The 103,599-nt window shown below is 61.3% G+C and carries 138 protein-coding genes and 2 tRNA genes (2 of these 140 only partly in view); 67 read left to right on the forward strand and 73 right to left on the reverse strand.

The window, feature by feature from the left end; all coding sequences use genetic code 11:
- Window positions 1-239 carry the 3' portion of an aminomethyl-transferring glycine dehydrogenase gene (gcvP, locus tag GGQ99_RS06100; RefSeq protein WP_183261344.1) on the forward strand. Its footprint begins 2,572 nt before the window's first position, so 239 of the gene's 2,811 nt are visible here — the last part of the coding sequence; the start codon falls outside the window, past its left edge; it ends in the stop codon at window positions 237-239.
- A gap of 97 nt (window positions 240-336) precedes the next feature.
- Here gcvP and GGQ99_RS06105 read toward each other — a convergent pair whose 3' ends face one another.
- Window positions 337-1,512 carry a diguanylate cyclase gene (locus GGQ99_RS06105; protein ID WP_183261346.1) on the reverse strand — a complete coding sequence of 392 codons (1,176 nt, stop codon included), beginning with the start codon at window positions 1,510-1,512 and terminating at the stop codon, window positions 337-339.
- A 252-nt stretch (window positions 1,513-1,764) separates the two neighbouring features.
- On the opposite strand from GGQ99_RS06105, the gene parE reads away from it, so the two are divergent.
- Window positions 1,765-3,828: a DNA topoisomerase IV subunit B gene (gene parE / locus GGQ99_RS06110; protein ID WP_183261348.1), complete on the forward strand. Its 2,064-nt coding sequence runs from the start codon at window positions 1,765-1,767 to the stop codon at window positions 3,826-3,828.
- A gap of 13 nt (window positions 3,829-3,841) precedes the next feature.
- On the opposite strand, the gene GGQ99_RS06115 is transcribed toward parE, so the two are convergent.
- On the reverse strand, window positions 3,842-4,963 hold the full coding sequence (locus tag GGQ99_RS06115) for a DUF2336 domain-containing protein (RefSeq protein WP_183261349.1): 1,122 nt from the start codon (window positions 4,961-4,963) through the stop codon (window positions 3,842-3,844).
- Between the two features lie 148 nt (window positions 4,964-5,111).
- Here GGQ99_RS06115 and GGQ99_RS06120 point away from each other — a divergent pair, with 148 nt between their 5' ends.
- Both GGQ99_RS06120 and GGQ99_RS06125 read left to right on the forward strand, forming a co-directional pair.
- On the forward strand, window positions 5,112-5,564 hold the full coding sequence (locus GGQ99_RS06120; RefSeq protein ID WP_108608256.1) for a MaoC family dehydratase: 453 nt from the start codon (window positions 5,112-5,114) through the stop codon (window positions 5,562-5,564).
- A complete protein-coding gene (locus GGQ99_RS06125; protein ID WP_183261351.1) occupies window positions 5,564-6,442 on the forward strand; it encodes an HpcH/HpaI aldolase/citrate lyase family protein in 879 nt (292 codons plus the stop codon). The genes GGQ99_RS06120 and GGQ99_RS06125 overlap by 1 nt, the downstream gene beginning before the upstream one ends.
- On the opposite strand, the gene GGQ99_RS06130 is transcribed toward GGQ99_RS06125, so the two are convergent.
- On the reverse strand, window positions 6,439-7,047 hold the full coding sequence (locus GGQ99_RS06130) for a flavin reductase family protein (protein WP_183261352.1): 609 nt from the start codon (window positions 7,045-7,047) through the stop codon (window positions 6,439-6,441). The genes GGQ99_RS06125 and GGQ99_RS06130 overlap by 4 nt on opposite strands.
- A gap of 5 nt (window positions 7,048-7,052) precedes the next feature.
- Window positions 7,053-7,637, reverse strand: coding sequence for a nitroreductase family protein (locus tag GGQ99_RS06135; protein ID WP_183261353.1), 585 nt, complete (start codon window positions 7,635-7,637; stop codon window positions 7,053-7,055).
- A gap of 136 nt (window positions 7,638-7,773) precedes the next feature.
- Here GGQ99_RS06135 and GGQ99_RS06140 point away from each other — a divergent pair, with 136 nt between their 5' ends.
- Window positions 7,774-8,742, forward strand: coding sequence for a hypothetical protein (locus tag GGQ99_RS06140; RefSeq protein ID WP_183261355.1), 969 nt, complete (start codon window positions 7,774-7,776; stop codon window positions 8,740-8,742).
- 96 nt (window positions 8,743-8,838) lie between these two features.
- On the opposite strand, the gene thrS is transcribed toward GGQ99_RS06140, so the two are convergent.
- From thrS to GGQ99_RS06160, 4 genes are all read right to left on the reverse strand, one after another.
- Complete coding sequence (gene thrS, locus GGQ99_RS06145; RefSeq protein WP_183261357.1) at window positions 8,839-10,815, reverse strand: threonine--tRNA ligase; 1,977 nt, start codon at window positions 10,813-10,815, stop codon at window positions 8,839-8,841.
- 149 nt (window positions 10,816-10,964) lie between these two features.
- Window positions 10,965-11,750: a class D beta-lactamase gene (gene blaOXA / locus GGQ99_RS06150; protein ID WP_210307799.1), complete on the reverse strand. Its 786-nt coding sequence runs from the start codon at window positions 11,748-11,750 to the stop codon at window positions 10,965-10,967.
- 201 nt (window positions 11,751-11,951) lie between these two features.
- A complete protein-coding gene (gene yidD / locus GGQ99_RS06155) occupies window positions 11,952-12,317 on the reverse strand; it encodes a membrane protein insertion efficiency factor YidD (RefSeq protein ID WP_183261359.1) in 366 nt (121 codons plus the stop codon).
- Between the two features lie 98 nt (window positions 12,318-12,415).
- Window positions 12,416-12,580, reverse strand: a complete 165-nt coding sequence (locus GGQ99_RS06160) for a hypothetical protein (RefSeq protein ID WP_183261361.1) — start codon at window positions 12,578-12,580, stop codon at window positions 12,416-12,418.
- A 94-nt stretch (window positions 12,581-12,674) separates the two neighbouring features.
- Here GGQ99_RS06160 and GGQ99_RS06165 point away from each other — a divergent pair, with 94 nt between their 5' ends.
- Window positions 12,675-13,589: a LysR substrate-binding domain-containing protein gene (locus GGQ99_RS06165; protein WP_183261363.1), complete on the forward strand. Its 915-nt coding sequence runs from the start codon at window positions 12,675-12,677 to the stop codon at window positions 13,587-13,589.
- Here GGQ99_RS06165 and GGQ99_RS06170 read toward each other — a convergent pair.
- Entirely contained in the window at window positions 13,586-14,026 is a 441-nt protein-coding gene (locus GGQ99_RS06170; RefSeq protein WP_108608263.1) for an iron-sulfur cluster assembly scaffold protein, read from the reverse strand. The genes GGQ99_RS06165 and GGQ99_RS06170 overlap by 4 nt on opposite strands.
- A 237-nt stretch (window positions 14,027-14,263) precedes the next feature.
- On the opposite strand from GGQ99_RS06170, the gene folE reads away from it, so the two are divergent.
- The 3 genes from folE (at window position 14,264) to GGQ99_RS06185 (ending at window position 16,451) form a co-directional block, all read left to right on the forward strand.
- Window positions 14,264-14,899 (forward strand): GTP cyclohydrolase I FolE, encoded by a 636-nt coding sequence (gene folE, locus GGQ99_RS06175; protein ID WP_055970896.1) that lies wholly within the window; start codon window positions 14,264-14,266, stop codon window positions 14,897-14,899.
- A gap of 37 nt (window positions 14,900-14,936) precedes the next feature.
- Entirely contained in the window at window positions 14,937-15,395 is a 459-nt protein-coding gene (hisI, locus tag GGQ99_RS06180) for a phosphoribosyl-AMP cyclohydrolase (protein WP_183261365.1), read from the forward strand.
- 84 nt (window positions 15,396-15,479) lie between these two features.
- Window positions 15,480-16,451 carry a patatin family protein gene (locus tag GGQ99_RS06185; RefSeq protein ID WP_108608265.1) on the forward strand — a complete coding sequence of 324 codons (972 nt, stop codon included), beginning with the start codon at window positions 15,480-15,482 and terminating at the stop codon, window positions 16,449-16,451.
- Here the strand turns inward: GGQ99_RS06185 and recJ are convergent.
- The 5 genes from recJ to GGQ99_RS06210 form a co-directional block, all read right to left on the reverse strand.
- Window positions 16,448-18,238, reverse strand: a complete 1,791-nt coding sequence (gene recJ / locus GGQ99_RS06190; RefSeq protein ID WP_183261367.1) for a single-stranded-DNA-specific exonuclease RecJ — start codon at window positions 18,236-18,238, stop codon at window positions 16,448-16,450. The two genes, GGQ99_RS06185 and recJ, sit on opposite strands and share 4 nt — an antisense overlap.
- Window positions 18,239-18,294: 56 nt before the next feature.
- Window positions 18,295-19,269, reverse strand: a complete 975-nt coding sequence (glpX, locus tag GGQ99_RS06195) for a class II fructose-bisphosphatase (protein WP_108608267.1) — start codon at window positions 19,267-19,269, stop codon at window positions 18,295-18,297.
- A 190-nt stretch (window positions 19,270-19,459) separates the two neighbouring features.
- A complete protein-coding gene (locus GGQ99_RS06200) occupies window positions 19,460-20,773 on the reverse strand; it encodes a homoserine dehydrogenase (protein WP_108608268.1) in 1,314 nt (437 codons plus the stop codon).
- A gap of 54 nt (window positions 20,774-20,827) precedes the next feature.
- Window positions 20,828-22,045, reverse strand: a complete 1,218-nt coding sequence (locus tag GGQ99_RS06205; protein WP_108608269.1) for an LL-diaminopimelate aminotransferase — start codon at window positions 22,043-22,045, stop codon at window positions 20,828-20,830.
- A 48-nt stretch (window positions 22,046-22,093) separates the two neighbouring features.
- A complete protein-coding gene (locus GGQ99_RS06210) occupies window positions 22,094-22,408 on the reverse strand; it encodes a hypothetical protein (protein WP_343061704.1) in 315 nt (104 codons plus the stop codon).
- Between the two features lie 174 nt (window positions 22,409-22,582).
- On the opposite strand from GGQ99_RS06210, the gene GGQ99_RS06215 reads away from it, so the two are divergent.
- The 3 genes from GGQ99_RS06215 (at window position 22,583) to GGQ99_RS06225 (ending at window position 25,972) form a co-directional block, all read left to right on the forward strand.
- Window positions 22,583-24,412, forward strand: a complete 1,830-nt coding sequence (locus GGQ99_RS06215; protein ID WP_108608271.1) for a PHA/PHB synthase family protein — start codon at window positions 22,583-22,585, stop codon at window positions 24,410-24,412.
- Window positions 24,413-24,627: 215 nt separating this feature from the next.
- Window positions 24,628-25,818: a YcbK family protein gene (locus GGQ99_RS06220; RefSeq protein ID WP_183261369.1), complete on the forward strand. Its 1,191-nt coding sequence runs from the start codon at window positions 24,628-24,630 to the stop codon at window positions 25,816-25,818.
- A gap of 79 nt (window positions 25,819-25,897) precedes the next feature.
- Window positions 25,898-25,972, forward strand: a tRNA-Glu gene (locus GGQ99_RS06225).
- 200 nt (window positions 25,973-26,172) lie between these two features.
- On the opposite strand, the gene GGQ99_RS06230 is transcribed toward GGQ99_RS06225, so the two are convergent.
- Both GGQ99_RS06230 and GGQ99_RS06235 read right to left on the reverse strand, forming a co-directional pair.
- Window positions 26,173-26,349 (reverse strand): hypothetical protein, encoded by a 177-nt coding sequence (locus tag GGQ99_RS06230; protein ID WP_183261371.1) that lies wholly within the window; start codon window positions 26,347-26,349, stop codon window positions 26,173-26,175.
- Window positions 26,350-26,838: 489 nt separating this feature from the next.
- A complete protein-coding gene (locus tag GGQ99_RS06235) occupies window positions 26,839-27,633 on the reverse strand; it encodes a GntR family transcriptional regulator (protein ID WP_210307743.1) in 795 nt (264 codons plus the stop codon).
- 150 nt (window positions 27,634-27,783) lie between these two features.
- On the opposite strand from GGQ99_RS06235, the gene GGQ99_RS06240 reads away from it, so the two are divergent.
- The gene (locus GGQ99_RS06240; RefSeq protein ID WP_183261373.1) at window positions 27,784-28,695 is read left to right on the forward strand and encodes a fumarylacetoacetate hydrolase family protein; all 912 of its coding nucleotides are present in this window, start codon (window positions 27,784-27,786) and stop codon (window positions 28,693-28,695) included.
- Window positions 28,696-28,931: 236 nt separating this feature from the next.
- On the opposite strand, the gene GGQ99_RS06245 is transcribed toward GGQ99_RS06240, so the two are convergent.
- Window positions 28,932-29,585 (reverse strand): 4-carboxy-4-hydroxy-2-oxoadipate aldolase/oxaloacetate decarboxylase, encoded by a 654-nt coding sequence (locus GGQ99_RS06245; protein WP_183261374.1) that lies wholly within the window; start codon window positions 29,583-29,585, stop codon window positions 28,932-28,934.
- A 22-nt stretch (window positions 29,586-29,607) separates the two neighbouring features.
- Complete coding sequence (locus tag GGQ99_RS06250; RefSeq protein ID WP_183261376.1) at window positions 29,608-30,300, reverse strand: fumarylacetoacetate hydrolase family protein; 693 nt, start codon at window positions 30,298-30,300, stop codon at window positions 29,608-29,610.
- Window positions 30,301-30,670: 370 nt separating this feature from the next.
- On the opposite strand from GGQ99_RS06250, the gene GGQ99_RS06255 reads away from it, so the two are divergent.
- From GGQ99_RS06255 to radC, 8 genes are all read left to right on the forward strand, one after another.
- Complete coding sequence (locus GGQ99_RS06255) at window positions 30,671-31,696, forward strand: ABC transporter substrate-binding protein (protein ID WP_183261378.1); 1,026 nt, start codon at window positions 30,671-30,673, stop codon at window positions 31,694-31,696.
- Window positions 31,693-32,505, forward strand: coding sequence for an ABC transporter ATP-binding protein (locus tag GGQ99_RS06260; protein ID WP_108608281.1), 813 nt, complete (start codon window positions 31,693-31,695; stop codon window positions 32,503-32,505). Before GGQ99_RS06255 ends, GGQ99_RS06260 begins: the two co-directional genes overlap by 4 nt.
- Window positions 32,505-33,359, forward strand: a complete 855-nt coding sequence (locus tag GGQ99_RS06265) for an ABC transporter permease (protein WP_108608282.1) — start codon at window positions 32,505-32,507, stop codon at window positions 33,357-33,359. Before GGQ99_RS06260 ends, GGQ99_RS06265 begins: the two co-directional genes overlap by 1 nt.
- Before the next feature lie 25 nt (window positions 33,360-33,384).
- Window positions 33,385-34,110, forward strand: a complete 726-nt coding sequence (locus GGQ99_RS06270) for a GntR family transcriptional regulator (RefSeq protein WP_183261379.1) — start codon at window positions 33,385-33,387, stop codon at window positions 34,108-34,110.
- Window positions 34,111-34,213: 103 nt separating this feature from the next.
- The gene (locus tag GGQ99_RS06275) at window positions 34,214-34,438 is read left to right on the forward strand and encodes an alkylphosphonate utilization protein (RefSeq protein WP_108608284.1); all 225 of its coding nucleotides are present in this window, start codon (window positions 34,214-34,216) and stop codon (window positions 34,436-34,438) included.
- Between the two features lie 59 nt (window positions 34,439-34,497).
- Window positions 34,498-35,229, forward strand: coding sequence for an SH3 domain-containing protein (locus GGQ99_RS06280; protein WP_183261381.1), 732 nt, complete (start codon window positions 34,498-34,500; stop codon window positions 35,227-35,229).
- A gap of 158 nt (window positions 35,230-35,387) precedes the next feature.
- Window positions 35,388-36,215, forward strand: a complete 828-nt coding sequence (map, locus tag GGQ99_RS06285; protein WP_108608286.1) for a type I methionyl aminopeptidase — start codon at window positions 35,388-35,390, stop codon at window positions 36,213-36,215.
- 44 nt (window positions 36,216-36,259) lie between these two features.
- Window positions 36,260-37,012 carry a RadC family protein gene (gene radC / locus GGQ99_RS06290; RefSeq protein WP_183261383.1) on the forward strand — a complete coding sequence of 251 codons (753 nt, stop codon included), beginning with the start codon at window positions 36,260-36,262 and terminating at the stop codon, window positions 37,010-37,012.
- 101 nt (window positions 37,013-37,113) lie between these two features.
- Here radC and tig read toward each other — a convergent pair whose 3' ends face one another.
- Window positions 37,114-38,574: a trigger factor gene (gene tig / locus GGQ99_RS06295; RefSeq protein WP_108609920.1), complete on the reverse strand. Its 1,461-nt coding sequence runs from the start codon at window positions 38,572-38,574 to the stop codon at window positions 37,114-37,116.
- 343 nt (window positions 38,575-38,917) lie between these two features.
- Here tig and GGQ99_RS06300 point away from each other — a divergent pair.
- Window positions 38,918-39,002 (forward strand) — tRNA-Leu (locus tag GGQ99_RS06300).
- A 98-nt stretch (window positions 39,003-39,100) separates the two neighbouring features.
- On the opposite strand, the gene GGQ99_RS06305 is transcribed toward GGQ99_RS06300, so the two are convergent.
- Both GGQ99_RS06305 and GGQ99_RS06310 read right to left on the reverse strand, forming a co-directional pair.
- Window positions 39,101-39,388, reverse strand: coding sequence for a hypothetical protein (locus GGQ99_RS06305; protein ID WP_183261384.1), 288 nt, complete (start codon window positions 39,386-39,388; stop codon window positions 39,101-39,103).
- Window positions 39,388-39,696, reverse strand: coding sequence for a hypothetical protein (locus GGQ99_RS06310; protein WP_183261387.1), 309 nt, complete (start codon window positions 39,694-39,696; stop codon window positions 39,388-39,390). Before GGQ99_RS06310 ends, GGQ99_RS06305 begins: the two co-directional genes overlap by 1 nt.
- Window positions 39,697-39,939: 243 nt before the next feature.
- Here GGQ99_RS06310 and GGQ99_RS06315 point away from each other — a divergent pair, with 243 nt between their 5' ends.
- Genes GGQ99_RS06315 through GGQ99_RS26290 form a run of 6 tightly spaced genes read left to right on the forward strand, consistent with a single transcriptional unit; the run spans window position 39,940 to window position 42,076 of the window.
- Complete coding sequence (locus GGQ99_RS06315) at window positions 39,940-40,254, forward strand: hypothetical protein (protein ID WP_183261388.1); 315 nt, start codon at window positions 39,940-39,942, stop codon at window positions 40,252-40,254.
- A gap of 33 nt (window positions 40,255-40,287) precedes the next feature.
- Window positions 40,288-41,052 (forward strand): SOS response-associated peptidase, encoded by a 765-nt coding sequence (locus tag GGQ99_RS06320; protein ID WP_183261390.1) that lies wholly within the window; start codon window positions 40,288-40,290, stop codon window positions 41,050-41,052.
- A gap of 12 nt (window positions 41,053-41,064) precedes the next feature.
- Window positions 41,065-41,334 (forward strand): hypothetical protein, encoded by a 270-nt coding sequence (locus GGQ99_RS06325; RefSeq protein WP_183261392.1) that lies wholly within the window; start codon window positions 41,065-41,067, stop codon window positions 41,332-41,334.
- 47 nt (window positions 41,335-41,381) lie between these two features.
- Window positions 41,382-41,639: a DUF982 domain-containing protein gene (locus GGQ99_RS06330; protein WP_183261394.1), complete on the forward strand. Its 258-nt coding sequence runs from the start codon at window positions 41,382-41,384 to the stop codon at window positions 41,637-41,639.
- A gap of 30 nt (window positions 41,640-41,669) precedes the next feature.
- Window positions 41,670-41,945: a ribbon-helix-helix protein, CopG family gene (locus tag GGQ99_RS06335; RefSeq protein ID WP_183261396.1), complete on the forward strand. Its 276-nt coding sequence runs from the start codon at window positions 41,670-41,672 to the stop codon at window positions 41,943-41,945.
- Window positions 41,942-42,076 (forward strand): hypothetical protein, encoded by a 135-nt coding sequence (locus tag GGQ99_RS26290; RefSeq protein WP_281379873.1) that lies wholly within the window; start codon window positions 41,942-41,944, stop codon window positions 42,074-42,076. Before GGQ99_RS06335 ends, GGQ99_RS26290 begins: the two co-directional genes overlap by 4 nt.
- Window positions 42,077-42,369: 293 nt before the next feature.
- Here GGQ99_RS26290 and katE read toward each other — a convergent pair whose 3' ends face one another.
- The gene (gene katE / locus GGQ99_RS06340; RefSeq protein WP_183261398.1) at window positions 42,370-44,484 is read right to left on the reverse strand and encodes a catalase; all 2,115 of its coding nucleotides are present in this window, start codon (window positions 44,482-44,484) and stop codon (window positions 42,370-42,372) included.
- A 194-nt stretch (window positions 44,485-44,678) separates the two neighbouring features.
- Between katE and GGQ99_RS06345 the strand changes: the two genes are divergently transcribed.
- The 3 genes from GGQ99_RS06345 to GGQ99_RS06355 all read left to right on the forward strand — a co-directional run bounded on the left by GGQ99_RS06345 (window position 44,679) and on the right by GGQ99_RS06355 (window position 47,007).
- On the forward strand, window positions 44,679-44,990 hold the full coding sequence (locus GGQ99_RS06345) for a PepSY domain-containing protein (RefSeq protein ID WP_183261399.1): 312 nt from the start codon (window positions 44,679-44,681) through the stop codon (window positions 44,988-44,990).
- A gap of 49 nt (window positions 44,991-45,039) precedes the next feature.
- Window positions 45,040-45,657, forward strand: a complete 618-nt coding sequence (locus tag GGQ99_RS06350; protein WP_183261401.1) for a general stress protein — start codon at window positions 45,040-45,042, stop codon at window positions 45,655-45,657.
- Between the two features lie 237 nt (window positions 45,658-45,894).
- The gene (locus GGQ99_RS06355; RefSeq protein ID WP_183261403.1) at window positions 45,895-47,007 is read left to right on the forward strand and encodes an extracellular catalytic domain type 1 short-chain-length polyhydroxyalkanoate depolymerase; all 1,113 of its coding nucleotides are present in this window, start codon (window positions 45,895-45,897) and stop codon (window positions 47,005-47,007) included.
- A gap of 469 nt (window positions 47,008-47,476) precedes the next feature.
- On the opposite strand, the gene GGQ99_RS06360 is transcribed toward GGQ99_RS06355, so the two are convergent.
- The 6 genes from GGQ99_RS06360 to GGQ99_RS06385 form a co-directional block, all read right to left on the reverse strand.
- Entirely contained in the window at window positions 47,477-47,755 is a 279-nt protein-coding gene (locus tag GGQ99_RS06360; RefSeq protein WP_183261406.1) for a hypothetical protein, read from the reverse strand.
- A 109-nt stretch (window positions 47,756-47,864) separates the two neighbouring features.
- Window positions 47,865-48,083, reverse strand: a complete 219-nt coding sequence (locus tag GGQ99_RS06365; protein WP_183261408.1) for a hypothetical protein — start codon at window positions 48,081-48,083, stop codon at window positions 47,865-47,867.
- Window positions 48,080-48,319, reverse strand: a complete 240-nt coding sequence (locus GGQ99_RS06370; RefSeq protein ID WP_183261410.1) for a hypothetical protein — start codon at window positions 48,317-48,319, stop codon at window positions 48,080-48,082. The genes GGQ99_RS06365 and GGQ99_RS06370 overlap by 4 nt, the downstream gene beginning before the upstream one ends.
- A complete protein-coding gene (locus tag GGQ99_RS06375; protein ID WP_183261412.1) occupies window positions 48,316-48,513 on the reverse strand; it encodes a hypothetical protein in 198 nt (65 codons plus the stop codon). Before GGQ99_RS06375 ends, GGQ99_RS06370 begins: the two co-directional genes overlap by 4 nt.
- A gap of 2 nt (window positions 48,514-48,515) precedes the next feature.
- Window positions 48,516-48,689 carry a hypothetical protein gene (locus GGQ99_RS06380; RefSeq protein ID WP_183261413.1) on the reverse strand — a complete coding sequence of 58 codons (174 nt, stop codon included), beginning with the start codon at window positions 48,687-48,689 and terminating at the stop codon, window positions 48,516-48,518.
- 2 nt (window positions 48,690-48,691) lie between these two features.
- Complete coding sequence (locus GGQ99_RS06385) at window positions 48,692-49,390, reverse strand: lysozyme family protein (RefSeq protein ID WP_183261415.1); 699 nt, start codon at window positions 49,388-49,390, stop codon at window positions 48,692-48,694.
- 65 nt (window positions 49,391-49,455) lie between these two features.
- Here GGQ99_RS06385 and GGQ99_RS06390 point away from each other — a divergent pair, with 65 nt between their 5' ends.
- Entirely contained in the window at window positions 49,456-50,127 is a 672-nt protein-coding gene (locus GGQ99_RS06390) for an outer membrane protein (RefSeq protein ID WP_183261416.1), read from the forward strand.
- A 261-nt stretch (window positions 50,128-50,388) separates the two neighbouring features.
- Complete coding sequence (locus GGQ99_RS06395; protein WP_183261418.1) at window positions 50,389-51,630, forward strand: hypothetical protein; 1,242 nt, start codon at window positions 50,389-50,391, stop codon at window positions 51,628-51,630.
- Here the strand turns inward: GGQ99_RS06395 and GGQ99_RS06400 are convergent.
- From GGQ99_RS06400 to GGQ99_RS06435, 8 genes are read right to left on the reverse strand one after another with little or no spacing between them, the layout of a single operon-like run.
- Complete coding sequence (locus tag GGQ99_RS06400; RefSeq protein ID WP_183261420.1) at window positions 51,588-53,558, reverse strand: hypothetical protein; 1,971 nt, start codon at window positions 53,556-53,558, stop codon at window positions 51,588-51,590. The genes GGQ99_RS06395 and GGQ99_RS06400 overlap by 43 nt on opposite strands.
- A 9-nt stretch (window positions 53,559-53,567) precedes the next feature.
- Window positions 53,568-55,232 carry a hypothetical protein gene (locus GGQ99_RS06405; protein ID WP_183261422.1) on the reverse strand — a complete coding sequence of 555 codons (1,665 nt, stop codon included), beginning with the start codon at window positions 55,230-55,232 and terminating at the stop codon, window positions 53,568-53,570.
- The gene (locus GGQ99_RS06410) at window positions 55,229-57,703 is read right to left on the reverse strand and encodes a phage tail protein (protein ID WP_183261424.1); all 2,475 of its coding nucleotides are present in this window, start codon (window positions 57,701-57,703) and stop codon (window positions 55,229-55,231) included. Before GGQ99_RS06410 ends, GGQ99_RS06405 begins: the two co-directional genes overlap by 4 nt.
- A gap of 3 nt (window positions 57,704-57,706) precedes the next feature.
- A complete protein-coding gene (locus GGQ99_RS06415) occupies window positions 57,707-58,123 on the reverse strand; it encodes a DUF6950 family protein (protein ID WP_183261426.1) in 417 nt (138 codons plus the stop codon).
- Entirely contained in the window at window positions 58,117-58,269 is a 153-nt protein-coding gene (locus tag GGQ99_RS06420) for a hypothetical protein (RefSeq protein WP_183261427.1), read from the reverse strand. Before GGQ99_RS06420 ends, GGQ99_RS06415 begins: the two co-directional genes overlap by 7 nt.
- Window positions 58,270-58,277: 8 nt before the next feature.
- Window positions 58,278-58,841 (reverse strand): DUF2163 domain-containing protein, encoded by a 564-nt coding sequence (locus GGQ99_RS06425; RefSeq protein WP_183261429.1) that lies wholly within the window; start codon window positions 58,839-58,841, stop codon window positions 58,278-58,280.
- Entirely contained in the window at window positions 58,838-59,446 is a 609-nt protein-coding gene (locus GGQ99_RS06430; protein ID WP_183261431.1) for a hypothetical protein, read from the reverse strand. Before GGQ99_RS06430 ends, GGQ99_RS06425 begins: the two co-directional genes overlap by 4 nt.
- On the reverse strand, window positions 59,443-61,731 hold the full coding sequence (locus GGQ99_RS06435) for a phage tail tape-measure protein (RefSeq protein WP_183261433.1): 2,289 nt from the start codon (window positions 61,729-61,731) through the stop codon (window positions 59,443-59,445). Before GGQ99_RS06435 ends, GGQ99_RS06430 begins: the two co-directional genes overlap by 4 nt.
- 59 nt (window positions 61,732-61,790) lie before the next feature.
- Between GGQ99_RS06435 and GGQ99_RS06440 the strand changes: the two genes are divergently transcribed.
- Window positions 61,791-62,072, forward strand: coding sequence for a hypothetical protein (locus GGQ99_RS06440; protein ID WP_183261435.1), 282 nt, complete (start codon window positions 61,791-61,793; stop codon window positions 62,070-62,072).
- Here GGQ99_RS06440 and GGQ99_RS26415 read toward each other — a convergent pair.
- From GGQ99_RS26415 to GGQ99_RS06450, 3 genes are read right to left on the reverse strand one after another with little or no spacing between them, the layout of a single operon-like run.
- Window positions 62,065-62,487, reverse strand: coding sequence for a phage tail assembly chaperone (locus GGQ99_RS26415; protein WP_425486791.1), 423 nt, complete (start codon window positions 62,485-62,487; stop codon window positions 62,065-62,067). The two genes, GGQ99_RS06440 and GGQ99_RS26415, sit on opposite strands and share 8 nt — an antisense overlap.
- Window positions 62,403-62,801 carry a hypothetical protein gene (locus GGQ99_RS06445; RefSeq protein WP_183261437.1) on the reverse strand — a complete coding sequence of 133 codons (399 nt, stop codon included), beginning with the start codon at window positions 62,799-62,801 and terminating at the stop codon, window positions 62,403-62,405. The genes GGQ99_RS26415 and GGQ99_RS06445 overlap by 85 nt, the downstream gene beginning before the upstream one ends.
- Before the next feature lie 15 nt (window positions 62,802-62,816).
- The gene (locus GGQ99_RS06450; RefSeq protein WP_183261439.1) at window positions 62,817-63,584 is read right to left on the reverse strand and encodes a hypothetical protein; all 768 of its coding nucleotides are present in this window, start codon (window positions 63,582-63,584) and stop codon (window positions 62,817-62,819) included.
- A 122-nt stretch (window positions 63,585-63,706) separates the two neighbouring features.
- On the opposite strand from GGQ99_RS06450, the gene GGQ99_RS06455 reads away from it, so the two are divergent.
- Window positions 63,707-64,030: a hypothetical protein gene (locus tag GGQ99_RS06455; protein ID WP_183261441.1), complete on the forward strand. Its 324-nt coding sequence runs from the start codon at window positions 63,707-63,709 to the stop codon at window positions 64,028-64,030.
- On the opposite strand, the gene GGQ99_RS06460 is transcribed toward GGQ99_RS06455, so the two are convergent.
- The 3 genes from GGQ99_RS06460 to GGQ99_RS06470 form a co-directional block, all read right to left on the reverse strand.
- On the reverse strand, window positions 64,027-64,440 hold the full coding sequence (locus GGQ99_RS06460) for a DUF4128 domain-containing protein (RefSeq protein WP_183261442.1): 414 nt from the start codon (window positions 64,438-64,440) through the stop codon (window positions 64,027-64,029). The genes GGQ99_RS06455 and GGQ99_RS06460 overlap by 4 nt on opposite strands.
- Before the next feature lie 145 nt (window positions 64,441-64,585).
- Window positions 64,586-65,002: an HK97 gp10 family phage protein gene (locus GGQ99_RS06465; protein WP_183261444.1), complete on the reverse strand. Its 417-nt coding sequence runs from the start codon at window positions 65,000-65,002 to the stop codon at window positions 64,586-64,588.
- Entirely contained in the window at window positions 65,002-66,042 is a 1,041-nt protein-coding gene (locus GGQ99_RS06470) for a head morphogenesis protein (protein WP_183261446.1), read from the reverse strand. Before GGQ99_RS06470 ends, GGQ99_RS06465 begins: the two co-directional genes overlap by 1 nt.
- Before the next feature lie 14 nt (window positions 66,043-66,056).
- Between GGQ99_RS06470 and GGQ99_RS06475 the strand changes: the two genes are divergently transcribed.
- Window positions 66,057-66,464 (forward strand): hypothetical protein, encoded by a 408-nt coding sequence (locus GGQ99_RS06475; protein ID WP_183261448.1) that lies wholly within the window; start codon window positions 66,057-66,059, stop codon window positions 66,462-66,464.
- Here GGQ99_RS06475 and GGQ99_RS06480 read toward each other — a convergent pair.
- The 9 genes from GGQ99_RS06480 to GGQ99_RS06520 all read right to left on the reverse strand — a co-directional run bounded on the left by GGQ99_RS06480 (window position 66,461) and on the right by GGQ99_RS06520 (window position 73,784).
- Entirely contained in the window at window positions 66,461-66,820 is a 360-nt protein-coding gene (locus tag GGQ99_RS06480; protein ID WP_183261450.1) for a hypothetical protein, read from the reverse strand. The genes GGQ99_RS06475 and GGQ99_RS06480 overlap by 4 nt on opposite strands.
- Window positions 66,821-67,039: 219 nt before the next feature.
- Entirely contained in the window at window positions 67,040-67,576 is a 537-nt protein-coding gene (locus tag GGQ99_RS06485; RefSeq protein WP_183261452.1) for a DnaT-like ssDNA-binding protein, read from the reverse strand.
- Window positions 67,577-67,579: 3 nt separating this feature from the next.
- Complete coding sequence (locus GGQ99_RS06490; protein WP_183261454.1) at window positions 67,580-68,023, reverse strand: hypothetical protein; 444 nt, start codon at window positions 68,021-68,023, stop codon at window positions 67,580-67,582.
- Complete coding sequence (locus GGQ99_RS06495) at window positions 68,020-68,268, reverse strand: hypothetical protein (protein ID WP_183261456.1); 249 nt, start codon at window positions 68,266-68,268, stop codon at window positions 68,020-68,022. Before GGQ99_RS06495 ends, GGQ99_RS06490 begins: the two co-directional genes overlap by 4 nt.
- A 67-nt stretch (window positions 68,269-68,335) precedes the next feature.
- A complete protein-coding gene (locus GGQ99_RS06500) occupies window positions 68,336-69,484 on the reverse strand; it encodes a major capsid protein (protein ID WP_183261458.1) in 1,149 nt (382 codons plus the stop codon).
- A gap of 101 nt (window positions 69,485-69,585) precedes the next feature.
- Complete coding sequence (locus GGQ99_RS06505; RefSeq protein WP_183261460.1) at window positions 69,586-70,380, reverse strand: DUF6651 domain-containing protein; 795 nt, start codon at window positions 70,378-70,380, stop codon at window positions 69,586-69,588.
- Between the two features lie 105 nt (window positions 70,381-70,485).
- Entirely contained in the window at window positions 70,486-71,976 is a 1,491-nt protein-coding gene (locus GGQ99_RS06510) for a DUF4055 domain-containing protein (RefSeq protein WP_246389425.1), read from the reverse strand.
- Window positions 71,969-73,456, reverse strand: a complete 1,488-nt coding sequence (gene terL, locus GGQ99_RS06515; RefSeq protein WP_183261461.1) for a phage terminase large subunit — start codon at window positions 73,454-73,456, stop codon at window positions 71,969-71,971. The genes GGQ99_RS06510 and terL overlap by 8 nt, the downstream gene beginning before the upstream one ends.
- On the reverse strand, window positions 73,422-73,784 hold the full coding sequence (locus tag GGQ99_RS06520; protein WP_183261463.1) for a hypothetical protein: 363 nt from the start codon (window positions 73,782-73,784) through the stop codon (window positions 73,422-73,424). Before GGQ99_RS06520 ends, terL begins: the two co-directional genes overlap by 35 nt.
- Before the next feature lie 47 nt (window positions 73,785-73,831).
- On the opposite strand from GGQ99_RS06520, the gene GGQ99_RS06525 reads away from it, so the two are divergent.
- A complete protein-coding gene (locus GGQ99_RS06525) occupies window positions 73,832-74,383 on the forward strand; it encodes a hypothetical protein (protein WP_183261465.1) in 552 nt (183 codons plus the stop codon).
- Between the two features lie 289 nt (window positions 74,384-74,672).
- On the opposite strand, the gene GGQ99_RS06530 is transcribed toward GGQ99_RS06525, so the two are convergent.
- Complete coding sequence (locus GGQ99_RS06530; RefSeq protein WP_183261468.1) at window positions 74,673-74,981, reverse strand: hypothetical protein; 309 nt, start codon at window positions 74,979-74,981, stop codon at window positions 74,673-74,675.
- A gap of 109 nt (window positions 74,982-75,090) precedes the next feature.
- Between GGQ99_RS06530 and GGQ99_RS06535 the strand changes: the two genes are divergently transcribed.
- Together GGQ99_RS06535 and GGQ99_RS06540 are read left to right on the forward strand one after the other, a co-directional pair.
- Window positions 75,091-75,291, forward strand: coding sequence for a hypothetical protein (locus GGQ99_RS06535; protein WP_183261469.1), 201 nt, complete (start codon window positions 75,091-75,093; stop codon window positions 75,289-75,291).
- A 6-nt stretch (window positions 75,292-75,297) separates the two neighbouring features.
- On the forward strand, window positions 75,298-75,495 hold the full coding sequence (locus GGQ99_RS06540; RefSeq protein ID WP_183261471.1) for a hypothetical protein: 198 nt from the start codon (window positions 75,298-75,300) through the stop codon (window positions 75,493-75,495).
- Between the two features lie 229 nt (window positions 75,496-75,724).
- On the opposite strand, the gene GGQ99_RS06545 is transcribed toward GGQ99_RS06540, so the two are convergent.
- The 8 genes from GGQ99_RS06545 to GGQ99_RS06580 form a co-directional block, all read right to left on the reverse strand.
- Entirely contained in the window at window positions 75,725-76,237 is a 513-nt protein-coding gene (locus tag GGQ99_RS06545) for a hypothetical protein (RefSeq protein WP_183261473.1), read from the reverse strand.
- A 10-nt stretch (window positions 76,238-76,247) separates the two neighbouring features.
- Entirely contained in the window at window positions 76,248-78,038 is a 1,791-nt protein-coding gene (locus GGQ99_RS06550; RefSeq protein WP_183261475.1) for a zinc dependent phospholipase C family protein, read from the reverse strand.
- A gap of 208 nt (window positions 78,039-78,246) precedes the next feature.
- Complete coding sequence (locus tag GGQ99_RS06555; RefSeq protein WP_183261477.1) at window positions 78,247-78,891, reverse strand: hypothetical protein; 645 nt, start codon at window positions 78,889-78,891, stop codon at window positions 78,247-78,249.
- Window positions 78,863-79,288, reverse strand: a complete 426-nt coding sequence (locus tag GGQ99_RS06560; protein ID WP_183261479.1) for a hypothetical protein — start codon at window positions 79,286-79,288, stop codon at window positions 78,863-78,865. Before GGQ99_RS06560 ends, GGQ99_RS06555 begins: the two co-directional genes overlap by 29 nt.
- Window positions 79,285-79,485, reverse strand: a complete 201-nt coding sequence (locus tag GGQ99_RS06565; protein ID WP_183261481.1) for a hypothetical protein — start codon at window positions 79,483-79,485, stop codon at window positions 79,285-79,287. Before GGQ99_RS06565 ends, GGQ99_RS06560 begins: the two co-directional genes overlap by 4 nt.
- On the reverse strand, window positions 79,482-79,832 hold the full coding sequence (locus GGQ99_RS06570) for a hypothetical protein (protein WP_183261483.1): 351 nt from the start codon (window positions 79,830-79,832) through the stop codon (window positions 79,482-79,484). Before GGQ99_RS06570 ends, GGQ99_RS06565 begins: the two co-directional genes overlap by 4 nt.
- Window positions 79,829-80,011: an NrdR family transcriptional regulator gene (locus GGQ99_RS06575; protein ID WP_183261485.1), complete on the reverse strand. Its 183-nt coding sequence runs from the start codon at window positions 80,009-80,011 to the stop codon at window positions 79,829-79,831. The genes GGQ99_RS06570 and GGQ99_RS06575 overlap by 4 nt, the downstream gene beginning before the upstream one ends.
- Entirely contained in the window at window positions 80,011-81,477 is a 1,467-nt protein-coding gene (locus GGQ99_RS06580) for a DnaB-like helicase C-terminal domain-containing protein (protein ID WP_183261487.1), read from the reverse strand. Before GGQ99_RS06580 ends, GGQ99_RS06575 begins: the two co-directional genes overlap by 1 nt.
- Window positions 81,478-81,521: 44 nt before the next feature.
- Between GGQ99_RS06580 and GGQ99_RS06585 the strand changes: the two genes are divergently transcribed.
- Window positions 81,522-82,196, forward strand: coding sequence for a hypothetical protein (locus tag GGQ99_RS06585; RefSeq protein WP_183261489.1), 675 nt, complete (start codon window positions 81,522-81,524; stop codon window positions 82,194-82,196).
- 29 nt (window positions 82,197-82,225) lie between these two features.
- Here GGQ99_RS06585 and GGQ99_RS06590 read toward each other — a convergent pair whose 3' ends face one another.
- Window positions 82,226-82,783, reverse strand: a complete 558-nt coding sequence (locus tag GGQ99_RS06590) for a hypothetical protein (RefSeq protein WP_183261491.1) — start codon at window positions 82,781-82,783, stop codon at window positions 82,226-82,228.
- Window positions 82,784-82,845: 62 nt separating this feature from the next.
- Between GGQ99_RS06590 and GGQ99_RS06595 the strand changes: the two genes are divergently transcribed.
- The gene (locus GGQ99_RS06595; protein ID WP_183261493.1) at window positions 82,846-83,520 is read left to right on the forward strand and encodes a hypothetical protein; all 675 of its coding nucleotides are present in this window, start codon (window positions 82,846-82,848) and stop codon (window positions 83,518-83,520) included.
- 10 nt (window positions 83,521-83,530) lie between these two features.
- On the opposite strand, the gene GGQ99_RS06600 is transcribed toward GGQ99_RS06595, so the two are convergent.
- The 5 genes from GGQ99_RS06600 to GGQ99_RS06620 form a co-directional block, all read right to left on the reverse strand.
- Entirely contained in the window at window positions 83,531-84,070 is a 540-nt protein-coding gene (locus tag GGQ99_RS06600) for a hypothetical protein (RefSeq protein ID WP_183261494.1), read from the reverse strand.
- Between the two features lie 13 nt (window positions 84,071-84,083).
- On the reverse strand, window positions 84,084-84,242 hold the full coding sequence (locus tag GGQ99_RS06605) for a hypothetical protein (protein WP_183261496.1): 159 nt from the start codon (window positions 84,240-84,242) through the stop codon (window positions 84,084-84,086).
- Window positions 84,229-84,579 (reverse strand): hypothetical protein, encoded by a 351-nt coding sequence (locus tag GGQ99_RS06610; protein WP_246389427.1) that lies wholly within the window; start codon window positions 84,577-84,579, stop codon window positions 84,229-84,231. Before GGQ99_RS06610 ends, GGQ99_RS06605 begins: the two co-directional genes overlap by 14 nt.
- Before the next feature lie 494 nt (window positions 84,580-85,073).
- Window positions 85,074-85,388, reverse strand: coding sequence for a hypothetical protein (locus GGQ99_RS06615; protein WP_183261500.1), 315 nt, complete (start codon window positions 85,386-85,388; stop codon window positions 85,074-85,076).
- Window positions 85,385-85,591: a transcriptional regulator gene (locus GGQ99_RS06620; RefSeq protein WP_183261501.1), complete on the reverse strand. Its 207-nt coding sequence runs from the start codon at window positions 85,589-85,591 to the stop codon at window positions 85,385-85,387. The genes GGQ99_RS06615 and GGQ99_RS06620 overlap by 4 nt, the downstream gene beginning before the upstream one ends.
- A gap of 83 nt (window positions 85,592-85,674) precedes the next feature.
- On the opposite strand from GGQ99_RS06620, the gene GGQ99_RS06625 reads away from it, so the two are divergent.
- Entirely contained in the window at window positions 85,675-86,208 is a 534-nt protein-coding gene (locus GGQ99_RS06625; RefSeq protein WP_183261503.1) for a helix-turn-helix transcriptional regulator, read from the forward strand.
- Between the two features lie 148 nt (window positions 86,209-86,356).
- Here the strand turns inward: GGQ99_RS06625 and GGQ99_RS06630 are convergent, their stop codons facing one another.
- A complete protein-coding gene (locus GGQ99_RS06630; RefSeq protein WP_246389429.1) occupies window positions 86,357-86,605 on the reverse strand; it encodes a hypothetical protein in 249 nt (82 codons plus the stop codon).
- 144 nt (window positions 86,606-86,749) lie between these two features.
- Between GGQ99_RS06630 and GGQ99_RS06635 the strand changes: the two genes are divergently transcribed.
- The 4 genes from GGQ99_RS06635 to GGQ99_RS06650 all read left to right on the forward strand — a co-directional run bounded on the left by GGQ99_RS06635 (window position 86,750) and on the right by GGQ99_RS06650 (window position 89,515).
- On the forward strand, window positions 86,750-87,187 hold the full coding sequence (locus GGQ99_RS06635; RefSeq protein WP_183261505.1) for an ABZJ_00895 family protein: 438 nt from the start codon (window positions 86,750-86,752) through the stop codon (window positions 87,185-87,187).
- Between the two features lie 404 nt (window positions 87,188-87,591).
- Window positions 87,592-88,305, forward strand: coding sequence for a DUF433 domain-containing protein (locus GGQ99_RS06640; protein WP_246389431.1), 714 nt, complete (start codon window positions 87,592-87,594; stop codon window positions 88,303-88,305).
- Window positions 88,302-88,685, forward strand: a complete 384-nt coding sequence (locus GGQ99_RS06645) for a DUF5615 family PIN-like protein (protein WP_183261506.1) — start codon at window positions 88,302-88,304, stop codon at window positions 88,683-88,685. The genes GGQ99_RS06640 and GGQ99_RS06645 overlap by 4 nt, the downstream gene beginning before the upstream one ends.
- A gap of 173 nt (window positions 88,686-88,858) precedes the next feature.
- Window positions 88,859-89,515, forward strand: coding sequence for a hypothetical protein (locus GGQ99_RS06650; protein WP_183261508.1), 657 nt, complete (start codon window positions 88,859-88,861; stop codon window positions 89,513-89,515).
- Here the strand turns inward: GGQ99_RS06650 and GGQ99_RS06655 are convergent.
- Entirely contained in the window at window positions 89,491-90,120 is a 630-nt protein-coding gene (locus tag GGQ99_RS06655; protein WP_183261510.1) for a class I SAM-dependent methyltransferase, read from the reverse strand. The genes GGQ99_RS06650 and GGQ99_RS06655 overlap by 25 nt on opposite strands.
- 416 nt (window positions 90,121-90,536) lie before the next feature.
- Here GGQ99_RS06655 and GGQ99_RS06660 point away from each other — a divergent pair, with 416 nt between their 5' ends.
- From GGQ99_RS06660 to GGQ99_RS06760, 21 genes are all read left to right on the forward strand, one after another.
- Window positions 90,537-90,872: a hypothetical protein gene (locus GGQ99_RS06660; protein WP_183261512.1), complete on the forward strand. Its 336-nt coding sequence runs from the start codon at window positions 90,537-90,539 to the stop codon at window positions 90,870-90,872.
- Entirely contained in the window at window positions 90,869-91,147 is a 279-nt protein-coding gene (locus GGQ99_RS06665) for a hypothetical protein (protein ID WP_183261514.1), read from the forward strand. Before GGQ99_RS06660 ends, GGQ99_RS06665 begins: the two co-directional genes overlap by 4 nt.
- Entirely contained in the window at window positions 91,147-91,332 is a 186-nt protein-coding gene (locus GGQ99_RS06670) for a hypothetical protein (protein WP_183261515.1), read from the forward strand. Before GGQ99_RS06665 ends, GGQ99_RS06670 begins: the two co-directional genes overlap by 1 nt.
- Entirely contained in the window at window positions 91,332-91,532 is a 201-nt protein-coding gene (locus GGQ99_RS06675) for a hypothetical protein (protein ID WP_183261517.1), read from the forward strand. Before GGQ99_RS06670 ends, GGQ99_RS06675 begins: the two co-directional genes overlap by 1 nt.
- Before the next feature lie 91 nt (window positions 91,533-91,623).
- Window positions 91,624-92,616 (forward strand): PD-(D/E)XK nuclease-like domain-containing protein, encoded by a 993-nt coding sequence (locus GGQ99_RS06680; RefSeq protein WP_183261519.1) that lies wholly within the window; start codon window positions 91,624-91,626, stop codon window positions 92,614-92,616.
- A 107-nt stretch (window positions 92,617-92,723) separates the two neighbouring features.
- Complete coding sequence (locus tag GGQ99_RS06685; protein WP_183261520.1) at window positions 92,724-92,861, forward strand: hypothetical protein; 138 nt, start codon at window positions 92,724-92,726, stop codon at window positions 92,859-92,861.
- A 5-nt stretch (window positions 92,862-92,866) separates the two neighbouring features.
- The gene (locus tag GGQ99_RS06690) at window positions 92,867-94,012 is read left to right on the forward strand and encodes a recombinase RecT (protein ID WP_183261521.1); all 1,146 of its coding nucleotides are present in this window, start codon (window positions 92,867-92,869) and stop codon (window positions 94,010-94,012) included.
- Window positions 94,012-94,425: a hypothetical protein gene (locus GGQ99_RS06695; RefSeq protein ID WP_183261524.1), complete on the forward strand. Its 414-nt coding sequence runs from the start codon at window positions 94,012-94,014 to the stop codon at window positions 94,423-94,425. Before GGQ99_RS06690 ends, GGQ99_RS06695 begins: the two co-directional genes overlap by 1 nt.
- Window positions 94,422-94,697, forward strand: a complete 276-nt coding sequence (locus tag GGQ99_RS06700) for a hypothetical protein (protein ID WP_183261525.1) — start codon at window positions 94,422-94,424, stop codon at window positions 94,695-94,697. Before GGQ99_RS06695 ends, GGQ99_RS06700 begins: the two co-directional genes overlap by 4 nt.
- A 110-nt stretch (window positions 94,698-94,807) precedes the next feature.
- Complete coding sequence (locus GGQ99_RS06705) at window positions 94,808-95,017, forward strand: hypothetical protein (protein ID WP_183261527.1); 210 nt, start codon at window positions 94,808-94,810, stop codon at window positions 95,015-95,017.
- On the forward strand, window positions 95,010-96,017 hold the full coding sequence (locus GGQ99_RS06710) for a hypothetical protein (RefSeq protein ID WP_183261529.1): 1,008 nt from the start codon (window positions 95,010-95,012) through the stop codon (window positions 96,015-96,017). The genes GGQ99_RS06705 and GGQ99_RS06710 overlap by 8 nt, the downstream gene beginning before the upstream one ends.
- Complete coding sequence (locus GGQ99_RS06715) at window positions 96,014-96,232, forward strand: hypothetical protein (protein ID WP_183261531.1); 219 nt, start codon at window positions 96,014-96,016, stop codon at window positions 96,230-96,232. The genes GGQ99_RS06710 and GGQ99_RS06715 overlap by 4 nt, the downstream gene beginning before the upstream one ends.
- Window position 96,233: 1 nt before the next feature.
- Entirely contained in the window at window positions 96,234-96,479 is a 246-nt protein-coding gene (locus GGQ99_RS06720; RefSeq protein WP_183261533.1) for a hypothetical protein, read from the forward strand.
- The gene (locus GGQ99_RS06725; protein WP_183261535.1) at window positions 96,476-96,730 is read left to right on the forward strand and encodes a hypothetical protein; all 255 of its coding nucleotides are present in this window, start codon (window positions 96,476-96,478) and stop codon (window positions 96,728-96,730) included. Before GGQ99_RS06720 ends, GGQ99_RS06725 begins: the two co-directional genes overlap by 4 nt.
- Complete coding sequence (locus GGQ99_RS06730) at window positions 96,727-97,386, forward strand: HNH endonuclease (protein ID WP_183261537.1); 660 nt, start codon at window positions 96,727-96,729, stop codon at window positions 97,384-97,386. The genes GGQ99_RS06725 and GGQ99_RS06730 overlap by 4 nt, the downstream gene beginning before the upstream one ends.
- Window positions 97,383-97,874 carry a hypothetical protein gene (locus tag GGQ99_RS06735; protein ID WP_183261539.1) on the forward strand — a complete coding sequence of 164 codons (492 nt, stop codon included), beginning with the start codon at window positions 97,383-97,385 and terminating at the stop codon, window positions 97,872-97,874. The genes GGQ99_RS06730 and GGQ99_RS06735 overlap by 4 nt, the downstream gene beginning before the upstream one ends.
- Entirely contained in the window at window positions 97,871-98,257 is a 387-nt protein-coding gene (locus tag GGQ99_RS06740) for a hypothetical protein (protein ID WP_183261540.1), read from the forward strand. Before GGQ99_RS06735 ends, GGQ99_RS06740 begins: the two co-directional genes overlap by 4 nt.
- Complete coding sequence (locus GGQ99_RS06745; RefSeq protein ID WP_183261542.1) at window positions 98,250-98,516, forward strand: hypothetical protein; 267 nt, start codon at window positions 98,250-98,252, stop codon at window positions 98,514-98,516. Before GGQ99_RS06740 ends, GGQ99_RS06745 begins: the two co-directional genes overlap by 8 nt.
- Complete coding sequence (locus tag GGQ99_RS06750; protein ID WP_183261544.1) at window positions 98,509-99,066, forward strand: hypothetical protein; 558 nt, start codon at window positions 98,509-98,511, stop codon at window positions 99,064-99,066. The genes GGQ99_RS06745 and GGQ99_RS06750 overlap by 8 nt, the downstream gene beginning before the upstream one ends.
- A complete protein-coding gene (locus GGQ99_RS06755; RefSeq protein WP_183261546.1) occupies window positions 99,059-99,367 on the forward strand; it encodes a DUF4326 domain-containing protein in 309 nt (102 codons plus the stop codon). The genes GGQ99_RS06750 and GGQ99_RS06755 overlap by 8 nt, the downstream gene beginning before the upstream one ends.
- Window positions 99,364-99,606 carry a hypothetical protein gene (locus GGQ99_RS06760; RefSeq protein ID WP_183261548.1) on the forward strand — a complete coding sequence of 81 codons (243 nt, stop codon included), beginning with the start codon at window positions 99,364-99,366 and terminating at the stop codon, window positions 99,604-99,606. Before GGQ99_RS06755 ends, GGQ99_RS06760 begins: the two co-directional genes overlap by 4 nt.
- 6 nt (window positions 99,607-99,612) lie before the next feature.
- On the opposite strand, the gene GGQ99_RS06765 is transcribed toward GGQ99_RS06760, so the two are convergent.
- The 5 genes from GGQ99_RS06765 to GGQ99_RS06785 all read right to left on the reverse strand — a co-directional run.
- On the reverse strand, window positions 99,613-100,191 hold the full coding sequence (locus tag GGQ99_RS06765) for a hypothetical protein (protein ID WP_183261550.1): 579 nt from the start codon (window positions 100,189-100,191) through the stop codon (window positions 99,613-99,615).
- A complete protein-coding gene (locus tag GGQ99_RS06770) occupies window positions 100,178-100,762 on the reverse strand; it encodes a hypothetical protein (protein ID WP_183261552.1) in 585 nt (194 codons plus the stop codon). Before GGQ99_RS06770 ends, GGQ99_RS06765 begins: the two co-directional genes overlap by 14 nt.
- The gene (locus tag GGQ99_RS06775; protein ID WP_183261555.1) at window positions 100,759-101,502 is read right to left on the reverse strand and encodes a hypothetical protein; all 744 of its coding nucleotides are present in this window, start codon (window positions 101,500-101,502) and stop codon (window positions 100,759-100,761) included. The genes GGQ99_RS06770 and GGQ99_RS06775 overlap by 4 nt, the downstream gene beginning before the upstream one ends.
- A 103-nt stretch (window positions 101,503-101,605) precedes the next feature.
- Entirely contained in the window at window positions 101,606-103,036 is a 1,431-nt protein-coding gene (locus GGQ99_RS06780) for a DUF6538 domain-containing protein (RefSeq protein WP_183261557.1), read from the reverse strand.
- A 227-nt stretch (window positions 103,037-103,263) separates the two neighbouring features.
- Window positions 103,264-103,599 carry the final stretch of a glycosyltransferase family 4 protein gene (locus GGQ99_RS06785; protein ID WP_183261559.1) on the reverse strand. It continues 936 nt past the right edge of the window, so the window shows 336 of its 1,272 coding nt (coding positions 937-1,272); its start codon lies off the right edge, out of view — the gene reads right to left on this strand; the stop codon is at window positions 103,264-103,266.

A 103,599-nucleotide genomic window follows, 5' to 3' on the forward strand; every position in this document is an offset into this window, starting at 1 on the left:
AGGGCGTGTGGCCGAAGGACGACAATCCGCTGGCCAATGCGCCGCACACGGCGACCGAAACGCTGGCAGGCGAGTGGAAGCACCCCTACTCGCGCCTCGAGGCGGCCTATCCCGGCGGGGATCCCGACACCGCGGCCAAGTACTGGCCGCCGGTGTCGCGCATCGACAACGTGGCCGGCGACCGCAACCTGGTCTGCGCCTGCCCGCCGCTGTCGGAATATCTCGGCGCCGCCGAGTAAGCGGATCTGAAACCAGACGAATCGGCCGGACACCTAGTCCGGCCGTATCCTTTTGCGGGCGGCTTCTCGACGGCTGTGCCTAATGGCGCAGCCGAGCCTAGGCAAACAACCGTGCCGGCTCGTAGGTTGTCGCACCACCCGTCATATCGGCTGTAACTGCCCGGTTTCGGCCGGCGCGTTTGGCGGCGTAGAGCGCCGCGTCGGCGGCGGTCAGCATCTCATCGAGCGTCATTGCGCCATCGTCCCCGAAACAGATGCCGACGCTGACGGTGCTGCGCAGTGGCCCGAGCCTGGTGACGACGATCTCGGCGCCAAAGGAACCTCCGATAGACCGCAATATGCCGTGCGCCTCATCAGGGGCGACGCCTGACATGATGACGGCAAACTCCTCACCGCCCAGCCGAAAACATTCGACGCCGTCCTGGGCATGATTCCTGACAACGTCGGCGAAGCGTTGCAGAACCGTATCGCCCGCAGCGTGACCGAAGACGTCGTTGGTGCGCTTGAAATGGTCGAGGTCGAACATGGCCAGCGCCGTCGTCGATCCGAACCGCGTGTCGCCATGGAACATCGTCAACGCCCTGCGGTTCAACAAGCCGGTCAGAGGGTCGGTCAGCGTCTGGACGGTCAATTCTCGCTGGGTGCGCAGGTGATGCAGCGAAATGGTCAGCGCCCCCAGTGCCGTCATGCAGGCGACGACGACGGCGGTGTTGAGGTCTTCGGCCCAATTCTTGGGGACGGTCCCCAGAGACCACTGCCCGTCCAGAACCAGCACCAACGCACAGAGCGTGAAGGAGACGGCGGCGCTGCCAGCGAGCAGGGTGACCGCGGCCAGGATACGCCGGTCATATTCCCCGGCAGCCCAAAACATCACTGTGATTACGATCAGCAGGGCCGTGACGGTGGAATAGGCGAGGACGAAACCCAAGCCGTCGTAGCCGGAGGCGGTCACGGCCGTGATCAACACCACCGCCGCGAGCACGGGCGCCGCGGCGATCCTGTGCCAACCCTTATCAAGGTACTGAGCCGTCGAGCACAGGATGACGAAGAAGCCGGCCACCAGCAGTGTCAGGGTCAGTTGGCCAAGCCACGGCGAGGCGTTGCGGCCATATTGCCAAAAGCCGATGACATGAACGACAAGAAGTAGTATTCCGGCCGCCATCGTAAAGACGAAACGCGCTTGGCGCGCCGTCAGCCAGATGGCGAGCAGCGTCCCGCTCAGACAGGCGCCGGACAAAGCCGTCGCGAGCAAAAGGGAACCGAAGTCAAGCACGAGGCCCCCGCCTTGTTGATTGTCCGATCGATTGGGAAGCACTTATGGACTTAGCGGTCGCCCAGCAACCGCCTAAGGCCAGATCGTCGCCACTCATCAACCGGCGATTTCGGTTTGCGTTTACGAATAGTTGCACGGTTCCGTCGCGTTTGACAACATGACGCACGAACATAACCGGAACTTCTATTGCGATGACGGCAAAACTGGCACACTTGGCAAACTGATTCGCAGCATCGGAAAACTGTATTGAGCATGGACGATAGCAACGATCTTTTCGGCAGCCTCGACAAGCAGCCGCCCCGCCCCGTGTCGCGTCCGGCGGACCCGCTGGTGCAGGCGGCAGCGGTGGCAAAGCGCCCGGTCCCGGCCGCCAAGGATGGCAGCGAGGGCTATAGTGCAGCCGATATCGAAGTGCTCGAAGGCCTTGAGCCCGTGCGCCGCCGCCCCGGCATGTATATCGGCGGCACCGACGAGAAGGCGCTGCACCATCTCTTTGCCGAAGTCATCGACAACTCGATGGACGAGGCGGTGGCCGGCCATGCCACCTTCATCGAAGTGGAGCTCGACGCAGAGGGTTTTCTGACCGTTACCGACAACGGCCGCGGCATCCCTGTCGATCCGCATCCCAAGTTCAAGAACAAGTCGGCGCTCGAAGTCATCATGACGACGCTGCATGCCGGCGGCAAGTTCGACTCGAAGGTCTATGAAACCTCCGGCGGCCTGCATGGCGTGGGCGTTTCGGTGGTCAACGCGTTGTCGGACCTGCTCGAAGTCGAGGTGGCGCGCGGCCGCCAGCTCTATCGCCAGCGCTTTTCGCGCGGCGTGCCGCAAGGCGGCCTCGAAAGCCTCGGCGACGTCCACAATCGGCGCGGCACCAAGGTGCGTTTCCATCCCGACCCCGACATCTTCGGCAAGGGCGCCCATTTCCTGCCGGCCCGCATCTACAAGATGGCGCGGTCGAAGGCCTACCTGTTCGGCGGCGTCGAGATCCGATGGAGTTGCGACCCGGCACTGCTGAAGGAGAAGGACGAGACCCCGGCCAAGGCGGTCTTCCACTTCCCCGGCGGCCTCGGTGACTATCTCAAGGCCTCGCTCGGCGACGAGATGCAGGTGACCCGCGAAATCTTCTCGGGCAAGAGTGACAAGCAGAGCGGTCACGGCTCGATCGAATGGGCCGTCACCTGGTTCGGCGGCGACGGCTTCATCAATTCCTACTGCAACACCATCCCGACAGGCGATGGCGGCACCCACGAGATGGGCTTCCGCAACGTACTGACGCGCGGCCTGCGCGCCTATGCCGACCTCGTCGGCAACAAGCGTGCTGCGATCGTCACCAGCGAAGACGTGATGATCTCGGCTGCGGGCATGCTGTCGGTGTTCATCCGCGAGCCCGAATTCGTCGGCCAGACCAAGGACAAGCTGGCAACTGTCGAAGCCATGCGCATCGTCGAGACGGCGATCCGCGATCCGTTCGACCACTGGCTCGCCGACAACCCGCAGGAAGCCTCCAAGCTGCTCGACTGGGTCATTGCGCGCGCCGACGAGCGCGTGCGCCGGCGCCAGGAAAAGGAAGTGTCGCGCAAGAGCGCGGTGCGCAAGCTGCGCCTGCCAGGCAAGCTGGCCGACTGCACGCAGAATGCCGCCGCAGGGGCCGAATTGTTCATCGTCGAAGGCGACTCGGCAGGTGGCTCGGCCAAGCAGGCGCGCGACCGGAAGATGCAGGCGATCCTGCCGCTGCGCGGCAAGATCCTCAACGTCGCCAGCGCCGGCAACGACAAGCTGGCGTCGAACCAGCTGATCGGCGACCTGATCCAGGCGCTGGGCTGCGGTACGCGATCCAAGTATCGCGAAGAAGACCTGCGCTACGACCGCGTCATCATCATGACCGACGCCGACGTCGACGGTGCCCACATCGCTTCGCTGCTGATCACCTTCTTCTACCAGGAGATGCCGCAGCTCGTCCGCGGCGGCCACCTCTACATGGCCGTCCCGCCGCTCTACTCGATCCGCCAGGGCGGCAAGGTGGCCTATGCCCGCGACGACGCCCACAAGGAAGAGTTGATGCGTACCGAGTTCAGCGGACGCGGCAAGGTCGAGATCGGCCGCTTCAAGGGCCTTGGCGAGATGATGGCAAGCCAGCTCAAGGAAACGACGATGGACCCCAGGAAGCGCACGCTGCTGCGCATCGAGGTCCTCGACGACGCCGACGAGACCAAGAGCGCGGTCGATGCGCTGATGGGCACCAAGCCGGAGTTGCGCTTCCGCTTCATCCAGGACCGCGCCGAATTCGCTGCAGCGGACGCGCTGGATATCTGAGGCTAACGGCGGATCAGGCAGCCGCGATTGCCAATGCGTGGCCGCGGGCGTTCTCGCGCAGGGCCTCGAGATGGATCGACTTGACCAATCCGGCCAATTCGCCTTCGGCTGCTTGGCCGCCCAGTTCCCTTAGCATCAGCCAGCTGACTTCCTGTGCTCCGGCGACGCGGCGCCCATTGGCAACCTCGCGCCAGATCTTCAGCGCCCGCAGGATGATTGCATGCGTCGCATCGGCAAGGCCGGCCGAACGGAACAAGGCCGTCAGCGCCACATCCTGCCCGGCAGACAACAGCGCCCTCACCCGTGGTTCGTCTCGGCCGGTCAACACGACCAGGGCTGCCCCAAAGAAGTCGACCTTGCCGTGGGCGAGGATGCGGATGATGAAACTGGCTGTCAGGTCGCCGCGCAGTCGCAGATGCTCGACAAGTGCCGCATGCTCTTGGGCACGCGTGCCTTCGATCAGCGTCATCGAGGCTTTCACGCAGGCGTCGCGCGTCACGCGTTCGGCGCGCGCGGCACCCATCAGGGCCAAGACGAAGGGCGATGCCTTCAGGGCTTCGCCGAGCTTGACAAGAAGCAGGTGCCGGCAATCCGAAGGCAGCCGCTGATCGGCCACCAACGCCTCGCGCACACGTGCGTCGCCACCAAAGCGCTCGGCAATGCGACGGAAGCTCAGCGAGGCGATATCGGCGCCATAATTCTGCAGCAGCGTGACGCAAGCCTCAGCCTCGCCCACCTCAGCAATGGCCGCCGAGAGCGACATGGAGACAGCTGGCCGGTCGGCGATGAGTTTCTGGATGGCGCACGAGCCTGAGGCGACCCGGTCGATGAGGTCGGCGTCGGTCAAAAGCGGCGAGCGCGCCAGAACCAGCGTTGCGACGTCAGGCTGATCGGATGCGAGGGCTGCGATGATCTGCAGCGGCGCGTGTGCGCTCATCGACAGCGCCTCTGCCAGCGACTGGCGCACCTTCGACGAGGGATCGTCGAGCAACAGCGTCAGGGCCGCCTCTGCGGCGCATCGGTCCTCGAACGGCAGTTCGCGATTGACGTAGGCATTGGCCAAGGCGGCTGCTGCGGCTGCGCGCTCGGCCACCTTCGCGGTGTCGATCCATCTCAGGAAATGCGAGACCACCATTCGCTTTTCTTCGCCCCCGGCAAGCCATGCCAAACCCTGAAACCATCCTAGGAACAAATGGTTTACGAACGGTTCACCATATCCGTTAACCCGCTTGCCGCCCGCCGTGGCAGCGCCTATCAAAACGGGGCAACAGGAGAAAATGCGGATGGCCGGTCTTTTTCTTGAGGAGTTCGTAGTCGGCCAGGTGATCCGGCATCAACTCACCAAGACCGTCACCGAGAGCGACAACATGATGTTCTCGACGATGACGCTGAACCCACAGCCGCTTCACATCGACTTCGACTTTGCCGCCAAGAGCGAATGGGGCAAGCCGCTGGTCAATTCGCTCTTCACGCTCGGCCTGATGATCGGCATTTCGGTGCACGACACCACGCTGGGCACCACCATCGGCAATCTCGGCATGACCGAAACCACCTTCCCGCACCCTGTCTTCCACGGCGACACCATTCGCGTCGAAACCGAAGTGCTTTCGGTGCGCGAATCGAAGTCGAAAACCGACCGTGGCATCGTCGAATTCCTGCATTGCGCCTATAATCAGCACGGCGCACTGGTCGCCAAATGCCAGCGCCAGGCAATGATGAAGAAGAAGGCCGCCTGATGCGTTCGTTGCTGTTCGTTCCCGGAGATTCGGAAAAGAAGCTCGAACGCGGGTTCTCGTCCGGCGCCGACGTCGTCATCGTCGACCTCGAGGATTCGGTGGCGCCCGACAACAAAGGCCATGCGCGCGGCGTCGCCGCCGATTTCATCGCGAGCAGAAGGCGCACGACGCGGTCCTCGATCTATGTCCGCGTCAACGACCTGTCGACCGGAATGACCGACGACGACCTGCGCGCGATCGTACCCATCGCACCGGATGGCATCATGCTGCCGAAGTCGAATTCCGGCGCCGACGTCCAGCATCTTTCGACCAAGCTCAGGGTGCACGAGGCCGAAAACGGCTTGCCGGACGGCGCGATCCGCATCATCCCGATCATCACCGAAACCGCTGCCGGCACCCTCGCAACGGCGAGCTATGCGGGTGCCAGCGCGCGCGTGGCCGGCCTGACCTGGGGCGCGGAAGACCTCTCGGCGGCGATCGGCGCGCGCGCCACGCGCGATGGCCAAGGCCGCTACACCGACGTTTTCAGACTCGCGCGTGCCTTGACCGTCCTCGCCGCCTCGGCAGCCGAGGTCGCCGCCGTCGACACGGTGTTCGTCAATTTCCGCGACCACGAGGGCCTTCGCACCGAGTCCCTGGAGGCCGAGCGCGACGGTTTCACCGCCAAGATGGCCATCCATCCCGACCAGGTCGCGATCATCAACGAGGCGTTCACACCCGCGAAGGAAGCCGTCGAACATGCGCAAGCGGTGGTCGCTGCGTTCAGGCAGGCCGGGAATCCGGGCGTCGTCGGAATTGGCGGGCAGATGTACGACCGGCCGCACCTGCGCCGGGCCGAGCGCCTGCTGGCGCGCGCCGAGGCCGCTGCCGGAGCCTAGTCTTCTTCCCAGCGCGGACGGCGCATCGCGAAGACTTCGCTGATGCTGGAATAGTCCATGTAGCCGAGGCGCGAGACATTGCCGGCCTTGACGACGTCGAACAGGCCGTCGGTCAGGTATGCCTCGTCGATATGGACACCGACCACCTCGCCGACGACGACGAATACACCGGCGTCGGCACCGTCCAGGCCCTTCGGGCGGAAGATCTCGGTGACCTTGCATTCCAGCGCTGCGGGTGCTTCGGCAACACGCGGCGGCGCCACCAGCCGCGAGGGTGCTGCCGTCAGCCCGGCATAGCCGAACTCGCTCGTGCCCCTGGGGGCATTGACCGAGGTTCGGTTCATCTTCTCGGCGAGTTCGCGCCCGACGACATTGGCAACGAACTCGCGGGTCTCGCCGGCGAAGGTGGAGCTGTCCTTCGGCCCCTCGGAGGAAAACCAGACCAGCGGCGGCTTGCCCGTCAGGGCATTGAAGAACGAATAGGGCGCAAGGTTCAGCGCGCCATCCTTGCCGATGGTCGAGATCCAGCCGATCGGCCTGGGCGAGACGAGCGCCTTGAACGGATCGTGCGGCAGGCCGTGGCCCCGCGACGGCTCGTAGAACATCGCGCCTAGCCCTCCCAGGGGCCAGTATAGTCGCTATGGAGCTTCGCCACATCAGGACGTGGCCGCTCGGGTGCAGTGCCGTCATAGCTGCCGATGTGGATGAAGCCGACGACCCGCTCATGCGGTGCCAGGCCCAGCAGCGCGCGCCCTTCCTCTACATCGGAATACCAGTTGGTGATCATGTTGGTGCCATAGCCGAGCGCGTTGGCGGCGGTCATCAGGTTCATCGCCGCCATGCCACCCGACAGGAACATTTCCCATTGCGGGATCTTCGGGTTCTCCTTGGGGCTCGACACAACGCCGATCACCAGCGGCGCGCGCGAAAAGCGGGCGAGCTCCTGGTTGCGCCGCCCGTCGGGCAACGGCCCTTCGCGGCGCTCGGCCAGTTCAGCCAGCTTCTTGCCGATTTCGATGCGCGCATCGCCGCGATAGAGGATGAAGCGCCAGGGCTCGAGACGGCCGTGGTCGGGCACGCGCGTCGCTGCCCGCAGCATCGTCTCGATCTCGCTATCGGAAGGCGCCGGCGCGCGCAGTTCCGGGATCGGTGCGGAATTGCGGGTCAGCAAAAAGTCGATGATCGGCGATGGCACGGCGCTGGCGCTCCTAGGGTTTTGGGCTGAAGCGCCGACCGAAATGGCAGCTGCTTTGGCGGCGGGGCTCATTGGTTGGAATCCATGGCGCCCGAATAGCCTTGAAATTGCCACCGCCTTGCGCTTCAAACAAGGGATGTCGAGGGGATGCTTCCGCTTTTTCGCACCGATTCTGGGTGCCGCACTGTTCGCGATGCCGTCTTCGGTCGCGTTTGCCCAGGATGGCGCCTCGGCAATAGAAGGCCTGAGCCTTCCCGGCATCTCAAGCTTTGCCGCGCCGCGCGGCGACGAATCCCTGGCAATCAGCGCACTCGGCGAGATCACGCTCACCGCCCAGCTCACAGACAAGGGCGACGACATCGGCCGCGGGCTGGTCTGGCGCGTGTTCCGTCCCGAAGCCGGCCCCGATGGAAAATTGCCGCTGGTGGCATCCGCCCAAGGCGGCACCAGCATGTTCCAGTTGCCTCCAGGCAGCTATCTCGTCCATGCCTCCTACGGCCGCGCCGGCGCCACCAAGCGCATCACCGTCGGCAAGGAAGGCAAGCGCGAAAGCCTGGTGCTCGATGCGGGCGGCCTCAAGCTTGACGCGGTGCTTTCGGGCGGCGTCCGGATTCCACCGGCCAAGCTCAAATTCTCGATCTATGAGGCGGACGAAGGCAGCGATGGCGAACGCGCCCTGATCATTCCCGATGTCGAGCCCAATTCGGTGGTGCGGCTCAATTCAGGCACCTACCATGTCGTCTCGACCTATGGCGCGGTCAATGCAGTGATCCGCTCCGACATCCGCGTCGAGGCCGGCAAGCTGACCGAGGCGACGGTCGAACACCGTGCCGCCGACCTGACCTTCAAGCTGGTGCGCGAAGCCGGCGGTGAAGCCATCGCCGATACATCTTGGTCGGTTCTGACAGAGTCCGGCGACCCGTTGCGCGAAGCGGTCGGCGCCTTTGCCTCGATGGTCCTGTCGGAAGGCGACTACACCATCATCGCCAAGAACCGCGACCGCATCTACCAGCGCGATTTCACCGTCGTTGCCGGCCGCAACCAGGACGTCGAGGTTGTCGCTTCCGAGGCTGCGGCAATCGACCCCAACGAAGGCGCCGACTGACCAGGCGCGGGTTGCTCCGTCCGAGCTTTTTGAATCCAGGCAGATGAAAAAAGGGGCGACATCTCTGCCGCCCCTTTTTTGTGTCTGGTTGGCCGCTCAGCCCTGCGCGGCGCGGCGGCGATCTGGTGTCGTCGCTTCTTCCCGAAGTGAGGCAATGGCCTCGTCAAGGCCCATTGACTGCTGGTCGCGCGAGCCGAGGCGACGGACGTTGACGCTTGCCTCTTCCGCCTCGCGCTTGCCGCAGACGAGGATGACCGGAACCTTGGCCAGCGAGTGCTCGCGGACCTTGTAGTTGATCTTCTCGTTGCGCAGGTCGGCCTCGGCCGACAGGCCGGCGGCCTTAAGCTTGGCCACCACCTCGCGGGCATAGTCGTCGGCGTCCGAGGTGATCGTCGCCACCACCACCTGCTGCGGCGCAAACCAAAGCGGGAAATGGCCCGAATAGTTCTCGATCAGGATGCCAAGGAAGCGCTCCATCGAGCCGCAGATGGCACGGTGGATCATGACCGGCTGCTTCTTCTCGGAGTCCGAGCCGATATAGAAGGCGCCGAAACGCTCAGGCAGGTTGAAGTCGACCTGGGTTGTTCCGCACTGCCATTCGCGGCCGATGGCATCACGCAGGACGTATTCGAACTTGGGGCCGTAGAAGGCGCCCTCGCCCGGATTGATCGACGTCTTGATGCGATTGCCCGACTGCGCCTCGATGGTCTTGAGCACGTTGCCCATGATCTCTTCGGCATGATCCCACGCCTCGTCCGAGCCGACGCGCTTGTCCGGCCTGGTCGACAGCTTCACCGAGATCTCTTCGAAGCCGAAGTCGGCATAGGTCGTCAGAATCAGGTCATTGATGCGCAGGCACTCGGCGGCGAGCTGTTCCTCGGTGCAGAAGATGTGCGCGTCGTCCTGAGTGAAGCCGCGCACGCGCATCAGGCCATGCAGCGCGCCCGACGGCTCATAGCGATGGACATTGCCGAATTCGGCAAGCTTTACCGGGAGATCGCGATACGACTTCAAGCCATGCTTGAAGATCTGCACGTGGCCGGGGCAGTTCATCGGCTTGAGCGCGAAGACGCGGTCGTCGTCGGTGTCGTCGCCGGCAACGGTAACCTTGAACATCGCGTCGCGATACCAGCCCCAGTGGCCCGACGTCTCCCACAGGCTCTTGTCGAGCACCTGCGGGGCGTTGACCTCCTGATAGCCTTGCGTATCAAGGCGGCGGCGCATGTAGCTGACGAGGTTCTGGAACATCTTCCAGCCCTTGGCGTGCCAGAACACGACGCCCGGTCCCTCTTCCTGGAAATGGAACAGGTCCATCTCGCGGCCGAGGCGACGGTGGTCGCGCTTCTCGGCCTCTTCCAGCATATGGAGGTACTGGTCGAGTTGCACCTGGTCGGCCCAGGCGGTGCCGTAGATGCGCGTCAGCATCGGGTTGTTGCTGTCGCCGCGCCAATAGGCACCGGCGACCTTCATCAGCTTGAAGGCGCTGCCGATCTGGCCGGTCGAAGCCATATGCGGTCCCCGGCACAGGTCGAACCACTCACCTTGCGCATAGATGTTGAGGTTCTGGTCCTCGGGGATCGCGTCGATCAGCTCGAGCTTGTAGGCCTCGCCCTTGTCGCGGAACACCTGCTTGGCCTTGTCGCGCGACCAGACCTGCTTGGTGAACGGCTTGTTGCGGCCGATGATCTCGCGCATCTTCTTTTCGATCGCCGGAAAATCTTCGGGCGTGAAAGGCTCGTTGCGAGCGAAGTCATAATAGAAGCCGTTGTCGATCACGGGGCCGATGGTCACCTGGGTCCCTGGCCACAATTCCTGCACCGCCTCGGCGAGCACGTGGGCAGCGTCGTGGCGGATCAGTTCCAGCGCGCGCGGATCTTCACGGGTGACGATCTCGACCTTGCCGGACTTGCCAAGCGGATCGGACAGATCGCGCACGGTGCCGTCGATGGCATAGGCCACCGCCTTCTTGGCCAGCGACTTCGAGATCGACTCGGCCAGACCAGCACCGGTCAGCGCCGCGTCATATTCGCGGACGGAACCATCGGGAAATGTCAGGGAAACGGAATTCGACAAAGCTCTTCTCCTATCCAGTCCCGCAAACGAGCGCGGGTGGGCAATAAACCGGATGCGTCCGGCAGCGAGCGATCTTTTAGGGGGAGAATGCGCTGCCGTAAAGCCGGGCGGCGTGCCCGCCGCCGCCCCGCCAACGGCGGCGGAGCCCGCTACTTGGCCGACTTCATCAGGTCAGGAAGGCTTGCCAGGAAGATGTCGCGTACCTTGGGGCCGAGAAACACCGGACTCTTGCCGTCATTGACCAGCAGCCGGGCGAACACGATGCGGCGCTCGCCCTTGTCGGCCCAGCCGACAAACCAGCCGAAGGGCTTGTTGCGGTCGATCTTGCCCGACTTTCCGGTCAGCCAGCCTGTACCTGTCTTGCCCTTGACCTGCCATTCGCCGGCCTGGAATGGCGGCAACACCGCCGCCGTGAGATCGACCGCTCGCGCGGAGACCGGCAGGCTGCGGTCAAGCATGCGACCGATGAAGCCGACCTGCTCGTCCGGCGAGATCTTCAGCGAAGAACTCAGCCAGCTGCGGGTAAGCCCGTCCTCCTTGCCGGGATTGCCCGATAGGTCGCCGTTGCCATAGGCGAAGCCACCGACATAGCCGGCAAATCGCTTGCCGCCGAGCTTGCGCGTGATCTCCTGGGAGAACCACAGCACGGAGTCCTTTTCCCAGATCGTCGGGTCGACCGGCTTGTGGTCGCGCTTCACCGCGTTGAACTCAGGCTTGTAGTCCCAGCGCGGCGAATGCTCGTCGGCGAGAATGCCCGAATCATAGCCGATCAGCGCCAACGGCACCTTGAAAGTGGATGCCGGGCTCACCCGGCGATCGCAGGCGCCGTCGCGACGCAGCTTCGCGCCGCTGCCGGCATCGACGATGAGCGTGCATTCGAGAAACGGTTTCAGGGCTGTCGTTTCGGCCGCCGAAGACGCCGGCAGCAGAGGCAGCGAGACAAGAAGCGCAGTGCCTGCGCAGATGGCATAGTGACGAATCGAAGCAAACACGTGTGACACCCTCTGTCGTTGGCCGCCGACACCTAGGGTGAGCGCTTGGTTCGAATATGACTTAACCTGGATTGTTTCCGATAGGCTGACCAAACGGTAAATCACGCAGCCGACTGATTAACGGTTCCGGCGGCCGACACAATGTCAGGCACCGGTCGGCTTGCTGCCGATCTTCCAGTAGCGCCAGGGCGTGAACCAGCGATAGCGCGACGCCAGCTGTTCCGGCACACGATCGATCCCATGAGTGCCCCACGGCCCGCAGCGAGACACCCTGAAAAGGCCCATCCAGCCGCCGGCCCACAGGCCATGGCGGGCAATCGCCTCGTGTGCGTATTCCGAGCAGGTCGGCATGTGCCGACACGCATTGCCGATGAAGCCCGAAAGCGTCAGCTGATAGAGCCGAACGAGCGACGTGCCGAGCACACGACCCGGCGTCTTGCGCCAGGGGCCGGGCCAATTGCGGCCCCGCGCCGCCGGTTCGCCATGGCTATGGTCGTGGCCGCGGCTCATCGCCAGCATCGCTCGGAACTATTCATCCGCCATAGATGTCAATTCCGACATGCAGACGCAATGTCCGGCGCATAGGACCGCGCAGTTGCGGCGCCGTGTCACGCAAGCCAGCTGAGTTTCGCCGGTCGGTGGGGGCACCGATGCTGTGGGGCCTCGAGCTGTTGCCGACCGGCGCCGCAGCGTCCTGTGAAGCGAGGCGAATGGTCGGCCTGGAAAGTCGCGATGCGGAACATCTCGGCATAGGCGTTGAAGAGCGTCGGCATGGTCTTGCCTCCTTGATGAGGAGGATTTGACCGCCTCTGGTCGTTTCCTTCAAACGAGTATAACGTCCACCATGGATAACTTGAGATTATGCGAATGAAGCGCGGGCAGTTGCCGCTGACAGCACTCAGGAGTTTCGAAGCTGCCGGGCGGCACCTGAGTTTCAGCCGCGCGGCGGAAGAGCTGTTTGTCACCCAGGCCGCCATCAGCCGCCAGATACGCGAACTGGAAACATTCCTGCAGCAGCCGCTGTTCGTGCGCTACCATCGACGTGTCGAGCTTACGGACGCCGGACAGAAGCTGCTTGGGCAATTGATCAAGAGTTTCGACGACATCGACAAGCGACTGTCGGAGCTGGCTGCAAAGCCCGCGCAGTCCGTGGTCAGCGTCAGTGTCGAGCCGTCGCTCGCCGCCTCCTGGCTGGTGCCTCGGCTCAACCGGTTTCGCCTGTTACGTCCGGACATCGACGTTTCGCTCGACGTGGACCCGCGCCTGATCGATTTCCGCAGCGACCAGGCAGAGCTTGCATTGCGCTTCAGCGCGCACAGCACGTCGTGGCCGCGCAGCGAGGCCGAACGCCTGGCACCGGTCATCGATTCGCCGGTCGTGTCGCCTGCCCTGCTTGCCTCGGGCCCTGCCCTGGAGTGCCCGGCAGATCTCCGGCGCTACACGCTCCTGCATGAGGAAAACCGCCAGGGCTGGGCGCGTTGGTTCGAAGCCGCCGGCGCAGCGGAAGATGTGGCGGCAGCGCGTGGCCCGTTGTTGGCTGACGCCGCACTGTCGAAACAGGCGGCGATGCTCGGCCACGGGGTTGCGCTTGGCGATCTCTTGCTGGTGCGCGAGGAACTGGTGTCGGGAACGCTGGTCAAGCCGTTCGAGACCAACGTTGTCTGCGGCGCGTACTGGCTGGTCGCCAAAAGCCTGCGCAAGCTGTCGGAGCCTGCGGAAGCCTTTGCCGACTGGATCAGGGCAGAGTTCGAGGAAAGCCGGCGCTATCTGGAGAAATGCTAGGCCGCGGCCTGCTTGCGCTCGATCTGGCCGATGGCATCTACCACGGCGTCGAAGGTCAGCATGGTCGAGGCATGGCGCGCCTTGTAGTCGCGCACCGGCTCCAGGTATTTGAGGTCGTCGAAGCGGCCCTCGGGCGGCGTGCCGCCCTCCTTGAGCATGCGCAGCATAGCCTCGCGCACGGCGCGAAGCTCGACGGCGCTGGCGCCAACGACGTGCTCGGCCATGATCGACGACGACGCCTGGCCCAGCGCACAGGCCTTCACTTCATGGGCGAAGTCGGTGACGACGCCGTTTTCCATCTTGAGATCAATGGTGACGGTCGAGCCACACAGCTTGGAATGCGCGGTGGCCGACGCATCAGGATGATCGAGGCGTCCAAGCCGGCCGATATTTCCGGCAAAGCCAAGAATTTTCGTGTTGTAGATGTCGTCAATCAACTTTTTTCACTCTGAGTGCGTGTTATGAGCAACTCTTGTCGCTGTCGCATCTTTCAATCGTCGTCTCCACCTATATATAATGGTGGCGCTCGCTTCCCGGCAAGGCAACAGGACTGACATCGGGAGGAGGGGCGAAAATGAGCAGCTTTAGGTACGGCACTCAATCGGTGGTCCCTGAAGTGGCTGTGTCCGTTCAACTCGTCCCTGCTCAGACAGGGACTACTGGAGACGCCTGATATGGATGCCGTTGCCAAGAAGCTGATGCCGCAATCAGCCTATATGGAGAAGCCTGCAACCGACCGGCCCACCGAGGCCGAGGTCGAAGCTGCAGTGAGTGTTCTTTTGCGCTGGACTGGCGACAATCCGGCGCGCGAAGGCCTTATCGACACGCCGAAGCGCGTGACCAAGGCTTTCCGCGAGATGTTCAACGGCTACGACATGTGCCCGGCCGAAGAACTCGGCCGCACCTTCGAGGAAGTGGCCGGGTATGACGACCTCGTCATCGTCCGCGATATTAAATTCCATTCGCATTGCGAGCACCACATGGTGCCGATCATCGGCAAGGCCCATGTCGGCTATTTGCCGGACGGCAAGGTCGTCGGCCTGTCCAAGATCGCCCGCGTGGTCGACATCTTCGCCCACCGGCTGCAGACCCAGGAAGCAATGACGGCGCAGATTGCCGGTGTCATCCAGGACGTGCTAAATCCGCGCGGCGTCGCCGTGATGATCGAGGCCGAGCACATGTGCATGGCCATGCGCGGCATCCGCAAGCAAGGGTCGTCGACCCTGACCTCGACCTTCACCGGCGTTTTCCGGGACACCCCCGAAGAACAGGTCCGGTTTGTCACCATGATACGAGCCGGCGGGCTCTAATCCCCCCTCGCCGGTTCCCGAAACCCAGGATCCGGCGATGTCTGTTCTGAAATTCTCCGAAGCTACCAGCGACAAGCGCGCGCTAGAAGATGGCGAGGTGTTCACGCCGCGCTTCGACGCGAACGGCTTGGTCACCGCCGTCGTCACCGATGCCACCGACGGCATGCTGCTGATGGTCGCGCATATGAATGCCGAGGCGTTGGCGCTTTCGATCGAGACCGGCATCGCGCACTACTGGTCGCGGTCCCGCGGCTCGCTCTGGAAGAAGGGCGAGACCTCGGGCAATTTCCAGCACATCGAGGAGATGCGGACCGACTGCGATCAGGACGCGGTCTGGCTGCGCGTAAAAGTTTCCGGCCACGACGCAACCTGTCACACCGGCAGGCGTTCCTGTTTCTATCGGACGGTGGGGCAAAAAGACGGCTTCGCGACGCTTAGCGCGGACGGCAGCGCCTCGCTGTTCGATGCAGACGAGACCTACCGCAAGAAATCGTGAACCGGCTTCCCGTCCTGCAACACAAAGATTCACGATTTTAATACGTGTCCAGTGTACTCTGTACGCGGGACAAGGGAGATCGTGATGCTCGAATGGGCGTCGTTCCATGCGCGTCAGAACGTCCGGGAAGCAAACGGCTTTTCCTCGGGCACGGGCGCCGACGATCCGAAGCTAGCCAAAGAAACCGGAATCTCCCTCGCGCTCGGCGGCGGTGCCGCGCGTGGCTGGGCACATATCGGCGTCCTGCGTGCGCTTGACGAGGCAGGCATCCGCATCAACATGATCGCCGGCACCTCCATCGGCGCACTGGTCGGCGGCTGCTATCTCGCCGGCAAACTCGACCAGCTCGAGGAGTTCGCCCGCAGCCTGACCAAGCGCCGCATCTTCGGCCTGTTCGACCTGCAGATCGTCGGCAATGGCCTGTTCGGCGGCATGAAGCTCGACTCGCGCATGCAGCAGCACATGGCGGGCGTCACCTTCGAGGACCTGCCAAAGCCGTTCGTCTGCGTTGCTGCCGAAATCCGCACCGGCCACGAAATCTGGCTGTCGAGCGGTTCGCTGATCAAGGCGATGCGCGCGTCCTATGCCCTGCCCGGTGTTTTCGAGCCGGTGACCTGCAATGGCCGCGTCCTGGTAGACGGAGCGCTGGTCAATCCGGTGCCGGTCTCGGTCTGCCGTGCCAACGAGCAGCCGCTCGTCGTTGCCGTCAACCTGCACTATGACCTGTTCGGCCGCGCGGCCGTCATCAAGCACAGCGCCGGCGAACTGATGGTCGAGCGCGACGCCAAGCCGGCCGACCAGTACGACGCCAACCGCAGCGCGCGTGAATCGCGGCTGGGCATCAGCGGGGTAATGGTCGAGGCCTTCAACATCATCCAGGACCGCATCTCGCGGGCACGCCTCGCCGGCGACCCGCCCGACCTGTCGCTGCAGCCCAAGCTCGGCCACATCGGCCTGTCGGAGTTCCATCGCGCCGACGAAGCGATCCGGCTCGGCTACGAGGCCACCAAGGCACAGATGGACGAGATCGTCAGGCTGCAGGCCGTCCTGGGCTAAGGCCCGGCAAGTGACGCGTCGATGACGCGCAGTTGGACCGTGCGGTTGCCATTCCAGTGATTGACCGACAGCGACCCGGCGACATGGACCGTGCGCCCGCTGTTCCTCAGCAGGAACTCGCCAAGCGGCGCTTCGGCGGACCGGAACGAGATGCCCTGGATGCGGCCGCCACTTTCAGACCTGAGGTCGATGCGCACGTGGCCTGTGCCGATCACCCTGACATCGGCCAGCTTGTGCCTCGGCAGGACGAAGGTTGGGGCTACGTGGCCCTGTCCGAACGGACCCGCCTTTTCCAATGACTCGACGAGTGCCAGCGTCGCACCTTCGGCGGCGAGCGCGCCGTCGACAAGCAGGCTTTCCTCGTCCTGCAGGCGGAACACGTCTGCGGCCGCGCGTGCCTCGAAGAAGGCGCGCACCTCACCGAGCTTCGCGCGCTCGACGGTGATGCCGGCCGCCATGGCATGACCGCCACCCTTGACCAACAGCCCAGCCTCGACGGCCTCCCGAACCAGACGACCGAGATCGAAGCCCGAGACGGACCGCCCTGAGCCGGTGCCGACACCATTGCCGTTGAAGGCAATGGCGAAAGCCGGGCGACGGGCATGGTCCTTGAGCCGCGACGCCAGCAACCCGACAATGCCGGGATGCCAGGTCGTGTTGGCCGTCACCAGCACCGCTGGTCCAGGCCCGGCACCGATCTCCGCATCGGCCTCGGCGCGCGCCTCGGCCAGCATTACCGTCTCCATCGCCTGACGCTCCTGGTTCAGGCGATCGAGCGTTTCGGCGATCGTGCCTGCCTCGACCGGATCGTCGGTCACCAGCAGCTTGCTGCCGAGCGCCGCGTCGCCGATGCGCCCGCCGGCATTGATGCGCGGCCCGAGCAGGAACGACAGATGGAACGTATTCAGCGGCTCGCCGATGCGGGCGACGCGGGCGAGCGCGGTGAGACCGGGATTGTTCTGCTGGCGCATCGCCTGCAGGCCCTTGACGACAAAGGCCCTGTTGACGCCGGTCAGCGGCACCACGTCGGCCACGGTCGCAAGAGCCACGAGGTCGAGCAGCTTGAGAAGATCGGGACGCTGCGCGTCAGGCAGCCGTTCGCGCAGCACCTTGGCGGTCTGCACCAGCGTCAGGAAGGTCACGCCGGCGGCGCAAAGATGGCCCTGGCCCGATAGATCGTCGTCGCGGTTCGGATTGACCACGGCAACCGCGTTCGGCAACGCACCGCCGACTTGATGGTGGTCGAGCACGACGACATCGGCACCGGCCTCGTTGGCCGCCTCGATCGAAGCCGCGCTGTTGGTGCCGCAGTCCACGGTGACGATCAGGCGGGCGCCACGGCCGATCAATTCGCGCATCGCATCGGGATTGGGGCCGTAGCCTTCGAAGATGCGGTCGGGGATGTAGATTTCGGCCTCGACGCCGAAGTGGCCGAGAAAACGTTTCATCAGCGCCGACGAGCAGGCGCCATCGACATCATAGTCGCCGAAGATGGCGACGCGCTCGCCGCGCAGCACCGCATCGGCGATGCGGCCGGCGGCCTTGTTCATGTCGGTTAGCGTCGCCGGATCCGGCAACAGGTCGCGGATGGTGGGGTCGAGGAAGCGTTCCGCATCCTCCGGCAGCACACCGCGCCCGGCCAGCACGCGAGCGACGATGTCGGGCACACCATGGCCCTGTGCGATGGCGAGCGCCAGCATATCCTGGCGCTCGGTCAGCCGGTGCTCCCATGAAACACCGGTGGCCGAACGCCGTACGCCGAGGAAATTGCGCTTTTCAATCGCCATTCAGAGGAGGTCCACCCGCTTCGGATCGACCATAGGCGACCGCGACAAGCGCGTAATCAGAATTTTTCCAGATCCTGATGGCGCGCCTTGATTTCACGAACAGTCTTGGACGAGGAGCGCAGCACGATGGTGTGCGTGGTGATCGAGTCGCGTCCGAACTTCACGCCGGCAAGCAGGTTGCCGTCGGTGACGCCGGTTGCCGCAAACAGCACGTCGCCACGCGCCATTTCCTCGATCCGGTAGACCTTTTTAGGGTCTTCAATGCCCATGGTGGCGGCACGGGCGATCTTCTCCGGGCTGTCGAGCAGCAGCCTGCCTTGCATCTGGCCGCCAGTGCAACGCAATGCTGCGGCTGCCAGCACGCCCTCGGGCGCGCCGCCTGTGCCGAGATAGATGTCGATGCCGGTTTCTTCCGGGTCGGTGGTGTGAATCACGCCGGCAACATCGCCGTCGCCGATCAGGCGGATGGCGGCACCGGTGGCACGCACGGCATCGATCAGCTTGGCATGGCGCGGGCGGTCGAGGATGCAAGCGGTGATCTCTCCGACCGGCACGCCCTTGGCCTTGGCGACGCTGGCAATGTTTTCTGCCGGCGACGCATCGATGTCGATGACGCCATCGGGGTAGCCCGGGCCGACCGCGATCTTGTCCATATAGACGTCGGGCGCAAACAGCAGGCTGCCCTTTTCAGCAATGGCGATGACCGCCAGCGCGTTGGGCAGGTTCTTGGCGCAGATGGTGGTGCCTTCGAGCGGGTCGAGCGCGATGTCGACCTCGGGGCCACCAGCGCCGACTTCCTCGCCGATATAGAGCATCGGCGCTTCGTCGCGCTCGCCCTCGCCGATGACGACGGTGCCATCGATGGCGAGGCGGTTCAATTCCTGGCGCATGGCGTCGACGGCCACCTGGTCGGCAGCCTTCTCGTCGCCGCGTCCGCGCAGCCGGGCGGCAGCGACAGCCGCGCGTTCGGTGACGCGCACGAGTTCCATGGTGAGTATCCGGTCGAGGCCGGCAACAACGCTTTTCGCCATATCAGGGTCCTGGAGTCGATGAATTCGGAGCGCCCGAACCGGGCCGGCTCTTATTGTCAAACCCTTGTGACAACGGCAAGACCTGTAGCCCGCTTTATCGAAAGCGAAACAATATCAATCGATTGAAAGGGAGTTGAGGCTTGACTGCCCCGGCGAAGGCGCATTTCCGCCCTCGCCTGCGTCGCCAGCCTCAGCCGGCGCGCTCGATGCGGATGACCTGTGGCTTGTCGGTCAGGTGGCCGTCCTTGGTCACGCCGTCGACGGCCTTGCGCACGGCAGCTTCGGTGGTCTCGTGGGTCACCAGGATGACGGTCTTCTCCGATACGCCATCGGAACCGTTGGCGTGCTGGACGATCGATTCCAGTGAGATGTCGTTGTCGGCCATGCGCTTGGCGATCGCCGCGAAGACGCCTGTGCGGTCGTGCACGGTCAGGCGGATGAAATAACCGCCGGCGTGGCTGCGCATCTGCGCCTTCTTGTAGGGGCGCAGTTCCTTGGCCGGGCGGCCGAAGACCGGGCCGTGCTGGAAGCCGGGGCGGCTCTTGGCAATGTCGGCGATGTCGCCAACGACCGCTGAAGCCGTGGCATTGCCGCCGGCGCCGGGGCCGGAAAGCAGCAGTTCGCCCAGAATATCGGTCTCGATGGCAACCGCATTGGTCACGCCATGCACCTGGGCGATGACCGAAGCCGTCGGCACCATGGTCGGGTGCACGCGCTGCTCGATGCCGCTTTCGGTGCGCTGGGCAACGCCAAGCAGCTTGATGCGGTAGCCGAGTTCGCCTGCGGCGCGAATGTCTGCCTGGGTGATGTTCGAGATGCCCTCGAGATAGATGTCGTCGGAGGCAATCCGGGTGCCGAAAGCCAGGCTGGTCAGGATTGCCAGCTTGTGCGCCGTGTCGTTGCCCTCGATGTCGAAGGTCGGGTCGGCTTCGGCATAGCCCAGACGCTGCGCGTCCTTGAGGCACGCCTCGAAGGTCAGGCCTTCTGCTTCCATGCGGGTCAGGATGTAGTTGCAGGTGCCGTTCAGGATGCCGAAAACGCGGTTGACGCTGTTGCCGGCCATCGCCTCGCGCATCGTCTTGATGACCGGGATGCCGCCGGCCACCGCCGCCTCGTAGTTGAGCAGCACGCCCTTCTTTTCGGCGACCTCGGCGAGCGCCACACCATGCTTGGCGAGCAACGCCTTGTTGGCGGTCACGACGTGCCGGCCAGCGGCGAGCGCGGCAGACACGCAGGAACGCGCCGCACCTTCGTCGCCACCAATCAGTTCGACAAAGACATCGATGTCGGCCTTCTCGGCCAGTTCGATCGGATCGTCGAACCACTTGGCGCCACTCAGGTCGACGCCACGATCGCGCGAACGGTCACGCGCGGAGACAGCGGTGACGACGATTTCGCGGCCGCACTGGCGGGTGAGTTCGGCCGCCTTGTCGCGCAGCACGCGCGCCACCGAAGCACCGACCGTGCCGAGACCGGCAATTCCAACACGCAATGCTTCAGCCATGGTCGACGGCGCCTCTTACTTCAGTCGTTCTGGGAATGTTGTTCGTGGCGCCGCTCAGCGATGGGCTGCGAGCGGAACCACGTTGTTTGGATGCTTGGCGGTGGTTTGCAGGAAGCGCTTGATGCTTCGTGCCGCCTGGCGGATGCGGTGTTCGTTTTCGACCAGCGCAAGACGGACATAATCGTCGCCGTGCTCGCCGAAACCGACGCCCGGAGCCACGGCCACGTCGGCGTGCTCGATGAGCAGCTTGGAGAACTCTAGCGAACCGAGATGCTTGAACGGCTCGGGGATCGGCGCCCAGGCAAACATCGTCGCTGCCGGCGCCGGGATTTCCCAGCCGGCGCGGGCGAAGGAATCAACCATGACGTCGCGGCGCTTGTGATAGACCTCGCGCACCTCGGCAATGTCGGTGCCGTCGCCGTTGAGGGCCGCGGTCGCCGCCACTTGGATGGGCGTGAACGCACCATAATCGAGATAGGACTTCACGCGCGTCAGCGCCGCGATCAAGCGCTCGTTGCCGACGGCAAAGCCCATGCGCCAGCCCGGCATCGAGAAGGTCTTCGACATCGAGGTGAATTCGACCGTGACGTCGATCGCGCCCGGAACCTCAAGCACTGAAGGCGGCGGATTGCCGTCGAAATAGATCTCGGAATAGGCGAGGTCCGACAGGATGATGATGTCGTTCTTCTTGGCGAACGCGACCACGTCCTTGTAGAAATCGAGCGTCGCGACCTGTGCCGTCGGGTTCGAAGGGTAATTGAGGATCAGCGCCAGCGGCTTGGGGATCGAGTGACGCACGCCGCGCTCGAGCGCGGGAATGAAGCCGTCATCGGGCTTCGCCTGCAGCGAGCGGATGACGCCGCCCGACATGATGAAGCCGAAGGCATGGATCGGATAGGTCGGATCCGGGCACAGGACCACGTCGCCGGGGGCCGTGATCGCCTGCGCCATGTTGGCGAAGCCTTCCTTCGAGCCGAGCGTCGCCACGACCTGCGTGTCGGGGTTCAGCTTCACGCCGAAACGGCGGGCGTAATAATTGGCCTGGGCACGGCGCAGGCCGGGAATGCCGCGCGACGAAGAGTAGCGATGGGTGCGCGGGTCGCGGACCACTTCGCACAGCTTGTCGACGATCGCGGTCGGCGTCGGCAGGTCGGGATTGCCCATGCCAAGGTCGATGATGTCGGCGCCGCGCGATCGGGCGCTGGCCTTCAGCCGGTTGACCTGCTCGAAGACATAAGGCGGAAGGCGGCGGACCTTGTGAAATTCTTCCATGTCAGTTCCAGGTAAACGGGGGCTCGGCGATGCGTGCGCGATATACACTCAATTGCAGGCGGGGTCGATAGTCTCGCACTTGCCTTCGATGGCCTTCAGCGTGTCGTCGCCGTGCTTTCGGGCAAGCGTGGTCATCGCCGCCGAATTGCCGCTGCCGGCACCGGCCTTGGCACCTTGCCGCCGCTGCGCGGCGTGAAGTTGGGCGAGTTTTGCCGCCTTCTGCTCCTCGGTGAACTGGGGTGCCGCGGCCGTCGGCCGGATGTTGAGATTAGGATAAGTGCCGGTGTCCTGCGCACCGCGACCACCTGCAAGGGCGGGACCAGTGTCGGCGCTCGTCGTGCTGGTGCAGCCGCTGGCGACCACGGGCAAGGCCAGCAATCCCGCCGATACGACTAGGCGGGCGCAGAAAAAAATATGCCGACCAACACGATGTGTCATAAAGTTTCCCCGACAGGCGCGGTAGAGCGCGTTGGACCCGGTAAGACGTCGCATGATAGTATGTCAATAAAAGGCCCTTTGGGAGGACCTCGAAAGACCATGGCGAAGGTAGACGATTCGGACAAGCCGAGTGGCGATTCCCCCTCCTCCGTCGAGCAATACCTCGTCAAAGATCCCGAGCGCTTCGCGCTCAACATGGCCCGCATGATTGAACAGGCCGGCAAGGCCGCGTCCGCATGGGCCGAGCCGCGCGAGAAGGGCGAACTGCGCGACACCGTCGCCGAACCCATGACCGACATGGTCAAGACTTTCTCCAAGCTCACCGAATACTGGCTGTCGGACCCGCAACGCGCGCTCGAAGCGCAGACCAGGCTGTTCTCCGGCTATCTCGATGTCTGGAGCAAGTCGGTCCAGCGCATGGGCGGCGACGAGGTCGAAGATGCGGTCAAGCCGGAGCGCACCGACAAGCGCTTCCTCGACCCCGAATGGGGCCGCAACGCCTTCTTCGACTTCCTCAAGCAGGCCTATCTGGTCACTGCCCGCTGGGCAGGCGACCTTGTCGACCACGCCGACGGCCTCGACGAGCACACCCGCCACAAGGCCGGCTTCTATGTGAAGCAGGTCGCCAACGCGATTTCGCCGTCCAATTTCATCCTCACCAATCCGGAACTGTTCCGCGAGACGGTCGCCAGCAACGGCGAAAACCTGGTGCGCGGCATGAAGATGTTCGCCGAGGACATCGTGGCCGGCAAGGGCGACCTCAAGCTCAGGCAGGCCGACTATTCCGGCTTCGAGATCGGCAAGAACATCGCCACCACACCGGGCAAGGTGGTCGGCCGCAGCGACGTCGCCGAAATCATCCAGTATGCGCCGACAACCGACAAGGTGCTGAAGCGTCCGCTGCTGATCTGCCCGCCCTGGATCAACAAATTCTACATCCTCGATCTCAACCCGCAGAAATCCTTCATCCGCTGGGCCGTCGAGCAGGGCCACACCGTCTTCGTCATCTCCTGGATCAATCCCGACCAGCGCCACGGCCTGAAGGACTGGGAGGCCTATATCCGCGAGGGGCTGCAATACGGCCTCGACACGGTCGAACAGGCGACCGGCGAGCGCGAGGTCAACGCCATCGGCTATTGCGTCGGCGGCACGCTGCTGGCCGCGGCCCTGGCGCTTCTGGCGCAGGAGGGCGACCACCGCATCCGCTCGGTCACCTTCTTCACGACGCAGGTCGATTTCACCTACGCCGGCGACCTCAAGGTCTTCGTCGACGAAGACCAGATCGCCGCCCTCGAACGCGCGATGAAGGACAAGGGTTTTCTCGACGGCACCAAGATGGCGACCGCCTTCAACATGCTGCGTTCCGGCGACCTTATCTGGCCCTACGTCGTCAACAACTACATGCGCGGCAAGGACCCGCTGCCGTTCGACCTGCTCTACTGGAACGCGGATTCGACGCGCATGGCGGCAGCCAACCACTCCTTCTACCTGCGCAACTGCTATCTCGAGAACAACCTGTCGCAGGGCCGGATGGAGCTTGCCGGCCGAACCATCTCGCTCGCCGACATCACCATTCCCGTCTACAATCTGGCGGCCCGCGAGGATCACATCGCCCCTGCCCGCTCGGTCTTCCTCGGTTGCCAGTATTTCGGCGGCGATGTCGACTATGTCGTCGGCGGCTCGGGTCACATCGCCGGCGTGGTCAATCCCCCGGCCGCCGGCAAGTATCAATTCTGGTCGAGCGGCAAGCCAACGGGCGACTTCGACACATGGCTCAAGGGCGCCACCGAGACGCCCGGCTCGTGGTGGCCGCACTGGCACCGCTGGATCGAGGCCAAGGACGACAGGCGCGTCGACCCCCGCAAGCCCGGGATAAGCGGCCCGGTGCTGGAAGACGCGCCCGGCAGCTATGTGAAGGTCCGCGTGTAACCTGCTGTAATGCGTGGTGAGTTGACGCCCTTAACAAAGGGGGCGAGAACATGGCGCCTATCATGATCTCGCCTTAATTGGCGCATAGCCCGACACTGGGGAGATCATTGCAAGTGATCGGGTGCCGTTTCTTGTTCAGAAACGTGGTTGCGTAAACGTACGATTTTCATCGCCAAACGTGATCTTTGGCCTGCAGTGCATGAGAGGGGACCAGCTTGAGGTCAGGACGACTGCGATTCGCAGACCGGCGATGCGGCGTTGCGCTGACCGTCCTGGTTTCGCTGCTGGCCGTATCCTGCTCCTCGACGGGCGAGCCCAATCTCGAGCTCGCAAACCCCGCACTCACCGCTGATGCAACCGGCCAGGCTGCCGGGACCGACGCGGCCGCGACGCCTGGTACGGCGCCCGCCACCGCCAATCTGGCCATGAACGCCGAGGGCAACGCCGCCCTGCCCGACCAGGTCGGTTATGTTCCCCTTGCCAAGCCAGGCGGAGAAACGCCGGCCGAAGCTGCCCTTGCCAGCGAAGAAGCTGCGCAGGCGCCCGTCGCGGCAGCGGCGGCCGCCCAGCAACCGGCGACCGAGCAACAGCCGGTTCAAGCTGCCGAAGCCCATGCCGCCAAGCCGCCGGCGCAACAAGACACCGGCTTCTATCTGACCAACGGCCCTGCCCCCCAGCAGGCCGAGCAGCCCAAGAAGAAGGGCTTCCTTGCCTCCCTCTTTGGCTCTTCGCCGGCGAAGGCCGCGCCGGCCGAGCAAAAGGCAAAGCCGTTGATCGCGACGGCCGCCACCGCTCCGTCGCCGGAACCCGTGGAAGCCAAGGCCAAGCCGATCATCACGCTTGCCTCGGCAAAGTCGGATGCCAAGCCGGTCGAACTGGCCTCGCTCGGTGGCGGCGGCGATTCGAACTGGGCGCTGCCCGGCGTGCGCCAGACCGACCTATTCGAGATCAAGCGCAAGTCGGGCATCGACGACGACAGCGACGTCGACCTGCACGAGGACGAGGACCCCGGCCTGGAAGTGGCATCCGCCGCCGGCATGGCGCGTCTTGCTCCCAACGGATTGCTCAAGCAGACCGAGAGCGTCGACGTCGCCTGTCTGAAGCCGTCGCTTGTGCGCATCCTCAAGGCGGCCGAGCAGCACTACGGCAAGAAGATGATTGTGACGTCTGGCTACCGCAACGCCGAGCGCAATCGCCGCGCACGCGGCGCCAAGAACTCGCAGCACATGTATTGCGCTGCCGCCGACATCCAGATCCCAGGCGTCGGCAAGTGGGAACTGGCCACTTTCCTGCGGGCGATGCCCGGTCGCGGCGGCGTCGGCACCTACTGCCACACCAATTCCGTGCACATCGATGTCGGACCGGAACGCGAATGGAACTGGCGCTGCGGCCGCCGCCGTGGATAAGCCAAAAAAATTTCGCGACGCAGCAAAAAGACGGGTTGCCTGTCGCGAACAAGCCAACTATACACCGCCTCACCTGAGCGCGCCCATCGTCTAGCGGTTAGGACACCGCCCTTTCACGGCGGTAACAGGGGTTCGATTCCCCTTGGGCGTACCAGGTTTTCCAACCACTTAGCTGATCCATTCGACGCCGTTCAGATGACGGTCACATGAGCATTTCATGGGACCGATTTCCGGCCAGCCTTTGGCTGTCTGTCACTTCGCAGACTGTCGGGGACGACTCGTAGAGAACGCTACTCGATGCTCTTGCGTCGAGCGGCAATGGCGCGTTCGGTGAAAGAAGGCTCAGCGGGCGCGTCAGTATCTGTGCTTGATCGTACTTGTGACCACGGGGTCCAGGTTTCGGTCACCGTTGCCGGATAGCGCCACCAGCACACCAAGACCGATGGCAATAGGCGCAAAGAGCAGCGTCACATTTGCCAGGCACTTCAGTGGAGCCCACCGGTCGGAGGTGATTTTCCGTTCGTCATCCATCGGGCAATCCTGAGTCGGCTGTTTCACTCCCGTCGGTAGTTGCCCCATTTGGCGCGATTAAGCCCCATCCACCGGGTCTTCCGGACATGGTTAAGGATGCGCTAAGCGCCCTCGGGCGCCGCTCCCGTTCGCGACAGACGAGAGATGAACAGCCTCGACCTTGCCGTTGTCCTTTCACGGCTAGGCGCTTGGTGCGCTTGCGCCTACAGTCTCAACCACCTCCGTGAGGCTCCGGCATCTGACCGGAGCAATGTCCGCAAGTGGAAGCGCGAATCGATGCCTGCCATGAAAGCCACTGTCGTTCTTGTTGCCTGCCTGGCCGTGTCCTCATGCGGCATGGCGAAAGCCGCAAGGCAAACCGGTCAGACGTTCGACAAATACGGCTGCCTGGCGCGGGATTTCAAAGGCCAACCCTCGTGCGACGCGGCTGACAGCGCAACACCCAAGCCATGACGGAACCTGACGGCCGGCCTACCAGCACAGCGCGCTCTACTTCGCGGCGCGGCGCCTGGTTGCCTTGCCCGTGGCGGCGGTTGTCGAGGCGTCTTTCAGACCAGCTTCGATAAGCTCTCCCGTGCGGCGATAGTGTTCGGCAAGGAGCTTGACCGCGCCCTCGCCGTCCCGCTGCAACGCGGCTTTCATGAGCGCCGAGTGCTCTTCCATCAGATTGCGCGGCCGCGCCCGCAACTCATCCGACAGCACCGGCCGGCGATATCGCTCCGTCCTAGTGTAGAGCTGCGCCGCTATGTCGAGCAATGCCGCCGAGCCGCAGGCCGAGATCAGCGCGTGGTGGAAGCTCTGATGCCGATCCTCCAGGGCCTGGTCGAAGGCGCCGTCGACTTGCGTCGGCTGCGATTCGTGCCTGGCGACGGCCTTGCCGAAAGCATGAAACGAGGCCACCACCCGCGCCTCCCAGTCGTCGGTGCCCAGGCTGACGGCCCGCCGCAGCGCCTCCGATTCGACCAGGATGCGGATGCCGATCACATCCCACATCTCGTCCAGCGACACCCCCGCGACGCGAAATCCGCGCAGCGAAGCCAACTCGGCTAGCCGATCGCTGCTCAGCCGCGTCAGCGCCTCGCGCAAAGGAGAAAAGCTGAGGCCATAGCGGTCGCGTAGCACGGCAAGGCGCAGCGGCGCGCCGGCGGGGAAAACGCCGTTGAGAATATCGTCGCGGATCAGCCGATAGGCGCGATCGGCAAGCGATCCTTCGGGGACGGCGAACTCTGACTCGGACACGGGGCTTTGTCTCGAATAGCGATAGACATGGCAGACCTCGGCCAATCTACCGGCTTACAGATTTTGTGCAATGTGCAAGATTTTATAAAATATGTTGACGCAGGCCGACGGCCATCTATGTTGCGGGCGAACGAAATCGGGACGGAGGGCGCCATGTCGGCGACCGCTTCGTCGCCAACAAACAGAGGTGAAAACATGCGTTTGGTTACCTATCGCAGCAGTGTGACTGCGGCAGCGCGTCTCGGCGCGCTCGTCAACGACCTGGTCGTCGACCTGCAGGCGCTTGCGGCCTACTACGACCTGGAACTGCCAAGCGACATGCTGGAATTCATCGACCTTGGCCCCGCTGCGCTCGATACCGCGCGCAAGATCATCGAGGATTCGACCGATGACTGGCCGGTCGGCACCGTCTTCTACGCCGCCAACGTCAAGCTGCTGGCCCCGATCCCGCGCCCGCGCAAGAACATCTTCGGCATCGGCCTGAACTATGTCGAGCACATCGCCGAATCGGCGCACATGCTCGAAAACGCCGCAAACCTGCCAAACGAGCCAGTCATCTTCTCGAAGCCCCCGACCACGGTGTGTGGCCCCGGCGACGCCATCGAGCACAATGCCAAGCTCACCCAGCAGCTTGACTGGGAAGTGGAACTGGCCGTGGTCATCGGCCAGCGCGCCAAGCGCGTTTCGGAAGAAGACGCGCTGGACCACGTCTTCGGCTACAGCGTCATGATCGACGTGTCCGCCCGCGACTGCCGCCGCGCCGGCCAGTGGATCGTCTCCAAGGGCCAGGACACCTACGCTCCCTTCGGCCCCTGCATCGTCACCGCCGACGAGATCGCCGATCCGCACGCGCTCGATCTCTGGCTCACCGTCAACGGCGTCACCAAGCAGAAGTCGAACACGCAGCACATGCTGTTCAAGGTTCCCTACCTGATCTCTGACATCAGCCAGGGCATCGCGCTCGAACCCGGCGACATCATCGCCACCGGCACCCCGGAAGGCGTTGGCGCGGGGCGCACGCCCAAGGAATGGCTGTGGCCGGGCGACGTCGTCGAAGCAGGCGTCGATGGCATCGGGCGCCTGCGTTGCCCGGTCGTCGCCGTCTAAACGTCCAGATGCGCGGAGCCGCCTCGTCGAGAGGCGGCTTCCATCATCGTCCCCAGCTTTTCTCCAAGAGCATGCTCAGCATCGACCGCAGATCGCGATGCGTCGAAAGCAAGAACCTTTGTCGTCTGATGGAGCAGGAAAGATTGCAAAGGCCGCAGGCGTGAGTTTGCGGGGGCGAGCACAGGCAATGTGCCGCTTAACTCGCCTTCCCTGGCATCCGGCGATTGCGCCGACGCCTAGGACTTGATCGCCGACAGGCGGTTCCTCAGGTCGAGAAGATCGAGCGTGCAGGCACCGTTGCGGATGGCCTCGCGCAATGCCACCTCCTTGGCTTCGCGCTGACGCGCCGCAGCAATCGCGTCGGCGACATCTGCCCGACGCACGACGACGAGACCGTCCTCGTCGCCCAGGATGGCGTCTCCCGGTGCGACGGGCTCTCCGGCAAGGCTGATCGGCCGGCCAATGCTGCCCGGCTTGTTCTTCGTCGTGCCCTTGATGCACAGGCCGCGCGCAAAAACCGGGAAATTCATCTGCCTGATGGTCGTTGCGTCCCGGACGCAGCCGTCGATGACCAAGCCACGGATACCCCTGGCAAGGCACGCTTCCGCAAGCAGGTCGCCGAAGGGACCATCGTCAAGCGCCCCCTGGTGATCCACGACCAGCACATCGCCGGGCCGCGCCACGGCGATCGCAGCATGGATCATCAGGTTGTCGCCGGCCGGACAATGCACGGTCAGGGCGGAGCCACAGATGCGCATTGCCGGATCAAGCGGTTTCAGGGCGCCGGACACCGCGCCGCGCTGCCCGTTTGCCTCGTGGATCGTCGCCGAAGAGAACGCGGCGAGTTCTTCCAGGAGGGATGGAACGGGCCGCTCGTAGTCAGCATCCATGATCGCGCCCTCGTCGCGTTTGTTACGCCGCGGCCGAGCCGATGCGGATCGTCAGCGGTTCCAGTCCGGCAATGGTGCCGACCAGTTCGTCACCGGGTCCGACGGGCCCAACGCCGTGGGGCGTGCCGGTCAGGATGACGTCGCCGGCGTGGAGCTCGAAATAGGTCGAGAGGTTGGCGATGATTTCCGGCACCTTCCAGATCAGCAGGCTGATGTCGGAGTCCTGCCTGGCCTCGCCATTGACGGTGAGCTTGATGTTGCCCGAGGAGACGTGCCCCACCTTCTCCACCGGCGTGATCGGGCCGCAGGGGCAGGACTGGTCGAACGACTTGGCGATTTCCCATGGCCTGCCGCTGCCCTGGATGTCGCGGCGCGTCATGTCGAACCCGACGCCATAGCCATAGACATGATCGAGCGCTTCGGATTCGGGAATGTTGTAGCCGCCCGATTTCAACACGACCGCCAGTTCCATCTCGTGGTGGAAGTCCTTGGTCATGGTGGCGTAATGGATCGTCGCCCCATCCTGGACGATTGCGTCGGTCGGCTTCTGGAAAAAGATCGGCGGATCGCGATCCTCGTTGCCACCCATCTCGCGCACGTGGGCAACGTAGTTGCGTCCGACGCAATAGATGCGGCGAACCGGAAACCGCTCCGCCTTGCCCACAACCGGCAGCGATACCTGCTGCGGTGCCTCGACTACGTACCCATTGGCCATATTGGCTCCTCCCTGTTGAACGACTTACGTAGAGCACACAAACGCGCGCCTCGCAGCAAAAATGTATGATTTTTTCCTGCTGGCATTTTTATGCATTCAAAATTCGAACAGCGCTAGACTATGGAGTTTCTGAAATTGCATCAGACCCTGCGAATTCTTGGTGCAACATCACGCGAGATTAGGTCAATCCCCGCGAAAATACCCATCAAAGGCTGGAGAAGGTCCGTCGACGCCCCCTTCAACCCGGACCTTTCATACAGGCGCAGAAATCTAGGAAATATGTTTTTGACAGATATTCCGAAAAATGTAGATTGTTGGAAGGCGTTGTTGACGGAACAAATCCGCGCAGCCGCCACGGGAGGAATAGCTTATGAAAATGGGTCCGGAACTACACCGTAGCGCCACGGTGGCGTTGACTTTGGTTTTCGCCTCGGTCGCTGGCGCAACCGGAAGCGCGTATGCCCAGGAGACCAAGGTCACGATCGTCGTGCCCAATCCCTCGGCCATCAACAATTTCCCGCTGCATGTCGCGATCGGAGAAGGCTACTTCAAGGAACAGGGCCTTGACGTCACTGTGGAGGCGGTGAACGGCTCGGCTTCGGTGCTTCAGTCAATGGCGGCTGGCCAGGCCCAGATCGGCAATCCAGGCCCCGGCCCGCTGCTCGGCGCCCGCGCCCGCGGCGAAGACGTCGTCTTCATCTACAACCAGTTCCCGAAGTCGATCTTCGGCCTCGTCGTCAAAGAGGAATCGGCGATCAAGACGCCAACCGACCTCAAGGGCACGACGGTCGGCGTCGGCACGGCCGATGGCGCTGAAGTCGGCTTCAGCCGGGCCATCCTGTCCAAGGTCGGCCTGGCAGAAGGCAATGACTACAAGTTCCTCGCCGTCGGCGACGGCGGCACGGCGGCTGCGGCATTCCTGAACAACGAAGTCGAATCCTACGCGGCGGCCGTGAGCGACGCGGCGATCATCGGTGCGCGCGGCATCCCGTTGCGCGAGATCACGCCTGAGGAATTCCTCTCCTTCTTCGGCAATGGCTGGGCCGTCACCCGCAGCTATCTCGATACCAATCCGAAGGTCATCGAAGGTTTCGGCAAGGCGCTGGTCAAGGCAACGAAGTTCGGGCTGGACCCGGCCAACAAGGACGCCGTGCTCGCCCATGCCGCGGTCGGCAATCCGCAGGAAGCCGAGGATCCGAAGTTTGCGGCGGCACTTCTGACCGCCATCCAGGATCGCGTCACGCCACTCGATGTCTCCACCGGCTACGGCTACCAGCCGCCGGAGCACTGGAAGATGTGGCATGAAAGCCAGGTGGCAACGGGCGCCCTGTCCAAGCCCCTGGACGACCTGAACGCGGCCTACACGAATGATTTCGTGAAGGCCTGGAACGAATGAACGCACCTCAGCGATCCGCATTCGATGGGGCCGGCCTGGCAGGCCGGCCCGTATACGAGCTCAGGGGCGTCGCAAAAAGCTATGCGCGGCGCTCGATCCACGCGCTCGACCGGGTCGACCTGACCTTGACCGAGGGGAGCTTTTCCTCGGTCATCGGCCCCTCCGGCTGCGGCAAGTCCACGTTGCTCAAGATCATGGCGGGCGTGCTGCCGCCGACCGAAGGCAGCGTCTATCTCGAGGGCACACCGGTCACCGGCACGCGCCGGGACATCGGCATGATGTTCCAGCAGGCGACATTGTTCCCGTGGCGCACGACGCTCGAGAACATCGTCCTGCCGATCGAGATCCGCGACGGCAAGAAGGCGGCGCGAGCCATGCACGACGAGGCGCGGGCCTTGCTCGACCTTGTCGGACTGAAGGGGTTCGATGCCGTGCGGCCGAACGAACTGTCCGGCGGCATGGCCCAGCGCGCGGCAATCTGCCGGATGCTGATCACCAAGCCCGCAGTGCTGTTGCTCGACGAGCCATTCAGTGCGCTCGACGAACTGTCCCGCGACTTCATGAACATGGAGTTGCAGCGTATCTGCATGGAACGCAACGCCACCGCGTTCCTGGTCACCCACTCCATTCCCGAAGCGGTGATCCTGTCCGACACCGTCTATGTCATGTCGCCGCGGCCCGGAAGCTTCGTCGAGGCGATCAAGATCGACCTGCCGCGGCCAAGGACGCTCGACATGATGACCGATCCGAAATTCGGCGAGTATGTGCGCCGCATTCGCGCTCGGCTCGACAAGGGAGCATTCCTGTAATGACCGCTATCGACAATACGGATCAGCGCCCGGAAACGATCTGGAGCGAACATGTCTCCTTCATGGACAGAATCCCGCGCACGATCGCCATGGCCGGACTGCTGGTCGGCTTCGTCGCCCTGTGGCAGCTGATCTATACGATCGGGGTCGTCTCGCCGATCATCCTTCCCGGGCCGTGGGAGACCGGTGCCGACATCGTCTTCGTCGGCAAGAACCTGCTCTCGGGCGGCTATATGCTGACGGCGTTGTGGATCACCATCAAGGAGGTGATCTTCGGATTCGCCATTGCCATCACGATCGGCTTCCTGCTTGGCGTTCTTGTCGGCGAGACGACGTTCGGCGAACGTGCCGTGCTGCCTTACCTAGTTGCCATCGACACGATGCCGAAGGTTGCCTTCGCGCCGCTGTTTCTTGCCTGGCTTGGCTTTGGCATTGCCTCGAAAGTGGCGCTTGCCGCGTTCATCGCAACGTTCCCGATCGTGGTCGGAACGGCAGCGGGGCTCTACGTGGCCGACGAAAACGCGCGCATGCTGTTCAAGACCATGGGAGCCAGCCGCTTCCAGACGCTGTTCAAGATGAAATTGCCGCTGGGCCTGCCGCAGATATTCACCGGACTGAAGATCGCCGCGGTCGGCGTGATGGCAGGCGCCATCACGGGCGAGTTTCTTGGCGGCGGCAAGGGTTTTGGCGAACTCATCCGCGTCGCCTCCTCCCAGCTCAACACGCCGAGGGTGTTTTCGCTGATCATTTTCCTCAGTCTCCTGGGACTGACACTGTTTTGGTCGGTGGTGTGGCTGGAGAAGAAGCTGGTTTTCTGGCACAAATCCAGCGTGAGCGGAGGCATCGGCACGTGAGGCTTGGCGATAGATTGGGCAACCCATGACACTGGTCGATCAGGCTCTCGCCGAGTCGAAGACTGGCGAAGGCAGCCGTGCCGAAAAAGTGACGACGGCGACCTTCGTCTACCAGCACCTGCGCCGGGACATCCTCAAGGGCGAGTTGAAGCCCGGCCAGAAGCTGCAGATCGACCAGGTCGCGGCACGTTATTCGGCCGGCACCAATCCGGTGCGCGAGGCGCTCAACCGGCTGTCGTCCGAGCGCCTCGTCGATCGCCACGAGCAGCGCGGCTTCTCGGTGCCGCAGCTGTCGCTCGAAAGCCTACGCGAACTGGTCAAGACGCGCTGCTGGCTTGAAGCGAAGGCGCTGGAGGAGTCCATCGCCAACCGGACGCAGGCGTGGGAGGACAATGTCATCCTCACCTATCACCGCCTGTCACGCACCAAGGTCCGGCTGCCGGAGGACGGCGGCGACAACTCCGAATGGGAAATCAAGCATCGCGCCTTCCACAACGCGCTGATTGCCGCCTGCGGCTCCTCGCTGCTGATCAACTACTGCAACGAGATGATGGATCACGCCGAGCGGTACAGGTACATTTCCATGATCATCGCGACGACGCCGCGTCGCGATTCCAACGAAGAACATCGCCTCATCATGGAGGCGACGATCGACGGCAATGTCGAGCTGGCGAAAGAGCATCTGGTCAGCCAGTACCAGACGACGCTGCGGCTTCTGGAAGAACAGCTCGAAATAGTCGGGGCGGCGTAGCGCGCGACGACCGCAATGGCGAGATCGCTGTCCAGGCACTTTACGAGCCTCGCCTGAGCCCCTACTCCGACTGCAACATTGCCCGGCAGCGGAAGGAAGAATCATGTCCGACGACGTCATCGTGAAAGACAGCAACGGCGCCCAGCTCAACGACGGCGACTCCGTTACCCTGATCAAGGACCTGAAGGTCAAGGGAACCTCCGAGACCATCAAGCGCGGCACTTTGGTCAAGAACATCCGCCTGACCGGGAACTCCGGCGAGGTCGAATGCAACACCAAGCAGGTCAAAGGACTGGTGTTGAAAACCGAGTTCCTCAAGAAGGCTTGACCCGCCCGCGCAACAGGCGCGTCAACGCGGTTTTAAGCTCTCGGGTCCAGACTCGGCGCATGGGTGGATTCGCGCTTCCAAAACTGAGATGGCTGGTGCTTGGCGCGCTTGCGGCGGGCGGCTGGGCCATGACCCAGGACATGCCCAGCAAGGCGCGGATCGACGACCGCCCCGCGAGGGCGGCAAGCCGGCCCAAGAACGACGCCACCCCCCGCAGGGAAACGGCCACAGTACGACCCAAGGCGAGTGTTGGCTCAGCTTCCGAAACCAATGTCGTGCGGCCGAAAGCCGATGTCGCAAGGCGCGAAGCCAAGGCCGCGCCCAAGCCAAGCCAGCAGAAGCTGGCCGCGGCACAGCGCCCGAAGGTCGAACCATCTGCTGGCAAGCCCGCTGCCCTGAAGAAGCCGGCGCAATCCGAATCCACCCTGCGGCCGCCTGCCGACCTCAAGACCGGCTCGATCTCGCGGGCCCCGACGCCCATGCCACGCCCCAGGCCCTCGCCTGAGGCAACGGCCGCGAAAGCTGTGGCGGCCAAACCGAAGGCCGAGGCCGCACCCCAGCTCAACGTGCTCTACACCAGTACGACGGTCTATCTGCGCCAGCGCCCGCATGTCTCGGCGCCCGTCACCTCCAGCCTGAAGCAGGGCGAAAGCGTCCGCGTCTTTGCCCGCGACGGCAAATGGACGCTTGTCTCATCCTCCGGCCGCAAGGGCTGGGTCCACGGCGAAAACCTGCGGCCGGCCGATCCAGGCGCGCCACGGCCCAAGCAACAACTCGCGCAACCGGGATAGACGGTCCTACCCGGCTGACAAGGCAATTTTCGCCGCCCAAATGGCGCATATCGCTGCGGTTTGGGCTTTGCGGGTTGAAACCGAACGCATCCGGTGCCAAATCTGCGGAAATGGCTCGCACGCGCTGCGGGCAGCCCAGACATACCCGGCAGAGGTCAATGGTCAGCTATCTCGACGCCGCCACGGCGCCCCTCAGGAATACAGGCCAGATCCGCCTCTACGGCGCGGACGCCTTCGAAGGCATGCGCAAGGCCTGCGCGCTCACCGCCCGATGCCTGGACGAACTGGTCGACCGCGTGGCGCCCGGCGTCACCACCGAAGCCATCGACCGTTTCGTCTTCGAATTCGGCATGGACCATGGCGCAATGCCCGCCACGCTCAACTACCGCGGCTACACCAAGTCGAGTTGCACCTCGATCAACCACGTCGTCTGCCACGGCATTCCCGACAACAAGCCGCTCAAGGATGGCGACATCGTCAATATCGACGTGACCTACATCCTCGACGGCTGGCACGGTGATTCAAGCCGCATGTACCCGGTGGGCACCGTCAAGCGCGCCGCCGAGCGCCTGCTCGAAGTCACGCATGAATGCCTGATGCGCGGCATTGCCGCCGTACGCCCCGGCGCGCGCACCGGTGCCATCGGCGCCGCCATCCAGACCTATGCCGAGGCCGAGCGCTGCTCTGTGGTGCGCGACTTCTGCGGCCATGGCGTGGGCGCCCTTTTCCATGATGCGCCGAACATCCTGCACTACGGCAACGTCAACGAAGGCGTCGAGATGCGGGAAGGCATGATCTTCACCATCGAGCCGATGATCAATCTCGGCCGGCCGCATGTGAAGGTGCTGTCCGACGGCTGGACGGCAGTCACCCGCGACCGCTCCTTGTCGGCGCAATACGAGCACACCATCGGCGTGACGGCCAACGGCTGCGAGATCTTCACGCTGTCGCCCAAGGGGCTCGACCGGCCGGGCCTGCCCGCATAATATCGCATCGCCGGAGACACTCCGGCGGGGGCGACATCGGCGGCATGGCGAGCGACGAGCACGACGAGCGCGGTTTCTTCGGCGAGCGGCCTCTGCCGACGATCAAGCGCGCGGCCGCTCAGGAAAAGCCCCACTATCTCGGCCATCGCGACAGGCTGCGCGAGCGGTTTTCAGCCACGGGCGGCGAGGCGCTTGCAGACTACGAACTGCTCGAGCTGCTTCTGTTCAGGCTGATCCCGCGCTCGGATACCAAGCCGGTGGCCAAGGCCTTGCTCACCCGTTTCGGTACCCTTGCCGAAGTTCTCGGCGCCCCCGCCAATCTCTTGCAGGAAGTCAAAGGCATCGGGCCGTCGGTCGCGCTCGACCTCAAGGTGGTGGCGGCCGCGGCCAGGCGCCTGGCACGCGGCGAGATCAGCGGCCGCGAAGTGCTGTCATCATGGAACCAGGTGCTCGACTATTGCCGGGCGGCGATGGCCTTCGAGGCGCGCGAGCACTTCCGCATCCTGTTCCTCGACAAGAAGAACGTCCTGATCGCCGACGAGGTGCAGCAGACCGGCACCGTCGACCACACACCCGTCTATCCGCGTGAAGTGATCAAGCGCGCGCTGGAGCTTTCGGCAACCGCGCTCATTCTCGTCCACAACCATCCTTCCGGCGACCCGACGCCGTCGCGTGCCGACATCGACATGACCAGGACCATCATCGACACCGCCAAGCCACTCGGCATCGCGGTGCATGACCACATCATCATCGGCAAGAACGGTTTTGCCAGCATGAAGGGGTTGCTGCTCATCTGACCCGATGGCCGGTCGCCCAGGCGGCGCCCTGCACCATCAGGAATCAAAAAGGCCGCCGGATCGCTCCAGCGGCATTTTCGTTTCGTCTAAGGGACGGCGCCTTATTCGGCGTCGGCTTCCTTGGCCTTCTTCTTCGGAGCGGCCTTCTTCTTGGGCTCTTCGCCCTCAGCCTTGTCGGCCTTCTTGGCCGAAGCCTTCTTCGCCGGCTTTTCCGATGCCTCGTCCTCGTCGTCGGCGAGCAGCTCTTCCTTGCTCACCTTCTTGTCGGTGACGGTGATCTGCGACAGCAGGTGATCGACGACCTTCTCCTCGAACAGCGGCGCGCGCAGGTTGACCAGCGCCGACGGGTTGTTGCGGTAGAAGTCGAACACTTCCTGCTGCTGGCTGCCCGGGTAGCGGCGAACCGTGTCGAACAGGCCGCGCTGCAGCTCTTCGTCGTTGACCGTCACGCCAGCCTTTTCGCCGATCTCGGCCAGAACCAGGCCGAGGCGCACGCGACGCTCGGCAAGACGCTGATATTCGGCGCGGGCTTCTTCTTCAGTCGTCTCTTCGTCGGCGAAGGTACGGCCGGCGATCTCGAGATCGCGGGTCACCTGGCTCCAGATGTTGCCGAATTCGGCTTCGACGAGCTTGGAGGGCGCCTCGAACTGATACGAACCGTCGAGCTGGTCGAGCAGCTGGCGCTTGACCTTCTGGCGCGTCATGGCGCCGAACTGGTTCTCGATCTGGCCGCGAACGATGTCACGCAGCTTCTCCAGCGATTCCAGGCCGAGGTTCTTGGCAGTCTCGTCATTGACCTCGAGCTTGCCGGGAGCCGCGACTTCCTTGACGGTGACGTCGAAGGTCGCTTCCTTGCCGGCCAGATGGCTGGCCTGATAGTTTTCCGGGAAAGTCACGGTGACGAGCTTCTCGTCGCCGGCCTTGGCACCGACCAGCTGGTCCTCGAAGCCGGGGATGAATTCCTTGGAACCGAGCACCAGCGGCTGGTCGCCACCCGTGCCGCCATCGAAGGCAACGCCGTCGATCTTGCCGACGTAGTCGATGGTGACGCGGTCGCCTTCGGCCGCCTTGCCGGTCTTCGGCTCATAGGAACGCGCCGATTCGGCTACGCGGTTGACCTGCTCGTCGATTTCGCTTTCCGGGACGTCATAGACCGGGCGCGACACCTTGATGTCGGAGAAGTCCTTGATCTCGATCGCCGGGATGACTTCGTAGCTCAGCGAGAACTCGAAATCGGCGCCGCCCTCGAGGATCTTCTCGGCTTCCTTCTCGTCCTCGGTCATCACCACGTCCGGCTGCATCGCAGCCTTTTCGCCGCGGTCGGAAATGATCGTGCGGGTCGAGTCGGTCAGGATCTCATTGACAACCTCGGCCATGAAGGACTTGCCGTAAACCTTGCGCAGGTGCTGCATCGGCACCTTGCCCGGACGGAAGCCGTTGATGCGGACCTTGTCCTTGGCAGCCGAAAGCCGCTTCACGAGACGGGCTTCCATGTCGCCGGCAGGAACCGAGACCTTGATCTCGCGCTTGAGGCCGGAGTTGAGCGTTTCGGTGACCTGCATCATCAAACCTTTGTTTTACGTATGGCGCGGCTTGGACGGCTCCCTGCCGTTCCGCCTGCCGGAATTCGTTTGCCGGGGGTGGCTTCAAGTTCGCAAATCGGCATCCAAGGTCCGCCATATGCGGTCCGTTCGTTCCGCCGTCGTCCGAAGATTACGATAAGCTGTTGTTTTTCTGACTTCTTATCGCATCCTGCAGAGACGGGCCTTTGCGTCCCATCTTATTCGACAGGCCTTTTGTCACAGGCGGGGCCAATTTTCAACTATCTTCGCGGTTTCTCCCGGTCGAGGTGATTTCCGCTCCGAGATTGACAGAATGATGGCAGCATGGGATTGGCGTTCGCATGCGGATGTGGCGGAACTGGTAGACGCCCTGGATTTAGGTTCCAGTGCCGAGAGGCGTGTAGGTTCGACTCCTATCATCCGCACCACATCCCCTCCTGTAAGCTGTTTTTATTACACAATTTTCCGAGCTTGTGGCACCGTTTGGGGCGCATTCTGTGGCACAAAGCGCGCAATAAATAACAACCTACGGCTTGTCGTGGAACAGCCTTGCCGGATCGGGATGGCTCTCAAGGATTTGCAGGTAGGCGTCTTCGAGAGCCATCATTGCCGCTAGCCGGCTTTCGCAGCGATCAGCACCGCGTGCCCCGCCCCACGCCGGGAACCATCGCCAGTACCTTTCGCCCTTGATGCTGTCCGCATAGATGCGCCCTACCCGGCGTTCTCCGTCGAAAGCGCTGTAGTCCTCGCGCTCGGGATCATCGTCCCATGTACGACGCCACTGTGCGCTCGGACGATTGCTTCCGTCTGCCATCACTCTTCTTTCCAGATCGGAACGCGCTTGATCTGAATGGCGACAAGCCGGCGGATCTTCCTGCCGACCATCTCCCGCGAGCCCGAAAAGATACGCTCGACATGGAGGAGCCCGTGGCCGCCTGTAACACTCTCGCAGGTCATCCGGCCAGCAAGGGAATCGACGTCGACATCGCCGAAAAGCTGCATAAGGTCTGTCGCGTAATAGACATGGGCACGCTTGCAATAGGCGCACCGGACCTCGACGAGCTCGCGGGCATCGTTCAGCTTGGACAGCGGATAGGGCTTCGACTTGTTGGGCGCGGGCATGAGAACGAAATAGGAACAAACTCCTTGCGGAGTCAATTCACATCACGCTAACCTATGGGCATGAGCGACGAACAATCCACCGCCCCGTACAAGGCGCCATCAGGCCTCTACGTGCATTGGTGCGAGCACCCGGGCTGCAAAAAGGATGGCAGCCGGGGTTTTGCCGTCGGCAAGCAGGCGCCGCACTGGTTTTGCTATGAGCACAAGGCCGAGGGCGAGAGGTACATTTCCTAGGAGGCTTCGATGCGCCTTTTTCTCGACATTCCCGGCGCCGCGCCGGCGGACCTTGCCCGTGGCGTAGCGGCGGCCCAGGCGATCCTCGACATGTACGGAGTAACGCCTGAACAGGGCGCAAGCTCAAGATGGAAGGTAGAACACGCGCACGAACCCTACTACTCCCTGGAGGACGGCGAGAGCTTGGAACCCACCATGGAAGACGAGAAGGTCGCCGCAATCTGGTACAGAGCGGAGGCAGCGGCGGTAAAGGCATGCGGCAAAGACCCGGCTCCATATGACCCCGATGATCATCCCGGTCCACTAGGGTGCAGCCGCGATTGACGTCACCCGCACGCCACGGCAGTCTCGAAACCCATGTGCAACCTCTACAATTTCTCCTCATCGCAAGATGAATTGCGTGCCCTGACCAAGGTGCTCGACGACATCGCCGGCAACCTTGAACCGTCGATTGACGTCTATCCCGGCCGCAATGGGCCTGTAGTGCGCAACTTCGAAGGGCGCCGGCAGCTCGCCATGCTCAACTGGGGTATGCCGACGGCTTCTAACGTACAATTCCAGGCGACCAAGGCCCGTGCGGCAAAGCTTGAGGCGAAAGGGCAGGCTGTCGATTTCAAGGCGCTGCTGGGAAAGGAGCCCGACAAGGGTGTGACCAACATCCGGCGGACGGACAGCAAGCACTGGGCTCCCCATCTCGGCGTCGAGAGCAGGTGCGTGGTGCCGTTCACCAGCTTCGCAGAGCCAAGCCCAGTCGAAGGCGATAAGGACCCCCTCACGGGCCGGCATCGCAATTTCTGGTTTGCGCTCAACGAAAGCCAGCCGCTCGCCGTTTTCGCCGGGTTATGGACGCATTGGCGCGGCGCACGCACCATTCGTGATGGCGTCCTCGACTGGGAAGTCTACGCCTTCCTGACCACGAGCCCGAACACTGTCGTCGCCCCTATCCACGAAAAGGCGATGCCCGTCATCCTGACGACGACGGACGAAATTGAAACATGGCTGGCGGCGCCTTGGTCAGAGGCGAGCAAGCTGCAGCGTCCGCTGCCTGACGATATGCTGACGATTGTGGATCTGCCACCGAGCCAACTCATTTCACCTCAGTCCCAGGCCTCGTTGATCTAGGAGACAGCTCGAATGTCGAATACCGGTCACGTCGTCCCTCAGCAGAAGATGCCGAAGCTGATCGTCGTCGCAGCATTCAATCGCGACGACGAAGGTGACCTGAAGCCCGCATTCGATCCTCGTCAGATGCAAAGTGAGGACGCTGCCGTTCGCCTGGCCAAAATGATCGAGAGCCAGCACGCCGGCGTCATCGCATGGTCACGAGAAGCAAATCCCGCCATTGGCGAGTACGGCGAACCGACGATACTCTACCGGGCAGGCGAAGTGCCCGACATGGAGTGAGGACAAAATCACATTGGTAGCTGGGCTGTCCGGCGAGATGATCGAACATGATGTGGTTCTGGCCGGCTGTAAGTATAAGAGAGATCGCGAGCGGTCACACTTACAACGTGAAGACGGTCGAGGTCGCTGTCGAGCAGATGGAAACCTGGCCACTGCCAGAGAACGGCAAGCGCGGCCCAAAATGGCGGAAAGCCTACAAGGTCTGTTTCGACGCTCTGGAAGGCATGGCCGAGGCCAACACTGCCGGGAAGGCTTTCGAAGCTGCGGCGAAGGAGGCCGGAGTGCTGCGGAACAACTCCCCTTGAAATCCGCCATCTCCTGAATACGCTACAACCATGAGCACCCGCATCGACTTCGCCGACGAGCTGGAAAGCGCATCGAACCGGATAGCGGACATCAGCCGGGCCGATCTGCAGATCATGTTGCGCCGGGCAGCGCTCAGGCTACGCAACGTCGAAGGCATTGTGCTTGAGCCCGATGTCAACGAGGCAATCGACGCGCTCGCATACGATCTCAAGATGAACAGGAAAGACCTGATCCGCGTCATCATCCGCGAATGGCTGGAGAAAGGCGCATATCTGCCGGTGCGTATTGAGGACGACGAGCCATGAGCCCCGTCCTTTTCTCGATTGCCGCGATTGCCATCTCGGCTTTCGCAATCTGGCATCGGTCAGTGGTCGGCTGGATCGTCGCGGCCGGCGCCAATGTCGCGGCGATGTGGCTCATGTGGCCGACGCTCTGAGACGCTCGCGGAATAGCCCGCCCGCGCAAACCCGCGCACCAATGAAAAAAAGCCGGCCACCGGTCCGCCGACAGGCCTAGAGGTTGAGATCTGTAGCCGGAAAGGTCAAAAACGGCCACGGGTTGTGCGTTGTCAGACCTCGGAAAGAGCACCGAGCTTCCATTGATCGTGCCGATCGCTAAATCGGGCGATAGCGAACCTCAAACTGGCGTATTGCGCCCTAGCCGCGCTGGCCACCAGCAGGGTAGAGAATGGACCTAAACGTCCATTCTCTCGCTGTCACAAAGCTTGGCTCAGCGGGCTTTGACAGAAGGTTCTCGGCTCCACATTCGTAGTTTGCCCAATGTTTTGACGAAAGCTGGCATATCCTGGGGCGTCGAAAGCCGAACGACACCCTCGTCCAGCACCTCGCTTCCGCAGACCTGGTCGAGCAGCACCTTGGCCGCCGTAACATGCCCGATGAATTTGCAGTGCACGAAGGCGTCGGAAACAAAATCGCGGACATCCGGATTGTCGATCACGGCCGCCATTGCCTTCTCGGCCGGCAAGAGTGCGACTGCGTCATAGAGCACGGAAGGCGCGCCTCCGATCATCTGGTCCGCCGCAGCGATACTGCCATCGCTCAGCTTGGCCCCACCGACTTTTGGCGCGATGATCTCGAAGCTGGCCCCGGCCTTGGCGAGCGCATCCTTCAGGGCGGAAAGCAGCCCTGCATCGGTTCCATCGGTGACAAGAATACCGAGTTTTCGTCCTTCAAACCGCTCCGGTCCCTTGGCCAGGATACTCAGTGAAGCTGCCGGCTCGAGATCCTGGCGCGTGGGCACAGCGGCATCAGCTGCCTTGGGCATGGCCTTCAGCCCAAGATCGGCGGCCACAGCATTTGCCAAACCCATATCGATGTTGAGCAGGTGCGACACCAAACGCTCGCGAATGACCGGCGTCTTGACCTTGGAGAGCTCGAACGTCAGCGCTGCTGCTATATGCGACTGCTCGGTCGGTGTCTGGCTCACATAGAACTGCCGCGCCTGGCTGTAGTGATCGGCGAAGCTTTCGGCGCGTATGCGTTGCTTCGGCCCCTCCTCGACGTCAGCAAACGAGCGGAACCCCAATTGCGGTGACTCCCGCGGGCCTTCGCCCCAGGAATTTGGCTGGTAGTTCGCGCGGCCTACCGGGTTTCGCACGGCCATATGGCCGTCCTGCTGGAAGTGGTTGAACGGGCATTTCGGCGCATTGATCGGAAGGTGCGTGAAGTTGGTGCTGCCTAGCCTTTTGATCTGGGTATCGAGATAGGAAAAGTTCCGGCCCTGAAGCAGCGGGTCGTTGGAAAAATCGATGCCCGGCGGCACGTTCTGGGTCATGAAAGCGACCTGCTCGGTCTCGGCAAAGAAATTGTCCGGCATGCGATCGAGGACCAGGCGACCGACCGGGATCGGAGGCAACAGCTCTTCGGGAATGAGCTTGGTGGCGTCGAGGATGTCGAAGTCGAAACTATCAGCGAAATCCTGGTCGAACAGTTGGACCTGAAGTTCCCATTCCGGAAAATTGCCAGCCTTGATCGCGTCCCACAAATCGCGGCGATGGAAATCGGGATCCGCACCGTTGATCTTCACCGCCTCGTTCCAGACCACGGACTGGAGGCCAAGCTTCGGCTTCCAGTGGAACTTCACGAAGGTCGATTCATCCTTGGCGTTGACCAGTCGGAAGGTATGGACGCCGAAGCCTTCCATGAACCTGAACGACCGCGGGATCGCTCGATCGGACATCACCCACATGATCATGTGCATGCTTTCCGGCGTCAGCGAAATGAAGTCCCAGAAATTGTCGTGGGCCGACTGCGCCTGTGGAAAGCCGCTATCGGGCTCAGGCTTCACCGCGTGGATGATGTCGGGAAACTTGATCGCATCCTGGATGAAGAACACCGGGATGTTGTTGCCCACGATGTCCCAGTTGCCTTCCTGGGTATAGAGCTTGACCGCGAAACCGCGAACGTCTCGAGCCAGATCGACTGAACCCTTGCTGCCTGCGACGGTTGAAAACCGAACGAACGCCGGCGTCTTTTCGCCGGCACGCTGGAATATGTCGGCGCGGGTATATTTTGCCAGCGACTTGTAGGTTTCGAAATAGCCGTGAGCCCCATAACCACGCGCGTGCACCACGCGCTCGGGAATGCGCTCATGATCGAAGTGGAAAATCTTCTCGCGAAAATGGAAATCCTCAAGCGCCGTCGGGCCTCTTGTTCCGATCTTCAGCGAGTTCTGATCGTCGGCAACCGGGCCTCCCTGCGCGGTAGTGAGTACCGGGGTATTGCCTTCGGCTAACTGGTGCAGCTCGCCCCCTTGGCCACGCTGGAGCTTCTGGTCATGGATCGTGGCGACTTTGCCCAGCGAGCGGTTCGATGACTTGGCCATGGTTGGTTCCTTGGAGAGGGGGTGCGGCTCCGCACATCCTCCTCAATGCCGCCGCGCCGGTGCGGTTCCATTGTCGATTTGGGTTGAAGCATTGAGATATCCACCGGGCCTGGGTCACGCACCAAATCCGGCCGTCTGTGGAACTTTTCCTTCTCTCGACGGTTCTTCTGTCGGCAATACCAAGGAGAAAAATAATGAAATTTCTGATACTTAGCGCAGCGCTTCTCGCTGCCACGGGGTTGCATGCGCAAGCGCAGACCCAGCCATCAACCGATCCTCAGACCCCGGCCATTGCTACCCCGGACACAGTCAATCCGACTGCTCCTGTAGCTGGCGCGAATAGCTTCACCGAAGCGCAAGCCAAGGCCAAAATCGAAGAAGCCGGCTTTCAGAACGTGACGGCGCTGGTCAAGGCCGACAGCGGAATTTGGCAGGGCAAAGCCACCAAGGACGGCAAGGAAGCAGCCGTTTCGCTCGACTACCAGGGCAACGTCGTCGTCCAGTAATCGCGCCCAATAACCTCACCCAATCATTTCACGAAGAAGGAAGATCACAATGGTAAGTGTGACAGGGTTGTTCGACAATTATTCCGACGCACAGACAGCGGTTGAAGAACTGCAGCAAGCCGGAATTTCGCACGACGACGTCAGTGTCGTTGCGAGCAATGCAGATGGCTCATATGACGCCCCCTCGTCAGAGACAGCCGAAGCAGCGGGCACCGGAGCGGGCATCGGCGCCCTGGTTGGCGGAACGGGCGGCCTGCTCACCGGCCTCGGCGTGATGGCGATCCCTGGGGTTGGTCCGGTGGTGGCAGCCGGATGGCTGGCGGCGACTGCCGCAGGCGCAGCGGCCGGTGCATTGGCGGGTGGTGCGACAGGCGGTCTCATCGGGGCATTGACCGATTCCGGCATCCCCTCCGAAGACGCCCATGTTTACGCCGAAGGCGTCCGACGGGGTGGTACGCTCGTGACCGCACGCGTCACCGAAGGCGCTGACGAAGACACCGCAAGGTCCATTCTGCACAACGCCAATCGGGTCGATCTCGGCCAGCGTCGAGCAGCATATGCCGACGACGGTTGGACGGCCTTCGACGAAACAGCGGACCCGTTCTCGCCTGAGGCGGTTGAGGAAGAACGCAGGCGTTATGCCTCACGCATCCCTCCGGTGAGGTGAACAGTCAATCGCCGCAGCCTATGACGTTTTCTTCGGACGCGGCGCCAAAACCCGTTGAAACGTAAGCTTAGGCACTCTGAGAGCAAGGCCTGTTGAGTAACCCTCAGCAGGCCTTGCTTGTACCGGCGGCACCCACACTTTGCGGCAGCTTTAATTGTGCACTGCAGCAACAATATGATCGCCCCCGCGTTGTGTACGGCGCTGTCCCATCCGGGCCGCGGAAAAAGGGACAGCCACATGCGAAGCTTGTCGGATACGATTTCACGTCTGGTAGCCCATCGGGCGCAGCGACGGGCCGAACCCTCCACAAGCGACGCCTACTCGCTCGTGGAGTTGACGAATTTCGGATCAAATCCTGGCGCGCTGCGAGCCAAAACCTACATTCCCGAAAATCTCACAGCTCATTCGCCGCTGGTCGTTGTGCTTCATGGCTGCACCCAGACCGCAGCCGGCTACAATTTCGGCGCCGGGTGGTCCGACCTTGCCGACGCTGAGGGCTTTGCCCTGCTGTTTCCAGAGCAGCAGCGCACCAACAACGCCAATCTTTGCTTCAACTGGTTCGACACTGGCGACATGAGACGCAATGCTGGTGAGCCTCTTTCGATCCGGCAGATGATCGAGACAATGGTCACGACCCATCGGCTTGATCGCAAGCGGATTTTCATCACTGGGCTTTCAGCAGGCGGCGCGATGACCTCGGTGATGCTTGCGACCTACCCAGACGTGTTCGCCGGTGGGGCGATCATTGCCGGATTGCCGTATGGAAGTGCCAATTCCATTCCCGAAGCCTTTGATCGCATGCGCGGGCACGGCGGGCCTTCGAAGGCACGGCTTCAGCAGATGCTGCGTGCCGCCTCACCACATACGGGGCCGTGGCCCACGATCTCTGTGTGGCATGGGTCCTCCGACCTGACCGTCGTTTCTTCAAACGCCGACGATATCGTACAGCAATGGCGGACCACCCAAGGAATTGACGACCAGTCGATCCCGTCGGAGACGGTTGTTGACGGCCATACCCGGCGCGTTTGGAAAGACGGCTCAGGTCGGGACGTGATCGAGCAATACGACATTGCCGGGATGGGGCATGGCACGCCTCTGGCCACTGCAAAAGAAGCCGGCCGTGACGGACTGGGGACAGCCGGCCCTTTCATGATCGACGTAGGTATCTCGTCGACCCACCACATTGCGCATTTCTGGGGGATCGCAAAGTTGGCGGAGTTCGAGCCGAAGAGAGAACCTAGAGGCATACGTCCACAGGACAAGGCGATGGCCCCCTCCAGGGCGGCTCCGGCAGATGGGATAAGGAAAACGATCGAAGATGCGCTCAGGTCAGCGGGCCTAATGCGCTGAGCCAAATCAAAAAACCGAGCTTTGACCACGCGGTTTGAATGCCACGCTGGAGCTGGTCGACCTAAAAACGAAAAGCCCCGCCACCTTGCGGCAGCGGGGCTCAAGTTCATGCCGGCAAGACCTCACGCGCTTGCCGCCTCTTGATACTGTCTGCCTTCTTGGCCCGGTTGAGGTTTCGTTGCGCCTCGCTGCGAGCCATCCCGATCAGGTAGGTGAGAAACGGGTCTTTCGCGAAGCGCGACAAGTCCAATGCACTTTTCAGATGTGTGACTATCTGTTTTTGAGGCATATTGGCACTCCCCCGTGTAAGTGCAAACAGATGCTACCACCACAGGAGCTGAACTGCTTGTCCCGCCGGGCCACGCCCCTGTGATTCATGGTGACAACTGACCTCAATTTGATGCTTAATTGGCCATCTACATCCCTTGTTTGATCAATATTGTTCGCATGCAAACGAATATCAGATTGGTCAGGGCAGTTTGAAGCCTCCGCCCATCATGAAGGCGACGATGGCCAGGATGATGCCGCTGATGACCAGCTTGGCAATCCAGTTGAGGGTGCCGCTCACACCGTCGATCTTGGCGTCCAGCGTCGAGAACCGCATGTCCATGTGCTTGAACTGCTCGTCCTTGCGCGCGTCGGCGATGTCGCTCTGACGCTGCCAAGCTTCGAGGTTCGACAGCCGCCTGTCGCTGGCCGCCGTCTGATGCTCTAATGACACCACACGAGAACGCAGATCGCCGTCCATCTCCGTTGTCCGTTCGCTCATTTCACCGCCCTTGCAGTCAGCCAGCCCATGAACAGGCCGAAGCCGATCAGCAGGACATCGTTGATTGGTATGATGAGAACCGTGGCCGTCATCGCTTCCACCCGCACAGCTTTTCGCCGGTGTTGAGATAGGCCAGGTGCCGCGCGGCCTCGGCGTCTGACATGGCATCGTACACCTGCTGCGAATATCGGAGATCCGGCGCGATCTCGCAGAAGCTGCCCTTGGCCGTCGTGCAGGCTGCCAGCCCGGTCAGGACGACGATCAGCAGCAGGATGCGGGGGATGATGTCGGCGAGCCGGCGCTTCATTTGCTGGCCCTCTTGGCGAGTTCGGCGCGCACCTGATCGGCCGGCATGGCACCGACGTCGTTCTGCACCTCGTCGCGGATGTCGCGGGCCTTGCCTTCCTCGGCGGCGTGCTTGGCCCGCTCCTTCTGCGCGCCGCGGCTGTTGCCCTTCAGGAACGCCACCAGTGCCGCAATCACGCCGCCCATGATCGCGAGTAGCGTCGGGTTGGAGAGGAACGAGAGGAGCAGCGTCGTCATTTGATCCTCGACACAAGAAGAAGGCCGAAGACGCCGAATGCCGCCATGATGGCGATGGCCTGCCATAGTGTGATCGGAAGCCAGATTGACCACAAAGCCAGCCCAATCCCGGCGGCGAGAGCCATGACCCCAAATGCTGCCACGTACGCCAGAAACAAAATCGCGCCGCCGATTGCTTGCCCGAGACCTTCCATGGTCATTCTCCTGCCGGCTGGTTGGGGATCTGATAGACGCCGCCGGCAACCAGAGCACCGACGATCAGGTCACGCACGACCGCATCGAGACCGGGGATGTCGACCTCGAAGTGCCGCAGACCGATCAAGGCACCGATGCCGAACGCCGCGACGAAGAATTTCGAATACTTCCGCATGGTCAGTGTCCTTTCTTCGAGAAGAGCGCGGCAATCGCCTTGCCGATGAGTTGCAGCCAGAAGGCCAAGCCCTTGGCGAGTTCGGTTGTTTGCGGTTTCTGCAAAGAAGGTTCGGCGGGCGCTGGAGCAGACATGACCGGCTTCGTGGGCTCGGGCTGGACAGGTTGGCCGACAGCCACCCTCACCCGGTCGAGCAGCGCCTCGACGGTCTCCGGCTTGACTAGCGACTTGTTGAGGCCGTCGCCGGCATAGAAGGACTGGCCACGCGAAACCTTGCGACTTCCCCCCTGTGTCGGCGCCAGCACAGGCAGCGAGGCCCATTCCTTCGCCAGTCGCTTGCCGAACTCGCTGCGGCTGATCTTGCCGGCCATGAAGGCTTCGTAGCCACGACGCTTGAGCAGGTGATAGCCAAGCCGGTCTTGAAAATCGGCGTTGAAGACCGGGGCACCGGACAGGTGAAGCTCCTTCGACAGGTCTATCAGCGTCGCCCGCATGAACTGGTAGCGGCCGGAGGCTGACGACCTGAAGCGCCTGGTCCAATTCTTCTGCTCGTTGATGATGTCGCCGAGCATCATCGTGGTCAGCGGCTTCGGGAGTTTGCCCTGGTTGTTGCCATAGATCGTGTCGTAGCCGCGAGGCGCTTCAATGCCGCCGATGAAGTCGAGCAGAAGCGCCGCTCCGGTGGGAACGGTTATGTCCATGGTGGTTCCTTTTCAGATTGTAGGGAGTGTGTTACCCGACCCAAGGAACTTACTTGGGGGGACTCATGAGAAATCTACTGCTTGCAGCAGGTGTGCTTGCACTCAACGTCGGAACGGCCGCAGGACAAGATCAGGTCTATGACTGGGCGGGCGCTTACATCGGCCTGCAGGCGGGCCACGGTTGGGGGGATGCGGACCACGTCACACACTCCGCGACACTGTTCCCGTTCACCCACAATGATATCGATGGTTTTGTGGGTGGTGCCTATGTCGGCTTTAACCATCAGTTCCCCAATAAGATCATCGTAAGCGTGGAAGGGGATATCGCTTGGACTAACTTGCAGGGTGGACCAGATCTGTCAGTCAACGCTGCTGGCATCCCGGATGGAGCTGCAACCGCAGAAACCGACGTGGAATGGACCGGTGCTGTTCGTGCCCGGCTGGGGTACTCTGTCGGCCGCGTCCTACCTTACATCGCGGGTGGGTTAGCTATCGCGAAGGCAGATACGAATAGCTCCCGCGGCATGTATAATGGTCAGGTACGTGATGTGTTGGCCGGCTGGACGTTGGGTGGCGGTGCTGAGTACGCGGCGACTGATCAGCTAGTGATGCGCCTTGAGTATCGTTACAGCGATTTCGGACGCGCGAGCGCGACCACATATCCTCCCGTAAATGCACTCCAATCACTCGACCTCAAAACCCACGATGTACGCTTTGGCATCGCCTACAAGTTCTGACCTCCGAACGATCGGCCACGCAATGCTCCATTGAGATGTCAGCCGCAAGTGGGCGGCTTCAGTGGCAGGTCAGAGTTGTTGAGGCTTGGCTCAATGAAGCGGATGCGCCGGATCTGCGTCAGCATGCGCGCGAAAGCGCTCGACGACCTGAAGAACGTCTGCGCAAGAGTTGCCCGCCTGAGATTGAACTGATCGGATAGCGATATCTGGCGATATCTGGTATCCCGCCCGCAGGTTGGTTGACTTGATGGGAATTCTGACGTGCGCTTTAAAGAAGCTTTTGAGAACCATTACGACAGCCAGATTCAGCTATCACCGTTTCAGGCACAGTTAATTGGGTCAGCGATAAAGTCGCGGTCGCCTGGTTGCCGTCTTCTGGTTTTCGGCGTGGGCTACGACACCCCGTTGTGGCTGTCCCTCAACGATGACGGTGAGACTCATTTTCTCGAAAGTTCATCCGAGTGGATAGACGTAGCTAGGGCGAAGACGCCCGAGATATCCGTCAGCCTTCTGCCGACATTTGACTTGACGGTTGAGAAAACTGCTAGCCTCTCGGGGTCTGACCTTTCAAAGTTCCCCCCGCCGAGAGAACTTACGCAGCAACAATGGGATGTGATTGTTGTCGACGGCCCGCCCGGTTTCTCCCCGGGCGACCCGGGGCGCGCCATCGCAATCTATTGGGCATCGGTCCTTGCTTCGCCAAGCTCGCACGTTTTCTGCGATGACTATGAGCGCCCACTAGAGGCGCGCTTTGCGAACGAACTACTTCGCGGACGTCCTGGCTCGTCATCCTATGTGTTTCCCGCCAGCGACAATATTCCGTACCGTAAGCTCTTTTGGTCGGCTGGCTCACCTCTGCCTACGGCGCCTTCTGCCAACAGACCCGTGGTGCTTTCAATCGCTACACCGGACTATGCCATTCGCTGGCGTTTTTGCATCGACAGTCATTATTCCTATTGTCGCCGACTTGGGTACGAATATCAGATGGTCGACCCAAGTCATTATGCGCTCCATCCGAAATGGGCAAAGCTCGAAGCCGCCGTGTCATGTCTGGAGGGCGGGCATGACGTGCTCCTTATTGATGCCGATGCGGAGATTGACAAACGCTGCCCGCGGTTCGCCGATTTGTTTGAGCAATCTCCAAGCGTCGATATTCTTTCAGTGAAAGGTATTTCGGGCCGCCCGAATTCCGGAGTGCTCGCACTGCGCGGCGGTCAATCTAGCGTCGCTGCGACATTTCTGAGGGAATGCCTGGCCCGAAGAGAGGAGCCTGTTCCAACCGAAGACTTTGTGACCGAAGAGGGAGAAAACGGTCACGTCATATGGCTGTTGAAGCAGGCTCGATTTGCAGAACGCTCCGGAGATTTGCCCCGATTTTGGAATTGCTCGGACCCGGAATCAGCTGAGCAGGCGTATGTCCGCCACTATACAAATCATCTTAGAGATCATCTCGAACATATTCAGTTGCTCGGCGTCTCTAACGCGGCCAATCGAGATTCGTGATCTTTCAGCTTAAGCCACATGGCATTGCAGACGACGGCAACCATCTCCATGGCGAGCCACTTCCGGGACGCCAGCTCGCCGATCGAGAGGCCATTGTGTTCCCAATCAGCCTGCGTCGGCATGCCGGGCAACGCTTCTTCGGCTCGCATTTTCGCGAAATACTGCTCCGGGTCGCGCGGATCAAAACCCGCATCGCACATGGCCTTGAAGATGCGCGCAGTGCCGTGGATACGGGGTACGATAGTTGCAGGCGTCACGACTTCTTCGAATAGCGGGTGCTCCACCACGCTGATGCCATTGCCATTCTCATCCCAAACCGGGATCAGATCGGCGGCCTGGACCGTAACGGTCTCGTATGTCTCGATAAAGCGTCGAACGAGACCACCATCTTCTGCCACTTCGTCGAGAGCGCGAACAACTGGCACCAGCCGATCCACCATCACAGGGACATCTTCGCGACTTTCGGGCACTTGAATGTCCGGGACCATGGCGTCCCACTTCGCGATATCGATCTCGCCATTCTCGATAAACTCCTTCGACATCGCCATGCAGGTGAGCAAGCTGTTGTCGTCGTATACGGCGCCGAAATTTATGGTGTTGTCGCCCTTGTCTCCGCCTGTCGCTGAAGGGTGAAACAGGCCCAACAGTATCCGGAGCCGCTCAACCCTGGAATTACCTACGGTGGTAGCAGTCTCAAACCGAAGCGACGTTCCAGCGCCCGCACCGGCGCTCCAATCGTGCGAAGAAAATGCAGCAACGGCGGCCCCATAATTATAGGCGCTGCTCTTCTGGCCCCCAAAAAAGAAGATGCCAAGGCGCTGATCAGCAGCGTTGATGTTGCCCGCCGCAACCAGCCCTACCCCACCACCTGAGCTAGAACCCAACGCCGTTGTGCCAACGAACCGGCCATTCGACGCGGCGACGCTGGACGTGCACTCAAACTTGGCGTCCACCGGTGCGGCACCAATACCAATCTTGCCGTCGAAATACAGACCATCAGTGTTCAACAGCGGCACTACGTCACCGCTGGTTCCGACATTCTTCGCGGCAGCAGTTCCAAGGGACGATGAGTTGGCCTTCTCTCCGTCGAGCTCCTGAATAGCAGTCTGGACGTTCGTGGCCGAAACGTTGCCGGCGGGTGTAAATACGATCGAAGCAGCCGTCCCGCCACCAGATGAAGAAATGACGGGGTGGGCCGGGTCGCTGCTGTCGACCGTTACATTGGAGCCGGCGACTACCGACTGCACCACACCCGGCGCGCCTGGCGCGCCATCTGCCCCCTTGGCCGCGGTCACTTCCCAAACCGTAGCCCAATTGGCGCCGACGCCCGGCTCTGTTGATGCAGCAGAGGTGTGCGGCACAAAGCAGCGGTAAGACGTACCGTCGTGCACCAATCCGTCGTTATATTCGTAGGCAGTCGCGGCAGCCCAGCCAGCGTCAACCCAGTGCAGCGTCCCCCCCGGACCTGCGGGGCCAGTAAGACTAAAAGGCCCATCCCAGCCGCTGCCTGTGCGCTTGTAGATGTCTAGCCCATAGCCGATCTCCACGCGCAGCCACAGGAAGCCTGCAGCAGGCACAGGCGACAGTGCATCGCGCTCTGCCAACGTGCCAGCGCCATCGGGGTGGATGCCGGCCAGCGACAGTTTGGTCAGGATCTGCGCCAGCCGGTCGTTGATCCATGCAGCGCGCACCGCTTCCGAAGTCTCGCGGGCAATGGCGTAGGCGCCGGCTGCCGAAGCGTCGGGCCACGGATAGGCGAGCGTGAGCGACGTGTCGCTCTCGACGCTGGCGATCGGCACCGACATGCCAGCGAACGAGAACATGCCGCCGGTAACCAGCGCCACACTCCAAGCCGTGCCCGTGCCGGTCACAATCGCCGAGCCGTTCGACACGGAGACCGTGCCGGCCGAATAAACCGAAGATGTCATGATTTGCCCTTAGAGGCTGAGGGGGATGGCGAGGACGTAGTAGCGGATACCAACCAGCGATGGGCCGTTTTGCGGGCTCGCCGTGTACGGATCTCCGAGGGTTGCATCCTCCAATTCGATGCGCCACGGCTGTCCACTGGACTGATAGACGTGCAGAGCGTCGTCGAAGATCTTGCAGTTGATCGAGCAGCCGGCGGGCTTGTTGTTGTAGAGAAACGCGTTGTTGACGCTGCCGAAAATCCGGTGCGTTCTGTTGAACACCGACCGGTTGGAACCGTCTGACCACCGCGCAATCATCTTCGGAAAAGGTAGGAAATCGCCGTTGGGGTTATCGACAGCGATTACTGCCTTCTTCGCCCCCAAGAAGGCGTCGTCCGTCGTGCCGAAATCTGCAGCTGCAAGCCAGCCTTCCGCGACAATAGGGATCGCAGGCAACCGGCTGTCGAGGATGATCTCGTTCAGCCCCGGCGCGCTGTCCGACGAGCCTGGCGTCTTCAGCTGGATGTAATCGACCGATCCGTCATTGCTCTTGTGAAAGACCTTCGATCCGCCTGTCGTCGGCGCGGAATTGTCGTCGGCGTAGACGACATAGCGCATGTTGAAGTTCTGATCGCCGATGTTGTTGACGGTGATCCTGTTCTCCCCAATGACAGGGACGTAGTTGAGCTGAATCCTGTTTGTCCTGGACGTGCCAGACGGCAGAAATGGCGGGTGGTAGAACTGCGCCTCCGACGTGCGCTTGACTATGAAGTCGACATAGGTGCCGAATGTTACCGGCATCTTGGTCGGAATGTCCGCCGAGGCGCCCGAGTTGATGGTGATCTGGCCGGCGCCGATGACCTTGGCCGGTACACGCTCGCTGCTGAAGATGAAGGCGTCGTGATCACCCTCGGCAACGTCATGCCCGGGATAGGCCATCTTCACCGCATCCGGCGCGATGCGCAAAACCTTCTGACCCTCCACGGGTGTTCCCGCATAGGAGGGCAACGGCACGTTATCGATGGGCAACTCGAAGACAGAGTGCAACTGGCGAAACCGGTCGCCGCCGCCGCCGAGAGCATGTGGTGAAAGGGTAGTGGCAAAGTTGTTGAATTCGTTGATGCTGTAGCCGAACAGGCTGTAGTTCCGCCTGTTCAGTGTGATCACGGACGACATGCTGACTCTCGCGTCGTCTCGGAACCACGTCACACCCGTTAGCCTGCCGCCGACATATCCCGACTCGTAGGCGCCGCTGCTTCTGACGTTCACCGGCGAGTACGAATTGCTGACGCCGTCGAATCGGTTTTCAGCAATAGTGAACCTCCGCGTCTCGATGAGGGGTGTGTATGCAAAACCGAGATTTTCAGGGAAGATTATCTGCGCCTGCATTCCGTCGGTGATGCTGCCATTGTTGCGCAAGGCGTAGACCACAAGGAGCGCGTTGACCGATGTGCTCCCCGAAGGCTCGTAATATGTGGCGGTCGCGCCGTCGGCGGCCGGCTTCGGCCACTTCGTCAGATCAAAGCTGATCTCCATCACGTCGAAGACGTAGCCGAGCTTGTGCGCCCATTCGCTGTCGAAGATGTATTTATGCCAGTCGGTCGACGGCGTCGTCAGCGGATCGTCGCCGTCGTTTTTCATCACCTTCAGCACCGGGCCGACGCCGGGCTTCAGCCCCATGAACCAGCGCGTCATGCGAAAGTTTCGATGCTGGCGTTGGTGCCGGCACCCTTGATCTGGAGCTTGTTGTTGGCCGAACGCAGTTCCTCGACAATCGCCAAACCGATGCGCGCTACCTGCAGCTTCAACTCCCCACCCTCGAACACCAGCGGCTGCCCTTCGGTCGTTCCGTCCGTGACGACAAACTGGTCGGCTTTGACCACGAACCGTGAGAACGGCTGCATCGGATCACCTCCGACAAAACCGGCTTCCCACATGGTCGCCGCCGACACCCAGTCGTCACCGACCGTTGCGCGTACCTGCATGACGATCTGTGCGACGACATCACCGCTGCCCGCTTGTGCCGTCATGCGCCAGAGACCGCCGGCGGATAGGTCGCCGACAGAAGCTTCGACTGCAGTCACGGCACCCGCCAAAGCCAGAAGCTCACCGTCGATCTCTTCGACCGAGGCCGACAGGCTGGACATCGCCGTTGCCGTCGCATTGCGGAACCGGACGGCAACCGAATTCTCCTCGGCCACCACGCCAGCCGCGTCGGATGCGGCAAGCGCGATCTGCTCAAGGCGAGCCCGGATATCGTCGGCATCCTGCGCCATTTGCAAAAGGCGCTGATAGATGTCGGCCTTGACCTGGCCAAGCCCGACCGAAACCGACGGCAAGGCCGCTTCGGGCGTCGACACGGTCGCCCATGCCGTCCAGAACGTGGTGCGCACCGGCGAGGTCACCAGACGGTGGCGATACTCATAGTCAGCATTGGCCAGCACGCCGTCGCCTGTCACCAGAACCTGCACAGGCACGTCCGCCCGCTTCACGATGCTTTCCGCGGCACCATCAGGCCGATACTCGATCTCGACGGCCACAACCGTGATGTCGTCGAAGGCATCCCACGTGAAGCGGATCCCCGGAATACGCTCGGGTGAACCGGCATTGAGCACCTGCACGCCCGAGGCGAGGAAGTTGCTGGCAGCAGTGGCATAGCTGCCCTCGCCCGGTGCAGTCGGTAGCACTGGCGTGGTGGTGTATTCGGTCGGATCGAAGATGCCGGCGCCGACTTCCTGCAGTTCCAGATAGATGTTGCGGGCGCCCTGCTGGCCGAGCGCGCCAAGCCGCTTTTGCCCGATCTGGAACCTGCGGTCGCCATGCTTCGCCGAATTCCAGCGAACCCAGCGGCCGGGAGGCGTGCGATCGAGGAACCTCGGGTGCAGGCAGATGGCCGCATTGGCTTGGAACCGGCTCGCCTTGATGGCGATGTCGGCCAGGCGGTCGGCCACCTTCGCGTCATTGACCGCGCCATAGGGGATCGACGCAGCCAGCCGCTCACGATCCTCGGCAAGGGCGGCCTCGTCGATGCGCGTGGCGAAGGGCACGGTCTCGTAGAAGCTTTCGGGGTCGCGCCAGGTGCCCGCAACGGTGTTCACCAGCTCCGACCGCGTGCGGTATTTCGAGAACCGGAAGGGCTCGTCGATCATGATGTCGTCGTCGGTGAAGGTCGCCACCACCGCCTGTTCGGCACCAACGAGCGGATACTCGCCCGAGGCGTCTTCCACCCATGTCGCGGCGCACGCCTCGAGCAGCGGCTGCATGTTGGCGTCGTGGCTGACGCCATTGCCGGCTGCCGCGATGATACCGGCCTTGTAGCGGCGACCGCTGCCGATGAACTCGTCGCAGATGTTGGCCGCGACCGTCCACGGGCCAAGCGGCAGGCGTGAAGCCGGCACGCCCTTGCCGACCATCAGTTCGGTGCCGTTGTAGAAGCCCCGCTCCAGCGCATACATCATCAGCACCGGGTTTTCGGAGAACTCCCAGGTCGACTGATCACTCCACCGGTGCGAGCCGTCCCCGCCGACGCTGGTATCTTTGCGCCAGTCATAGAGCGGGGCGCCCTGGATCTCGTAGAAGCCCTGCCAGGGCTGCTGCATCTTCTCGCGGTCGAGCGTCTGGGTGGCCACAGCATAGGCGACGCCGGCGCCGCGATGTGCAGCGGTCCAGCGCGTCGGCGGGTTGGCGTTGGCGATCAGCCCGGCATCCGCGGCCTGGTCCATGGTGCCGATTTGCACCTTCTGCCAGATCGTCCCGTTGATGCCCTGCACGCGCAGCCCACGCAGAGCATCAGGTGCGCCGCCGAGAAGCCGCCATTCCCCCTCCGCCCGAACCCGTGTCACGCCTGTGATGCGAAAATGCGAAAGGACATAGACGTCCTGGATGCGGCGGTTTCCTTCGCCATAGGCGTTGCGATAAATGTGGTGCCCGGCAGTGCCGACCTTGCCGAGCGCGACGGAGCGCGGCATGTCCTCGCCATAGCTGGTCTGCAGCTGGACGGCCTGCGCCTGCTGCTTTGGCTGGAAGATGGCACCGAGTGCGTACTTCAGTGCAATGCCAAGCCCGAGGCGTGCAACGCCGGCAAGAATCGTCGAGCCGCCCAACCAGCTGAACGCGCCGGTGACAGCGCCGCCGATCGCGGTGAAGATCGGTGCGAGAAAGCCCATGCGTCAGCCGACCTTGAATGCGGTTTTGATTTCGGTCTGGGGATAGAAGGCCAGCCCGGCTTCGACCTTCACAGCCAGCCCGCGCTCGGTGATGAAGCCAGCGGCCAGCACGCCTTCGCGCTCGACAACGCCGACATCGCCACGCTGTGCCATCAGCCGGCCGACAGGCGGGAAGAGCTTGGCGAGCACCGCTTCGACATCAGCGCACTTGCGCCGGCGCATCAGCTTGGCCGCGCCCAGCTCGCTCGAATACGCCCCGCGGATCCTCGTGGCAGGATCGACGCCAGTGACGGCCTCGACAGCATCGGCCACCGTCAGCAGGCAGTCGGCGACGCCCCATTCGCCAGGCGTCTCGAGGTGATGCTCGACGACAAGCGCGAGCCGTCGCTCCCAGTCCGGGAGACGCTGCAGTTTCAGCATGATGATGCTAGCGCAAGTTGAGGCTGCGAAGTTGTCGGCAGCGATAGAAACTGCTCTGCGTCAATGATCAAAACGGGCTTCGCGTTGCGCTCAACATAGGCCATTCCGCTACCGAGCAGCATTTCGTTGGCGGTTTTCATGTCCATCGCGAACCTCAGAGCTTGATGTCGAAATATTCGGACTTCACGCGGCTGGCGAACTCGAAGAACTTGTCGCCAGGCAAAACCAGTTGCTGGTCTTCGTGGCTGGCAGAGCGGTAGCCGTCGCGGTGGTTGTCGATCGCGCCCGAAATCACATTACCGACGAGCTTTAACTCGCCGCCCTCTGTGACGTGGTCGATCGTATCGCAATAGCCGTAGACCATCGGCTCGACATGCAGCATCACCCGCGTGTCGGGATCGAAATAGGCGTCGTAGACCGTCAGCGGACGGCCCTTGTAATCTTCGCTCTCGATCAGCAGCAGCTTGTCCGGCTCCAGCCCGAAATCGCGCTTGGCCGTCAGTTCCACCGAAAACGTCGCCGCCGCAGTGCCAACGCCATAGACCGGCTCGGAAATCGATATCAGCGTCGACGGCCAATATGTCAGGCCACTCCACACAAGATCGGCGTTGCCGTTCCAGAAGCCATAGGTGCCAGTGCCGCATTCGATCTTCATCAGCGAGCGGATCACCGCCCGCCCCTCGTCCAGAACCTGTTGCAGGCGTGTCGGAAAGGTCATTTCGGCACCTCGACCAGCGTGAAGGATGCAGCTGGTAGATAGTCGTCAGGCATTGAGCCAGAACCCGAGAGCATGCGGGTATTGAGTTCGAGGTCACGGAACTTCACTTCGGCGCCTGGCACGATGTATTCCGGAATGGCAGGCTCGACGGTCAGGCTGATCGCTCCAGCCGATGCCACCGCCCCAACCATGACCCGATGGAGCGATCGATAGTCGCCGCTCTTCAGGCTGATCAGATCGCCGCGGCGCAGGTCCAAGCCGTTGGTGACGCTGCCGACGGCGATGATGAAGCCATCGGTGACCGACACCAGAGAGCCTGTGTTGCTCAAGGCGGGGTTGGCTTCATCGCCCACATAAGCCTGTGGCACCTTGAGGTACTTCGGCGCAAAGAGGACAGTCTCCATGCCGGTGCCGGCTTCTTCGAGGAAAGCCCGAAAAGCAGGCGCGTGCTCAGCGACGAGCGGCCCGGTCTCAACTTCAATCCGCCAGAACGGGTCAGCGTACTCGACAAACGCCACTGCCCGCTGACCGGCCCGCGAGACCGAGGTCGACCGAGCTATCTGAGGCAAACCTTTCACATAGGGGACGGCAGGAAAGCCGATCATGCCAATCCCCTTGTTTTGATCTCGCGAAGGGCTTTCACGACACGTGGCGTGAAATCCTTGTCCGCGAACTGCTCCAATGCCTTGGTCACTTCTTCTGAAGTGTCTCCACCACCGCCCTGGATGCTCACAACCGGCGCGAAGTTGAAGTTGGCCTCGACGGGCTGGTTATTGTTGGCAGCGCGGCCAAGCATATGGTTCGGCACCACCTGTTCGCCGCCGCGGAACCGCACCAGTTCCGGCCCACGTTCGCCGACCATTGCCACACCTGCCCGCGCCGAGGCCGTGCCATCGGCATAGCCCCGAAGACCAGCCCACGGATCGGAGCCGCCGCCACCAAGCCCAAGGAGCGAACTGAGGAGGCCATAGCCACCGGTCGACCCACCGCCGAACAGCATGTCGAGCCCACTGTCGAGCAGCTTGGATGCGATCTTGCCGAGCGCATTGACGGCAGCATCAGCGAAGGACTTCCACAGGCCCTCGCCGTTCCGTAGACCGTCGGCAAAGTCGGTGAAGAACCCTCGCGAAGCATCCTGCGCAAAGTCCAATGCGTCCTGCGCATTCACCGTCGCCGCTTCGATGGAAGCCATAGAGGCCGCTAGGGTGGACAGTTCGCTACGCTGGGCGGCGGTAAGCTCGATGCCCTTACGCTGGGCCTCGTTCAGCAGGTCCGTTTCGTAGGCCAGCTTTGCAGCAGCCTCCCCTGTCAAGCCAAGGGCGGCCTGTTCTGCCATGAGGCTGGCTATACGGAGGTTTGCGCCATCGACGATGTCGGAGTACTTCTCTGCCTCCGTCTTGCCGCCGCTCTTCTTCTTGCCCTTCTCGTCGACGGTCGTCATCCAACCGGCGAGTTCCTTGAGCTTGCCGGATGCAGCAGAGGCGCCGTCGCTAATCGCGGCCCCGAACTGACCAAGGCGATCTTGACCCATGATGCGATCGTACTCGGCAAGCTGGCCCTTGTTAGCCTTGGACAAGGCATCGGCATACGGATTGGCGAGTTCCTTCATGGGAGAGACAGGCCCGATCGACGCCATCGGCTCCATGCCAAGTGCCTCTGCCGCAGTGTTGGCTTTTGCAATCAGCCAATCAATCATGGCGGCCGCATTCTGGATCATCAGGTTCATCCCCTTGATCACCAGATTTGCGGCACCGAATGCGGCGGCCCCAACGATCGAAGGTAGATTGGCCCACATGAACTTGATGTCGGAAAAGACCATCTCGAATGAGTTGATGATGAAATTGCCGGCAGTTTTCATGATGCCGACAACGTCGACGCCGATCGCGGCTTTGATCTCATCGCGGAGCAAGTAGGCCGCCGTACCTACTGCGGAAATTCCAGCGATCAACCAACCGATCGGGCCTAGTGCCGCCAGCCAGGCAGTGGTGAATGACCCCGCAGTAGCGAGCGCTGCTACGCTGATGCGCGCCAAGAGAGCGATTATGCTCACCATCCCGGTCACCATCGCGGGGGCATAGATCAAGGCCAGAGCGGCGGCCGCCATCGTGGCATATGGGGCAACGGTCTCAAGCGAAGCGGCCAAGGCACGAATTACAGTGGCGCCAAGCTTTGCCCAATCAACCATTTGAATTCCAGCCGCGATCAGCGTGATGGTGGCGATGACAAGCAAACTGACCGGCGAAATGACTGAGAGCAGGGCGGCGCCGATGCCCTGAAGCGGCTTCTCCATCTGGGCAACAACCGCCGCGACCTGGGTGCCCTGCTGCAATCCGATCTGGAGCGCGCCCATACCCATTTGAGCGGATACGGCGATGTCTTGCCACTGTGCAGCAAGATTGCCGACGTTGGCCGCACCGGAGCCCATCACCCTGAAATTCTGGTTGGCTGCAGTGGTGTGGAGACGGGCGGCATTGGCTGCTCTAGTTGAAGCAGCGGCTTCCGCATCCATAGCCGCTGCTGCCTTCAATGCTGCCGACGCATCACGAGAAGCCGCTACAGCGGCGGCATGGGACGCGCTGGCTCGTGCATGGTCAGCCTTTGTCACCTCAAGCGCTGCCTTCGCCAGACGCTGGGAGGCCATCGCCGCCTGTACGTCAGCCCGCGTTGCATTTTCCGACGCACGCGCGGCCGCCGTCCTCGCTACTGATTCCTGATATGCTGCTCGGGCCGCCGCCACCGCTGCGGCACTCGCGTTCTTGGTCGCCGCGGCAACGCCATTGGCGGCAGCCTGCGCGCGCCTGGCCGAGTTTGAAAGCTGATCGAGGGAGATCTTTCCCTTGTCGACCTGGCTGGAATCAACGGCCAAGCCGAGTGCGGCCACATCGGTCATGCTTTACCTCTTGATCGCCATCTGTCTATCGTCGCCGCCCGTTGAACGAGGAGGTTCGAATGCGAATACTGTTCTTGCTGGCTGTACTGATGAGTAGTTCGGCGCTCGCGGAGAGCACTGACGAAGCGGTCAAGAAGACCGTGTTCAGACTCACAACTGCTTTTCAGTGCGCCCCAATTATCAAGGACCAGGGACCATACGAATGGGCCAAGAAGAACGCAGCCGAACTCGTGGGAAGCACCAAGGCAGCCGAACTGGCCGCGCACGTCGAAGGCCAAAGCCTCGACGGTAGCCCGCTAAACGAGAAGTTCTGTCGCAAGATGCTGGAGAACTTCAAGTAGCGCCTGGCCGAGACCGCTCGGCTGCTTCTGACTGCTCCTTGGCAATCGCTGACATAAACGCTCCGTCCATGGCGCGGAGGATCGAAATCTCCTCCCGCCTGATGACGGTGCCACTGAGCGCTGACCAGTTCGCGATCTCGGTCATGGAGAGCGGGTTAGGCCCGCTGAAACCATGGGATCGGCCGGCGCTGATGTCCCAGAACCATTCGAGCAAATACTCGAAGTCGGGCTGGATGGGATCGAGGTCAACCGCCGGCAGTCCAAACCGCTCGTTCCTCTGCCGGCGTGTCTCGCCATTCTCGTCTGGGGTGTTGAGCCGGACGTGCTGGGCTATGTGCTCGGCGAGGATTGGCCCGAGTTCGAGAAAAAAGCGGCTTCGTCTCCGAGCGCCTGGTCGACCTGCTTGGCGATCCAGACGACGGCCAGCAGCTTGCCAACGTTGATCTTGGATAGCTGCGGATTCTTGAGATCGCCCAAAGTGAGCCCGTCTGCCCACTTCCAACCGACGATGGCCGCCGACAGAAGCTCGACGGTGTTGTCCTCGATCTTTTCGGCGGTGACCGTATTGCGGCCGCCGCGTAGGGCACGGTTCTTGATGGCGCGTTCAACGGCCTTGACCGCATCTGCCTCCAAGGACGTGCATTCGATCTGGAGACCAATCGGTGCGCCAGTGGCCGGGTGCTTGATGTCGACCGAGATAGTCGACGGCTGGATAGCCAGAATGTCCATGCGTGATTTCCTTGATTACGCGCCGACGAGACCGACGGGCAGCGAATAGGCCACCGAGGATGCCCCGGCAGGGTTGACGGCGACGACGCCCACGCGCACGGCATCGCCGGACTGGCCGGCCGCAAGCGCATGGGGTTTCGAGGTTGCGCCGCCGATGTTGGTGAACGTGCCATTGCCCGACGTATCCGCCTGCCACTGATAGGTGAAACTGGTCGGGTTGCCGGTCCAGATGCCTTCCTGTGCGGTGAGGATCGCGCCCTGCGCCAGGCTGGCGCCGGTGATCGAGGGCAGCGCTGCGTTGGTGGGAACGACGAGCGACTGGGGATCAACGACTATCTCTCGCTGATTGAGCGCAAGAGTGAACACTTCGAGGATGAAGTCTTCGTTCCGGCCGTTCGGGCGGGTCGGGCCGGTCACCAGGCCACGGTTGTAGTAGACCGAATTGGTGTGGTTGGCCGTCGGCGCGTCCTTGTCCTCGAACTTCACCGCGTAGTTGAAGTTGGTCTTTGCCGCGGCACGGAGGGCGAGTTGACCCGGATCGGTCGGGTTGCGGGCGCACTCGATGGTCGGGTCACCCGCGTTCGCGATTCCCTTGCCCTTTTGGGTAACGTCGGTCGACAGTTCGTCATAGCTGACGATGTTGGTGTTCGTGCCGGCCTCGCCGACAGCCCCGACGTTGCTGACCTCGATCCAGGTCAGGGCTTCATACGCGGCCTGGTTGAGATCGATGGGCTGGGGCGTTGCGCAGATGTAGACCTTACGGTCCTTGTTGGTCCGTGCCATCGTGGTTTCTCCTTTTCAATGGCTGGCATGAAAAAGGCGGCCCGAAAGCCGCCTGATGACCCGGATGGCCGGGAATGACAGTGCCGGTTCCAATCCCGGCCCGGCCTTGTTAGGCTGCCCAGATGCAGACGAAAGCACTCGGCCTTGCACTTGCTCTTGCCCTGATCTCAGGGTGTGCGACGCAGACAGGCAGCGGGCCGGTTGACCCGTCGAAGTACAACGCGCTGTCGTGCAATGAACTCAACAACGAGATCGGCGACACCGCGCAGAGCATTTCGGCGACAGCCATCAATAGAGGCCGGGTCGCGAGCTGGAACGTACCGCTATGGGCACCTGGTGGCGCCAAGGCCGTCAACCTGATCAAGGAAAAGCAAACGACGAGGATCGAGGGGCTACAAGCCGAACAGGCCGCGATTGATACCGCCCGCAGACGCAACTGCAGCTAGGCAAAGCACTCGTAGGCGATGGTCACCGGCACTTGGATGTGCGTATCGCCATCGATCGGTTGGCCGACGTCGGGGGCTTTGGTGACGCTGACCCGACGGCCCTCGCTCCACATCTCCGTGCCACACGCGAAGTGCGCGGCCACATTACCGGCAATCTCGCCAGCGACCGCAACGTTTTCGTTCTTCCGCCCGAACACGTCGATCTGCAGGAGCCCAAGGCGCTGGTGAGGATCGGTGGAGCCGAGAAACAGCCGGCGGTTCACATTGGGAATGTGAGTGACCCGGAGATACCCGCCTGTTGGCTTGGCGAAGCTCTCGTTTGGCCAGGCAATCGGCAAGACAGGCGACAAGACTAGCCCCTGTGCCCTCGCCTTCAGGGCGAGCCAGATCGATGTTTCGACTGATGGCATAGATCACCTTTCGTGATAGGCTTCCAAGTGCCGGCGCCTATCCGGCTCCGGGCAAGCCAGCGGAAAGGCCCCCGGCAGTATCCCCTGAGTGGTTGAAACACCGGCGGGGATCCGGGTGGGTGCCGCATACTTTTACTCGATGCCCTTACAGTCCTAGCCGGCGCTTCACTTCGCCAGCCTTCTCGGCGACGATCGTTTCCCACCGCTGGGCAACCATTGTCACCCAAGGTCGCGGTGACCTTCCCTGCGCGCCGAAATGCACGAAAGCGGCATAGTCCGCGGTGTAGCCGAGGTAGATCGTGTCACCCAGATCAGCGCTGTTGATGACCAATAGGATGTCTCCGAGATCGCCCGGCACTGAAATGCCTGGATTGGCTCGGGTCAATGATGGCATGGCCGTTGTCGAGGCCATCAGTGAGGACCGGAGAAACCCCGTCTCGCCGACAGGTACGAGTTGGTTCAGTTGCGACACCAACTCCTGGGCGGCTTCTTTGAACACCGCCTCAAGCGCACCGTCCACCTTCTGCGCCCACTGACCGACGGTTGCGGCGAAGCTGCCCATCAGCGCAACAACTGAGCGACGAAATCGATCTTGTATTCGGTGAAGCACTTGCAGCCGACGGTGTGGCGCGTTGGCGTGCCGGGAGCATGCGGATATCGGATCTGCGTCCCGTCAGAGGCTATGAACGGCTGATCATACGGGACGGTCTGCCCGTGCATGCGAACATGTTGCTGGCGCGGATGCTCCTGCGACGTGTGGCGCCAAGTCTTGGTGATATGCTGAGCTTGCACCCTGCCGGCCTCGATCTGCTGGCGAAAGGCGATGTCTCGGGATGCACCCAGCGCCGAGAACGTCTCATGCAGCGCAATCGTGTCACCACGCAGCTTTAGCAGGTTGTCGGAATAGCGCCCGACGATCCGTTGAACCGCTTCATTAGAGATTGCTTTACCATCTCGCAGGGCAGCTATGACCGCACGGTCGAAGCGCCTGTCCCTGCGCGCCCGCGTCAGATAGTTGCGAAGTTGGTCGGGCTCACCGGAAAGCAGCTCTTGGCGGGCTCGGGCAACGTAGTCGCCTTGAGTTGTGGTGAGTCCGATCAGCCCGCCCTCACGCTTGCCTGTGATGCGATTGACCCGTCCCATGATGTTGAGCGCGCTCCTGGTCGGATTGTCGCCTCGAGCAAGCCCCTCAGACAGCGCTGCGCGAATAGCGGCCTGCTGATCCGCGATGATGTTGCTGACCAGTGTCGCACTATGCTCGCGCAGCCACTCCTCGGCGGCTAGGTTCCTTGCATCCCACCGGATGACGATCTGATGGCCGTTCGGATCACGTAGCGTCGGCATCTGCTCGATGGTGGCTACACCGCCGCCGTTGAATGCCTGCCGGATAGCCTCGTCCAGGGGCCGGAACGCTGCTTGGTCGAGGTGCATGGCAGAGATGGCGCCGTTGATGTCGCCGCGCTCCAGACGCTCCACGATCCGGCGGAGAACGATGTTCGACTTGATGTCGTCGATCGCTTCCATGAAAGCGGCCCGCAGAACAGGCGTGAGGTCCGCGACAAGCTGTTCCAGCCGTTCGCGAGGTGATAGGCGTTTGAGCATGGGGAGACAGCCAAATGTCAGACAGGATCGATGAGGTTTTTGAGCGGCGGTTGGCTAAAGTACGGCCGATCAACGAGATCGTCGGCATTGCCACAACCGCTACAGCTTGGGTGGGATTGTCTGCTTTTTCGGTTACGTTTATTTGGTTCACCACTGAATTTGACCATATCGCAGCGTTCGCTGTTTTGCGGTACCCGGTGACGGTGGTGGCGTGTCTTACGTCGATCTTCGCGGCATACGGTCTTTTTTGGCCGCTTTTGAAGGCGTGTCGCGATCTCTGGAATCAGCCTGGTTCTTCAGGCTATCTTTTCGTCTGGGTTGGCACCTGGGGTCTCTTTTTCGCTTCTATGGTCTGGCTTCTTGGCATAGGCATTACTTTCGCCGGTCTAGCGGCAAGTTTGATGCCAGCGGCGCCCCACTAAGCCGCGCACCAAGCCTTATATGCCACGACAGACCCTGCAGGCGGTATCGGCGTCAGGTTGGTGATGACACGCTCGGCGCCGTCGATAACGAGCATGTCGGTGATCTGTGGCTCAACCTCGGGCACAGCGAACGTCACCATGTCGCCGGTCTCGACGATCAGCACGCCGTTCTCATAGCGCTGGTGAAGCCTCTTGACGGTAGCAGCTAGTGGCCACGTCTCGACTGTCTCAGGCGGGGGCGTCCATTCATTCGGCGGGGTGCCGAGCGTAACGCGCTTCAACTGGACAGCACCTTGCTTGAACTCATCCAACAGTTCGGCCGCAACACCCTGCATCTCGTTGTAAAAGCCGGTCATTTGCACACCAACGTTTTTTCTTTCGCCGATTGACGGACCCAAGTGGTCGCTGCCCTCCGACTACCCATGGTGGCCCCTGCCTATTCCGCGCGAGGCGTTCTGAACTCGCCAAGAGCCTCGGCCTTGGTCACAAGCCCGCAGCCAAGCAACCCGCTAAGCGTGTTCCTCGGAAGGCTAAGGCCTAGTCAATCATCGGCCCTCTGGGCTCAGCGACGAAGCTCATGCCCTGAGCACCTTGCCGAACAGCGCGGGGCTACGCGAAATACTCAATATCGACGACAGGACGTCATCGATCACAGTTAAGACCGGCCGCTGATCGGTGACGCCCGACCCGACTGCATATTCCACAGCAATTTCGCCGACCTTGGCCGACTTCTTGATCTTGCCGGGTGTCACGTCGGGTGAGAGCGAGCCAGGCGCCGCCAATTCACGGACGGCGGCTTCAATAGTCGCGTTGACGATCTCGACCGGGATCTCGTTTTTGTCGATGTATTCTGGCGGGCAGGAACGGTCATAGGCATTGATGCGCGGCCATTCCAGCGCCTGCTCACGCCGATTGGTGCGAGAGCCTGGGAAGCTGCCTCGATAGCGCCCGTCGAGCCAGGTTGTAGCCCGCCGCAATGCCTGTTCGGCTGCTGCTTCAGGCGTTGTTGGAAAGGTCAGCCCGCGCGCCGTGGCATAAGCAGCAGCGTCCGCAACTGAAACATAGCTCTCTGCCGTCGGGGAGCCCGAGCCTGTCTCTACAATCAGAGGCATGAGTCAGTCCTTGTGTCGGATACTCTGGACGGGGCCAAACGCGCCAGATGCATGTTCCTTGGCCGCCTCGATCGCTTGCTCGGCGGTTGCCCCGGCAAACATGGCGCCGTATGCCGTTGCCGACCCGGCTCCGATCGAAAAGTACGGAGCCTCATAGACTTCATCGCCTTTGGCGGTGCGAAGCCGCAGTGCCCCTTCTGGCGGGACAATCAAGACGATGAACGACGAGCGGTTGTCTGGTTCGGCGTCAGCCCTCGGCTCATCACCGCGATAGCCGCCCTTGACCCATCCGAGATAAGCACAGCATTCGGCTGCATTGCCGGCGACGCCGTGCAGCGCGCCGTCGATGCCCTTCGCCAGCTTCACCGCCCACCCGTGGGAGGCATCGCCGATCCATGAGCCGCTGTCGGACGCCATGACGCCCGCACGATAGGCGATTGTTGTCACACGCCGGCCTCAACCATGCGGCGGCGGAGTTCATCCACGTCCCATCCGGGGAACGGCTTCTTGCCGAGCTTGGCCAGATAGTCAGCCCGCAACGCGGAAAGATCGCCTTCGTTGACGCCGGCGGTGTCATCCAAGTCGCGGAGCTCGCCTCCGATCACCCAGCCGTTTCGCTCATGGTCTTCAACGCAGGTCGAATGGACGCCGAGCGTCTCGCCATTCTTGGTCATTGCAATAAGTTCGGACATGGTTGTCTCGCTTCGGTTGGAGAGGAGCCGAGGGCGCGCGAACGCCCCCGACAATCAGATCGGGCTATCAGCCGGCGAGAAGCGCGATGTGTTCGCTCTTGATGGCGCGGAAGCCCCAGGCGAGGCGAACGTGGTAGACGGTCTGCAGGAACTGACGGTAGACCGCGACCTCGAAGGCGAGGCCGGTACGCGGATCCACGATCTGGGTCACGTCATCGGCGCTGTCACCACCCTTCGGCATGGCCGGCGCGCGGGTGGCGAGGACGATTGCCGAGCGAGCGAAGGCGACGTTCGGCGTGTAGCTGTTGCCGATCGTGAGCGCGTTGGCGGTGGGGATGGTCATCAGCGCGCCCGGCTTATTGAGCGCGATCGTGCCAGGTGCAGCAACACCGGCGCCCACCACGTACTTGTTGGCAGCATCGGCAGCAAAGGAGACCACGTCGCCGGCAAGCACTGTGCCCGTGCCGGTGACGAGCGCGATGTTGCTGACGCCGGGCGCAGTGGCACCTGACGTCACGTAGGCCGCGCCGGAACCCTTGGCGTGCATGCCAACAGCATGGGAGTGACGGATCGCCATGTTCATCACGCGATCGGTCATGCCGTTGCGCAGCATGTCCGAGGAACCGGCCTCGTTGACCTTGAACAAGCCCGACTGCTTGCCACGAAGATTGCCCATGGCTGCATGGCCAAGCGCAAGCTGAATGTCCGTCGTTGGGGTGCCGTTCTCTTCGAGGATGCGTAGGACACCCGCAAAATCCGTCAGGTCGGCGGCGGTGCCGAATGGCGTCGTGCCGACCGTGCCATAGGCGCGCGAGGCGCGCTTGTAGGCTTCGAGCCAAAGGTCGGCCTCGATCTCGTTCACCAGCGTCCGCATCGCCTGGTAGAAGCGATCGGCCTGGACCGACGAAAACGTACCGGCATTCTCGAGACCTTTGGTTTCTTCGCCATTCCAGCGGACCGGAACGTGCTTGGACTTGGAGATGGTCACCGGCACGTTGTCGACGGTGCTATCGCCGGTGTCCGGTGCGTTGACACCGGGGGTGTTGTTCGCCGAGGCCGCCGCGGTCGTCACAGGGACGAGGACGTTCTCGTTTAGCGCGGCGCGCGCAATGCTCGAGCTACGCGACACGGCCGGGATAAAGCCAGTCAGTTCGCGCGAGATGACGTCCAGAGCTTCGTAAAGGTCCGGAATGAGGTCAGTCAGGGTGTTTGCCATGGGATGGCCCTTTCAGGTTTCGAGTTTGGGGAGGTGTTGGGCCATCCGACCCGGGGCGCCGTCCCTCATCCAAGGTCCGGCGATCTGCTTGGACACGCGCGTCAGTCGATGACCTTCACGCCTTCCTTGATCTTGGCTGCGCGATCCGCGTGCGGCAGCCCTTCGAATTCCGTTCGGGAGATGGTCTTGCCGCCCTGCCCGCCGCCGTTTCCCGGCTTGGCGCCAGAGCCACCGCCGGTGCCCTTCAGGATGCTGTCTTTGTATGGGTACTGGTCGACCAGAATCTCCATCGCTTCGTCGAACTCAGCGATCTCGCCTGGCTTGGCGCGAGAGAACAACTTGTTGCCGGCGGCGTCGAAGGCCACGACCTTGCCGTCCTCGATTTTGAAGTGCTCGCCGAATACCTTCTGAGCAGCTGGGCCCGGCAAGGTGGTCTTGTCCGTGACGAACTTCGATCGCGCGAAACGCCCGCCGATCATCTCGCCGTTGAGGGCTGCCTCTAGTTTGTCGCCTCGGGTCTTTTCGGCGGCAAGCGCCTCGGCATTTGCCTTGTTCGCTGCGGCGACGGACTCCTCGGCGGCCTTCTTGATTCCGGCCTTCAACTCCTCGACCTTGCCGGCCTCCATGAGCTTGCCGGCGTCGAGGTTCTTGAAGGTCTCCAGCGCCTTCTTGGCCGCGTCGGCGTCCTCGATGCCCTCGAAGGCCTTCAGTTTCCCTTCGGCCGCCTCCTTGGCCTCGCGGTGGCCCTTTGCCTCACCGTTCAACCTGGTGATGGTGGCAACGGTGCCCGGCGCATCGAACGCGACCTCCTTGCCGTCGTCATGAACAAACACGGGCTTGCCGTCCTGGACCTCGGCATAGGTCTTGCCGTCGACGGTTACGATCTTCAGCTTCACGGTCGTCTCTTTCCGGGCATCCGCCCTTGGCTATGGCGCATCCGCGCCGAAACACCCGCCGGACATCCGCCGGCAGGCCAATTCGTCAGTGATATTGGGTGATGGTTAGTCCTCGTTCGTCGGCGGCAGCGCGCCCGTCAGGGCGTCTTCGTCGTCATCCCCCGGCACTTCGGCCAGGATCAGATCCATATCGACATCGGCATCGTATTCCGGTGCCAGCCAGTCGCGCCGTTTGGCCTCGTTGATCAGCGCTTCGCGGCTGATGTCCTTGGCCTCGCGCATCTTCAGGAGGACATCGGCCGCCTTATCGGTCTCGACGTCGATCGCGAAGTCGGTGTGCACCGTCACTTCTGGCTCGCTGCTGTCGCCAAGCCACTTGCAGGTCAGGGCAAGAGCCTGCTCGAGCGCATCTTTCAGGTTCAATGCCCACGCTTGGATTGCCGTGTTGCCCTTCTGTGCCGCGAACGCCGTGGTGACGACAGTCAGGTTACCGGTCTGCGCAGTCAGCGGCTGGCGGCCGAGCTCGCGCAACTGCTGTTCCGTCACCTTCACCTGATCGGCCAGGAACTTCAGCGAAGCCGCCGTCGGTTCAATGAAAGCCCACTCCCCATGCTGCCCCTCGCCGTTTGGTGGGGCGTACAGAACCCGCTTCGGACCAACTGGTGCCGGCTGCACCTTGCCGGCGGCATCAACGGGGGGCGAAACACCATTGCCGGCCAGCATCGGGAACGCGGTGTTCTCCGATGCGTACTTGAGGCCACTTTCCTGCTGGTAGTGCTCAATCTGCAGGTAAGCTGCGTCCTGCATCGGCGGGACGAACTGCCACGATCCTTCCTTGCGCCGTCCGGTGATGAACGGGACGATTGCGATGACACCGATAGCGATAGGCCCGCCACCGAGCGACACCCATTCCTTTTCGTCGCTATTGGACTTTTTCTGTTCCTCGAATAGTTCCCATGTCGCAGGACCGTAGGCCCCGCCGTCCCGCTGCTCCCGATTGAGCACGCGGACACGGCTGACCATCTTCTCGCCATATCCATCCCGGACCGTCTCGGGCTCATGGATACGGGCATGGATGAACTCTTCCTTGCCACCAATCACCGCCGAGTAGACGGCGAGCATTCGGGTTGCCGGCACATGCACCCAATAGGGCCGGGCGCCGAGTTCCTTCTCCGCCTGCCGTGTGGCACCTTCCGGCACTGGGGTCTTATCGACGAAGATCCAGTCCACCGCGGCATTGATTCCGTCGAAGAACCGATTGGCCGCGAAGACATGCAAGTGATTGCCCTGCCCGTCGATATCCTCGATCAGGTCGATGACGGCCGTCGATGCGCTCTTGTCAACAATCCCGACCTCGCGTGAGAACGGTTTGGCGGCCAGGTTCTCAACGATATCGCGATAGATGTTGGTGAACTTGGCATTCCGCCTGCGGAACTCGTAGTCTTCCCTGTCCTCGCCCGAGAACTTCGGCAGGTACTTCTCGCCCGCAGCACGCATAGCGGTAGCGCCCCCCAAAATGGTCTTCACCATCTGCCAGTAGGGCAGCATTGCCGAATAGTCCGACGACGGCGTGTCGGGCGTCGTATCGTCAGCCATTGGCATAGGTTCCAAAGATTGCTGTTGCCGGCTTCGGAGCCAGCGCCAATTCGTTCAGCGCGTCGGCGAAAGCGTCGACCTGGTCGTCATGCTGTGCGTTTGGGAAAGAACACACCTCATCGAGGAACGTTTCGTTCCAAGGCCCGCGTACCAGCTTCACGTTGCCGGCTTCCGCCTGGGCAGAGGCAGGCTTAGCACGCACTGATTTCTCACCCGTCGGCCGGACAGCAATCACGTCGTACCCGGCCAGCAGCTTGATCTTAGTCGCGGCATCAGCCTTACCAGCGGCGCCTGGGTCTTCGGGCATTCTGATGCGAACCGGCAACCCATCCTGGCTGGCCGTGTTCTTCAGATTCCTCTCGACGTCGGCTGGCGACCAGCGATCGCGCTTGACATCCTCGACGTAGAAGACGCCGCCAACCCACGCCATCCGAAGGCCGACGGTCCAGTCAGGCTGCTTGCCAGCCTTCTGCTGTGTGGCAGCAAAGTCCCAAGCTCTGCAGCGAACCGCACCGGCAGGAACCGCATCGACGATCTCGAAGTCGCCGCGCTGGAACATACCGCCCGAACGAGGCGCCGGCCGCTGCTGGAACTGACCCGCAACGGCGTAGGAGCCCATCGGCACTTTGTCGCGTTCAACCACCTCTCGGGGGAAGCGCTCGGGGAACAGTAGCTCCCCGTCTTCGGTGCGTGGATCCTCAAACCCTATCGAGGTGAAGCACTTCCGATCCGGCTCGAACTCCATCGGAAGCATCAGGTGCTCATATCCGAGCGCGAGCTTCTTGATCTGCCCTGAAACATCATCCTCGTGCAGACGCTGCATGATGACGACGATCGCCGACCGGATCGGGTCGTTCAGACGGGTTGGGACCGACTCGCGGAAGATGCGAGATGTGTTGATCCGCTCGGCCTCGCTTTCGGCCGTCTCAGTCGAGTGCGGATCATCGATGATAACGCGATCGCCGCGACCACCGGTGAGGCTTGCAAAGGGGACACCCTCGCGATTGCCTGTCTTGGTGTTGGCGAAGGACGCCTCGCCTGCCCTGACAAGCTCCACCTCAGGCCACAGCGCCCGATACCACTCCGACTGCACCAGATCGCGCATGCGGCGACTGTCGCGCTTGACGTACTTCTCCGCGTAACTCGTGGTCAGATACCGAAGTGACGGGCGCGCAACTGGCCCCCATTCCCACGCCGGCCATAGTACTGAGGTCAGCAGCGACTTCATCGTGCCAGGCGGCACATTGATCAACAGGCGGTTGATGCGACCGTCGGTCACCGCCTCCAGGTGGTCGGAGATCGCGTCAAGGTGCCAGCCATGCACAAAGGTCGAGTTGGGCTCAACGACATGCCAGGCCTCACGGACGAACCCGGAGAGCGTCTGGCACCGTGCCCGGATACGCTCGGCGTCCCGAGCAACTCGCTCTCGCTCTGCCTCAGCTGCCCTACGCGCCCTCTCCTGCCTGATCTGGCGCATCATCGTCGCCGGGTCCGGCAAGCGGGCCGAAGATGCTTTCGAGCTGATCGAGTTCATCACCACTCAGTTTCGTCAGATCGACTGTCTGGATTGGGCCGCCGCGGGGGCCGGAGTGCTGCACAGCTGCCAGCTTGGGATGCACATAAGGCGCTGCAGCTTTCGCCATGTCATCGCGCCTGCCTGCATCGGCCTTCGGGTTGCGCATGACCTTCAGCATGTATTCGAGAGGTGTATCGCCAGTAGCCGCGACCTTCGCCTGGCGCGCTGCTGATGCTTTGTTCGGTGCACCGAGCTTGCGACCAGCCCCTGGCCTATTGCCGCCACGAGACATCTTTGATTTCCTGCATCGGGTCTTGATTGTTTTTCAAAGGGGGCCACGTGGCCAAGGCAAACTGGCCATTTGGCAAGCTGGCGACTATCCTGCTGATTGCATGGCTATTGCTCGGCCTCTTGCCGGTGTTTAGCCTGATGTTCGGCCCGTCATTCCTACCTTCGAGCAAATGGGCATCCAAAACAAACACCCTTGGTCTGATAGCAGGCTTTGGATTTGCTATGTTGGCTGTCTGGCTGTTGTCTAAGGCAGCGGGTCAGGATTCGGACAGTCATTTAACTAAATTTGGCACATTCATTGGCGCTCTGATCTTCGGCTTCATGCTCGGGAAGAACGTCGTCGTCATCACCGGTCCGATGGCGATTGCTCTGATCGCAGGCGACGAGATTGAACTCCACTACACTGTAAAACGCGCAAATAGCATCGGTACCAAATGGTGCCGTTCGTCCGTCGATCTTGATCTGCCCATGCCTTTCAACAGTGTTTGCCGTATTTCCAGCGAATTCAGGGATACCCTCACCCAGGGGACACGCGTAGTAGTCTCTGGCCGCGGAACCAGTTTAGGCGTCTATGCACAGGATCTGCGCCGAGCTGATTGATAGGTGGAGATGAAGCCGACGAAGCGCTGCTGCTTGTCGGTCAGCGCCATTGGTGCTTACCTGTGGTTGCGTTCAAGCATGGGGGTTTTCAATGGGATCACTGGTGAAGAGAGGTGCCGGCAAGGCACCGCGACGCAAGACTGCCAAGGAATTGACCCGAGACGCAATCAAACGTGGGAACAAGGGCAATTCGAACAATAAGAAGTACGGCAAGAAGAAATAGCCGCCGTATCCCCCAAAAAAGGCCCCGGTGTTTGACGCCGGAGCCTTGGGGTCTTTTCAATCTGGGTCAGACCGCCCGAATGTGCGGGTCGATGTGCGAATAGCTGTCGACGGCGATGCGCCAGGTGGTCAGCGGCTGGTTGGCAACGGCGTAGGCCACGGCGTGGGCGTCACGACTTCGCATCTCGTGCTGGCGCTCAGCAACGAGGATCGCATCGACCGGGGCCACATCGGGCAGCACGTAGACGTAGGCAGCGGCGGTCGGAGTATTGAGACCGTATTCGCGCTCCAGCGCCGAGGCTGGCATGCTCAGGAAGATGGCAGCCGCGAGCATGGCGAGGCCGCCGAAGAAGAGACTTCGGAACGTTCGAACCATCTGGGGTTTCTTTCGGGGTTGATTACCGGGGATCACCCGCCCGGCCGGGAACTCATCTCGACAGGTGCCGAGAGTGATGGGAGGATGCGCGCCTCAACGGGAGGGGAAGATGCGCGAACACTATGAGAGACAGATCGCCATAATTGAGGACCGTATCGCCCTCATGGAGGCTGGCAGGTTCACCACCCGATCTATGACTGCAGAACACCCTGTCTGGGTTGACACCACAGCTGGCAACCTCGCGCACGACAGGCAAACTGTCGAAATGCTCAAAGGCGTCATCGCACGCTTCTACCCAGATGAAGAGTGACGGCCTATGCCCCGACTGACCAACACGGCACCAAACAGGGTGCTTCAGGTCGATACCCAGGTGGTCAACGAAGAGCCGCTACTGGCCTTGCTCAACCTTGAAACCGACGACGGGGCAATCGAGCTTGCCATCAACCGCTCAGTGGCCGAGCTGATGATTGATCAGTTGATGACCTTGCTGGGCTATGACGAAGACGAAGAGTGATCAGGCCGGCGGGAAAGCGCGTGAACCTTGCCGCCCACACCGATTGCTCGGCGGAGCCAGACGCTACATGGCTCACTTACGTGGTCGTGTCCGTCCTTATGGTTAAAGCCGGCTTGCACCGCTGTCGTCCTGAACTGGGGCTATCGTAGCCCGCTCGGAACCGCCCCGGTCTCGTGATAAATCACCCCGCCCGTTTGACGGGTGCCCTTTGTTTTAGAAGAGAGGTGACTCAAGGCTTGCAGTGAGCTTCAGTCACGCCAGGGTCTGTCGCAAATATACCTGCCCACAGATCAGGCTTTACTGCTCCCGTCCATAATGTTGACACCCTAGCTTGAAAATACACATTAGCCAGATCAGAAGGATACTCAGGAAACTCGATACCAAATGACTTTGACTCGCCGCCCTCTAGGAATTCTATGTTGAAATAGTCACCGAAAGGGTCGCTGACAACTTCTTTGGCGTGCGCGATCGTGAAGCCTTCAGTGGGAAGATGGGGATCAAACGTGCAGAAACGGACCCGCCATTCAAGTGTGATAAGATCACTAGCGACAGGTCCCGAGTTCACAACCGTGACAACTGCGCGTTCTTTGGTAAGACTAACTCCAACTGGCGTGCGATTCAAAAATTCTGATCGATGAGAGCGACCATAAGTTCTTCCGGTGTCGGCCTCATACAAAGGAATATAGACATGGGCTACAATTTCCTGCTCGCCCTCGTCCCGCATGTGAATGCCGGCCATCATCCTTGAACTCCTATACGTAGTATTCACCCGGAGGAGTCTCTTCCCAACCCTTGTAACCAGACCCCCTATCTCCATCTAAATCAAAGTCAAACAGTGGCAAGGATCCGTCGAGCAGTGCAATGCTGAAGTCAACAGCGTTGCCAAAAACACTACTTCCGCCATATCTGTTCGCAATACGAGCGCCTTCGTCAGGAGTAGTGGCGTAGCCCAATTCGAGAATTGCCTGGATGTTCATGGTGTTCCCAGGAGCTACCATCCAATCCGGTCGCTTCCCCCCAATATTGGGGTTCATCGGAATTGTAGCGTCCGGTTCGTGTAAACTACCTATCCATCGAGGCGGAACCAGCCAATAGAATGGCGGTTTCACATGAGTTGAGGTTGCAAGAGGGTATTGGTTTCCCTCGTATCCTCTTGAGACTATCATATCCTTCAAGAATCCAAAATTTTTGAAATCCTCGTTGCTGCAATATCCCCACCCCGTAAGGCAAAGCATTGTACGCATTGCACTCACAATATAGAAAAGTGCAAGATTAATTATATAAATGATCCAACGCGGGACTGCGGCCACGAACCTAAACAATACAGCCCACGGCAATGTTGCTATCATTAATAAAAGGGTGAGACCCTTTCCGATCCAATTGAAAAGAGCTGAAAGGAAATCCATTATATTACCATTCCATCCTGGAAGCGGCCCCGGATCATTCCTTCTCAGCAAGTCCTTTAGCTCCTCTATGACTTCATTTGCATTACCCGGAGGCGCTTTCGGCCTCCCAACCGTGCCGTCGGTCGACATGCGTAAGTAATTCCGCATGAAGCGGTAGGCAAAAAGAAAATCATCAGTAGAAGGGTATCCACCCTCTAGGAGGCTTGGAACCATTGGAGGGGTATACACCTCTCGCATGCACCGCACGACGAGTTCTGCAACTTGCTCAGAATCCACGGTGTTCAAATAAATGAGTTTATCTAGCCGTGACTTGAGTATGTCTCGTCGCTTGACATTGTTCCACAGCCACGTGTCCGAAATAGTTTCCAGCACAAGGTGGCGATAGGCGTGGTTGCGGAACGGGCCTTCGACAAGGCTATTGATGAACGGATGGCCACAAATATCACCCGCATAGTGGGTCAAATAACCCTTCGCATAAGAGGTCTGAACTGGCCCCCTTGCATTAGCTAGAAGGCTAGAGGCAAATGCTCCGCTTCGCCTGTAATGGAGAATGTCCATCCACCACCATTCGTCATATAGTCCTGGCGGAAGCCTATCTTTCCAAGGCGGATCGTTAGTGTATGGGTGCCCGAACATACGAAATGGGAAACCAACAGTATCTGTCGATTGAACAACCCAATCGCGAGAAAGGTATTCTGGATTTTTAATGAAACCCGCCGGTAATTTGGCGACGATGTCAAGAAGTGGGTTCTTGATAGATATCGCATTTGGCGCTAGCGCAATTCCGAGTTTGACAGTTAGAAAGAATGCGTCAATCACTGTATTGACAGTATAACGTAGATCAGTAGAAAGACCACCTGTAAGCCAGTCGGCGATATCATCGACTGGCTTGGTAAGTTCATCAGTTATTTTCTTAATATCCTCTTTGGTACGATTTATCACGCTTAGAATTTCTAAGACCGCAGCCATTCCCTTTCTTAGCTCTGGTTTTTTTATTGCTGGGTCGAACATAAACAGGGTCGTATCTGGCCCTATCGAGCCAAATCTATATGCGTTTTCATGATGATCTGGAAAAAGGTCTGGCCGCTTCGAATGGGCCAATTCGGCAAAAATGATGTGGCTTCCGAATTTCGGCATTTCACACCTCTTTTCCAAAGCATGTGATTTACGCACGGAACGATGGATTACGCAACGTCAGGCTGCACCACGGCAGGCGCACAGCTTCTAACACCCAGTCGATTGGGATAGGGTCAGCAAGTGCTGAATGACCGCCCCCTCGCCCACCACCCGGCATGCGTAATCCGCACCGGGCGGCTGGAAATTAGATCGGGCAAGCGTTCGAAGTCTAAGCTGCCTTCTGCCGCTGGGCATCGCCTTCAACGGGCTCAAGAAGGTCAGGTCTGATCGTCGGTTTTGCGCCGTCTGCCATCCAGTGTGTACCTGTGGCGACGATATGCAAATCACTACCCTGATTTGGCATCATTGGCACCACCCTCGACCAGTTAGGTGCCTGTAACGATTGAGCATTTTTGAGGATAAGCCTCGCAACGTGTTCAAATGCATCGTTGAGGCGGCGCTCTGCCGTACTACGCGAACGGCCAGACTTCTTGCAGAAATGCCGGAATGACCCGGCGACGCGGGGAGCTGCAAGGCACATCGACCACTTGCCGACCAGGATGCGGTTTTCGTCGCCGTCGACATAGTCGAGCAGCCAACCGTACATCACTTCCTCAGCCCTCGATATGGCCTTGCTGGACGGACGATAGGGCACGTGGTTGCCGTTGATACTGTAGCCTGGATGGTGACCGCCGATAGCCTCGACCTGCACTGCAGGCCACAGCGAACGCACCGCCGCCGGCCGAAGGTTTCGCACGTCCATGTGCGCCATGGTGTCGGCCGCCTCGATGAAACGAGCGCGCACGATGGTAATCAGATCGGCTATTGCGGCCTTCTCGGAATAGTCAAACTGCAAGGCGCTGCTCTGGCTCATCGAGAATCGTCTCCAGTTGCTTGTAGATGAGGATGCGAAGGGAGGCGCGGACTGGCCACGGCCGGCGGGCGACAGCCTCACCGCGCAAAGGACCAAGCGGGATGCGGTCCAATGCGTCGAGCACGTCCCCTGCGCGTTCCATTGCCCAATCCTGGCGTTGCACGAGGATGTCGGAGATTGCGCCGATCGTTTCCGACCAAAGCTCGTCGCGGTTGTTCCGCGTCTGCTTGATGCAGCGAAGGACGAAAATCAGGTGCCCATCGCCGTACTGGTTGCGGATCTCATGCATGGTGCCGCGGGCATGGCTCTGGGCAGCTGCGCGCCGACGGTAGACCGGGACCAACTTGATCCCGAGCCCGTCTAGCAGCGCGTCAAGCTTGCCCTTTGGTCGCGTCATGTGCTCACCGGTGCCGGAAACTTGGCCTGCAGCCTGCCAAACATGGGGTCGCCGCTGGTTGTGAGGCAGTCGGCTGGGACCTCCACCGCTCCGGTGAAACGGTCTTCCTCGCCCTTCGGCACCGTCGGCTTGCCGTCGTGATAGACCACCGGGCACCAACGCCCGGCATGACGCTCGTATCGGAACCAGGCGCTCATATCTTTGGGCTCCTTCTCTCGACCTTGACCTGCCGCCCTTTGACGATGATAGCGCCCAATGTGGCTTCCTGATCCTCAGCAGCTCGCGCAGCGCGCTCCTCATGCCATGCGGCCACGCCGAGGACATCTGCAGCGACTGCTGCCCGCTCTGCATAGATTGCCGGGTTCAGGATCCGCCTGACGCACGCCTTGGCCGCTTCGATGGCCTGGCTGGCCGTATCGCACTCCACCGGGGCGCCATCCTTGCGGACATAGCGCCAGCGCTCCGCGGCAAAGAGTTTGAACAGCGGCCGATAGCGCCCGTTCCACGGCATATGCGAATAATCGGGGAGGAATTCGCCGCTCATGCTGTCTCCTTGATCGGCTGGCCCTTGGTGTCGCTGATGACCTCGATGGTGCTGAACAGCGTCGCGCACTTGTGGCATTTGCGGCGCCTGACGATGGTGTCTCGCTTCGGCCGGCTGTCGATGACAAGCAGCATGTGCGAGGTGCAGACCGGGCATTTCAGGCCGTCTCGATTGCTCATCAAAGGCCCTCCCCGAACAGCGTCTCCGGCATCTCTTCAGACAGCGACTTGAACAGTGTGAACTCGGCATCGAAGCCTATCAGCGGGGACCGCCCTGGCTCGCCGCGCCGGCGCTTGTGGTTGATGATCGCCGCCTGCCCGCGCGCCTCCTCCATCTTCTGGATCATGATCTGCTTCTTGGTCAGCTCGCCGTCTTTGACCCGCTCTGGCGGCATGGTCGGGATCATTTCGCGGAACAAAGGCTCAGGCCGGTACAGGCTGAACCAGACATCGAGGGACTGCTTGATCGACCCGCCACCGTAGGCATCGCCCATGACTGGCCGGAATGCGGTAGAGGACCCACTGGACTGCCACCGGCGCTTCCAGTCGTCGTTGCGCTGGATCAGGATGACAACGGCGACGTTGAGCGTCTTGGCGAGAGCCTTGAGGCCTCGATAGAGCGCGTTGATGCGTTCGGCGAACATATCCTTGGGGTTCGGCAGCGCGATCATCTTCGCATGGTCGATGACGATCAGGTCGAGCCCCTGGCTCTTCACCATCGCCTCGGCCTTGATGCGGACATCGGTCAGGGTGCACTCACCGAACCCGACGATGTAGAAGGGCAGATCAGTCGAGGCCATCATCTCGCGCTCGAGGTCGCCGGCTTCCTTGGTGTTCAAGGTGTAGGCGTCGATCCGGCCAAGGCTGATGTGGCTCTGCTGTGCCGCTGCCTGAAGCGCAGCTTCCTCGTCTGTCACCTCGATCGAGAAGAAGGCCGACTTGAACCCACGGGACGCGGCAAACCGGCACTGCTGCAAGCTGAACGACGTCTTGCCGCCGCCACTGTCCGACATCAGGCCGATCAGGTTGCCGCGGCGGATATCGCCGAGGGCCGAGGTGATCTCCGGCAGAAACCAGGGAATGCGGGAGGATACGTCGCCGCTGGACTTGGCCGCCTTGTCGACGGCGTTGGGCAGGATCACGCCATACTGGGCCGATGCGGCTCGTTCGTTGCCTTCCTGTGCGATCTGGGTGAGCCGGTTGGCAGTCTCACCGATAATCTTCTCGGGCGTCATATCGATCGGCATGTTCTGGGCAAGCGTTTCCAGATCCCGCGCCGCGCCGATCAACTGATGCCGCGACCACATCTCGATGATCGCCCGGCCATAGTCGTAGGCGCCCGAGACCGTGACCGCACTGGCGGCAAGCTGGACGACATAGGCGAACAGGGTCATCTCGCCGACCATCACGCTCGCCGGGATATAAGGTTTGATCGTGATCGGGTTGGCGCCCCTGCCCTCGGCGATCATGGTGCCCATGATCTCGAACAGCTGGGCGTGAATGTGCTCGGCGAAGTGCTGGGGTTTCAGAAAGCCGGCAACGCGCCAGTAGGCGTCATTTGAGGTGAGGATAGCGCCTAGCAGCGCCTGTTCCGCCTCAAGGGCATCGGGGAGAGCTTCGCGGAAAGAGCCAGGGTGTGCGTTCATGCGGCCCTCGCCAAGTTCAACTCCGATGTGCTATTCGGGAAAGTATGCGGGGGCAGCACTACTGGATTCAATTTGGCGCGATCAGCGGGGCCGTAGCAGTCGGCACGTTTATTGCCATTGTCGTGTCTGACGTTGCTACGTTGAAATCTGCTGCCTGCGACGCTCGACCGGCCTGCCTGCGAGATTGGGTGGGCGCATTGAGCGGATGGGTTGCCGCTCTTGGAGCGTTCTTGGCAGCAATTATCACGCTGCCGGAGCTCAAAAGGCAAGCAAGCGAAGCACGACGTCAAACAGACTTCGCTGTTGGCGATGCCGAGCCCGACTTCGTTCTGCAGCGGAATGTCCCCAAGAAGCGATTGGCGTTGGAGGTAACAAATCTCAACAGGCGAGCGATTCTTATCGAAAGCTGGGAGCCAGATGGCGGTAGCGATTTTTCGATCTACAACATCGAACCCTTCGTAGGCGGAGTCGCGCCATCCATTGCTAAGCGGCACAGGTATCGGCCTCGAATACCGAACTACCGAATAGCTGGCTGGCAAGTCCGGAGCGACGCTTCGCCGAAAAGGAAATTTGCTGTCGTTTTGTCCAAAGATGGCAAAATAGTCGACGACCCGGCAGCTTTCCGCGATCGGATATCGCTCCGCATTAGATTTCGCATCGTTGGGCAAAAGCACGAGCGCCGAGAAGCAATCACTACAGCGATTGAAATTGACGAGTAGATACGATCGGCCAACACAATTGAGATTGGTCATGCTGCCGTCCTCTCCCGCAGCATCTTGAACCGCTGGCAAGCCTCGCCAGCGATTGCGATGCCAACCGCCTCGGCGGCATCCGCGTTCTTCACGTCGATCTTGAATGCCCGGCACCTGTCGACCGCGGCACGCTTCCACGCCGCACGGTCGAAGCCGGGTGAGCGCCCCATACCGAGGAAGTGCTTCCGCCACGTCGCAGACGGGATCGTTTCCCATGGGATGCGATAGGCGGCGATGATGGCCACGGCCGCACACACCAGCCCTTCGAGCTGCAGCGCATTCGGGTTGATGGTCTGCTCGTCGACCGGGCCGGCGAGCGTCTGCTTGGTCTTCTTGAACGAGACCACGTTGCGCATGGGCTGCTCGATTGACACGAAGTCGGGCCGACCGGCCTTGAACATCGCAACGAGCTGTTGAGCGAGCGATGCGGCCTTTTCCTCCGCGTTGTCGCCCACGGCCTTGATGAGACCGGTCTTGACCGATGAAAGGGATGATCCTGGCTCATACCAGGCAAAGCCGGTCGTCGTCGCGATGTCGAGCCCGAGGATCAGCATGGTTTCCCCCTTGCCTGTTCCTCGGCTGTCACTAGGATCGCCGCCGATTGGCGGGGAATTCTATGAAGAACTCTGAGAACCATCTGTGGTTCGCTGTGCTTGTGTCCGGCGCGCTCGGAATTATCCTTGGCGTCGCGTGGATGGACTTGGATCACCAAGCCAAATGGCTCTACGACTATCAGACGCTGATCACTGGTATCGCCGCTGTTGGTGCCGCCTTCATAACCGTTAGCGCGATGAGCCGGTCGGAGGAGAGGCAGCAGCAGAGACACGATGAGCTGATGAAGCTGAACCTCCGCGCCGACCGCCTCAGGGCAAGGCGCGCGGCATACCCTCATTCGGAACAGCTTGAGCAGTCGACAAGAAGGCTCGAAAAGGCCATCGCTGCCTATGGGCAGGATCAAGGCCAAGCCAACGACGCTCGCCGACAAAAAATTCGCAAGATGCTCTCGCTCAGATCCCTTATCATTTCGATCCTTCACCGCGAGAGCATCGTCGAAGCCAAAGACCTCTTTGGAAGCGCTATGGCTTTCACCCTTCAACGGATAGAAGCGGACTTTTGCGCTGACGCCGAAATATTTCGGATGGCTGGCGACTACACCACATCGACGGGGGGGGCTTCCGACTACACGATCAGCCTTTGCGACATGTCCGTGGAAAGGATGTCGGACAACATCGCGGACCTTCAAGCCTTTGCTGGTCATCTCAACCAATTGGCAGGGTACTACGGCGAGTAGCATCCGGGACCTACTCCGCTGCTTCGGCAAACGGGTCGCCGCCACCCCGGATGATAAGCTCGTCGCCTGACGCCGCTTCTTCCTTCTTCTTGATACCGGCGAAGAGAGAGCCCTGCCCGTCATGCCAGCCGCGGGCGTATTCCTGCCCTTCGGCCGAACCTTCGTTGTAGGGATTGGACAGGCTGTCGCCGCGGAGACCGGCTTCCTCGCCGTCGCGATAGGCGCGCTCGGTCAGCGGCGCCCGGTCGGTGAAGATGTCGAGTTGGGTGTTGATCGGCACGCCGGCGAACGCCATGGCCTGACGCTCGGCCTCTTGCTTCGCCTTGAGCTTCGCTTGGCCTTCGGGCGTCTGGGCCTTCTCGTAGGTCTTGATCTGATCGAGGCCGTACTCGCCGAGATCGGCCTTGATGACCTTGCCCACCTGCTTCATCCGTGCAGTGGCGGCCTTCTGTGCCGCCTGTGCTTCGAGGTAATTCTTGCGGTTGATGAAGAACAGAACCTTGCGGTCCTTGTCGCTCACGTCGCCTGAGTTGTGGCCTGCTGTGGTCATGTCGTTCTCCTCCTCACCACACAGTGGCGCGCTGGGTTGTTGGTCGTTGCGTGATCGCCATTCCGTTGGCGTCCATGGCCCAGATCGTCACCAGGATCGCCGCCGCTGCGCCTGCCGCCACGAAGACGAAGCCTCGCGAGGGCTGGTGCCGCATCCGTTCAATTTCGAGCATCAAAGTCGCTCGTGCCCACTTGCGCAGGCCTTTGATCAACCGCATTTCGGATTGCCTTCAGTTCGAGCCGCTCCGCGTCTTTGCGGTCGGCATCGGCCTCGATCCACGAGCAGAGATGCCCGTACTTGTTACGTAGCAGCCGATAGACGTCCCCATTCGGGAACTTCATGGTCTTCCAGTTCTTCCAAAGCCGCTCCGCCTGAGCCGGCGTGACGCCAGCCTCTTTCGCAGCCCGGTCACGTGCTGCGGTCTTGGTGTCGCCGTCGAACTTGAATTCCTTTTTGGCTCCGGCTTTTAGAAGCTGGAAAGCCTCCCAGGCCGCCACACTCGTAGTCATGACTTCGCCCCGTTTTGGTACGGATTCGCACCGTCTTGGTTCGGACATGCTCTTTCCTTTCGCCCTATGGTGTGTCCGTCACCAAGCGCGACTGAGCCGGGAACCCCGGCGGATACTGAGCCCCACGGCACGATGTCGAAGGGCAGGAAGGGAATGGAAAATGCACGCTCATCAGAACCGCCAAGCTCGTCGGAGTGTGCAATTGCGACTGCCGTTCTCATGGGCGCCAACCCCTGCGAACGAACGTGAAAAGACCCAGGCCAAGAGCGGCGCCAACCGCCAGAGGCCAGCAAATGATGACGACGTATTCGCGCAGGCCCGTGGGTACATACCGCCCATCGGGTCCCCGGCTTACGGCCGAGGCAGCGCCAACAACGCCGAGCGCATAAAGGGTTGAGGCCAGCCAGGTCATGACGCCCTCGACATGAGTGCGTGGGCGACCCAGCCGAAACATGCGGCGACTGCCAGCGATAGCCACCAGGCGATGAAAAGCGTCATGCCGCCACCTTGACGGAACCGGTGACAACGGAGCCGGCGGCGCCCTGGTTCAGGCCCACAGTCGACTTCTGGTCGCGGATCATCTCACCGAGACGGCGCTCCGCCCGGATCCTGATCTCGGCGGCGTCCACTTCGAGCTGCTTGTTCCTCGCCTGCTTGGCATAGGCCCGCATAGCTTCGGCACTGTCGCGGATATCTTTGACGTCGTCGACGGACTTCGCCTCGGCCAGTGCGCGACAAGCCGCGTCGTATCGGATCAGCGAAGAAGCAGCCTGCTCGCCAGTCGGCATGATCTGGTGCGCCAGGCTCATACTGCGGACTCCGAAGCCGGGCCGAAAATGTCCGGACGCAGAAGATGTCGCGAAACACCCGTGATGCGCTCAACATCCAGCACTCGCTCCGGTGGACACTTGCGCCATTGCGAAACGGCTTGCGGCGTCAAGCCCCCGATGGAACGGGCCAAGGCAGCGGGGCCGCCGGCCATTTCAACTGCTGTTTCGATCGCATCACACATGCACAAACTGAAAGCATATCTTTCACTTAATAGCAAGCATCTCTTTCAGTGAAAGCGTGGCTTTCGTCTGACATTGTCCGATCATGAGAAAAGAGCCAAAACCAGAAGACATCGAACTCGGGAAGCGCATCAAATGGGTGCGCGAGCAGCATGTTAAGGTGAAGCCGGCTGAGTTTGCCCACCTGCTGAATGTAACAAGGCAAGCCGTAGTCAATTGGGAACGCGGTCACGGCGCCGACCGAAAGCGCCTGGAGAAAATTGCGCTTGTCTATGGAGTGAGCTTCGACTGGCTAGCGACAAACCGCGGCGAACCGATAGTGGGGGCTGCAACTCAGCCCTCCAGCACCTTGCCTCCTGCGGTGGCCGAACGCTCGGCCGATGCCAAGATTGAAAAGGACGAACCGCTCCGCGCCAGTGATGTCGGCGAACCTATTGAGGGTATTCGCGCTATTGAATCCGCCCTCAATCGAGTTGTTGGGCTCAAGCGGAAAAACGTTCGTCAGCTGCTCAATGAGATCAGCGATATGCTGGCGTCTAACGCTGCCGAATCGACACAAAGTACACCTCATGGTCGATCTGAACCCGCCAATCCCCGCCGTGCAAAAGCGCCATCATAGTCGCAATCTCGGCCGCCTTTCGCTTGACGACTGTCTTCGGATCTAGCGGAGCTACCGCACCTGCAGCCTTTCGAAGGTCAGCGACAATCTCCTCATTCCGCGTTGCAAAGCGCCGCCCGTATTCGATCATGATGCCCGCGCTGCCTCGCTAAACACGCTGCATTTCGTTCATCTCCTCTGGCAGTTCGCCGAACGCGGCGATCAACTTTGGATCCTCGAAATCTCCGGTTATGGCGTCACCCTCTCGGACGAAGGCAACAACCAGGGGCTTTCTGCTGGCGAGCCTCTCAGCCAGTTGCTTGGCGTGAACGACATCACGAGCCTCCACTGGGGTATCTGCCACCATCTTGCCGCGCTTACCGGACTGATAGCTCTGGACTACGTACATTGTACTCATACTCGCCTCCCACGGCGTTCCTGTTGATGCCCAATAGGAACGCTGTCCTATCGACAGAGTCAAGAACGAATAAGGAACAAATTCCTCTCTTGCACGAATCCAGTGAACAGAGATGATGGGCTAAGCTTTGGGGAGGGCTTGGGGATGGAAATCAGCTTACGCCGCTACATCTTGCTGTTCGGAGCGCTTACAGCGGCCACGCCGTTTGTGGCATGGGCACTGATCACTGCGCTTCCTCAATACCAAGAGACTATCACCGACATCTTTGGCATCCCGGTCGCCTTCGCGATCACACAATCCACGGCGTACTACTTCTTCTTCCGGAATAGGCGTCTACCATCGTCCAGGGAATATTGGCGACTGGTAGGCTATTGCACTGCTATTGGCGTTGGGTTGGCACTTGCCTCGGCCTTTCTGTCCGGCGCCTTTGACGGTGTTTCAGTGGGCTTCATCGTTTTCATGTTGGCCATGATGGCCGGCATTCAATTCGTGGTGCTGGCTATCGCCTTCTCAAGCTTCATGGGGCGAACCATGGTGAAAAGCCTGGAAAAGGCTGGCGCAAAACGATCGGCCGGTAAATGATCCTGCCTCGAGGAATGCTCGGGATACTGCTGTGCGTGGCGCTTGTTGGCACTGCAGTCACGGGGTGCGCGAATAGGTCGTGCAGAGATTGGCCGGGGACATGCATCATCCAGTGAAGCCGAAGGGGCTCAAGGGGAAGCGGTTTAGGGGGTAGGGGTATGGCAGACGAACACACATCTGGGCAGCGCGAGCACATGCGCCGGCTGGTCGCCAAACTAGGGCGCAATCAGGATGCTGTGTGCGCTGCTTACGCTGATGCCGAGCGGAGTGGCCTAGTCATGCGAGCGAAGAACACCACCGGTCACAGTCCCGAGGAATACGCGCTTGCGCTCTGGCGTGACGGCGAGCGGAAAGGCTGGCTTTGACTGCTCGGATGGCAGCAATTGCTGCGGCGATGGGTGTCAATGTCAGCAAGAAGAAATAATCTGCTTGGGAACGGTATTTTTACCGCATCAAGGCGCTACAATAGCCAGATGACAGAGGCGAGAGAAAATATTATCGCGCTGTTCACCGTCGATCAGGCTTCGCGCCTGACTGGGGTGAGCAGGCGTCAGCTCGCCTCGTGGGACCGTGAGGGGTTTTTCTCGCCAAGTGTCGTTGACGGGCTCGGGGGAGCGTATACGCGCCTCTATTCGTTCCGGGACCTGCTGTCTCTCAAAGTCCTGAACCAGCTCAGAAACGACACTCGCGTTAGCATGGACCATCTGCGAGAGGTCAAAGGAGACCTGTCGCACCTCGGCGAAGATATGTGGGTGAGAAGCACGCTCTACCTGCTTGGGAAGCACGTAGTTATCCAACGCGATGATGAAACGAGGCATGAAGCTGGGTCGGGTCAAGAAGTGCTTCAGATCCCGCTCAAGATCATTGTCGGGGGCATGCGTGAACGCATTCGGGAGATGAACAAGCGCGGCGGCGATGAGATCGGCCACATCGAGCGGCACCGCGGAATAGTTGGAAACAAGCCGGTAATCGCCGGCACTCGAATTCCAGTATCCGCGATCAAGGAGTTCGCTGAGGCAGGCTACTCGGTTCAGCAAATCATGAAGGAATACCCGTCCCTCGAAAGAGAGGATGTGGAGGCTGCGATAGCATTTGAGGACAAGCGCAACGCTGCATGAAATTTCTACTGGATGAGGGGGTTCCGGTATCTGTTGGCAGCGTTCTCGAGAACGCCGGTCACGAAGTCATTCTATTCGATAACAGTGGCCTCGCTAAAGGAACTCCTGACCCGGTCGTATGTGCGGCCGCGCAATCCCACGATGCCGTCCTTGTGGCGGCTGATCACGATATGAAAAGGCTCGCCAAAGGCCACGGGATAACCAAAGCCAGGTTCAAATCGATGGGCCTCGTTCGATTTGAGTGCAGAAAGCCCGACTGTAGCACTCGGATCAATGCCGCGCTGTCACTAATCGAGCACGAATGGGGGATGGTCACCAGCGGCCATTGCACAAGACTTTTCGTCGTCATCGGCGAAGCGACGATCCGAACTCATAGATAGCTTACCCCCGGCCCAGCGCCGGGGTTTTCGTTTCAGCCAGCACCCAGTCAATCCGCTTCGGCCAACGTGTCCGTTAGTGTGGGCGCATTTCGTTTATCGACCAGTAACCAAATCTCTGGACTCAACCTTAAGGCATCTCCCGCAACATCAGGTTGTTGTCGGTGGGGGATGTCATGGCTTTCATGGATCGCATTTCGCCTGTGGTCGACGAGACAATCTCGGCGCTCGCCAAGACGAGATTTATCGAGGATCCTATTGCCGGGGTTAAATACTCTCGGGCGACCAGCATCATCAGCTCAGCGTACAAGCGCCACGGACGAATCCTGGAAGCCGCAATTCGCGAAGGCCTTCGGGAAAGCAACCGTCACCAGGTCTGGCAAGAAGACATCTTCCGTGTGTCGCGCGCTGCGGATGCATTGGCGAGTTCGCAATCGCCAGACGAATGCGCTAAGAGTTCGTTGCCGTATGGAGAGGCAGTACGTGCGTTGCAGGTCGACATGATCGCCTACGACAGCGCCGACAAGACGATCCGTGCCTATGAGATCAAGCGCGGCAATGGTCAATTCGACGCCGGCAAGATCCGCTCGATCCGTCGTGACCTGATGTGCGTCCAGGTGCTTCTGAAAAGCTACGGCGACCTCGCGTCTGTGGCCCCGGTCGCCGCTGAATCACGGATCATATTTTACTACGGAACCCGGTCGCTGCCGCGGCCTTGGTCCCTGATCAAGAACGAGCTCGACATCCACTTCGACTACGCGATCACCGAAAAGGTCGAGCAGGCGAACGCCTATTTCAAGGAACGACTTCACGCCCTACTCGATGCTGCATAGTCATCCGCTCGCTCTAGGATCTTGCGGCACGGTGGCACCCACATCAGTCTCGGGACGGCGGAACCCGATGCCTCCCAAACAAACCAAGCATAGCCGGTTGCGGTAGACGCCTTAGCATCAACGCGCCCTTTGACCATTGGAACGCGCTCGGTGAACTGCGCGAATTTGGTCGGTGGCCTGTCGCGGAAGATGCCCTCATATCTGCCCACACTTTCGAGAAAGACTGTGCGAGCCAGGATCGCAACCCCTTTGCGGGCAACAGTCAGCGCTCTTTCGACGAATTCCTCGGCTAAGCGGAAAGGCGGGTTGGTGATAACCCAGTCGTGCGACTTGGCTTCGAATGGATAGCTCAGGAAATCACGGTGCGTCCCGAAGCCGTACCGGAAGGCGTCTGACGCCTCCACGGATGCAAAATACTCGCCTAAAGGCCTAGCCATGTAACCACGGCCGCACGCCGGCTCGAGAACAGTCAGCTCCCGAACCTGGCCGGCGCCAATCACGTGTTCAATCAACGCCCTGGTAGCCCATGGCGGCGTCGGAAAATCGTCCGCGCTATCTGCCGCTTCGAACCGCTGAGCCATAACTGCGTGAGAGGTGTTCTGCATTCGAATCTCCCTACTTCCATCATGATCTCAGAACCTTGATCAATCGTTTCTGAAGGTTGGTGAGGGAGGGTTCCGGCCACAGCTTCCCCCTACCCCATGGGCTGAACCCAAGGAGCGGGAGAGCTATGGCCAAGTCCTGAAGGCCGGAGCCGGGATGGGACACGTGCCAGGACGCCTCTCGGCAATCCGTCCTCACTTTCAGGCAGCACGGTAGGACTTTCGCTTCCCGCGCCTGCGGCTTCACCTGCACGGGACTTGCACCCGGTCGCCGCTGATCGACCTTGTAAGCGCGCACCAATGTGAAAGCAATGCTTTCTTTCTGCTTGCGGCAAAGTGAAAGATATGCTTTCATCTCCCTATACCCACTACGAAGACGCCCGCCGGGCCGATCTGGTGGCGAAGAGGGAACGAGACCGATGACCGAAGACGATCTCAAGGATTTCCTGGAAACGAACAAAGCCGAGATCCAGGCGGCGGTTAAGACGCGGATGATCGAAAACCTGCTCGCCCAAAACCGCTGGGAGATCAGTGGGCAGGTTGCGAAGGCGGTCGAGGAATTCGTTGCCGCCGAGATCGTCCCCGAAGTGAAGGCTTACCTCGCCGACCAGAAGGGGCCGATCCTTGAAGCTGCCATCGCTGGCGCTGCTGAGATTGGTGACACACTGGCCAAGGCGATTGTCACTCGCACGGCAAAGCGTCTCCAGCCCGACAACTACGAGTTTCGTCAGGTCATGGAGGCTCTGTTCAAATGAGCACCCGCATCAACCCGCTCCTGACCGACACCGAGCATTTCATCTTCGCTGGTGAGGACATCGACGCCCGTGTGACGTACTCGCGCCGCGAGGCCGACGGCTACGCCAAGGACCTGAACAGCGACCGCACCGATTTCAGCGTGATCCGCTTCAACGTGGTCGAGGGCACATGCCGGGACGTCACCGATGAGTTCCTGGCCGACGAGGCCGAAGACGCATTCGGCATTCCCTCGCCTGCCGGCCTTCGCCGCTGGCATGAAGGGCGGGTGCTGTGATGGCCTCGATCGAAATCAGTCCCGTCGAAGTGCTCGCGCTCAAGAAGCTCGCTCTGATCAACGGCGCACTGGCGCAGAGCTTGGCCAATCAAACGGCCAAGCGTGAACAAACCGCCTTGCTCCGCGTGCTGATGGACGTAGTGGGCCGCGCCGACGTCGCCGACCAGACGAAGGAACCGGCGTGATGGACGCTCAAGCCGACACCGACGCCCGCATCATCCGCGACCAACTGACCGCCCTCAGGGGCTGGATAGGTCACTGGAAGGACGATGCCGAGTGCAAGCAGATCTGCACCCTGTCGAGCCTGATCCTCGCCCAGTCCCACGTCGACAACGCCTTGGCGGTACTTGACCGCATGCAGGCCGAACAGAGGGCCGCGGCATGACCCGCCTCATCAACAATCTCGACCCCATGAACCTCGTCTGGCTCTCTTTGGCCTTCGCGATCCTCATGGGCCACGTCGCAGAGGTATTGCCATGAACAGCTTTGAAACTCTTGGCGACGCGGCAAAGCGCGTCCTCACCGGCTTGCTCGGCGAGCGTCATTGGGACGGCCAGCCCATCATCGCCCCCGGCGTCTATGCCGGCGTGCCGATCGACACCTATCACCGTGAACCGGAACTGTTCGGCGGCGGCTTCTCGATCTCGTCGAGCGGTCTACGCACCCTGCTCCGTCGGCCGGCCGAATACTGGTGGACCTCGCCGTACAATCCCAACGCCGAGGAACCGGAGACCAAGCAGGCCCTCGACTTCGGCAAGGCGGCTCACATGCTGCTCCTCGGCGAACACGGCTTCGCTGAACAGTACGCGCTCCGCCCGGAGAAGTACGAAGACGACAAGGGCACCTGGAAGGCTTGGAATGCGAATTCCAACGCCTGCAAGGAATGGCTGCAGAAGCAGGCCGAGGCCGGTAAGACGGTCATCACCGAAACCGAGATCGGCCATATCCGCCACATGGCGGCGGCGCTTCAGACCAAGGAGCCGGTTCGGCTCGGCATCCTGAAGGGGCGGATCGAGCGGTCGATCTTCTGCCAGGACAACGGCATCTGGTTGAAGGCGCGGCCCGACGTGGTGCCGAATGCCAGCGGCGACTTCGTGGATCTCAAGACTGCCGCGTCGGTCGATGACGAAAGCCTGTCACGGGCGATCTATGCCAACGGCTACCACGTCCAAGCCGGCTTGCTCCGCATGATCGTGCGGGAAGTCCTCGGCGCCGACGCGTTCGCATCGTTCACCTTCGTTTTCGTCGAGAAGGCCCCGCCCTACGACGTCCGTGTCATGCAGCTGAAGGACAGCGACATCGACCTCGGCGAGCGGCAGGCGCGTTACGGGCTCAAGGTTCTGCGGGACTGCCTGAAGCACAAGGCGTGGCCCGGCTACGACGGCTTCGACCGTGACATCTCCTACATCGAAATGCCGCCCTGGGCTCGGACCCGGATCGATGCGGCTCTCAACGCCGAGGCTGCATGATGGAGAAGCGAGCCCGCTACTGGATGGTGTGGAACGCTGGCCACCCGATTTCATCGGCTCGGCACCGGCATGCATCGCGAGCTTCGGCCGAAAGCGAGGCTGAACGCTTGGCCGCGCAGAACCCCGGACAAGAGTTCGTCGTGCTCAAGGCTGTCTCAGGCGTCAGCGCAACCCGACCTGATCCCAAATTCCGCTGGGCCGTCTTCAAGACAAGCCACGAGCTCGACGACGGCATCCCCTTTTGAGAGCTATGACCATGAACCAGATTGTTCCATCCGATCAGACATCCACCAAAGAGATCGGCATCGTCACCGGTGCCGGCGGCTCATCAATCGCACCGCAGAACCTGGGCGAAGTCGTTCGGTTCGCCGAAGTCATGGCCCGTGCCGACATTGCACTGCCGAAGCATCTCCGCGGCAACGCTGGCGCCTGCATGGCCGTGGCGCTCCAGGCTCTCGAATGGCAGATGTCGCCCTTCGCCGTGGCGTCCAAGTCCTATTCGGTCAATGGTATGATTGCCTACGAGGCTCAGTTGATCGCGGCAGTGGTCAACACCCGCTCGGGCATCAAGGGCCGGCTGCAGTACGAGTTCACCGGCACGGGCAACGAACTGGCCTGTAAGGTGACGGGCACGCTCAACGGGTCGGAATGCTCGTACGAGACGCCGCCCTATGCCGCGATCCAGCCGAAGAACTCGCCGTTGTGGAAAACCGATCCCAGGCAACAGCTCGGCTACTATGCCGCCCGCTCTTGGGCGCGCCGGCATTGCCCGGAGGTGATCCTTGGCGTCTACGACCGCGAAGAGGCCGAGCACTTCGGCCCTGACAACGCGAAGGACGTCACGCCGTCCGTCATGCAGCGCCTTCAAGCGCAGCAGCAGCCACAGGACGCCGCACAGCCAGGTGAAGGCTTCGACGTTGACTTCGTGACCCGCGAGACGGCCGCGCTGTCTGGCGAGGCTTCAACCGATCAAGAACCGTCCGACACAGTTCCCTCGTCGGACGACGGCAGCGGGGAGCCAGCCCAGGCGTCCCCCATCCCCGCTGCCGACCCTTCCGCCGAAGATGGCGGCCCGGAGGCCGGTGGCATTGGAGCGCAGGCAGAACCTGACGTGTTGCCGGCCTCCGATCTCACTCAGGAGGACCGGGACTGGCTAAAGCAGACCGCCAAGATGCTGTGGGCCGCCACCGGACCCGGCGAAGGCGAGGTGCTGAAGAACCAGTTCGCCGGTATCCGTGACAGCCTCACCCCGCCGACGGTCACCAAGGCCGCGCGCGACAAGGGCATGTCGATACTGCGCAACTGCTCGGCAGTCTGCGACGGCACCCAGGACATGGCCGATACCCTCGAACTGATCGCCGGCATTGCCGGGGTCGAAGCGCGGGAGATCGTGTGATGGCCATGCAGTTCGTCAAACCCGCCACGGCCTTTTCTCTCGACAAGTCGTCCAAGGCCACCAAGCGCATGGAAGACCAGGCGCATCTTGCCTTCATCAGGAAGTTGCCGAGCGTACTGTCAGGCGAGTTCGGCTGCGAGGCCTGCCACATCAGGATCGGCAGCGCTGTGCACCGGAAGAAGCACACCGGCATGCAGCAGAAGCCCGACGACTGCTGGACACTGCCCCTGACCTCGACAGAGCACAAGCAGCAGCACTCGGAGAACGAACTTCTGTTCTGGCGCTCGCACGGGATCGACCCGTTCGAACTGGCAATCAAGCTCTACGAAATCACAGGCGACATCGAGGCGGGGCAGCGTGTCATCGCAGCCGCTCGCCCGATGTTCGCGCAGATAGCGAGGACAGAGGCATGACGAGGCCATCCGGAGTTTTCAAACAGGACCGCGCCGCTCGCATGGCGTGGGGCAACGCGTATGACGCCATCCCCAAGAGTGTGTTCGCTCTCGCGGCCTGGCATCTCGCAAACGTGGCAAGCGGCCAAGCAGATACGGTTGGGGCTGCCGAGAGCAGGATGATCGAAGAACTGGAGGCACTTCGCTACGGCCATTTGCCTCAAACACAGGCAGACCGGGCGATCAAGGCCATCCACGCCACCGCCGCCCGTTCCGCAGCCAGGAGCGCTTAGCTATGGCTGGAACGAAACAAGCGGCAGCAACACCGGGGCCGTGGGTAGCTGAGCCCGGCACGACTACCGGGCGCCAGGTCGTCGCTCCCAATGCACCAAAGGTGAAGCGAGTGATCGCCCGGCTGGGCGGCCCGGATCGCGAGGCCAACGCCCACCTGATCGCGGCGGCGCCTGATCTGCTGGGCGAGCTTAAGCGCATGGTCGAGCACTTCAGCGCGTGGGCCAACGATCACTCCGACGAGGCGACAACCGAAACATGGGCAGCGCTGTATTGCGCCCGCGCCGCCCTCGCCAAAGCGGAGGGCTCCTCCCATGACTGAACTCGACAAGACGGGACTGGAAGCGGCTTGGGACGCGAATGCGGAGCGCGTCGCGTTCAATCTATGTTCGGAATTCGGGTCCGATTTCGTCGCGGACAATCAGGCGTTCGCCAAGGCTGTGGTTCGCGAATATCTGGCCGCACCAGCCACCACTTCAAAAGGAGTGACGGAGGAGCAGACACCCGCGCGTGAATGGCGGTGCTTCCACTGTGACGAGGTTTTTACCGAAGAGCAGGCTGCACGCGACCACTTCGGCGCTCTGACCGTCATCGGCATCCCAATCACTGACCCGGCCTGTTGCGTCGACATCGGTAAGTTCCGAGACATGGAACATCAGCTTCAACGCTACGGGATGGAGGACAGCGACAAGGATCGCGAAATCGCAGCCATGCACTCCAAGCACGCTAGGGCACTCATGGACGAAGAGGAAAAGGGCTACGCTCGTGGCTTGCGAGACGCACGCCTCGAAGCCTCTCGGGTAGCGCCAGTCAGCCAGAAAGAGGCGGTGGCGCGCGACGAAGACGACATGCCCGAGCGGATTTGGGCGGGTGATTTCGACGCCAGCGGTTTCGGCCATTGCGTGGCTGGTCCCCAGGGCGGCCTTTACGCCGAATACGTCCGCGCCGATCTCGCATCACCCTCCCCAGCACCTGCAGGAGAGCCGGGGATCAAGGCCGTGATGCCTGAAGAGCCCAATGACGCGATGTTGCGCGTTCTTTTCGAACTCAACTCGGGACAGCCACGAAACACCGCCGAAGCTATCGCGGCCTACAAACTGTTGCGCAATCTCGTCGAGCGTAGCCACCCCACTCCTACGCCAGTCTCAGCGCCTGTGGGGGAGAGCCAGACTGTATCCCTCAACGGAAGGACCGTCGAGCTGACCGGGCTTGCGCTTGAGGTTATGCGGGCGATGGACAAGTCCGAAGCCACCGCCGTTCGGGAGACGTTCAAGCGAGGTTTCGACGGCGGTTCCCGCTCCGCTGCGGAGGACAACCAATGAACCTCCGACAGATCGAATTGGGTGAGAGGAACAGGGCGGCTGTCCGCGCTTTGATGGTCACCCATCTCGGCATCTCGCGGGTGGAAATCGCGGCCAAGCTAAGTCTGAGCCCCATGGCGGTCACGCGTCACGTCACCGCGATCCGCAGCGAATGGGGTGGTGAAGCGTTGCCAACGCGCCGCGCCGACCGCTCCCCGGCTGTGGAGGGCAAGTAGCATGGCGATCAGAGTCCGAAAAGACGGCACGATGTGGTGCGCGGCCCACACTGAACCTCTTGTTGGCGACACCTACATCGGTGATGGACTGCATTATGAGATGTCGGTCGAGCAGGGCGTGATCGTCGCGCTGCCGATGCCCGAGCATCTTGGGCATTGCCAGTGGTGGTGGGCCAACTCTGCGCCGGAAGCGGCCGACCGCACATTCGCCGCCCCTAGTGCCGGCGCGCAAGGGGGTGAGATGTGAAGAACAAACTCATCGACTTGAACAACCATCTATTCGCGCAGCTTGAGCGGCTCAGCGACGAGGATCTGACGAAAGAGCAGATCGAGCAGGAGGTTCGGCGCACCGAGGCCGTTGTCTCGGTCAGCCAGCAGATCGTCCAGAATGCCGATCTTGCCTTGAAGGCCGCAAAGCTGGTGGCCGAGCACGGCGCCTACGTCGGCAAATATCTGCCGATGATAGAAGCCAGGACGAGCAAGGAAGATGACGAATGAAGGGGCAACCGATCCCATATAGCTGCTCAGAGATGGCGTGGCTTGAGGCCAATCGCGTCTTGGTCATCGGCGACTATCATCGCGCCTTCTGCGAGGTGTTTGGACGCACCGACGTATCCGCAGGCAATCTGCACGCCCTGCGAAAGCGCAGGGGCTGGAAGACCGGCAGGACGGGTTGTTTCGAAAAGGGCCAGATCGCGTTCAACAAAGGCATCCCCTGTGAGCCAGGCAAGGGCGGGCGGCATCCCAATGCCCGCAAGACGCAGTTCAGCAAGGGCAACCGCAGCGGCGTAGCCGAGGCAATTTACAAGCCTATCGGCTCCGAGCGTGTCAGCAAGGACGGCTACATCGAGCGCAAGGTGCATGATGGCCTGCCGAGGCAATCGCGCTGGCAGACTGTCCAAAAAATCGAGTGGGAGGCCGTCAACGGCCCACTGCCGGACGGGATGTTCCTCAAGTGCCGGGACGGGAACAGGGCGAACACCGAACCGTCGAATTGGGAACCGCTCCCGCGCGCAACGCTGCCATATCTGAACGGTCATCGCGGCTTCGACTACGGGGCTGCTGAGCCGGAAGTTAGACCTGCGATCATTGCCCTGGCGAAGGTCAGGCACGCGGCCAAGACCGCCAAGACCAAAGCGAGGTCCGCAGCATGACCGACAACCTGCGCGCGCCCGTGCAAGGCTACAGTGCTGGCATCCCCTGGTCCCTGCATCTCCGTGCTTGGGACGTCTATGCCAAGAAATATGGCAGGTCGCAAACCGCCGAGCGATTGGCCGAACGTGGCGGCTTCGGAACCCAAGAACTGGACATCTTCGTTCCAGGCTGGCGCGACGAGGTGTCAGAGATCACCCGCCTCCAAGAGGCTCTTGCAGCAGCAGAGGCGGAAGTCGAGCGGCTGTTGCCTATCGAAGCCGAAGCAGCAGAAGGCCGGGAGATCAACGGCGAACTGCGCACTAAGCTTGTTGAGGCCGAAGCTCGCCTCACCGCTCTGCGATGGGCCGGCGCTGGTCTGGCGAACATCGCCCATAACATCCATCAACTCGGCGCTGCCGACCCGAGCGCGCTTCAGTCGCTGAAGTCGTCTCAGATCGAATGGGACGCCGCCATTCGTTCTCTCTCCAATGATGAGGCACCGAAATGAGCCATGCTGATCTGATCGAAAAGCTTGAAGCTCTGGCCGGGCCAGATGGTACGGTTAACGTTGATATCCACCGTGCCTGCGGCCAGACATTTGTCATGGAATACTGGTCGGAAAGCGACACGACCCCACGCGAAAATCTGAGCATGGTCCCTCGCTACACCGCCTCGCTCGACGCAGCCGTTGCTCTGGTAGAGCGCGTGCTGCCGAGTTGGGAATGGCAGGTTGGTGACGACGCCCACTTCGGCAAGTACGGGGCGGTCTACCAGAGCCTATCGGAAGGCGGCGCAGGCCTGAGCGAAGAAGACATGGTGTCAGCAGCCACTCCCGCCATTGCCCTCCTGATCGCCACCCTGAAAGCCCTCCAGGAGAACAGCAATGGCTGAGATCGCCGCGCGCCTGCGCGAGTTCCCCGATTACACCACTGTCAACATCGGCAAGCACCGGACCACCTTCAATAAATGGGTGCTCGAAGCAGCCGACGCCCTCGACGCCAAGGATAAGCAAATAGCGGAATTGACGGCGGCGCTGTCCGAGATTGCAGCAGGACCACACCTTCTGTCCTGTGACAAAGCCAAGTGGGCCGATTGGGCTGCTGATCGAGCCGCCTCCAGCCTCCCCAATAAGGAAGATCGAAATGGCTAAGACGCGCGCAGGCGACTGGATGCAAACCTTTACCGGGCGCCAGTTTTGGCCGCTCGACCCTAGGCCGAATGAGATGTTCATCGAGGACATTGCTCATGCGCTGTCATTGCAGTGCCGGTTCGGTGGGCACTGCATCAAGTTCTATTCGGTTGCCGAACATTGCGTGCATTTGGCTCGCCATGTCTCGTCTGAAAATAGGCTGTGGGCGCTGCTGCATGACGCCAGCGAAGCCTACATTGTGGACGTTCCTAGGCCGCTGAAACGCTTCCTGGCTGGCTACAAGCCGGCAGAAGACGCGGTAATGGAGGCCGTCTGCGAGCGCTTCGGCCTTCCACCGGAAATGCCCGCAGAAGTCCACGAAGCAGACATGCGCATCATCCAAGACGAGCGCGTCAACCTGTCGGATTGCGTCACTGAGTGGGGCTACCTGTCGCCCCCTCTGGGCATTCAGATCGAGTGCTGGCCGCCTGAACGAGCCAAGGCCGAGTTTCTAGACACATTCGCGCGGGTCTTCTCCCGCCCCTCTCCCGAGGGTGAAGCAAATGGCTAGAAGGGTGCAACTCTCCCGCAAGAAGGGCTGGAAGATGCCCGAGAACACCGTGAAGGTTGATCGATCGACAAGGTGGGGCAACCCGTTCAAGGTGACGCCGGAACATGCTGCCGCCGAAGCCGTAAGCGACTTCCGAGACTATGTCATTGGCAGGCTGGTCAATGGCGTTGGATATCCACTTGCAGAGCTTCGCGGCAAGAACCTCGCATGCTGGTGCCGGCTCGATCAGCCCTGCCATGCCGATGTCCTACTCGATCTGGCGAATGCCCCCGCCCCCGCACATAAGGAACAGGCGGAATGACGAGGGCGCGGGTCGCACAATCGCGTCCCGACGACGCCCCGATCACGCTGGAGCGGATCGAGAAGTGCCTTGATCGCCTGGCGGTGATCATGATGCAGGACCGCGAGCATGCGCCAAGGATGCTGCCGATCTTCAGAAGGCTTGAGAGGGAGGCGGAGGCGCTTCGTCAGTCTCACGACGAGTTGGCCGACGTGTTTGAGCGTGCTCAACGATCGCTGGGCCAAAAGCATGTTTTGTAGAGAAGCCTACGACTGCGTTGTCTCTTCAGCAGGAAGAAGCACCATCCGTATGTCTGCGAACATATCCGCTAAGTCCGCGTCGCAGTCGCAAATATGAGACTTAGGGTCCGTAAGACTTGCTCGAAGGTGCGCTATGATCCGCGTACGTTCGAAGCTAACTTCTGACTTTCGAGCCTCTTCGGCCGTTCTGCGAAGTATGATGTCGCAGTGCTCGTCGAGCCCGTCCAGTGGAGAAGACTCCACCGCTATCGACAAAAGGCGCGCTGGGGCGGCTAAGACATCTCCAACGCTAAGCTTGAACGAGCCCAAATAGTGCACGGTCTCTCCGGGCCTGTCGAGAGGCGCGCCTTTCGCCTGCTCTTTCTTCTGGTTGGCAGCCACCGCAGTCCGACAACCAAAGTCGTCGACGTCATCTTGATTGGGAAGCAAAATCCCCCTGCCCACCGACAAGGTGTAAGTGCGCTCGCCGGCCTCATCGTATCCGTTGTGAAAATCGGCAACGGCCTTGTCTGGACCTATGACCCCGGACAACACCATCCTGGGATAAAGCGCGGCGCGATAAACCGACTCATCAGCGGCGAGCATTCTTGACGGCGCCGGAGTTGTTAGCACTGAGCATGTCTACCCATCGGCCGATCGCAGGCGTATCCAATGCTACGATCTGCGACGGACACTGAATTTTGCTATCCTTATGGACAGCGAGGAAAGCAGCATCACCTCCGCTAATCGTCAAATATCTACGGATCGACGAAATATCCCAAGAGAAAACAACGGCATCGCCGCCGTGCGAAAATATCTTGGGGGCCGGCACGCCCGATGCCTCGATAAACCCGAGGACACGGTTTGCGTCGCCAGCGGTCTCGACATCTATGGCATCGGCAAAACCTTCAGGTAAATCGGCCATTTCATCGAGAACGTAAAACAGATTTGCGAACTGCAAGTCACTTGCTAATTCTCGCTGGACAGAACTGACACATGTTTCAACGGCCCGGAAAGAGGGTGTCACGCTCCAGGTCAGGACTGGGACATCGTCAATGGAGCTTCCTTCGACAACCTGCGCCGGTTTTGGAATACCAGCCGATGAGTCCTCCGGAGCCGAGTCTAGCCATGCTCGGCGATATGATGCTCTTGGCTTCGTTGCCGCAATCGCGCTCATTGCCAAAGCCCTTTCAATTCACCGCTTGCCCGAAGGCTCAGCGCTTCGCTGGCGATTTCCTGCCAAAGCTGATGTTGAGCTGAAGGGGTGATCGGTGGGAACATCGGAACAGTATTGACATCGACAGAAAGACTGGCGCCGAAATTGTTCACTGATCCAGACGAAATCACCTGCGATGTAGCGTCGATCATCAGCGACTGAAAGCTAGCAACCCCAAATTTGAGCAGCCGATTCAAAGTAATCTCGCTGGCCAATTTCTTGCGAACATTTAGCTGGAAAGACAAATCAGTAACATCGAAATCTCGCAGCGAAAGATCAAATTTTGGTGCGATCAACTGGTTCGCGTGCCGATGGCTGTCCGCGGGCTTAATAAGGTTGAGAACCAATGCCAACCTGTTCACTTCGTGCAATTGATCGCTAACAACCCCAACTTGCTGAGAAATGCGCTCAACTACCCCGGTAGTGTCGCCAATTAGGGGCGGCCGGCCCTCATCTTCTTCCGAATGAGCCTGGACAACCAGATCGATCCGACTGGCTTGCACCAACAGCTGGCAAGCCAGTCCATCGAAAACTCCGGAGGCCGCCGACAAATGAGGAGCCGCAACGGTTGGATTTCGATTGACCTGAAATGAGTCAGCCTCACGCCCAAAAATAGATGAAAATACATCTTGAGCCTGCAGTCGACGAGCATCACTCGCAAACCACACAAATTGGACGCCCATAGCATCCCAATTACTCATGGAATTTCACCGACCCAACCCCCGTGACACAGGAGGAATGACGCAAAGCGCCACAGTTTTCAACAATCATTTTACGCAACGAATATAGGTCAGAGTTTGTCCCTTACAAATGGCTACCATCAATATCCCGATCTCTTGGTTCGCTGGCGGCTCGTAGCCGACGTGTTTGCGCGCGCGCGACGATCTCTGGGTCAAAAGGCAGCGCAATCTTTGTAAGTTCGTCGCGCTGCCAGGCCAGCGAACCGCCGCTCCCATATCTCGGCCGCTGAATGGTGTGACCCATCAGGCCGCGGCGCAGTTCCTCGTCGAGCCCGCCCTCCTTCATCCGATCCTCGAACGAATGCCTGAGGCTGTAGAAGGTGTGCTTGTCGGAGGGCAGCAGCTTGTTGTCGCGCAGATACTTGTTGATCGCCGTCGTCAGGCTGTTTTCTTTGTCACGGTAGCGCGGGAAGCCATTCGGGTGGGCTTGGAATACGGCAAGCGCCACGCCTACCAGCGGGATCGATCGCACGGACGACTCCGTCTTGATCTCACGGGGATTGTCGTGATCTTCCCGCGGCTCAATGCGAATATAGGGCACCTCGGCCTTCATGAAGATCTCGGTCTTCTGTAGATTGCACAGCTCGCTCGGTCGCGCGCCGGTCTCTATCATGGCAAGTAGCACGCCGCGTGCTTGGGGGTTCAACCCAGTCAGGGCATCACCGGTCAGCAGTTTGGTCTTTATCCACTCTGTCGGTATAGGCGGTCTCGACCGTTTCGTCTTCTCCGCGAAGCCGAGCCCATCGAATGGGTTCTGCTTGATCTCGATGCCCTGGTGCTTGTGGTAGCTCTCATAGAGCCCCCGCAGATTGCCCAGGTCTCGATTGCCTGACGTGGGCTTATGCGTGGATCGAGCGCCTTTCTTCTTAGGCGCAATCCTTTCAAGCCACAGATTGTATAGTTTGAGCGCATCGCTGCGAGTGATCTCTGAAATCGGCAGGTCGCCGCAGACATCGACTAAATTGTTGACGGCCCTCTGCTTCACCTTCCGCCAGGATCGCTTCTGGCTCTCACTTTTGCCGCGGAGCTCGTCGTGAACGATCTCATCGGTGTAGACCTTGAACGCTGCTGTGAGGGTAACTGACGGGGCTGGAATGGTTCCCATGACAGCCCGATTGGTGGCTGGCAACGTGCGCTCGTCCATCACCGCCTCCAGGCGGGAAACCACGTCGCGCAAGTCCCCTGAAGCAATATCCTCGGATGACTGATAGCGGAACCCCATCGCCTCGACGCGCTTCACCGCTGCCTTGTAGCGGGCCTGAGCAACGGCGCTCGGCTCGTCGGTGATCATGGAAGCCCAAAGCTGGTCGTCAGCCGTTTCTAAGGCGTCCCTCTTGCTGCGAGCCAGCGCCAGGTCCGACGTCTTCAACGACGTTCGAACATGCGGTGCCCGCGCGTCCTTGTCGGCCACGACAGCCGGCACGCGTCGCTTGTAATGGTAAATCCCCCGGCGCAGGATCAGGTGACGATCCTGGTCGTTTCTGTTATTACGCATTTACGGCGCCTAAAGATGTGGCACAAATTGTGGCACAATCTGTGGCACCAAAATGCGGTTCGGCGCAATACGAGAATTACAACCTCAGAAAAGATATTGATTTTTCAATATCTTACGGATAGGCACGCCCGCTAAGTGCGGGGCGTATCATCCGCACCAAAATCACCCTGCTGGCGGACTAGAAACCTCTTGGTAGAGAGTACCAGCCGGGCACGGCCCGACACCATTCACAATGGCGCCGTGCCGCCTCGCAATGCCGACGCATAGACGTCCAGCACGGCGTCCACCTTGCGCTCCCAATCAAATTCGGCGCGGACACGAAGCTGCGCCGCCTGCCCCATTGACGCCCTGAGATCCGGCGAACTGGCGAGCTTCCGCAATGCCTCCGCCAGACCTTCGATCAACGCATCAGGCGAAAGCGGCGGCACGAGTATGCCGCATTCCGTGTTGAGGTAATCCAGCGGCCCTCCCCAGGCAGTGGCGATCACCGGCTTGGAAAGCGCCATAGCCTCAAGGACGACAGCGCCTCCGCATTCATACAGGCTGGGAAGTACCAGGGCGTC

This window comes from Aminobacter niigataensis, from assembly GCF_014200015.1.
GTDB classification, from domain to species: domain Bacteria; phylum Pseudomonadota; class Alphaproteobacteria; order Rhizobiales; family Rhizobiaceae; genus Aminobacter; species Aminobacter niigataensis.

What these genes read in the sequence shown, in the direction of transcription:
- parE (WP_183261348.1), top strand. Translation starts at nt 1,765, where the DNA reads ATGGACGATAGCAACGATCTTTTCGGCAGCCTCGACAAGCAGCCGCCC.
- GGQ99_RS06115 (WP_183261349.1), bottom strand. Translation starts at nt 4,963, where the DNA reads ATGGTGGTCTCGCATTTCCTGAGATGGATCGACACCGCGAAGGTGGCC.
- GGQ99_RS06120 (WP_108608256.1), top strand. Translation starts at nt 5,112, where the DNA reads ATGGCCGGTCTTTTTCTTGAGGAGTTCGTAGTCGGCCAGGTGATCCGG.
- GGQ99_RS06125 (WP_183261351.1), top strand. Translation starts at nt 5,564, where the DNA reads ATGCGTTCGTTGCTGTTCGTTCCCGGAGATTCGGAAAAGAAGCTCGAA.
- GGQ99_RS06130 (WP_183261352.1), bottom strand. Translation starts at nt 7,047, where the DNA reads ATGTTCTACGAGCCGTCGCGGGGCCACGGCCTGCCGCACGATCCGTTC.
- GGQ99_RS06140 (WP_183261355.1), top strand. Translation starts at nt 7,774, where the DNA reads ATGTCGAGGGGATGCTTCCGCTTTTTCGCACCGATTCTGGGTGCCGCA.
- yidD (WP_183261359.1), bottom strand. Translation starts at nt 12,317, where the DNA reads ATGAGCCGCGGCCACGACCATAGCCATGGCGAACCGGCGGCGCGGGGC.
- GGQ99_RS06160 (WP_183261361.1), bottom strand. Translation starts at nt 12,580, where the DNA reads ATGCCGACGCTCTTCAACGCCTATGCCGAGATGTTCCGCATCGCGACT.
- GGQ99_RS06165 (WP_183261363.1), top strand. Translation starts at nt 12,675, where the DNA reads ATGAAGCGCGGGCAGTTGCCGCTGACAGCACTCAGGAGTTTCGAAGCT.
- folE (WP_055970896.1), top strand. Translation starts at nt 14,264, where the DNA reads ATGGATGCCGTTGCCAAGAAGCTGATGCCGCAATCAGCCTATATGGAG.
- hisI (WP_183261365.1), top strand. Translation starts at nt 14,937, where the DNA reads ATGTCTGTTCTGAAATTCTCCGAAGCTACCAGCGACAAGCGCGCGCTA.
- GGQ99_RS06185 (WP_108608265.1), top strand. Translation starts at nt 15,480, where the DNA reads ATGCTCGAATGGGCGTCGTTCCATGCGCGTCAGAACGTCCGGGAAGCA.
- recJ (WP_183261367.1), bottom strand. Translation starts at nt 18,238, where the DNA reads ATGGCGATTGAAAAGCGCAATTTCCTCGGCGTACGGCGTTCGGCCACC.
- glpX (WP_108608267.1), bottom strand. Translation starts at nt 19,269, where the DNA reads ATGGCGAAAAGCGTTGTTGCCGGCCTCGACCGGATACTCACCATGGAA.
- GGQ99_RS06200 (WP_108608268.1), bottom strand. Translation starts at nt 20,773, where the DNA reads ATGGCTGAAGCATTGCGTGTTGGAATTGCCGGTCTCGGCACGGTCGGT.
- GGQ99_RS06205 (WP_108608269.1), bottom strand. Translation starts at nt 22,045, where the DNA reads ATGGAAGAATTTCACAAGGTCCGCCGCCTTCCGCCTTATGTCTTCGAG.
- GGQ99_RS06215 (WP_108608271.1), top strand. Translation starts at nt 22,583, where the DNA reads ATGGCGAAGGTAGACGATTCGGACAAGCCGAGTGGCGATTCCCCCTCC.
- GGQ99_RS06230 (WP_183261371.1), bottom strand. Translation starts at nt 26,349, where the DNA reads ATGGATGACGAACGGAAAATCACCTCCGACCGGTGGGCTCCACTGAAG.
- GGQ99_RS06240 (WP_183261373.1), top strand. Translation starts at nt 27,784, where the DNA reads ATGCGTTTGGTTACCTATCGCAGCAGTGTGACTGCGGCAGCGCGTCTC.
- GGQ99_RS06245 (WP_183261374.1), bottom strand. Translation starts at nt 29,585, where the DNA reads ATGGATGCTGACTACGAGCGGCCCGTTCCATCCCTCCTGGAAGAACTC.
- GGQ99_RS06250 (WP_183261376.1), bottom strand. Translation starts at nt 30,300, where the DNA reads ATGGCCAATGGGTACGTAGTCGAGGCACCGCAGCAGGTATCGCTGCCG.
- GGQ99_RS06255 (WP_183261378.1), top strand. Translation starts at nt 30,671, where the DNA reads ATGAAAATGGGTCCGGAACTACACCGTAGCGCCACGGTGGCGTTGACT.
- GGQ99_RS06260 (WP_108608281.1), top strand. Translation starts at nt 31,693, where the DNA reads ATGAACGCACCTCAGCGATCCGCATTCGATGGGGCCGGCCTGGCAGGC.
- GGQ99_RS06265 (WP_108608282.1), top strand. Translation starts at nt 32,505, where the DNA reads ATGACCGCTATCGACAATACGGATCAGCGCCCGGAAACGATCTGGAGC.
- GGQ99_RS06270 (WP_183261379.1), top strand. Translation starts at nt 33,385, where the DNA reads ATGACACTGGTCGATCAGGCTCTCGCCGAGTCGAAGACTGGCGAAGGC.
- GGQ99_RS06275 (WP_108608284.1), top strand. Translation starts at nt 34,214, where the DNA reads ATGTCCGACGACGTCATCGTGAAAGACAGCAACGGCGCCCAGCTCAAC.
- GGQ99_RS06280 (WP_183261381.1), top strand. Translation starts at nt 34,498, where the DNA reads ATGGGTGGATTCGCGCTTCCAAAACTGAGATGGCTGGTGCTTGGCGCG.
- map (WP_108608286.1), top strand. Translation starts at nt 35,388, where the DNA reads ATGGTCAGCTATCTCGACGCCGCCACGGCGCCCCTCAGGAATACAGGC.
- radC (WP_183261383.1), top strand. Translation starts at nt 36,260, where the DNA reads ATGGCGAGCGACGAGCACGACGAGCGCGGTTTCTTCGGCGAGCGGCCT.
- tig (WP_108609920.1), bottom strand. Translation starts at nt 38,574, where the DNA reads ATGCAGGTCACCGAAACGCTCAACTCCGGCCTCAAGCGCGAGATCAAG.
- GGQ99_RS06305 (WP_183261384.1), bottom strand. Translation starts at nt 39,388, where the DNA reads ATGGCAGACGGAAGCAATCGTCCGAGCGCACAGTGGCGTCGTACATGG.
- GGQ99_RS06310 (WP_183261387.1), bottom strand. Translation starts at nt 39,696, where the DNA reads ATGCCCGCGCCCAACAAGTCGAAGCCCTATCCGCTGTCCAAGCTGAAC.
- GGQ99_RS06315 (WP_183261388.1), top strand. Translation starts at nt 39,940, where the DNA reads ATGCGCCTTTTTCTCGACATTCCCGGCGCCGCGCCGGCGGACCTTGCC.
- GGQ99_RS06320 (WP_183261390.1), top strand. Translation starts at nt 40,288, where the DNA reads ATGTGCAACCTCTACAATTTCTCCTCATCGCAAGATGAATTGCGTGCC.
- GGQ99_RS06325 (WP_183261392.1), top strand. Translation starts at nt 41,065, where the DNA reads ATGTCGAATACCGGTCACGTCGTCCCTCAGCAGAAGATGCCGAAGCTG.
- GGQ99_RS06330 (WP_183261394.1), top strand. Translation starts at nt 41,382, where the DNA reads ATGATGTGGTTCTGGCCGGCTGTAAGTATAAGAGAGATCGCGAGCGGT.
- GGQ99_RS06335 (WP_183261396.1), top strand. Translation starts at nt 41,670, where the DNA reads ATGAGCACCCGCATCGACTTCGCCGACGAGCTGGAAAGCGCATCGAAC.
- GGQ99_RS26290 (WP_281379873.1), top strand. Translation starts at nt 41,942, where the DNA reads ATGAGCCCCGTCCTTTTCTCGATTGCCGCGATTGCCATCTCGGCTTTC.
- katE (WP_183261398.1), bottom strand. Translation starts at nt 44,484, where the DNA reads ATGGCCAAGTCATCGAACCGCTCGCTGGGCAAAGTCGCCACGATCCAT.
- GGQ99_RS06345 (WP_183261399.1), top strand. Translation starts at nt 44,679, where the DNA reads ATGAAATTTCTGATACTTAGCGCAGCGCTTCTCGCTGCCACGGGGTTG.
- GGQ99_RS06350 (WP_183261401.1), top strand. Translation starts at nt 45,040, where the DNA reads ATGGTAAGTGTGACAGGGTTGTTCGACAATTATTCCGACGCACAGACA.
- GGQ99_RS06355 (WP_183261403.1), top strand. Translation starts at nt 45,895, where the DNA reads ATGCGAAGCTTGTCGGATACGATTTCACGTCTGGTAGCCCATCGGGCG.
- GGQ99_RS06360 (WP_183261406.1), bottom strand. Translation starts at nt 47,755, where the DNA reads ATGGACGGCGATCTGCGTTCTCGTGTGGTGTCATTAGAGCATCAGACG.
- GGQ99_RS06365 (WP_183261408.1), bottom strand. Translation starts at nt 48,083, where the DNA reads ATGAAGCGCCGGCTCGCCGACATCATCCCCCGCATCCTGCTGCTGATC.
- GGQ99_RS06370 (WP_183261410.1), bottom strand. Translation starts at nt 48,319, where the DNA reads ATGACGACGCTGCTCCTCTCGTTCCTCTCCAACCCGACGCTACTCGCG.
- GGQ99_RS06375 (WP_183261412.1), bottom strand. Translation starts at nt 48,513, where the DNA reads ATGGAAGGTCTCGGGCAAGCAATCGGCGGCGCGATTTTGTTTCTGGCG.
- GGQ99_RS06380 (WP_183261413.1), bottom strand. Translation starts at nt 48,689, where the DNA reads ATGCGGAAGTATTCGAAATTCTTCGTCGCGGCGTTCGGCATCGGTGCC.
- GGQ99_RS06385 (WP_183261415.1), bottom strand. Translation starts at nt 49,390, where the DNA reads ATGGACATAACCGTTCCCACCGGAGCGGCGCTTCTGCTCGACTTCATC.
- GGQ99_RS06390 (WP_183261416.1), top strand. Translation starts at nt 49,456, where the DNA reads ATGAGAAATCTACTGCTTGCAGCAGGTGTGCTTGCACTCAACGTCGGA.
- GGQ99_RS06400 (WP_183261420.1), bottom strand. Translation starts at nt 53,558, where the DNA reads ATGACATCTTCGGTTTATTCGGCCGGCACGGTCTCCGTGTCGAACGGC.
- GGQ99_RS06405 (WP_183261422.1), bottom strand. Translation starts at nt 55,232, where the DNA reads ATGACGCGCTGGTTCATGGGGCTGAAGCCCGGCGTCGGCCCGGTGCTG.
- GGQ99_RS06410 (WP_183261424.1), bottom strand. Translation starts at nt 57,703, where the DNA reads ATGGGCTTTCTCGCACCGATCTTCACCGCGATCGGCGGCGCTGTCACC.
- GGQ99_RS06415 (WP_183261426.1), bottom strand. Translation starts at nt 58,123, where the DNA reads ATGCTGAAACTGCAGCGTCTCCCGGACTGGGAGCGACGGCTCGCGCTT.
- GGQ99_RS06420 (WP_183261427.1), bottom strand. Translation starts at nt 58,269, where the DNA reads ATGGACATGAAAACCGCCAACGAAATGCTGCTCGGTAGCGGAATGGCC.
- GGQ99_RS06425 (WP_183261429.1), bottom strand. Translation starts at nt 58,841, where the DNA reads ATGACCTTTCCGACACGCCTGCAACAGGTTCTGGACGAGGGGCGGGCG.
- GGQ99_RS06430 (WP_183261431.1), bottom strand. Translation starts at nt 59,446, where the DNA reads ATGATCGGCTTTCCTGCCGTCCCCTATGTGAAAGGTTTGCCTCAGATA.
- GGQ99_RS06435 (WP_183261433.1), bottom strand. Translation starts at nt 61,731, where the DNA reads ATGACCGATGTGGCCGCACTCGGCTTGGCCGTTGATTCCAGCCAGGTC.
- GGQ99_RS06440 (WP_183261435.1), top strand. Translation starts at nt 61,791, where the DNA reads ATGCGAATACTGTTCTTGCTGGCTGTACTGATGAGTAGTTCGGCGCTC.
- GGQ99_RS06445 (WP_183261437.1), bottom strand. Translation starts at nt 62,801, where the DNA reads ATGGACATTCTGGCTATCCAGCCGTCGACTATCTCGGTCGACATCAAG.
- GGQ99_RS06450 (WP_183261439.1), bottom strand. Translation starts at nt 63,584, where the DNA reads ATGGCACGGACCAACAAGGACCGTAAGGTCTACATCTGCGCAACGCCC.
- GGQ99_RS06455 (WP_183261441.1), top strand. Translation starts at nt 63,707, where the DNA reads ATGCAGACGAAAGCACTCGGCCTTGCACTTGCTCTTGCCCTGATCTCA.
- GGQ99_RS06460 (WP_183261442.1), bottom strand. Translation starts at nt 64,440, where the DNA reads ATGCCATCAGTCGAAACATCGATCTGGCTCGCCCTGAAGGCGAGGGCA.
- GGQ99_RS06465 (WP_183261444.1), bottom strand. Translation starts at nt 65,002, where the DNA reads ATGGGCAGCTTCGCCGCAACCGTCGGTCAGTGGGCGCAGAAGGTGGAC.
- GGQ99_RS06470 (WP_183261446.1), bottom strand. Translation starts at nt 66,042, where the DNA reads ATGCTCAAACGCCTATCACCTCGCGAACGGCTGGAACAGCTTGTCGCG.
- GGQ99_RS06475 (WP_183261448.1), top strand. Translation starts at nt 66,057, where the DNA reads ATGTCAGACAGGATCGATGAGGTTTTTGAGCGGCGGTTGGCTAAAGTA.
- GGQ99_RS06480 (WP_183261450.1), bottom strand. Translation starts at nt 66,820, where the DNA reads ATGACCGGCTTTTACAACGAGATGCAGGGTGTTGCGGCCGAACTGTTG.
- GGQ99_RS06485 (WP_183261452.1), bottom strand. Translation starts at nt 67,576, where the DNA reads ATGCCTCTGATTGTAGAGACAGGCTCGGGCTCCCCGACGGCAGAGAGC.
- GGQ99_RS06495 (WP_183261456.1), bottom strand. Translation starts at nt 68,268, where the DNA reads ATGTCCGAACTTATTGCAATGACCAAGAATGGCGAGACGCTCGGCGTC.
- GGQ99_RS06500 (WP_183261458.1), bottom strand. Translation starts at nt 69,484, where the DNA reads ATGGCAAACACCCTGACTGACCTCATTCCGGACCTTTACGAAGCTCTG.
- GGQ99_RS06510 (WP_246389425.1), bottom strand. Translation starts at nt 71,976, where the DNA reads ATGGCTGACGATACGACGCCCGACACGCCGTCGTCGGACTATTCGGCA.
- terL (WP_183261461.1), bottom strand. Translation starts at nt 73,456, where the DNA reads ATGATGCGCCAGATCAGGCAGGAGAGGGCGCGTAGGGCAGCTGAGGCA.
- GGQ99_RS06520 (WP_183261463.1), bottom strand. Translation starts at nt 73,784, where the DNA reads ATGTCTCGTGGCGGCAATAGGCCAGGGGCTGGTCGCAAGCTCGGTGCA.
- GGQ99_RS06530 (WP_183261468.1), bottom strand. Translation starts at nt 74,981, where the DNA reads ATGGTTCGAACGTTCCGAAGTCTCTTCTTCGGCGGCCTCGCCATGCTC.
- GGQ99_RS06535 (WP_183261469.1), top strand. Translation starts at nt 75,091, where the DNA reads ATGCGCGAACACTATGAGAGACAGATCGCCATAATTGAGGACCGTATC.
- GGQ99_RS06540 (WP_183261471.1), top strand. Translation starts at nt 75,298, where the DNA reads ATGCCCCGACTGACCAACACGGCACCAAACAGGGTGCTTCAGGTCGAT.
- GGQ99_RS06545 (WP_183261473.1), bottom strand. Translation starts at nt 76,237, where the DNA reads ATGATGGCCGGCATTCACATGCGGGACGAGGGCGAGCAGGAAATTGTA.
- GGQ99_RS06550 (WP_183261475.1), bottom strand. Translation starts at nt 78,038, where the DNA reads ATGCCGAAATTCGGAAGCCACATCATTTTTGCCGAATTGGCCCATTCG.
- GGQ99_RS06555 (WP_183261477.1), bottom strand. Translation starts at nt 78,891, where the DNA reads ATGAGCCAGAGCAGCGCCTTGCAGTTTGACTATTCCGAGAAGGCCGCA.
- GGQ99_RS06560 (WP_183261479.1), bottom strand. Translation starts at nt 79,288, where the DNA reads ATGACGCGACCAAAGGGCAAGCTTGACGCGCTGCTAGACGGGCTCGGG.
- GGQ99_RS06565 (WP_183261481.1), bottom strand. Translation starts at nt 79,485, where the DNA reads ATGAGCGCCTGGTTCCGATACGAGCGTCATGCCGGGCGTTGGTGCCCG.
- GGQ99_RS06570 (WP_183261483.1), bottom strand. Translation starts at nt 79,832, where the DNA reads ATGAGCGGCGAATTCCTCCCCGATTATTCGCATATGCCGTGGAACGGG.
- GGQ99_RS06575 (WP_183261485.1), bottom strand. Translation starts at nt 80,011, where the DNA reads ATGAGCAATCGAGACGGCCTGAAATGCCCGGTCTGCACCTCGCACATG.
- GGQ99_RS06580 (WP_183261487.1), bottom strand. Translation starts at nt 81,477, where the DNA reads ATGAACGCACACCCTGGCTCTTTCCGCGAAGCTCTCCCCGATGCCCTT.
- GGQ99_RS06585 (WP_183261489.1), top strand. Translation starts at nt 81,522, where the DNA reads ATGCGGGGGCAGCACTACTGGATTCAATTTGGCGCGATCAGCGGGGCC.
- GGQ99_RS06590 (WP_183261491.1), bottom strand. Translation starts at nt 82,783, where the DNA reads ATGCTGATCCTCGGGCTCGACATCGCGACGACGACCGGCTTTGCCTGG.
- GGQ99_RS06595 (WP_183261493.1), top strand. Translation starts at nt 82,846, where the DNA reads ATGAAGAACTCTGAGAACCATCTGTGGTTCGCTGTGCTTGTGTCCGGC.
- GGQ99_RS06600 (WP_183261494.1), bottom strand. Translation starts at nt 84,070, where the DNA reads ATGACCACAGCAGGCCACAACTCAGGCGACGTGAGCGACAAGGACCGC.
- GGQ99_RS06605 (WP_183261496.1), bottom strand. Translation starts at nt 84,242, where the DNA reads ATGCTCGAAATTGAACGGATGCGGCACCAGCCCTCGCGAGGCTTCGTC.
- GGQ99_RS06610 (WP_246389427.1), bottom strand. Translation starts at nt 84,579, where the DNA reads ATGACTACGAGTGTGGCGGCCTGGGAGGCTTTCCAGCTTCTAAAAGCC.
- GGQ99_RS06615 (WP_183261500.1), bottom strand. Translation starts at nt 85,388, where the DNA reads ATGAGCCTGGCGCACCAGATCATGCCGACTGGCGAGCAGGCTGCTTCT.
- GGQ99_RS06620 (WP_183261501.1), bottom strand. Translation starts at nt 85,591, where the DNA reads ATGTGTGATGCGATCGAAACAGCAGTTGAAATGGCCGGCGGCCCCGCT.
- GGQ99_RS06625 (WP_183261503.1), top strand. Translation starts at nt 85,675, where the DNA reads ATGAGAAAAGAGCCAAAACCAGAAGACATCGAACTCGGGAAGCGCATC.
- GGQ99_RS06630 (WP_246389429.1), bottom strand. Translation starts at nt 86,605, where the DNA reads ATGAGTACAATGTACGTAGTCCAGAGCTATCAGTCCGGTAAGCGCGGC.
- GGQ99_RS06635 (WP_183261505.1), top strand. Translation starts at nt 86,750, where the DNA reads ATGGAAATCAGCTTACGCCGCTACATCTTGCTGTTCGGAGCGCTTACA.
- GGQ99_RS06640 (WP_246389431.1), top strand. Translation starts at nt 87,592, where the DNA reads ATGTCAGCAAGAAGAAATAATCTGCTTGGGAACGGTATTTTTACCGCA.
- GGQ99_RS06645 (WP_183261506.1), top strand. Translation starts at nt 88,302, where the DNA reads ATGAAATTTCTACTGGATGAGGGGGTTCCGGTATCTGTTGGCAGCGTT.
- GGQ99_RS06650 (WP_183261508.1), top strand. Translation starts at nt 88,859, where the DNA reads ATGGCTTTCATGGATCGCATTTCGCCTGTGGTCGACGAGACAATCTCG.
- GGQ99_RS06655 (WP_183261510.1), bottom strand. Translation starts at nt 90,120, where the DNA reads ATGCAGAACACCTCTCACGCAGTTATGGCTCAGCGGTTCGAAGCGGCA.
- GGQ99_RS06660 (WP_183261512.1), top strand. Translation starts at nt 90,537, where the DNA reads ATGACCGAAGACGATCTCAAGGATTTCCTGGAAACGAACAAAGCCGAG.
- GGQ99_RS06665 (WP_183261514.1), top strand. Translation starts at nt 90,869, where the DNA reads ATGAGCACCCGCATCAACCCGCTCCTGACCGACACCGAGCATTTCATC.
- GGQ99_RS06670 (WP_183261515.1), top strand. Translation starts at nt 91,147, where the DNA reads ATGGCCTCGATCGAAATCAGTCCCGTCGAAGTGCTCGCGCTCAAGAAG.
- GGQ99_RS06675 (WP_183261517.1), top strand. Translation starts at nt 91,332, where the DNA reads ATGGACGCTCAAGCCGACACCGACGCCCGCATCATCCGCGACCAACTG.
- GGQ99_RS06680 (WP_183261519.1), top strand. Translation starts at nt 91,624, where the DNA reads ATGAACAGCTTTGAAACTCTTGGCGACGCGGCAAAGCGCGTCCTCACC.
- GGQ99_RS06690 (WP_183261521.1), top strand. Translation starts at nt 92,867, where the DNA reads ATGACCATGAACCAGATTGTTCCATCCGATCAGACATCCACCAAAGAG.
- GGQ99_RS06695 (WP_183261524.1), top strand. Translation starts at nt 94,012, where the DNA reads ATGGCCATGCAGTTCGTCAAACCCGCCACGGCCTTTTCTCTCGACAAG.
- GGQ99_RS06700 (WP_183261525.1), top strand. Translation starts at nt 94,422, where the DNA reads ATGACGAGGCCATCCGGAGTTTTCAAACAGGACCGCGCCGCTCGCATG.
- GGQ99_RS06710 (WP_183261529.1), top strand. Translation starts at nt 95,010, where the DNA reads ATGACTGAACTCGACAAGACGGGACTGGAAGCGGCTTGGGACGCGAAT.
- GGQ99_RS06715 (WP_183261531.1), top strand. Translation starts at nt 96,014, where the DNA reads ATGAACCTCCGACAGATCGAATTGGGTGAGAGGAACAGGGCGGCTGTC.
- GGQ99_RS06720 (WP_183261533.1), top strand. Translation starts at nt 96,234, where the DNA reads ATGGCGATCAGAGTCCGAAAAGACGGCACGATGTGGTGCGCGGCCCAC.
- GGQ99_RS06730 (WP_183261537.1), top strand. Translation starts at nt 96,727, where the DNA reads ATGAAGGGGCAACCGATCCCATATAGCTGCTCAGAGATGGCGTGGCTT.
- GGQ99_RS06735 (WP_183261539.1), top strand. Translation starts at nt 97,383, where the DNA reads ATGACCGACAACCTGCGCGCGCCCGTGCAAGGCTACAGTGCTGGCATC.
- GGQ99_RS06740 (WP_183261540.1), top strand. Translation starts at nt 97,871, where the DNA reads ATGAGCCATGCTGATCTGATCGAAAAGCTTGAAGCTCTGGCCGGGCCA.
- GGQ99_RS06745 (WP_183261542.1), top strand. Translation starts at nt 98,250, where the DNA reads ATGGCTGAGATCGCCGCGCGCCTGCGCGAGTTCCCCGATTACACCACT.
- GGQ99_RS06750 (WP_183261544.1), top strand. Translation starts at nt 98,509, where the DNA reads ATGGCTAAGACGCGCGCAGGCGACTGGATGCAAACCTTTACCGGGCGC.
- GGQ99_RS06755 (WP_183261546.1), top strand. Translation starts at nt 99,059, where the DNA reads ATGGCTAGAAGGGTGCAACTCTCCCGCAAGAAGGGCTGGAAGATGCCC.
- GGQ99_RS06760 (WP_183261548.1), top strand. Translation starts at nt 99,364, where the DNA reads ATGACGAGGGCGCGGGTCGCACAATCGCGTCCCGACGACGCCCCGATC.
- GGQ99_RS06765 (WP_183261550.1), bottom strand. Translation starts at nt 100,191, where the DNA reads ATGCTCGCCGCTGATGAGTCGGTTTATCGCGCCGCGCTTTATCCCAGG.
- GGQ99_RS06770 (WP_183261552.1), bottom strand. Translation starts at nt 100,762, where the DNA reads ATGAGCGCGATTGCGGCAACGAAGCCAAGAGCATCATATCGCCGAGCA.
- GGQ99_RS06775 (WP_183261555.1), bottom strand. Translation starts at nt 101,502, where the DNA reads ATGAGTAATTGGGATGCTATGGGCGTCCAATTTGTGTGGTTTGCGAGT.
- GGQ99_RS06780 (WP_183261557.1), bottom strand. Translation starts at nt 103,036, where the DNA reads ATGCGTAATAACAGAAACGACCAGGATCGTCACCTGATCCTGCGCCGG.